Genomic DNA, 114261 nt, shown 5'->3' with positions numbered 1-114261 from the left:
AACCCTCGACCTTCCGCCGCCAGCCGCTTCATCGCGTCAACATGGGCGCGGCCCGGGCGGCTGTCGTCGTACTCGTAGCCGTCGTCGCCCTTGAACCAAACGCGAATGGAAGAGGGGCCGAACGCGAAATAGCGTACGCCGGAATTGCCTCCGTGATTGCCATAGACCTCGCGATCCATTTCTCCTGCTGCCATGAGTTAAATCCGCTCCGTCATCCCGGCGAAGGCCGGGATCCAGACACGTCAGCCCTGGCTGTCACGGGTCGACCGATCCATGGCTGGATCCTGACCTTCGTCAGGGTGCCGGTCTTCTTCGGCTCCGGCTCGCGAACAAAAAAGCCCCCGATCTCTCGGGGGCTTTTGCTTGATCAGTTGTCGAGGAAGCTGCGCAGCTTCCGGCTCCGCGAGGGATGCTTCAGCTTCCGCAGCGCCTTCGCTTCAATCTGGCGAATACGTTCGCGCGTCACCGAGAACTGCTGGCCGACTTCTTCCAGCGTGTGGTCGGTGTTCATGCCGATGCCGAAGCGCATGCGCAGCACGCGCTCTTCGCGCGGGGTGAGCGACGCCAGCACCCGCGTCGTCGTCTCGCGCAGGTTGGCCGCGATGGCCGCCTGATCTGGCAGCACCGCGTTACGGTCCTCGATGAAGTCGCCGAGATGCGAATCCTCCTCGTCGCCGATCGGCGTTTCGAGCGAGATCGGCTCCTTGGCGATCTTCAGAACCTTGCGCACCTTCTCGAGCGGCATCGCAAGCTTTTCGGCCAGCTCTTCCGGCGTCGGCTCGCGGCCGATTTCGTGCAGCATCTGGCGGCTCGTGCGCACGATCTTGTTGATCGTCTCGATCATGTGCACAGGGATTCGGATCGTGCGCGCCTGGTCCGCGATCGAGCGCGTGATGGCCTGACGGATCCACCACGTCGCGTAGGTCGAGAACTTGTAGCCGCGGCGATACTCGAACTTATCGACCGCCTTCATCAGGCCGATGTTGCCTTCCTGAATGAGGTCGAGGAACTGCAGGCCGCGGTTCGTGTACTTCTTGGCGATCGAGATCACGAGGCGAAGGTTGGCTTCCACCATTTCCTTCTTCGCCTGGCGGGCTTCGCGCTCGCCCTTCTGCACGGCCTTCACGATGCGGCGGTACTCGGTGATTTCGAGGCCCGTTTCCGTCGCCAGCTCGTGGATGTCCTTGCGGATCTGCGCAATCGCAGGCCGCTCGTTCTTGATGAGGTTGCCCCACTTCTTGCCGTTGTCGGCCATGCGGTCGAGCCAGGTCTGATCCAGCTCGTTGCCGAAGTACTCGTCGATGAACGTCTGGCGCGGCACGCCATAGCTGTCGGCAAGGCGCATCAGGCGGCCTTCGAGACCGACGAGACGCCGGTTGATCGAATAGAGCTGCTCGACGAGGCTCTCGATACGGGCGTTGTTGAGCGACAGGCTCTTCACGTCCGCGATGATTTCTTCGCGCAGCTTGTCGTAGGCCTTCTGCTGCTGGCGCGAGCCGCTCTCGCCCGCCACCTGCTGCTCGAGCTTCTTGTCCTGCTGCTTGCGAAGCTTCTTGTACGTGCCCGCGATGTTGTCGAAGGTCTCGAGAACCTTCGGCTTGAGCTCGGCTTCCATGGCCGCAAGCGAGAGCGCGTTTTCGAACTCGTCCTCGTCGTCGCCTTCGCCCTGGCCGGGCGTGGCCGCTTCCGGTGCCGCGTCTTCATCGCCGGCTTCACCGCCGAGGGCGGGCGGCGCCTTGGCCTCGGGGCCTTCGTAGGTCGCTTCGAGATCGATGATGTCGCGAAGCAGAATTTTCCCTTCGTTGAGCTCGTCGCGCCAGATGATGATGGCCTGGAAGGTGAGGGGGCTTTCGCACAGGCCCGCGATCATCGCCTCGCGGCCCGCCTCGATGCGCTTTGCGATGGCAATTTCGCCCTCGCGCGACAGCAGCTCGACGGAGCCCATTTCGCGCAGGTACATGCGCACGGGATCGTCGGTGCGCTCCGTGGGCTCGGCGCGCGTTTCCGATCGGGCGGGAAGCCCGGCCGAGACGACCGAGCGGCCGCCTTCATCCTCGTCCGCATCCGGCGCGGCGGAATCCGCGCCTTCCTCGCCTTCTTCTGTCTCGACGACATTGATGCCCATGTCGGAGAGCATCGCCATCGTGTCTTCGATCTGGTCGGGCGAAACCTCTTCCGAAGGCAGCACCGAGTTCAGTTCGTCGAGCGTGACGTAGCCGCGCGCCTTAGCCGTCTTGAGCAGGCGCTTGACCGCCTGGTCCGAGAGGTCGAGTAGCGGGCTATCGCGCTCCGAAGGTTCGGCCGTCGCGGTATCCTGCTCTTCGTTCTTTGCAGCGTTTGCCATGTGTTCTTAACCGTCGCCTAAACTGAGGAAAGGATGCTGCTGGTGCACCCTGTTTGTCGCGTTCCCTCCGCGGCCCGCCGGCCATGGAGGTCATGGATCTCTGGGCGTCAGCCCTATCAAGGTGGGCGTCAGCCCTATCAAAGTGGGCAAAAGCCCGTTCGAAGTGAGTGCTTCAGCCCGTTCGCAGTCTGGACGTTCGCGTCGATCTTGGATGTCGCGTGTTCCGGCCAGGAAAACGCGAGTGCCCCTATCGGCTGCATTGGTCACAATTCCGGACGTGGCGCCCCCCTATCATGACGTGCGGCCGGCGTCGGCCGCGGCATCGAAGACATCGGCACTGCTGAGCGCCTCGAGCTGCCGCTTGAGATCGCAGATGCGGGCAAATGACACCTCACTGCGATCGTCATGCCAAGCGCGCTCGGCCGCCTCCAGCGATTGCTGAAGCAGAACATGCCGCTCATGCATCGCGAGGGCGTGGCGCCAACCATCTGCCACCTCGGAGCGCCCGGCTTGGGGCTCAGCAAACCGATCGCATTTATGCGAAACGGAGCGTTCGACGAGGCTCAGGACCTTGCCGACGCTGGATTTGTTCAAGTGGGTTCGAAGCGACTCCGTGTCAAGTGAATTATCAAGCGCGTGAGCCGAAAGAATGGCGTCCCGTAGCCCGGAAAGCGCACTCGAGGTGAACGGCAGGTCCGCCAGAACTTCAGCCTGGTCCTCGATAAGCCACGGATGGTTAAGGACAGCCTTAATCAGAACCGCCTCGCGATGCGCCGTTTGCGGGCCTTCGCTCGAAACGAGCGCGCTTTTTCTGAGGCTGGAGCTCGGGTTAACGCGCTCCGTGCCTTGGCCGAGCGACGGGGGGAAGGCCCGCCCGCCAGGGCCGCGCCGCAGCGCACCCAACGGCCCGTTGCGCGTGCCCTGCGCCCCGGCCCGTGGCCAGGACCCGCTGCGGTTGCCGCCGGCGCCACCTCTGGCGCCCGCGCCGTCACGAGGCGCTCCGCGCCCGTCCACCGGCTCGCCCCAGGCCGCGCGCAGGCGCTGGCCCAGCGCTTGCCGGTAGTGGGCGCGCACGCTCTCGTCTTCGATCTGGGAAATCAGCGTCTTGAGGGACTTTTCGAGGCCCGCCCGGCGTTCGGGCGTGGACCAGTCCCGGCCCGCCCATTCGCGCTCGAACAGCACGTCGACCAGCGGCCGGGCCCGCCCGAGGCAGCCATCGAGCGCAGCCGCGCCCTGCTGGCGCACGAGGTCGTCCGGATCGAGACCGTCCGGCAGGAACGCGAACATCACGCTCGCGCCGGGCTTCAGGTGGGGCAGGGCGGTGTCGACCGCCCGGAACGCGGCGCGCTTACCCGCGCTGTCGCCGTCGAAGCAGAGGATGGGCTCGGCCGACATGCGCCAGAGCAGCTTGAGCTGATCCTCGGTGAGCGCCGTCCCGAGCGGGGCGACCGCCTCGTCGAAGCCCGCTTCCGCCAGCGAGATGACGTCCATGTAGCCCTCGACCGCAATGACGCGATCCTTGTCATGGGCGGCGGCACGCGCGCGGTGCGCGTTGAACAGCAGATGGCCTTTGTGAAACAGCGGCGTTTCCGGCGAGTTCAGGTACTTGGCGTTCTGCTCGGGATCGAGCGCGCGCCCGCCGAAGGCGACGATGCGGCCCTTCGCATCCCCAATGGGAAACATCACGCGGTGCCGGAACCGGTCGTAGGCCACGGGGATGTCGTCGCCGGCGATCAGCATGCCCGATAGCGTCATCTCTTCGAGCGTATAGCCCGCCTTCGCCAGATGCTCCTTGAGCGCCGAGCGCGAGTTGGGCGCGTACCCGATGCGAAATGTGGCCAGCGTCTCGCGCTTGAGGCCGCGCTTCTCGATGTAGCGCCGCGCTTCGGTGCCGGGTGCACCCACGAGCGCCGCCTGAAAGAACTTTGCGGCCTCTTCCATGAGCGCCAGCAAACGCGTGCGCTCGTCGGCCCGCTCCTGATCTTCGACTTCCACCTTGGGCAGGGCCACGCCCGCTTCCTGGGCAAGCCGCTCCACCGCTTCCGGAAAGCTGAGCCCCTCCGTCGTCATGACGAACTTGAAGATGTCGCCGTGCTCGCCCGACGCGAAGCAGTGGTAGAAACCCTTCTGATCGTTGACGAAGAACGAGGGCGTCTTCTCCATCTTGAACGGCGACAGCCCAGCGTACTCACGCCCCTTGCGCTTGAGCGCAACCTTCCGGCCCACCACATGGCTCACAGGGAGCCTGGCGCGGATTTCGTCCAGCAGATGGGGCGAAAATCGCATGGAAGATCAGAGGTCCAAGCTGCGTCGTTCACAAAAACGCGTCTGTCAGACTTACGCGATTCGCGCCCCCCTCCTTACCCGCCCCCGAGCCCTCGAACCCGTTGTGAGCACAATCCACAGGGAGGAGGGGCATCGGGCAGCTGGCAACAGGCAGCCGGGAGTGAGGCAGTCGGCAGTAGGGAGAGCGCTACGCCTTCGATGCCCGCTGCCTACTTCAGCAACTCCTTCAACACGCCGCTCGCTTTGCCGAAATCCATCTGCCCCGCGAAGCGCTCCTTCATGGCGCCCATGACGCGGCCCATGTCCTTCGGGCCGGCCGCTCCAAGCTCGGCGACCAGCGCAGCCACGGCGGCCTTGGTGGCCGCTTCGTCGAGCTGCTTCGGCAGATAGGTCTCGAGCACGGCGATTTCGGCCTTTTCCTTGTCGGCCAGATCTGTGCGCCCGGCGCCCTCATAGGTGGTGATGCTCTCGCGGCGCTGCTTCACCATTTTCTGCAGGATGGCCACGACCTCGGTATCGCCAACCTCAACGGGCGCCTGCCCGCCGACGCCGATCTCCCGGTCCTTGATCGCGGCGGTCAGGAGACGCAGCGTGGCAAGGCGGGCCTTGTCGCCGGATTTCATGGCGTCCTTGACGTCCTGATTGATGCGTGCGCGCATGGAAATCCTCTCATTCTGTCTGTGCCGGGCGGCTCTCTGTTGGGCCGGTATATAGGCGAGCTGCGCGGGAAGAGCGAGCGACGCGAACGGCCCCGGGGGAATCGTAGAGATATCCAGGGCGGAGATCGGGATGCGGGGAGGGCAATGCCGCCGATGTCCCGCCGCCGAATATCCCGCTGCCTATGTCCGCCCGGCAGCCGCGCACCGGGTGCGGCGGCGCAGCGCAGATTTGTGACGCTCACACTGCGCCCCATTCCTTGACCGGCCGTCACCCCTCGCATAGGGTCCGCCGCGATCCATGGACCCCGGCCCGAGCGGACCTCGCAACTGCCCAGCGCGCGCGAGACGGCACCGCCGAGCCCAGAACGAGCAGGCCGCCAATGTCGTTTGACCCCGCCCCCTGGACCGACACGAAAAAAACGGCGCGCCTGGTGCTCGACGACGGCACGGTCATTTCGGGCGTTGGCCTCGGCGCGACCGGCTCCGCCCCCGGCGAAGTCTGCTTCAACACCGCCATGACGGGCTACCAGGAAATCCTGACGGATCCGTCGTACGCCGGCCAGATCATCACCTTCACGTTTCCCCACATCGGCAACATCGGCGCCAACGCCGAAGACACCGAGACGTCGAATCTCGCCTCCCGCTCCGGCGTTCGCGGCTGCGTGCTGCGCGCCGAGATCACCGGCCCCTCGAACTATCGTGCCGCACAGAACTTTGACGCCTGGTTGAAGGCGCGCGGCATCATCGCGATCAGCGGCGTCGATACGCGCGCGCTCACGGCCCGCATTCGTGACAAGGGCATGCCGAACGCCGTCATCGCCCACGAGCCTTCGGGTGAGTTCGACATCGAGAAGCTCCGCGCCGAGGCGAAGGCCTGGCCCGGGTTGCTCGGCCTCGACCTGGTGCCGGATGTGACGAGCGGCCAGAGCTACACCTGGGACGAGACGCGCTGGGTCTGGGACAAGGGCTACGGCCGCAACGAAGCGCCTGAATTCCACGTCGTCGCCATCGACTACGGCTTGAAGCGCAACATTCTGCGCTGCCTGGCGTCTGCGGGCTGCAAGGTGACGGTCGTCCCGGCCACGACCAAAGCCGCGGACATTTTGGACCGCAAGCCGGATGGCGTGTTCCTGTCGAACGGTCCGGGCGATCCGGCGGCGACGGGCGAATACGCCGTCCCCGAAATCCGCAAGCTGGTCGACTCGGGCCTGCCCGTGTTCGGCATCTGCCTCGGCCACCAGATGCTCGGCCTCGCGCTGGGCGCCACGACCCGCAAGATGCACCAGGGCCATCACGGCGCCAACCATCCGGTCAAGGACTTCACCACCAACAAGGTGGAAATTACCTCGATGAACCATGGCTTTACCGTGGATCGCGAGACGCTGCCCAAGGGCGTGGTCGAGACCCATGTCTCGCTGTTCGACAACACCAACTGCGGCCTCGAGCTGGAAGGCCGCCCGGTATTCTCCGTTCAGTACCATCCCGAGGCATCGCCCGGTCCTCAGGACAGCCACTATCTGTTCACGCGCTTCGTCAACAAGATGCGGGAACGCCAGGGCGTCCCGCTGAAGTCGGAGCGCTAAGCCGCGCGCCTCTCGTGTTTTTCATGACGGCGAATTAATCCCGTCCATGATCGACTTTTTCCCGGGGCCCCGTATAGGATGCCCGCCGGTCCGAGGGACCAAGTCGAAGCACGAACGAAGAGAAGCCGAAATGCGCACCCGTTTGTTGATCGTCCCGCTCGCCGTCCTGGTGGCGCCCCTTGTCGCGCCCGCCGGTGCCCAGGCGTGCGATGCCAAAGCAGAGATCGAGGCCGCTTTCACCGCGCAGCACCAGCACCCCTGGCGCACCGAAAGCGCCTCCAAGAGCGACACCGGCATGACCCAGTCGCAGGTCTTCGATTTCGCGCCCCCCGACCGCATCTATCGCAAGGTGACGTCAGGCGCCGAAAGCGTCGAGACGGTCGGCATCGGCAAGCAGGCTTGGACCAACGCGACCGGCGCCTGGGAAGAGATGAAAGCGGAGCTGGCGCTGCTCGTGTCGACGCATATGAAAACGACGTTCGCGCCACCGCGGGTGTCCGTGGCGTTCAAATGCCTTGGCCCGGTGGATTTCGAAGGCAGGAAACTGCTCGGCTATCAGACGGAGCCCGAGACAGTTGAAGGCAAGGTGGTCGCGCGCACGATCTACGTCGACCCCGAAACGAAGCTCCCGGCCTTCAACGTCGTCGGCACCGTCGACGGCAAGGAAGAGCTGATGAAGGAAGCCTACAGCTATCCGAAGGACGTCACGATCGAGAAGCCGCTCTAAAGCGGACCGATGCGCCCGAGCCGCGTGGCTCAGGCGCAAAGACTGGGAAGAAATGCAGCCCGCGGCCCAAAGGCTCGCGATGTCAGGAGAAGACGGAATATGGGTTTGAAGCGCGCCACCACCAGCGTCGCGGCCATGGCAACTGCGATTGGCCTGCTCGCCGCCGCGCCGGCCTTTGCAGATTGCTCGACCGAGGTTGCCCTGGGCGTCAATTCGCAAGGCAAGCAGAAGTTTCTGCGCAAGGAAACGAGCATGATCACCGAGGCGGGCCCCGCCAAGATGGTGGTCGAATACGCCACGCCCGACCGCATGCGCCAGATCCTCACGCCGCTGACCGAAGGCAAGCCCGTCGAAAGCGTCGTCGTGGGCGACAAGGCCTGGACCAACAACGGCGAGGGCTGGAAGGTGTCGCCGTCGCACGAGGCCGATCAGCTCGTCCAGTTCATGATCAAGTCGATCGCCCAGGTCTACCAGGAGGTCGGCAAGTTCGAATGCACCGGCCTCGAGACCATCGACGGCCGCGAGCTGCGCGGCTACCGCGGCCTCGACGAGCCGCCGCCGTCCGCGCCCGGCCAGAAGCCGGAAGAAAAGATAAAGAACGAAGCGATCCGCATGGTCTATCTCGACCCGAAGACCGGGCTTCCGGCGCGCAGCATGCTCGGCCGCCCTGGCCACATGGATAAGCCGATCTTCATGGAGGTCTACACCTATCCCGACACGATTGTCATCGAACCGCCAAAAGACGTCGTCAAATAGACGCCGACTGCGGCAGACGAACGGATCGGTCAGCGAGGGTGCCCCACGGCGCCCTCGTTTGCTGTCCGGCCTTTCGCAGATGTCGCAGGCAGCCTGTGATCGCCGTCGCGTCTCGCCTATAGCCAAATCTCACATCGTCGAATAGAACCGGCCTCGCCATGCCAAAACGCACAGATATCGACTCCATCCTCATCATCGGCGCCGGCCCGATCATTATCGGCCAGGCGTGCGAGTTCGATTATTCGGGCACTCAGGCCTGCAAGGCCCTGAAGGCCGAGGGATATCGGATCATCCTGGTCAATTCGAACCCGGCCACGATCATGACCGATCCTGAGCTGGCTGATGCAACGTATATCGAGCCGATCACGCCCGAGATCGTGGCGAAGATCATCGTCGAGGAACGCCGCCAGCGCCCGAACGAGAAGCTCGTGCTGCTTCCGACCATGGGCGGCCAGACCGCGCTCAACACGGCGCTCGCCCTCGACAAGCAGGGCATCCTCGCCAAGCTCGGCGTCGAGCTGATCGGCGCGCGCGCCGAGGCGATCGACATGGCCGAGGACCGCAAACTGTTCCGCGACGCCATGGATCGCATCGGCCTCGAAAGCCCGCGCGCCATGATCGCCTCGTCGCCGGAGATCAAGGACGCCGAAGGCAACGTCATCGGCTACGACAAGGCGGCAGGCTTCGTCGAGGCCATGCGCGGACTCGAAGTGATCGGACTGCCGTCCATCATCCGCCCCGCCTTCACGATGGGCGGCACCGGCGGCGGCGTTGCTTACAACCGCGAAGAATTCGAGACCATCGCCCGCTCCGGCATCGACGCCTCGCCCGTCGGCCAGATCCTGATCGACGAAAGTCTGATCGGCTGGAAGGAGTACGAGATGGAGGTCGTCCGCGACAAGGCGGACAACTGCATCATCGTCTGCTCGATCGAGAACATCGATCCGATGGGCGTCCACACGGGCGATTCGATCACCGTCGCGCCGGCGCTGACGCTGACCGACAAAGAATACCAGATCATGCGCGACGCATCGCTTGCGGTGCTGCGAGAGATCGGCGTGGAGACCGGCGGCTCGAACGTGCAGTTCGCCGTCAATCCGGCCGACGGACGCCTCGTCGTCATCGAAATGAACCCGCGCGTCTCGCGCTCTTCCGCGCTTGCGTCGAAGGCCACTGGCTTCCCGATCGCGAAGGTCGCAGCCCGCCTTGCCGTCGGCTACACGCTGGACGAGCTCGACAACGACATCACCGGCGGCGCCACGCCCGCCTCGTTCGAGCCGTCGATCGACTACGTCGTCACCAAGATTCCGCGCTTTGCCTTCGAGAAATTCCAGGGCGCCGACACGACGCTCACCACCGCCATGCGCTCGGTCGGCGAGGCGATGGCCATCGGCCGCACGTTCGGCGAGAGCCTGCAGAAGGCCCTGCGCTCGATGGAAACGGGCCTCACCGGCCTCGATGACATCGAGCTCGAAGGCTTGGGCGCCGGCGACGACAAGAACGTCATTCGCGCGGCCCTCGGCCACCCGACGCCGGACCGCCTGCTCAAGGTCGCACAGGCTCTTCGCCTCGGCCTCGACGCCGAGCAGGTTCACGCCGCATGCAAGATCGATCCGTGGTTCATCGCCCGCATCGAGGAAATTCTGGACGTCGAAGCCCGCGTCAAGGCGCACGGGCTGCCGAAGTCGGCCGAGCACATCCGCCAGCTCAAGTCGATGGGCTTCTCCGACGCCCGTCTCGCCAAGCTCGCCGGCAAGACCGAAACCGAGGTGCGTGAAGCGCGCCGCGCGGCAGGTGTGCGCCCGGCCTTCAAGCGCATCGATACCTGCGCCGCCGAGTTCGCCTCGCCCACGGCCTACATGTACTCCACCTACGAGCGCGGCCTTGTGCTGGGCGAGGACGGTACGGGCGATGCGGCTCCGGCCTGTGAATCGCAGCCGACCGCGCGCGAAAAGGTCATCATCCTCGGCGGCGGTCCGAACCGCATCGGCCAGGGCATCGAGTTCGACTATTGCTGTTGCCATGCCTGCTTCGCGCTCACCGCGGCCGGATTCGAAACCATCATGGTCAACTGCAACCCGGAAACGGTCTCGACCGACTACGACACGTCCGATCGCCTCTACTTCGAGCCGCTGACGGCCGAAGACGTGATCGAGATCATCCACACCGAGCAGTCGAACGGCACCGTCAAGGGCGTCATCGTCCAGTTCGGCGGCCAGACGCCGCTCAAGCTCGCGAGCGCGCTCGAAGAGGCCGGCGTGCCCATTCTCGGCACGTCGCCGGACGCCATCGATCTCGCCGAGGACCGCGACCGCTTCAAGGCGCTGATCGACAAGCTCGGCCTCAAGCAGCCGGAGAGCGGCATCGCCCGCACGCCGGAAGAGGCGGCCGGCATCGCCGAGCAGATCACGTTCCCCGTCGTCATCCGCCCGTCCTACGTGCTCGGCGGACGCGCGATGGAAATCGTCCACGACCGCGCCGAAGTCGACCGCTACATCTCGCGTCTGTCGGCAACCCTCGACCGGCCGAGCGAGCTGGTCGTCTCCGCCAAGCGTCCGCTGCTCATCGACCGGTATCTCGCTGATGCGACCGAGGTCGACGTCGACTGCCTGTCCGACGGCAAGGACACCTTCGTCGCCGGCATCATGGAGCACATCGAGGAAGCGGGCATCCACTCGGGCGACTCCGCTTGCTCGCTGCCGCCGCACTCTCTCTCGCCCGCCATCGTCACCGAGCTTGAGCGCCAGGCGCGCGAGCTTGCGCTGGCGCTCGGCGTTGTCGGCCTCATGAACGTTCAGTTCGCCATCAAGGGCGAAACCGTCTACGTGCTCGAAGTCAATCCGCGCGCGTCCCGCACCGTGCCGTTCGTCGCCAAGGTGATCGGCACTCCGATTGCCGCAATTGCCGCTGAGATCATGGCCGGCCGCCCGCTCGCGAGCTTCGGCCTGAAACCGGTCAAGGTCGATCACGTCGCCGTAAAGGAAGCCGTGTTCCCGTTCGCCCGTTTCCCCGGCGTCGACCCGATTCTCGGACCCGAGATGCGCTCCACGGGCGAGGTCATGGGCATCGATCGCGACTTCTCGATCGCCTTCGCCAAGAGCCAACTCGGCGCCGGCCAGAAGCTGCCGAAATCGGGAACCGTGTTCGTCTCCGTTCGCGACAGCGACAAGGACCGGATCGTGGCCCCCCTGCGCGAGCTTGTGGACCTCGGCTTCAAGATCATCGCCACGCGGGGCACCCGCCGCCACCTCGAAGCGCACGGCGTGCCGTGCGACCAGATCAACAAGGTGCTGGAGGGCCGTCCGCATATTGTGGACGCGATGAAAAACGGCGACGTGGCCCTGGTTTTCAACACCACCGAGGGCGCCAAAGCTGTGTCTGACAGCAAGGACATCCGGCGCACGGCCTTGCTTCACCACATTCCGTATTATACAACTTTAGCCGGTGCGGTCGCGGTTACTCGCGCGATCAAGGCCTTGAAGGCCGATTCTCTCAACGTTGCTCCGCTGCAGGTCTATCTCGGTCGCGCCGTTTGAGACTTTACGCCTCGTCAGGCGTTATGTGACGCCCGGGTTCACAAGCGTACAGGGATGTTGCTAGTTTTGGTGCCGGCCGGTTAGGCCGGGCCGGATGGGAGATTTTAGCGAAATGTCGATGGAACGCGTCCCGATGACGGTTGAAGGCTTCAACACCCTCGAGGCGGAGCTGCACCGCCTCAAGGCCGAGGAGCGCCCGCGCATCATCCAGGCGATTTCCGAAGCCCGTTCGCACGGCGACCTCTCCGAGAACGCGGAATACCACGCGGCCAAGGAAGCCCAGGGCATGAACGAGGCCCGCGTCGCGGAGCTGGAGGACAAGATCGGCCGCGCCGAGGTCGTCGACACTTCGAAGCTGTCCGGCACGTCCATCAAGTTCGGCGCCACCGTCACCCTGGTCGACGAGGACACCGACGAGAAGGTCAAATACAAGATCGTGGGCGACCTCGAAGCCAACGTCCGCGACGGCAAGATCTCGATTTCGAGCCCCATCGCGCGCGCCCTGATCGGCAAGTCCAAGGGCGATTCCGCCGAGGTGACGACGCCCAAGGGCTCGCGCTCCTATGAAGTTTTGAAAGTCGAGTGGAAGTGAGCGAGAGCCGGCCGGATCGTCAGCCCAGGGCTGGCGTCGGTCGCGTCCTCACATCCCCCGTGCGGGTGACAGCCTTTGAGCGAACCTGACAGTGGACCTCCGGCGCAGCCGATCTCGGCCTTCGCCTATAGGTCTTTCCGCCTCTACTGGATGGCGCGGTTTCTGAACGGCTTTGCCACCCAGATCATCTCGGTGGCCGTCGGCTGGCAGATTTACGACGAGACGCGCGATCCCTTTCTGCTTGGCCTCGTCGGTCTGGTTCAGTTCGCCCCCGCCATCGTCTTCGTGCTGATCACCGGTACCGTCGCGGACCGCTACAACCGCCGCGTCGTGATGACCCTGTGCATCGGCCTCGAAGCGCTCTGCGTGGCGGCGCTGGCGGGCTTCTGGATTTTCCACGCCGCCAATCCCGGCCAGTACGGCCACGTCTGGCCTGTGTTCGTCATCCTCACGCTGTTCGGCGTCGCGCGGGCGTTTCTGACGCCATCGGTGCAATCGCTCGCGGCCAACATCGTGCCGCGCGAAGCCTTCGCCAACGCCGTGGCCTGGAACTCCTCGGCGATGCAGGCGTCCTTCACGATTGGCCCGGCGATCGGGGGCCTGCTCTACGGCATCTCCTCGCTCGTGCCCTATGCGGTCTCGTTCGTCCTGTTCGGGCTCGCGGCCCTGATGACCATTCTCATCCCGAACACGCTGCAAAAGACCTCGTCGGAACCGCGCTCCATCGAAACCATGCTGGCGGGCTTCCGCTACATTCGCAACAATCCCGTCGTCCTCGGCGCCATCTCGCTCGACATGTTCGCCGTGCTGCTGGGCGGCGCGACCGCGCTCCTGCCCGTGTTCGCGCGTGACGTGCTCGAGGTCGGCCCCTGGGGGCTCGGCTTTCTGCGCTCGGCCGCGGGCGTCGGCGCGCTCGTCATGGTCGCCTGGCTCGTCCGCAATCCGATCCGCGACCACGCCGGCAAGGTGATGTTCGCCACCGTCGCCGTCTACGGCCTGTCGATCATCGTCTTCGGTCTCTCGACGACGCTCTGGCTGTCGCTGCCCGCGCTGTTCGTCATGGGCGCGGCCGACATGGTGAGCGTCAACGTGCGCTCGACACTGATCCAGCTCGCAACGCCCGACGAACTGCGCGGCCGCGTCACGGCCGTCAACAGCGTCTTCATCGGCGCCTCGAACGAGGTCGGCGAGTTTCGCGCCGGTACCACCGCCGCGTTCATCGGCGCCGTGCCGGCCGTCGTCATCGGCGGCGTCGGCACGCTCGCCATCACCGCGCTTTGGACGAAGTTCTTCCCCGAGCTCTACAACAAGCGCCGCCTGACCTGAGGCCGCCGCCTGATCGGGACCTACGCGTCGTCGCGGGCGGACATCGGCACTCCCGGCGCGAGCTTGGCGCGCCGGATGGCGAGATTGGTTTTCACGCTCGCCACGTTCGGCGCCGCCGTCAGCTCCTTGAGCACGAACTCCTGGAACGAGGAGAGATCGGGCGCGACGCATTTCAGGATGTAGTCGCTCTCGCCAGAGAGCATGTGTGCTTCCCGCACCATCGGCCAGCCGAGCACGCGGTTCTCGAACGCGCGCAGATCGGGCTCCGCCTGGTTGTGAAGCCCCACCATGGCGAAGGCGGTCAGCTCGAAGCCCAGCGCCTTCTCGTCGATCAGCGCCGTATAGCCCTGGATCACGCCGGCATCCTCCAGCGCCCGCACGCGGCGCAGGCACGGCGGGGCGGAGAGCCCGACGCGCTTGGCGAGCGCCACGTTGGTGAGCGCGCCGTCGCTCATGAGTTCGCGCACGATGCGGCGGTCTACGGCGTCCAGGCGAAGGGGCATGGCAGCTCTCTCAAGAAATTCGGTCGAAACCCGGACCTAGGCACCTAGAATAGCCGCGCAACAAATGCAAAGGAATGCTCCGCCAAACCTTTCACCGCGATCGCGGGATCGACGGGTATGCCGCAGTAGACAGAGGCGCGCCGGGCAGGGATGATCGCGCAATGCAGACCGATACGCCGCCGAGCGAACCAGCGCGCCACCGCCCGACGCCCACGCTGGCGGGCGCGCGCGCCTGGATTTTCAGCGATGGCAAGGCAGGCCACGAAGCCCTGACGCGCGGCGTGGCCGAGGCACTTGGGCTCGCCATCGAATGGAAGCGAATTTCGCCCACCGGCCTCTGGAAGGCGCTCGCGCCCTGGGGGCCTGTTGCGCCGTCTGAGCGCTTTGGCCAACCCGGCAGCACGTTTGCTCCCCCCTGGCCGGACATCGCCTTCGCGGCCGGGCGCACGACGATGCCCTATCTCCGCGCGCTGAGGAAACGGGCCGGCCTCAAAACCTACTCCGTCGTCATGATGGACCCGAAGACGAGCCCCCGCAGCGCCGACCTGATCTGGGTGCCCGAGCACGACAAGCGGCGCGGCCCCAACGTGATTTCGACCCTAACCGCGCCCCATCCGCTATCACCGGCCCGCCTTGCCGAAATTCGCGGGCAGGGGCACGACGCCATCGCGCGCCTCAAGGCCCCGCGCGTCGCGGTGCTGATCGGCGGGCCGAACGAACGCTACCGCTACCCGCCCGAGACCATCGCGCGCCTTGCCGAAACGGTCCGCTCGCTCGCAGCCCTCGGTGCGGGCTTGATGATCACCGTGTCGCGCCGCACGCCGCCGGATCTCGTGGCCGCGCTCGACGATGCCGTTGCCGGCGCGGACGCGCTGTTCTGGAAAGGCGAGGGGGCCAATCCCTACGCCGCATTCCTGGCTCATGCCGATGCTTTCCTCGTTACAGCCGACAGCGTCAACATGGTGGGTGAAGCGGCAACCACGGGGCGGCCGATTTACATCTTCGAGCCTGAAGGCGGCGCGCCGAAGTTCGCGGCGTTTCACGACGCTTTGCGCGCCCAAGGCGTAACGCGCCTCGCGCCCACGCGCTTCGGCGGCGCGGAACACACCCTTGAGCAATGGAGCTACCCGCCGCTCTACGCCGCCACCGCCATCGCCCGCGAGATCGAAACCCGCTGGCAGCGCCGCAAGGCCATGCTGCCGGGCCTGACGTGATCGCCAACACGCAAACCACGACGAGAGCCTCCCTCCCATGACGGCACCCATCACCGCCGGCGGCACGCTCCCTACCGAGGGCGACCTCTCCCTTGCGTCGCGCCTCTGGCGCTGGATCGAGATGGCGATCCTGTTTGGGCTCGGGCCCATCGGCATGTATTGGGCCGTGCATGGCGAGCGCATTCCGCTGCTGTCGAACTACATCCCGCCGGGCACGAAAATTCCGATCTTCGTCGCGCTGCTGCCGGTACTGGCCATCGCCGTCGTCATGCTGATCGCCGATCGCACGTTCCAGCTCCGCCGCGAGTTGACGCGGCGCATCTCCTGGCGCAACGCCCTCTCGGTGCTCGCCATCTTCGCGCTGGGTGGCGGCTATGCAACCTATTGGGTGATGACGCATCACCCCGACTGGTTCCTGGAATTTCCGACCAACCGGCCGGAGACCTACCGGCGCATCATGTTCGCCTATCCGGTGTTCTCGGTCGCGGCGCAGGAGCTGCTCTATCGCACGTTCTTTTTCCACCGCTACGGGCCGCTGTTCGGCGGCCAGAAGTGGCTGGCGGTGATCGTCAACGGCATGGCGTTCGGCTTTGCCCACATCGTCATGGGCTCGCAGTTCGCGATCATTGCGACGACGCTCGGCGGCCTGGTGCTGGCCGCGCGCTATGCGCAGACGCGCAGTTTCTGGGCCGTTTTCATCGAGCACACGATCTGGGGCTGGCTGATCTTCACCATCGGCCTCGGCCGCTACTTCTTCACCGGTGTATCGAACGTTTGAGGTGGCGAACGCAAGCTCGGCCGGCAGCGGACGCACCCCTACTTGCGAGGATCGTCAGCGGGATTGATGTACGTAATGTTCCATGGCCCGGTCGCAGTGAGAAGAACGATGGTCTCTTCCTCGTTCCACAGATAATGGGCATGGCCCGCCGGCAACGTGAAGCTCGATCCGGCTCCGAGTTTATCGCCCTTTTGCCGATCGAGCTTATCGCCCATTCCGTTCCAAACCGTACCCTTCAAAACCGTGACCACCTCGGCGAATGGATGCGTGTGCGCAGGGATCTCGTAGTTTGCCGGGAACTTGAGGTAGGCCATGAACACGCCGGGCTTGCTTGGATCTCCGGCGATGAGCGCGCTTTCGGCGGCTCCCGGCAGCAATGCCTCATGCTTCCATGCGATGCCCGAGAGTTCGAAGTTCTCCATCTTCGAGATGGTCAACCGATCGATTTGATCGCCTTGCGCCAACGCGTGCGTCGAGACGATTGCCAAAATGAGACCTGCGACCGCGCCGCTGAGCATCCGCTTCATCTTCTGAGAATCCTTCCTGGAACGGGCTTGCAGTCAGTTCTGTAGTCTCAGGAGCCTGTGCGCAGAAGCCACTTTTTTGTGACGGCAACCGCAAGTCGCGTGATCGGCGTCGGCGCAGAGCGTTCTCTGCTCAAACTTTGCGTACTGACCAAAATCGGGTGCCGAAGGGGAAATCTCACCGACCTTCCTGATACCGTCGCCACTCTCTTAACGCCGCCTGTCCTGCATGATCTCGAGCTGCAACTGCTGGATCTCGGCCAGCCGCTGCCACTGCTTGCTGATCAGGTGATCGAGTTTTTCGTGCAGGTGGCGGATCTCAAGCTCCGCCTTGAGGTTCACCTGATAGTCGTTGAGCGACCGCAGCCGGTCTTTCGCCTCCTGCCGCTTCTGGCTCATCATGATGACGGGCGCCTGCAGCGCGGCGATGCACGACAGGATCAGGTTGAGCAGGATGAACGGGTAGGGATCGAACGAGTTGATCCCGCGCGCGAGATTGAAGGCGATCCACACGCCGAGCAGCACGAGGAAGCTCAGGATGAACATCCAGCTTCCGCCGAACGAGGCGAGATGGTCGGAGACGACTTCGCCGAAGCTGCGCTTTTCTTCGAACTCCTCCTCCACGTTCTCGGCCAGCGTCTCGTTGGTGGCGAGGCTCTCGGCCACCCGCCGCTCGATCTCGCTGATGTCGCCCGTCTCCGCCGACAGCAGCTCCTCGACATAGCGCGTCCGGTACCGGGCAATTTCAGACCGGGAGACGAGGGCGTCGTGCGCCAAGCCCGGATGATCGCGGTGGATCAGATCGGCGAGCGTCGGGCGGATGGTCTCCAGGTTCACGAGCTGCTTGCGCGGCAGGTCGCGCCCCGTGATGGCGCAGGACGCCTTGTTCGATGAACTGCCGTTGGGGTGCATGGTCGAGCCTCTGGATGGAGCGTTTCCTGGGAAGTTGGCGTGGAGGCCGGCGAACCGCAATGGGCGCGGCATTTCAGACCGGCCCGCAGATCCTGACCGGAGCCAATCCTTTCCCAGAGCAGGCCTTTCCCAGACATTGAGATTGCCCAGGCGATCCGCTAAAACCCCTGCAACTCCTGAAACCTCGAATTCGAAGAGGCGCCCTAATGGCTGCGGCCCACCAGTACGTCTACCACATGCACAAGCTCTCCAAGGCATACCCGGGGGGCAAGCAGGTCCTGAAGGACATCTCGCTCTCGTTCCTGCCCGGCGCCAAGATCGGCGTCGTGGGGCTCAACGGCGCGGGAAAATCGACCCTGCTCAAGATCATGGCCGGCACCGTCGACGACTTCCTGGGTGAGGCAAAGCCCGCCGACGGCATCAAGGTCGGCTACCTGGCGCAGGAACCCGAACTCGATCCCGCCAAGGACGTACTCGGCAACGCCATGGAAGGCGTGGCGGAGAAGAAGGCGATCCTCGACCGCTATAACGAGATCGCGGCCAACTACTCCGAAGAGACCGCCGACGAGATGACGGCGCTCCAGGACCAGATCGACGCGCTGAACCTGTGGGATCTCGACACGCAGGTCGAGCAGGCGCTCGACGCGCTGCGCTGCCCTCCGGGCGATGCCGACGTCACGAAGCTCTCCGGCGGCGAAAAGCGCCGCGTTGCGCTCACGCGGCTCCTGCTCTCGAAGCCGGACATCCTGCTGCTCGACGAACCGACCAACCATCTCGACGCCGAGAGCGTCGCCTGGCTCGAGCACTTCCTGAAAGAGTACACGGGCTGCGTCATCCTCGTGACGCACGACCGCTACTTCCTCGACAACCTCACCGACTGGACGCTGGAGCTTGATCGCGGCCAGGGCGTGCCGTGGAAGGGCAACTACTCGAGCTGGCTCGAGCAGAAGGCCAAGCGCGCCGAGAGCGAAAAGGCCGCCGAGGAAGGCCGCCAGAAGCAGATGGCCCGCGAGTTGGAATGGATCCGCTCCTCGCCCAAGGCGCGGCAGGCGAAATCCAAGGCGCGTATTTCCGCCTACGACAAGCTGGTCGAGCAGGCCGGCCGCGAGGACGTGGGCAAGGCCTCGTTCTCGATCGCGCCCGGCCCACGGCTCGGCGACATGGTGGTCGAGGTCGACGGCCTGTCGAAGGCGTTCGGCGATCGCCTGCTGATCGACAACCTGACCTTCAAACTGCCGCCCGGCGGCATCGTCGGCGTCATCGGCCCGAACGGCGCCGGCAAGACGACGCTCTTCAAGATGCTGACCGGCAAGGAGCAGCCGGACGGCGGCGCCATCAAGCTCGGCCCCACCGTCAAGCTTGCCTACGTCGACCAGAGCCGCGATCACCTCGACGATAAGAAGACCGTGTGGGAGGAAATCTCGGGCGGCCTCGACATCATGAAGTTCGGCGACAAGCGCGAGATGTCGTCGCGCGCCTATTGCGGCTGGTTCAACTTCAAGGGACCGGATCAGCAGAAGAAGGTCGGGCTGCTCTCGGGCGGCGAGCGCAACCGCGTGCATCTCGCCAAGATGCTGAAGGAGGGCGGCAACCTGCTGCTGCTCGACGAGCCGACCAACGACCTCGACACCGAAACGCTCGGCGCGCTCGAAGCGGCACTCGAAGATTTCCCCGGCTGCGCCGTGGTCATCTCACATGACCGCTTCTTCCTCGACCGCCTCGCGACCCACATCCTGGCCTTCGAAGGCGACAGCCATGTCGAATGGTTCGAGGGCAACTTCGAAGCCTACGAGGAAGACAAGAAGCGCCGCCTGGGCGACGCCTCCGTCGAGCCTCACCGCATCAAGTTCAAGCGCTTCGAGCGGTAAGGAAGCCGAACGCACGAAACGAAGCAACGCACGCGGTGGGCAGCGCCCGCCGCGCGCGGCGTTACCCAAGCTTTACGCATTTGTAAGCGCGAAGTAAGCGCACTTCATCGGTCTCCGGGATTAGAACTGGCCTCATAACACCAAGGCCAAGGAGGCTACGATGACCAGACTTGCAATCCCGCTCGCCATCATGATCGCTTTCGCCGGGCCGGCATTCGCCGACACGTGCAAATCGCAGGCGACCGCGAAAAGCCTGCACGGCGCGGCCGAGACGAGCTTCATCAAGAAGTGCTCGTCGGATGCGAAGTCCAAGTGCGAGACCGACGCCAAGGCCAAGAGCCTGCACGGCGCCGCCGAGATGAGTTTCGTGACGAAGTGCATGAAGGGCGTCTAGTGCATTTCCGATCTGACGGAGTAGGCAAGAGGATCTAGGTGGCTGGATCCTGGCCTCCGCCAGGATGACGTGTGGAATGAGCGGTCCGTAGCGACCAATAAACCCGTCACCCTGACGAAGGTCAGGGCCCAGTCACGTCTCAAGCTGTGCTCATCGAGCGGACTAGCGCGAAGCCGTGTGATCGGAAAATGCTCTAGCACACGCGAGTGGGCCGCACATGCGGGGAAGAGCCCCGCTGTGCAGCCTCGCGTATGACATTGCGACAACCGCACCGCGCTGCGATTGATTGTTTTTGAGCAGCGCTCTGGCCGATCCATATCGTCCACTCCCTAGGGAGCTCCGACAAACAAGCGCGACGTGCTTCAGCGCATCAACCTGCCAACGGCCTCAATCATCCGACAACTTGCTGTTGCCACATCTCCGCCCTCCGGTACGATGTGGCGCAAGCGTTGTGCGGCGTGAGGGGCGTCACCATGGATTTTGTCTTTGGCATTGCCGAGTACTTCGGCAACTGGATCGCGGCCGCGATCGAGCACCTCACCGGATGGCGGCCCGACGAGCGCGCAAAGAACATCATCGACTGGATCGGTCTCATCACGTCGGCGATTGCCGGCATTTGGGGCCTTGGAGCGCTCATCCGCGGCGGCGGCAGCGCAACGAAGCAGGACATCGAAACGCTTCGCCAGGAGCTGCAGGCCCTCCGGGAGGCCCGGGAGGCATCGCAGCCGTCCCACAGCGGCAACCCGGTTTCAGCGCCAGACACCGGCCTGGCCCGCGACTTGGATGCAGCCCTGGACACCGCCCTCAAGGCAGGCAATCGCCGCGCGCTGAAAGACAAAACGGCGGCCGCGGTCGAAGCGGCCATCGATGCACTCCTGGCCGAGCACGCCGCCGCGCGCAAACGGCAGTCGAAGGAGGAGGCCGCGCTGTGGCGGCAGAAAGGTGCCCTCGCATTTTTGCGTGACACGAAAGCGGCCCTCGCAGCCTATGCGAAGGCGACCGAACTCGACCCGGACGATGTGGAGGCCTGGAACGCGCTCGGTCATCTCCAGCAGCGCGTCGGCAAGTCAGGCGAGGCCATCGCGTCCTTCGAGCGTGTTCGTGGTCTTGCCGACAAAAGCGGAAACCTGCCCATCGCTGCCATGGCCATCGGCAACATCGGCATTTCACAAATAGCTCGTTCCGAGATCAGCGCAGCGGAGCGCTCGCTCACAGAGGCCCTCCGGATCTACGAGAAGCTGGGAAACAAGGTTGGCATGGCCAATCAGTTGGGAAACCTCGGCAGCGTCCATGCGGCGCGTGGCGATTTCGAAAAGGCGCTGTCGGCTTTTCGGCAGGCGCTCGCAATCGACGAGGCGCTCGGCCGCAAGGACGGTATGGCCAACGCCTACGCCAACATCGGCAACGTCTTTTTGAGATGTGAGCAGCCCGACAAGGCGGAGGCGATGTATCGTAAGGCATTGGCGCTCTATGAGGAGCTTGGCAGCGCGACGGACATCGCCACCTCTACCGGCAATCTCGGCAACGTCCACCTGACGCGCGACGAGATCGATGCGGCCGAGGCCATGTTCCGCAAGGCGCTGGAGATCGACACCAAGCTGGGCCACAAGCAAGGCATCGCCAATCACTACGGAAACTTGGGCATCGTGTTCGACATTAGAGACGATCTCGAGCAGGCCGAAGCGATGTACCGGAAGGGGCTCGCGATCAACGTGGAGCTGGGGGACAAGGTAGGCATGGCCAACGCCTACGGCAACCTCGGCATCCTCAGCGAAAGGCGCGGCAATCTCGCCGAGGCGTGCGACTATTGGCGGAGAGCCCTCGATCTGTCCCGGCAGATCGGCGCAAAGCCGATGATCGAAAAGATGCAAGGCTGGCTGCGCAATGCCGGCGATCCCGCGGGACAGTCCGGCGCTGTTCTCTAGCCAAGTCGCATCTCATTCCGTCTGTCTCCCCGAGTTCGAAACGTCCAGAGCGACACCATGCAGAACGAAACCTGGGTCGCGCTCACGATTTCGGCCGGCGGAGCGTTAGCGACTGTGGTGATGTTGGCGCTCAAGGCGCGGCTCAACGGCGACGACCCGAGCGAGCGCGCGCCCATGCTGCGGCAGTTCGTGGCCTACTTCGCCGCCTACCTCGCGGCGTTCGCGGCGGCTGCCACTCTCGAGCGGCCCTGGTCGCTCCTAGTTATCGTATTCGCGGCATCAGTGGCGTTCGCGGTGACGATGCACGGAGACCGGCCGCTGCCGACGCGAGCCTTCCTGCGGATCTGGACGATCACGCTCGCGGTCTTCGTCGGCCTGTGGGGGCTCTACGAGGTGCTGCTGCTCGCCGGCATCGATCTGCTCGACAAGAATTTCGAACCACCCCGTCAAGGCGCCGAATAGGCCCGGTCGAGATTGCGCGCCTTGTCGAAGTTGACGGCCTGATCGCGGCCTACCAGCACTTCGATGTGGGCAGAGCTCAGATCCGCTCCGTTGAAATCCGTCTTCGCGACGTTCGCGCCGTGAAAATCCGCGCCCGAGAGCGCCGCACCCGCAAGCACACTGCCGGAGAGGTTCGTGTCCTTGAGAGAGGCGAATTCGAGCACGGCGCCGATCAGCCCCGCGTTCGTCACGGACGCGCCGTCGAGCTTGGCCGAACGCAGAATGAAGGGGTGGCGGCGGCTGTCGCGGGCAGGCTTGCCGTCGGTCATGTTAATGCCGTCGAGGTGCGCGCCGACGAGGCTCGCCTGCGAAAGATCGCACGCCACGCGCGCCTTCGCGAGGTTGGCCCCGTCGAGCTTGGCGCGCAGGAATTGCGAGGAGACGAGGCTCGCGCCTTCGAGATTGGCGCTCGTGAGATTGGCATCCACGCCCCAGGCCTGATCGAGCATCGCGCCTGCGAGGTTCGCGCCCGTGAGGTTCGTGCCGTTGAGGCGCGCCGCCTGCAGGTTGGCGCCATGCAGATCCAGCCCGGAGAGATCGAGCCGGTTGAGCTGCTTGCCGCTGAAGTCCACGCGGCCTCCCGTCCCCGCGGCCGTGATGGCGGCCTCCACGTCCGCGCGCGAGACATCGGCCTTGGTGAAGGCGTCCGAGTTGAGATCGATATACTGCCAGAGATCTTGCGCCAGCGCGGGCTGAGCGGGGACTGTAAAAGAGAGGCCAACAGCAGACAAAACGGCGAACACGGATCGCATCATCACCACCTTCGGTTTTCGATCGATTGAACCGCGCCGCCGTGCCCGATCCGGGAACCGGTATATCCCTCCTGCCGCCGGGTGCCTAGTCGTCCGGATAAACGCCGCGCAGCACCTCTGCGAAGTGCGATTTCACGCTGTCGTTGCAGGCGCACGAGCGCTTGACGAGCAGGTCCTTGTCACTGACGACGAGCGAGCCGCGACGGGTTTCCAGAATGCCGTCCGCCTTGAAGGTCTGGATCACGCGGCTGGTATAGCTGCGCCCCACGCCGAGCATCGACGCAAGCTCTTCGTGCGTGAGCGGCACGACCTGGGTGTCCATGCGCTCCATGGCCGACAGGATCCACTTGGCCGTGCGCTGCTCGATGGAGTGGATGGCGTTGCAGGCCGTCGATTGGAAAATCTGCGCCAGCAGGCAATCGGCATAGCGCGCAAACAGGGAGCGCAGGCTCGGAGAACGCGCCTTTGCTGCCTCGAGCTGGCTCACCGGCAGGAACCCGAACCGCCCGCCGAACTTGACGACGACGCGGCAGTAGGCGGGCAGATTGCCGGAGCTGACGATGCCCCCGACGGCCCCCTCGCGCCCGATCAGGATCGTTTCGACGTCGCGTCCGTCCGCGTTGGTGACGAGATAGGAGATGAGGCTCGGCCCGCACGGGAAATACACCGTCGCGACGTTGTCCCCAGGCTTGTAAAGCTCCTGTCCGGCCTCGCACTCGGTCACGTCGAGATGCGGGCTGAGCAACGCGAAATCATCGCGCCGCAAAGCGCGTAGCAGGTTGCTTTCACAAACTTCGGTATCGCCCATGGACGGGCTGCGCTCGAGAACCATCACGCCACCCTAACACGCCTGTGAATGGCATTGTGTGCACAAGTGAACAGACAGCGCGAGCGCGAGCTGATTGTGTAGCGGCATCGAAGTGGGCTCAGGCGACCCCATTGCGAGCATCACGACGTCCTTCCCGCCGATTGCACTTGTTTCCGTGAGGCATCCCCAGGCGACCAAAAGTCGAGCGACAAATCAAGACCCATCGCAGGTGTCCTGGCTATCAGCAGGAGTTGGCCCGTGGACCACATCGAACGCGTCTTCCACATAGACCTCCAATCAGGCGAGCCAGTCATGGGCCCCACCGAGTTCGCGCCCGAACCTACCCCGCGCGTGCCCTCCGACGTGCTCATCGTCGAGGACAATTTCCTGATCGCCCTGGATACGCAGGAGATGCTGGCTGAGCTTGGCGTCGCCAGCGTCCGCAGCGCGGATTCGGTCGAGGCCGCCCTCGAGATGATCGCCGCCAGGGTGCCGGAGTTCGGACTGCTGGACGTCAATCTGGGGCAGACCAAGGGCTTCGAGGTGGCCGAGCGGCTGGCCGCACTGGGCGTGCCGTTCGCCTTCGCCACCGGATACGGCGACCGGGAAGCGTTCCCGCTTCCCTTCGCCGACGCGGCCTTCGTGAGCAAGCCCTTCACAATCGAGGCCCTGCGCGAAGTCCTCGCCGGCGGCGCTTAGCCGCCGGGGTCCTGCAAGACGCGCGAAACAACGCATGTCGCCCCGCTGGGCGGACGATTAGACTAGGCGCCCGGTCGATTGAGTGACCGCCTGGAGCGCCGCCCTGCATGGATCTCTTCCGCCTCTACACGCGTGCGCTCTCCCAGCTCTCGTCGGAAAAGGTCCTGGCCGCCACACTCGCGCTGGCATCGGTCGCGATCGGCTTCGTGCAGCTCGCCGAGCCGATCCTGCTCGGCCGCGTAGTCGATGCGCTCTCGCGCGGAGAAGCGGCCTTCCCGACAATTGGGCTATGGGCCGCGCTCGGCCTGTTCGGCATTCTCGCGAGCGTCGTGGTGGCGGTCTTCGCCGACCGCCTTGCGCACCGGCGTCATCTGGCAGCCATGGCGGACGCCTTCGAGCGCGCCATCACCCTGCCGCAGGGCTATCACGCCAGCCGCGGTTCGGGCGCCGTCGTCCGCTCGCTCTTGCAGGGAACGGATTCGCTCTTCTGGCTCTGGCTCGGCGCCATGCGCGAGCAGGTGACGGCCGTCGCCGGCGTGCTGATGCTGGTGCCAACCGCCATCAGCATGGATCCGCGCATGGCAGCCATCCTGGCCGTGCTCGCCGTCGCCTACATCGCCATGAACGCCCTCGTCATGCGCAAGACGAAGACCGGGCAGGCGAATGTCGAACGCTACAACTCGGCGGTCTACGGCCGCGTCGGCGACGTGATCGGCAACGTCACGGTGGTGCAGAGCTTCGCGCGGCTGCGCGCCGAGAGCGATGCCATGCGCGCCGTCATGAGCGACCTCCTTGCCGCCCAGTATCCGGTGCTGACGTGGTGGGGCATCCTGACCGTGCTGCAGCGCGCCGCCGCGACCATCACGATGGTCGCCGTCTTCGCAACCGGCGCCGTGCTTGCCGGTCGCGGCGAGCTGACGGTGGGCGAGATCGTCTCGTTCGTCGGCTTCGCCAGCCTCCTGATCGCCAAGCTCGACCAGATCTCGGGTTTTGTCACGGCGATGCACCGGCGCGCGCCCATCATGCGGGCCTACTTTGCGCTGCTCGATGAGCGCGACGAGATTTCCGAGCGTCCCGGCGCCGCGCCACTCCCGCCGGTCAAGGGAGACGTACGCTACGAGGGCGTGAGCTTCCGCTTTCCCGAGAGCGAGCAGGGCGTCTTCGATCTCACGCTGAGCGCAAAGCCCGGGCAGACCGTGGCGCTCGTCGGCCCGACGGGCTCAGGCAAATCCACCACCGCCTCGCTGCTGATGCGCCTGCGCAATCCCGACGCCGGCCGCGTGCTGATCGACGGCCATGACATCGCCGACATGACCCTCGCATCCGTTCGCCAGCAGATCGCCGTCGTGTTCCAGGATGCCGGGCTGTTCAATCGCTCGATCGGCGACAACATCGCCATCGGCCGGCCGGGTGCAACGCTGGCCGAGGTCGAGCACGCCGCCCGCATGGCGGAAGCGCATGACTTCATCGCCCGCAAGCCGGACGGCTATGGTTTCGTCATCGGCGAGCGCGGCGTTGCGTTGTCGGGCGGCGAGCGCCAGCGCATCGCCATCGCGCGCGCCATCCTGAAAGATGCGCCGATCCTCGTGCTCGATGAAGCAACAAGCGCCCTCGACGCGGAGACGGAGGCGCGCATCAAGCGGGCGCTCGATCGCCTGCGCGCCGGCCGCACGACCTTCATCATCGCCCACCGCCTCTCGACCGTCGCCAATGCCGACGAAATCCTCGTGCTCGACCAGGGACGCATCGTGGAGCGGGGCAGGTTTGCGGAGCTCGCGGCCGGAAAGGGTCTCTTCGCGCGCATGGTGGCGGAGGGCGGCTTCACGATCCCGAAGGCGGCGGAGGGCGGGGCGGAGGCGGAAAGCGCCGCCCACTAGTTTGCGCTCAAGCTCGCGAGAGCGCCTACCCGGCGAGAACCTTGCGCAGGCGCGGCCACAACACGTTGAGCGCAAGTCCCGACATGACGAAGCACGCCGCCACGAGCTTCCAGTCGTGGAGCGGCTCACCCAGCGCGAGAGCCGACGCCCCCATGCCGAAAATCGGCACCAGCAGCGTCATCGGCGCAATCGTCGCCACGGGATAGCGCGCGAGCAGCGCACTCCAGGCCGCGTACCCGAACAGCGTGTTACCGGTCGACTGCCAGGCGACCGCCCCCCACGTGGCCGCCGTCGCGTTCGCAAGGCCGGTCGAGATCGCGGGCCAGCCTTCGAACAGATACGACATCGCAAACAGCGGCACCGCCGAGAAGAAGCTCGCCCACACCACGAAGCCGAGCATGTCCACGCCCGGCGTCGCACGCACGACCATGTTGCTTGCAGCCCACCCGGCCGCCGCGGCGAGAACGAGCGCGAGTCCGAGCGCCGTGGTCGTCGCGTCCGTGTGGCGGAGGATGATGAGAATGCCGGCCAGCGCCAGCAGGAGCGCGATGACCTGAAACACCCGCAGCCTCTCGCCATTGAGCACGCCCGCCAGCAAAATCGTGAAGAACACCTGCGTCTGGACCACGAGCGAGGCCAGGCCCGGCGTGATGTAACCGCTCATGGCTGTATAGAGCAGGCCGAACTGCCCAGCGCCCACGAAAACACCGTAGGCCGCGAGATTGCGCCACGGCACGGCGGGCCGCTTGATGAACAACACGGCCGGAATGAGCGCGAACGTAAAGCGCAGCGCCGCAAACAGCAGCGGCGGAAGCTGCTCGAGCCCGACGTGAATGACGACGAAGTTCGAGCCCCAGACAGCCGTGATTGCAATGGCTATGAGCGCATCGCGCAACGAGAGAGTTTGGGGCGCGATGCGCAAAGGGCGGAGCCTGGAAAATGAGCGGCTGCCGGGGTCACGGCAGCCGGGGAATGAACGAGGGACTAGCCCGCAACGACCGGGTCGGGCGTGGGCGCGGCCCGGCTGGTGCCGAAACCGTGCATGCGCAGCTTCCACTGCAGCGCCACGATGAAGCCCTTGACCGGCTGCAGCAGCGCCAGCGTCAGGATGACCGTGAGTGGCAGCCAGAGCGACCAGTGCACCCAGACTGGCGGCGCGTACGTGAATTCAGCCCAGAGGACGAGACCGACGACGATGTGGCCGACGATGGACATGACGATGTACGCCGGCATGTCGTCAGCGCGATGGTGATGCAACTCCTCGCCGCACGACGGGCAGGTCTCGGCGACCTTGAGAAACTTGCGAAACAGGCGGCCTTCACCGCACTCCGGACACTTGCAGCTCGCGCCGCGCAAGAGCGCCTGACTCATGGTTGGCTCGGAAGCGGTCATGAAAGGTCTCCTCAGTTGGGCTTATTGATTTCCCAAACGATACCCGCGATTGTATGGATCAACAACGCGCGTAATGACCCAATTGTATGGTTTGGACGCCGACAATCTCAGACCGTCAGGGGCCGATCTACCAGCGCATCGTTAATGCGTTGGCGGACGACATCGCAGCCGGCCGGGTTCATGCCGGCCAGACGCTTCCCACCCACAGGTCGCTCGCGGCGGCGCTGGGGGTCGACGTCACGACCGTCACGCGGGCCTACACGGAGGCCGGCCGGCAGGGGCTGACGGAAGCCCGCGTCGGGCGCGGAACGTTCGTCAAAGGGGCGCCTCCGGCCTCGGTTCGCTCCGCCGCGTCTCCCGGCATCGATCTGTCGATGAACCTCCCGCCGTTCCCAGCGAACGCGCGGTTCGATTCCCACCTCGCCCACACCCTCGGCGAAATACGCGCCGGTCCCGGACTGTCCGCCTACCTGACCTATCGCCAGGCCGCTGGTACGGCGAGCGAGCGCCAGATCGCGGCCGACTGGCTGGGCCCGGTGCTAGCGGGTGTGGCTGCGGACCGCGTGCTGCTCGCGCCCGGAACGCAGGCGGCGCTCTATGCGCTCCTGCTGCAGCACGCCGAGCCCGGCGCCACGATCCTCACCGAGCATCTGACATTCCCCGGCATGAAGGCTGCGGCCGAACTCGCCGGCGTCACGCTCGCGGGCGTCGCGATGGACGGCGAAGGCATCATCCCGGAGGAACTGGACCGGGTCGCGCGCAAGCATGCCGCAAAGCTCGTCTACCTCATGCCGACGATCCACAATCCGACGACGATCACCATGCCGGAGGAGCGCCGCCGCCGCGTCGCCCACGTGATCCGCGAACGCGATCTTCTGTTGATCGAAGATGACCCGCACGCGTTTCTCGCGCCGGGACATCTCCCGCTCTCGGCCTTGATCCCGGAGCGAAGCTATCTGGCAGCCAGCCTCTCGAAATGCATCGCGCCGGGATTTCGTATCTCGATCCTCGTCGCACCCGACGCACAGGCGGCAGAGGCGGTGGCGACGCGGTTGCGCGCGATGCTGCAGATGTCGGTGCCGCTGATGGTCGCCGTTTTGACCCGATGGATGCGCGACGGAACGGCCCTTGCCATCGTCAATGCCGTCCGCACCGAGGCAACAGCCAGGCAGACGCTCGCGCGCGGCATCCTGGGGCCGGACCACCTGGTGGCGCACCCGCAGGGCCTGCATGCGTGGGTGCCATTGCCGGACGGTCTGTCCGCCGCACGCTTCGCCGCCGATCTGCATGGCCGCGGACTGGCCGTCGTCACGTCGGACGCATTTGCCGCCGATGCCGATCCGCCCAGCGCGATCCGCCTCGGGCTTGGCGCGGCCCAGAACCGCGCGCAGCTCGTCAAGGCGCTCGAAATTCTGTCTGCCGCGCTCACGGCGCGTCTCTAAAAGATTGCGGGCCGCGACATCCGCCGCAGCCCGCCTGTCCAACCGAAAACGTCACGAAGACCGCGCCCGGCAGCCGTGCCGGAGCAGCCCCGTCTAGACCTTCTCTTCAGCGAGCGACGCATAAGCGTCTTCGGCGTTCTGGTAGACCTGCGTCGTGAGGCCCCGGCGGCGCAACGCATTCTGAAGCTTCTCGCGCGTGAGCTCGCTCGTGGCGTAGCGCGCGGTGCGCCCATAGTGATGCTTGACCATGTAGGCGACCATGTCGGCGTACTCGCCGTAGAGGTCCTCGGCGATCCGGCAGCCGTCCTGATTGACGACCGAGTTGACGCGCTTGCCGACCTTCTCGCACGCAGCCACAAGAACCTTCTGGAGGTCGGCGACGTCGGCCTTCTTGCGAACGCTCCAGGCCTGCAGGTTGACCGAGAGAATATTGCGGGCCGCGTCGTAGCTCACGCGGTCGGTGAGGTTGAGGTTCAACAGATCGGACAGCAGATCCATCGGCCCGTCGAGGAACAACCGCGGGTTCATGCCGATCGGCTTGTGGATGTGCGGCTTGAACGCCATGTGCGGAAGGATGTCCCGCTCGATATCGATGCCGGGCGCAACCTCGATCAATTCGAGGCCGTGGTCCGTGAGCTGGAACACGCAGCGCTCCGTGACGTAGATGACCGGCTGGCCCTTCTGCGCGGCGTACTGGCCGGAGAACGTCACCTGCTCCACCTGCTTCACGAACTTGCGCGCGCGCCCTTCCTTGACGATGCGCAGCTTGCCGTCCTCGATGGCGATGTCGAGCCCGCCCGCTGTGAACGTGCCCGCGAACACCACGGCGCGCGCGTTCTGCGAAATGTCGATGAAGCCGCCGCAGCCGTTCAGCTTGCCGCCGAACTTGCTCGTGTTGACGTTGCCCAGGCTGTCGCACTCCGCCATGCCGAGGCAGGTAAGGTCGAGACCGCCGCCATGGTAGAAGTCGAACATCTGGTTCTGATCGAGGATCGAATGCGCGTTGGCCGATGAGCCGAAGCTCGATCCGCCAGCCAGCACGCCGCCGACTGCGCCCGCTTCCGTCGTCATGACGAGGTACGGCGTGACCTTCTCTTCGTTCGCCACGTTTGCCACGCCGTCCGGCGCGCCGACACCGAGATTGATGACGCCGTTGGGCGGCAGCTCGAAAGCCGCGCGCCGCGCAATGATCTTGCGCTCGTCGAGCTCCATCGTCGGCAGGCTGTCGACGGTCACGCGCACTTCACCGGCAAGACCGGCATCGTAGATGACGCCGTAGTTCATGCGGTGCATCTCGGGCGGATCGGCGATCACGACGCAATCGACGAGAATGCCGGGCACCTTGACGTCCTTGGGCTTGATCGAGCCTTCGGCGACGATGCGCTCCACCTGGGCGATGACGAGGCCGCCGTTGTTGTGGGCGGCCATGGCCTGCGCGAGCACGTCCAGCGTCAGCGCCTCGCGCTCCATGCTGAGGTTGCCGAGCGGGTCGGCGCTCGTGGCGCGGATGAGCGCGACGTTGAGCGGCGTCGCCTTGTAGAACAACCACTCCTGGCCCTCGACCTCGACGAGCTTGACGAGGTCTTCCTTGGTCACGGTGTTAACTTTGCCGCCCCCGAGGCGCGGATCGACGTAGGTATGCAACCCGACCTTCGAGAACAGGCCCGGGCTGCTCGATGCGCATGTCCGGTACAACTTGGAAATGACGCCCTGGGGAAGGTTGTAGCCCTGGATCTTGTTGTCCTGGGCGGCCTGGGCAACCTTCGGCATGCGCCCGAAGTTGGCGGCGATGACGCGCTTGAGCAGGCCCTCGTGATGCAGACGCCCGGTGCCGAGCCCTTTGCTGTCGCCGGCGCCCGCGCACATGATGAGCGTCAGGTCGCGCGGCCCCTGTGTCTCCACGAAGCGCTTCTCAAGCGCGGCGTGCAGCATTTCGGGAATGCAGCTTTGCACGAAGCCGGTGGTCGCGATCACATCGTTGTCACGAATGCGCGCAACAGCTTCATCCGCCGAAACGACTTTATTGGTCCGCATGTCTTGTTTTCCCCCAGGGGCCTTCACTCTTTGAGGCCGGCTCGCGGATGGCCGCGTATCCGGCAGTCGGTGAAGTGCTCGAAGCTTGCTCTGGGTATAAGGTCGCCCCCCATTCCAGACAACGACCCGGTCGCGCAGCACATCGTCCTACTCGGGTGGGTAAGAAGCGCCTACCCACCCTCGCATTGCACTGCAACATCGGCAGCCACATGTTCGCCGAAATGCTCGTTCCCCTTGCCGGGCTGAAACGAGGGGATTGGGGAGCACTGACACATGGATCTCGGCCGCAAAAGCGTGCACGACGCGACGGACATCACGACCGACAACGCAAGACATGTCTCGGGGGGCGTCGCGGCGACGGTGCTCTCGGCGATAGCGGTTCTATTTTCCGCATACAGTCTTTGGGATACGTCGCTCAAGAGCGCGGATCTGAAGGCCTACGTTCCGCGCGTGATCTATTACGCCTCGCCGTATCAGAACACGAACTTCGAAATGATCTCGATCCCGGTCACGATCTCGAACGAGGGCGCACAGACCGGCACGATCCTGCACATGGACCTTGCGGTCACGGATCCGCGCACCAAGCAGACCAAGAACTTCTACGCCGCCGAGTTCGGCGTCTGGTCGATGGAGCGCACCCGCACCAAGAGCTACACCGGCTTCGCGCCGATCCCGCTCGAAGGCCGGTCGAGCCGCACGGAGTCGATCCTGTTCTACACGCGCGGCGAAGAGGAAAAGCCCGAGCAGATCATCCGCGAGGTCGGGCCCTACGAATTCAAGCTCACCCTCACGCCGGCAGACGGCGCGAACGGTCTGGGCATGAAGCAGGCGTCCAAACCCATCTCGGTCTCGTTCACGCGCGAGCTGCCGTTCTACGACGCCCGCGCCTTCGAGATCGGCACGATCTTCATGCACGCCAAGGACTGGCAGACGTCGACGAACTCGTCCTCCCAGTAGAGCTCTTCCGGACGCAGGGGCCCAAAAAGATGTGTGTCCGGGGAGCGAAAACCCGGACGCACCGCAGCCGCTGCGACAACAGCGAGCAAGAAGAAGCACGTCAAAACAGCGGGCTAGAGCCTTTACCCGAGACGGGCAAAAAGCTCGGTCGCGTTTCAAGGCGCGCCCGCATGGCATTGACTTGGCGCCGCGCCGGGCGATAGTCCGGCGATTGCCGCTCCGCGCGAGGATGCCTCATTTCATGAAGCGCACGCTGACGATCGCCGCCGCATTCGCTGGTCTGCTGCTGGCGTTTGGTACCGCTGCGCGCGCCCAGCAGTCCGGCGGTTTCTCGACCACCGCGCCGAACGCAATCCTGATGGATTCCGCGTCGGGCTCGATCATTTTCCAGAAAGCCGCCGACGAGCTGATCCCGCCCGCCAGCATGAGCAAGCTCATGACGCTCGCGGTGCTGTTCAAGGCGCTCAAGGACGGCAAGTACAAGCTCGAGGATGAATTCACGACGAGCGAGAACGCCTGGCGCACGGGCGGCGCGCCCTCCGGCACCTCGGCCATGTTCATCCCGATCAACTCCAAGACACCGATCAGCGAGCTGATCCAGGGCATCATCGTCCAGTCCGGCAACGACGCCTGCATCACCGTCGCCGAAGGCATCGCCGGGTCTACCGAGAAGTTCGCGGTGATGATGGAGGAGGAGGCCCGTCGCATCGGCCTCAAGAAGTCGACCTTCCGTAATCCGACCGGCCTCAATCATCCCGAGCACTTGATGACGGCACGCGAGCTGACCCAGCTCGCCCGGTACATCATCAAAGAGTACCCGGACTACTACAAAACCTTCTCCCAGCGCGAATTCCAGTATCGCAAGCACAAGTTCTACAATCGCAACCCGCTGCTCCGCGAGGAAGGTCTCGGAGTGGACGGCATGAAGACCGGCCACACCACGGAGGCCGGATACGGCATCGTCGTGTCGTCCATCGCCGACGGCCGTCGCCTGATCGGCGTCATGGCCGGACTGCAGACCGAGAAAGAGCGCAAGTCCGAAACCCAGCGCATGCTGGAGTGGGGCGCCAAGAGCGTGTCGCGGGCCAAGCTGTTCAACGCCGGCGAGGCCATCGGCTATGCGCGCGTCTGGGGTGGCAGCGACTTCTACGTGCCGCTCGGCGGCGAGGGCGACCTCGAGGTGATCCTGCCCAAGTACCCGGTGAACCAGAAGATCCGCGGCGAGATCGTCTACGAGGGCCCGCTCAAGCCGCCCGTGCGCAAAGGCGATCAGGTGGCCATGTTCCGCGTCACAAGCACCGCGCCCGGCAGCAGCGAGCCGATCGCCGTGAGCGAGACCCCGCTTTATGCCGAACGGGATGTCGACGAAGCGAGCTTCGTCTGGCGCGGCGTCGATTCGCTCTTGCACCTGGGCTTTCGGGTCGTGCCCGATGTGCGCCGGTTCCTCAACCGCTAGCCGGCCGGGCCGCGCCTCGTGAAATGCGCAGCCTCCATCGGGCCCATACGGCGGGGTCCAGCCCCCGCCGCACGGCGAAACAAAGGGCTAGAGTCTTTCCGCGGAAAGGCTCTAGTGTCCGCCCCATGACACGCGGAAAGTTCATCACATTCGAGGGCGGCGAGGGGGCCGGCAAGACCACCCAGGTCGCCCGCCTGGCCGAGCGTCTCCGCGCCGGCGGCGTCGAAACCGTCGTCACGCGCGAGCCTGGTGGTACGCCCCTCGGCGAGAGCATCCGCGACGTGGTGCTGGGTGCCTCGCCTGAGCCCGTGACCGAGCTGCTGCTGTTCGCCGCCGCCCGCGCTGAGCACGTCGCCAAGGTGATCCGCCCGGCGCTCGCGCATGGCACGTGGGTGCTGTGCGACCGCTTCGTCGACTCGACACGCGTCTACCAGGGCGTCATGGCCGGCGTGTCCGCTGACTTGATTGGCGCCATCGAAATGCGAACGGTCGCGCCTACGTTTCCCGACCTGACGGTCGTGCTCGACGTACCGGCCGAGGAAGGCTTGAAGCGGACCGAAGCCCGGGGCGCTCTGACGCGCTTCGATGCCGAGCATGCGGCCTATCACGTCGAGCTGCGCGAAGCGTTCCGCAGGGTGGCCTTAGCCGAGCCCGAGCGCTGCGTGATGGTGGACGGCAGCCGCGCGGCGGACGAGATCGCAGCCGACATCTGGCGCACTGTCGAAACCCGATTGCTCGCCGAGGCGCGGCCCTGATGGCCCGCGCGCCCGCCCTGCACGAAATCGAGGATTTCCCCGAGGCCGACCGCCTGGAAGGCTTTGCCCATCCGCGCGCCACGCCGAGGCTCTATGGCCATGACGAAGCCGAGCACACGCTGCTCACGGCGTTCGCGTCCGGCCGCATGCATCACGGCTGGCTCGTCGCGGGCCCGGAAGGCATCGGCAAGGCGACGCTCGCCTATCGGTTTGCCCGCCACGTCCTGGCCGACGAGAATGAGCGGCAGGCAGACACCCTCGACATCGGAATGGACACGCGCGCCGCGCGCCAGATCCTGGCGCTGTCCCATCCCGGCCTGCTCGTCATCCGGCGCGCCTACGACATCAAGGCGAAGCGCTTTCCGGCCTCAATCCCGGTCGACGAGGTGCGCCGCCTCAAGACGTTCCTCGGCCGCACGAGCGAAGACGGCGCCTGGCGCATCGTCATCGTCGACCGCGCCGACGAACTCAACGTGTCGGCCGCCAACGCACTTCTGAAGTCCCTGGAAGAGCCGCCACCGCGCACGATCTTCCTCCTGATCTCGTCCGCCCCCGGCCGGCTGCTCGTCACGCTGCGCTCGCGCGTGCGCATGCTGGAGCTTGCGGGCCTGGAGGAGGAGCCGCTGCGGCGCGCCGTGACGCAGGCGTTCGCGGCGAGCGGCGAGGAGGTGGCGGCATCAGCCCCGCAGCCCTCCGAATGGGAGCGCCTGGCGGTGCTCTCGGGCGGCAGCGTGCGCCGCGTGCTCGCGCTGCATGCCGCCAAGGGGCTCGCTCTGCACGACCGGATTTTCAAGATCCTGGACGGGTTGCCGCAGGTTGACTGGTCCGCCGTGCACACCCTCGGCGACGAGCTGTCCAGTCCGGCCGCCGATCAGCGCTATCAGCTCTTTTTCGAGCTTCTGATGGACGCGATCGCCCGCCTTGTCAGCGTCCAAGCGCGCGGGGCGGGCGGGCCGGCGGAGGTCGCGCTCGCGCGCCGCCTCATCGGCCCGGCGCGGCTTGCCACCTGGGCCGGCTTGTGGGAAAGAGTGGCCGCAGACAAGGCCGATGCCGAGGCGTTGAACCTCGACCGAAAAGCTTTGATCCTGAACGTCTTTTCGAAGCTCGACGCCGCCTCGCGAGATTGAGGCCGCGCCGCGCCGGTGGCCCGACACGCGCGCGATCCCATCGAGTTTCTACGAGGCAGCATGAGTTCCTACGAGGCAGCATGAGCGGTCGAGAGAAGTTTTACATCACCACCGCGATCTCCTATCCGAACGGCGTGCCGCACATCGGCCACGCCTACGAGGCGATCGCCACCGACGCCATCGCCCGCTTCGAGCGCCTCGACGGCCGCGACGTCTTCTTCCTGACCGGCACCGACGAGCACGGCCTCAAGATGAAGCAGACGGCCGCCAAGGAGGGCCTCACGCCGCGCGCATTGGCGGATCGCAACGCCGCCCGCTTCATCGAGATGGCGGAAGCGCTGGGCCTGTCGCACGACGATTTCATCCGCACCACGGAAGCGCGCCACTACGAGGCCTGCACGGAGATCTGGCGGCGCATGGACGCGGCCGGCGACATCTTCACGAAGAAGTACGGCGGCTGGTACTCGGTGCGCGACGAGACCTACTACAAAGAGGCCGAAACTGAAGTGCGCGAGGATGGCGCGCGCTACGCCACGCCGACCGGCACGCCTGTCGAATGGACCGAAGAGGAGACGTACTTCTTTCGCCTCTCGGCCTACGAGCAGCGCCTGCTCGCCCACTATGAAGCAAACCCGGATTTCATTCTGCCGCCCGAGCGCCGCAACGAGGTCGTGAGCTTCGTCAAAAGCGGCCTCGAAGATCTCTCGATCTCGCGCTCGACGCTGGACTGGGGCATTCCCGTGCCCGGCGCGCCGAGTCACGTCATGTATGTCTGGGTGGACGCGCTCACCAACTACATCACGGCCACCGGCCTCCTGAACACGCCGCAAGGCGCGCGCGCGGACTTCTGGCCCGCCGACGTCCACGTCATCGGCAAGGATATCGTACGCTTCCACGCGGTCTACTGGCCCGCGTTCCTGATGTCGGCCGGCATCGAGCTTCCCAAGCGGATCTTCTCGCACGGCTTCGTGCTGAGCAAGGGCGAAAAGATGTCGAAGTCGGTCGGCAACGTCGTCGACCCGTTCGATCTCGTGCGCGCCTACGGCCGCGATCAGGTGCGCTACTTCTTCCTGCGCGAGGTGATCTTCGGCCAGGACGGCAACTATTCTCAGGAAGCGATAGCCAATCGCATCAACGCCGATCTCGCCAACAACCTCGGCAACCTCGCGCAGCGCTCGCTGTCGATGATCTTCAAGAACTGCGACGGCAAGATCCCCGAGCCCGGCGCGTTCAACGCCGAGGACACGGCGATCCTGGCTGCGACCGACGCGCTTTATGCCGAAGCGCGCGCCGCGATGGATAAGCAGGCCATCACCCGCTACCTCGACGCCGTCTGGAGCGTGATCGCCGACGCCAACCGCTACTTCGCGGCTGAAGAGCCCTGGGCGAAGAAGAAGACCGACCCGAAGCGCATGGAGACCATTCTCTATGTGACGGCCGAGGTCGTGCGCCAGTTCGCCATTCTCGCCCAACCCGTAATGCCGGAGCTGACCGCCAAGCTGCTCGATCTCATCCTGCCGGGCACAGGCCCGGAGAACCGCGCCTTCACGAAGCTCGGCCCGGGCGGCCGCCTCGTACCCGGCACGCCGATCCCCGAACCGCAAGGCGTGTTCCCGCGCTACGTCGACCCGGAAGAAGCGGCCAAGGCAGCCGCTCCCGCGCCCAAACCCAAAAAGGGCAAGTCAGACAAGTCATAACAGTCCCCTCTCCCGATTTCGGAGCAGCCACTGCGGAGAGGGAGGAGAAGCGTATGCTCGTTGATCACCACTGTCACCTGGACTTCCCGGATTTCGCGTCGGATCTCGACGGCGTCGTCGCGCGCGCGAAGGCAGCCGGCGTGGGCACCATGGTGACGATCTCCACGCACATCAGGAAGTTCGACCGCATCCGCGCCATCGCCGAGCGCTACGACGACGTCTACTGCTCGGTCGGCACGCATCCTCACAACGCCGATGAGGAACGCGGCATCCCCGCAAGCGAGATCGTGCGCCTGTCGCAGCACCCCAAGGTCGTCGCCATCGGAGAAGCCGGTCTCGACTATTACTACAAGAACGCGAGCCCCGAGGCGCAGGCGGAAGGCTTCCGCATCCACATCGCCGCCGCGCGCGAAACCGGGCTGCCGCTTGAAATTCACACGCGCGAAGCCGACGCCGACACGGTGGCGCTCATCGAGGACGAGTACAAAACCAACGGGCCGTTTCCCGGCGTGCTCCACTGCTATACCGGCGGCCCCGAGCTCGCCCGCCGCGCCGTCGAGCTGGGCCTCTATGTGTCGTTCACCGGCGTCATCAGCTTCAAGAAGACGGAGGCGCTGCAGGAGATCGCGCGCAACGTCCCGGCCGATCGCGTGCTGGTCGAAACCGACGCGCCGTTCCTCGCGCCGGTTCCGTACCGCGGCAAGACCAACGAGCCGGCCTACGTCGTGCATACGGCTGCGGCGCTGGCAGCCATCCGTGGCGTCTCGGCCGAGGAGATTGCGAAAACGACCACCGACAACTTCTTCCGCCTCTACACGAAGGCGCGTCGTCCGGCCGTGACGGAGCGCGCCGCTCCATGACGACGATGCGCTTCACGATCCTCGGCTGCGGCTCATCGGGCGGAGTGCCGCGCATCGGCGCCATGTGGGGCCGTTGCGATCCGACCAATCCGAAGAACCGCCGCCGCCGGTGCGCCATGCTGGTGGAACGGCGCGGGCAGGGTGGCGTCACGAGTGTTCTGATCGACACGCCGCCGGACCTGCGCGAGCAGCTGCTGAGCGTGCGCGCGGACGCGCTCGACGCGGTGCTGTTCACCCACGACCACGCCGACCACACGCACGGCATCGACGACCTGCGCATGGTCGCCTACGCCATGAAGAAGCGCGTGCCGTGCTATTTCGATGGGGCGACGCAGCAGAGCCTCGTCACCCGCTTTGCCTACTGTTTCGAGCAACCGGCGGGATCGACCTATCCGCCGATCCTGATGCCGCGCCTGCTGACGCCGGGCGAGCCGATCCGCGTCGAGGGCGCCGGCGGCCCGATCGACGTGCTGCCCATTCGCCAGCACCACGGCGACATCGACAGCTTGGCGTTTCGCTTCGGCAACGTCGCCTATTCGCCCGACGTCTCCGCGCTTCCGCTGGATTCGCTCCCGCTCCTGGAGAATCTCGATCTCTGGATCGTCGACGCGCTGCGCCACGAGCCGCATCCGAGCCACTTCTCGCTCAAGGAAGCGCTTGCCCACATCGAGCGCCTGAAAGCCAAGCGCGCCGTGCTGACCCACATGACCGGCGAACTCGACTACGACACGCTCGTGCGCAACCTCCCCGCCCACGTCGAACCCGCCTACGACAACATGGTCATCGAGCTGCCGGGCTAGGCGTCGTTGCTTGCGGCGAAGGATTTGGCGGAAGAGCGTTCGGCCGCCCGATAGCGCGCCACGGTCCCGTTCTCCGTCGCAGACGACAGCAGCAACGGCAGTGCGAACGCAGCAACGGCGTCGGGGTCGGCGAGATGCGCCTTGTCCTCGCCGGGAAACGCCTTGGCGCGCAGACCCGTCCGCATCGGCCCCGGGTCCAGCAGATTGACGCGCACGGCCGTGTTGGCCACCTCCTGCGCGTAGGTCTTGCCGAGCGCCTCAAGCGCCGCCTTCGAGGCCGCGAACGGCCCCCAGTACGCGGTGTCGGCGTGCGCAGCGTCCGACGTGACGAACAGCGCGCGCCCCGCATCCGACAGCTTGAGCAGCGGATCGAGCGTGCGGATCAGCCGCCAGTTGGCATGCACGTTGATGTCGAACACGCTCTGCCAGGCGTCGGCGCTGATGTGCGGGAGCGGCGACAGCGGCCCGAGAATGCCGCCTGCAGCCACCAGGATGTCGAGCTTGCGCCAGCGCTGAAACAGCAGCGGTCCAAGCTGATCGACCTTGTCGCCGGCGCGCAGGTCGAGACGCAGGATGGTCGCACGGCCGCCCGCGGCGCGGATCTCGTCGTCCACCTCTTCGAGCGCCCCGCCCGAGCGCGCGGACACGATGACATGCGCGCCTTCACGCGCCAGCGCCACCGCCATCGCGCGTCCCAATCCCCGGGACGCGCCGGTGACGAGCGCAATGCGGTCCTGGAATCGGGCGCGGGGTGCCATGGGGGCCTTCTGAACTGCTGAGTGATGACGGCAGGAGGGAGTGTAGGCGCGGAAGGGGGCCGGAGAGAAGCCCGGCCGGACCGGTTGGTTTCCAATACGCCATTGCGGACAGCGCATCGACGCCGGAGCAGCCCCCGGTCATGCGGCCAAAGAGCGCCCATAATCAAACGAAGATCGGCCGGGGATTTCCCCCGAAAGCGCACCGGTTTCGCGAGAGACGAGAGGGAGTGGATGGGCGGCGCCGAAAGCGAGGCGCCACCCGGAAATCAGCTCACTTCCGCCAGCAGCGACAACTGGCGCGTGCTCGCCTGGCCGTTCTGGTCGGTCAGCTCCGTCGGGTATTCGCCCGTGAAGCAATGGTCGGTGAACTGGGGCGCGCGCCCGTCGCGGCCTTCGTACCCGACAGCGCGATAGATGCCGTCGACCGACAGGAACGCGAGGCTGTCCGCCCCCATGAAGGCGCGCATGCCCTCGAGATCGTAGTTGGCCGCGAGCAGCGCCGTCTTGCTCGGTGTATCGATGCCGTAATAGTCGGAGTGCGTAATCGGCGGAGACGAGATGCGCATATGCACCTCACGCGCGCCCGCATCGTACATGAGTTCCACGATCTTCTTCGATGTGGTGCCGCGCACGACGCTGTCGTCGATCAGCACGATCCGCTTGCCGCGGATCACGCCCGCATTGGCCGAGTGCTTGAGCTTGACGCCGAGCTGGCGGATGCGCTGCTCCGGCTCGATGAAGGTGCGTCCCACATAGTGATTGCGGATGATGCCGAGTTCGAACGGCAGCCCCGATTCACGCGCGAACCCGATGGCTGCCGGCACGCCCGAATCCGGGATCGGCACGATCACGTCGGCGTCGGCCGGTGCCTCACGCGCGAGCTGCACTCCCATTTGCTGGCGCACGTCATAGACGGAACGGCCGCCGATCACGCTGTCAGGCCGCGAGAAGTAGATGCATTCGAAGATGCAGGGACGCGCCGGGCGGCGCGGATACGGGCGGTGGCTTTCGAGGCCCGCTTCGGAAACGACGACGACCTCGCCGTTCTCGACCTCGCGCAGGAACTCCGCGCCGACGATATCGAGCGCGCACGTCTCGGACGCGAACACGTAGGCGTCGCCAAGCCGGCCGATGACGAGCGGGCGGATGCCGACCGGATCGCGCGCGGCGATCATCATGTCGTTGGTCAGCGAGACGAGCGACCATGCGCCTTCGATCTGGCGCGTCGCCTCAACGAAACGCTCGACCATGCGCCGCTTCTTGGAGCGCGACAGAAGATGGAGAATGACCTCGGTGTCCGAGGTGGAGGGGAAGATCGCGCCGGTCTTGATCAGCTCTTCGCGAAGCGTCAGCGCGTTTGTGAGATTGCCGTTGTGCGCCACCGCGAACCCGCCGGTGTCGATATCGGCGTAGAGCGGCTGGACGTTCTTCAGGGCCGGCTCGCCCGTGGTCGAATAGCGGTTGTGGCCGACGGCCATCGTGCCCTTCAGCCGATGGATAATGGCCGCGTCGTTGAAGTTGTCACCGACCAGGCCGAGATGGCGCTCGGCGTGGAACTGCTGGCCGTCGTAGGAGACGATGCCCGCCGCTTCCTGTCCGCGATGTTGGAGCGCGTGAAGCCCGAGCGCTGTGATGGCCGCCGCGTCAGGGTGCCCGAAGACGCCGAAGACGCCGCATTCCTCGCGTAGCCTGTCGTCGCCCATCTTGGACAGGCCGAAATCCGGAAAAGGGTCGTGCCCGGCTCCGAGCGACCGATCGTGCGTCATGGCTGCCTCCCGCTAAAGCATCCGCCGCAACTAGACTAAAAACCGTGTCTCACAACGGGTGCCTGCGCACGCCGCATCAGGGGGAACTACGCCCTGCGTTGCTTGCGCGGAATATATGATAATCGCCGGGTCGTTAAAGAGCTTTGTTGCACCTGTCGCAGATCTGTCGCGGGCTATTGCGCCGGCGGCTCAGTCGGCTCCTGCGGCACCTCTTCCTTGGGCTGGGAAAGTGACGTCGGCATATAGGTTTCGAGCGTTCCGCGGATCACATTGCCCGTCGAGCGGATATACGGGGTCGACAGACCATCGCGCACCCACGGCAGGTGGTTCTGCTCATCGGGGACGAAAGATGCGTAGAACATATAGGGAATGACGACGAGCAGGAAGCCGCGTGCCAGTCCAAAGACGAAGCCCAGGATGCGGTCGATCATGCCGACGCTGCTGTCCAGGATCGCGTCCGAGATTCGCGATGTGATCAGGTGCACGATAATGAGCACGATCAGGAAGATGACGGCGCCGATGGCGATCTGCGCCACGGCCACCTGCGTGTTCATCTGGGCGGCCATGTCTTCGGCCACCTTCTTGTAGTTCAACACGAAATAGAGCGTCGCGCCGGCGGCCGCGATCCATGACAGGATCGACATCAGCTCGCGCGTCAGCCCGCGGTACATGGCGAGCAGCGCCGAGATGAAGCAGATCGCCAGCACAGCGGCGTCGAGATACGTGAGCGGCCCAATCATGGCCCTTGGCTCCTCGGATGGGTCAGCGGCGTCGGAAAAGTCGAGAGTCCCCGCCGTTTCAGTCGCATGGGCCGAGCGCCTCTGCAAGCTCCTTGAGGTGGCTGATCCGGCGCAGCTCCAGCCGGTTGGCCTCGCTGACGGCTTCGCCGCCTGCCGGCATCACCGCCTCGCTGAAGCCGAGCTTGGCCGCTTCCTTGAGCCGTAACCCCGTATGCGGGGCCGCACGCACCGCGCCCGAGAGCGAAATCTCGCCGAAATGGATCTGTTTCGGGTCGAGCGCCCGGTTGCTGAGAGAGGCCAGCAGCGCAGCCGCCGCCGCGAGATCGGCGGCCGGCTCCACGATGCGCAGCCCGCCCGCAACGTTGAGATAGACATCGTGGTGCGAGAACGACACGCCGCAGCGCGCTTCGAGCACGGCGATCAGCATGGCGAGCCGGCTCTGCTCCCAGCCCACCACGGCACGGCGCGGCTGGCCGAGACCGGACGGCGCCACCAGTGCCTGGATCTCGACCAGGATCGGCCGCGTTCCTTCCATGCCGGCGAACACAGCCGTGCCCGGCGCATCTGCGTCGCGCTCGCCGAGGAACAGCTCGGACGGGTTCGCGACCTCGCGCAGGCCCGAGCCCACCATTTCGAACACGCCGATTTCATCCGTCGCGCCGAAGCGGTTCTTGGTTGCGCGCAGGATGCGGTAGCTGTGCCCCCGGTCGCCCTCGAACGAGAGCACAGTATCCACCACGTGCTCGATGGCCTTGGGCCCGGCGATCTGGCCGTCCTTGGTCACATGGCCCACCAGCAGGAGCGCACAGCCCGCCGTCTTGGCATAGCGCACCAGAGACTGCGTCGCCGCTCGCACCTGGCTGACCGAGCCGGGCGCGGCCTCAAGCGCATCGGACCAAAGCGTCTGGATCGAATCGACGACCACGAGATCGGCGCGCTTCTCGGACGCGAGCGTTGCAAGAATGTTGGTGAGGCTGGTTTCGGCGGCCAGCGCCACCGGTGCGTCTGCAAGTCCGAGGCGTGCCGCCCGCAGGCGGACCTGCGCTGATGCTTCTTCGCCGGAGAAATAGATGGCCCGTCGCCCGCCGCGACCCAGCGCCGCCGCAAGCTGCAAGAGAAGCGTCGATTTGCCGATGCCCGGCTCGCCCGCGATCAGCAGCACGGACCCGGGTACGATGCCGCCGCCCGTGACGCGGTCGAGTTCCGGCATGCCGGTGAGAAAGCGCGGCGCTTCCTCGGGCGCACCAGCCAGCGTTTCGAGGCGCAGCGCCTTGCCCTTGGTGGCGCCAACGATGCCCGATCCCGGAGGCGCCGCCGTGCCTGCTTCCTCGACAATGGTGTTCCAGTCGCCGCACGACGTACACTTGCCCGCCCAGCGCGAGGCGACCGCCCCGCAGCTCTGGCAGACGAAACTGGATTTCGCGGCCTTGGCCATCTAAGCGCCCCCGCCGACGTAGCGCCGCGCGAAACGTGTCCCGAGCCGCGTCAGCACCTCGTAGCCAATGGTGCCCGCCGCGCGCCCCATCGCCTCGATCGTCAAGCCCGGCCCGATCAGCGTCACGAGATCGCCGCGCTGCACGCGGCCCACGACGTCCGTCACGTCCACCGTGATGAGATCCATCGACACCCGCCCGACGATCGGCGCGCTCTGGCCGTGTACCATCACGATCCCGCCGGTCTCATTCGAAGACGCGCTCAGGCCGCGCCCCAACCCATCCGCATAGCCCGCCGCGACGATGGCGACGCGCGTCTGCCGCGGCGCCACCCACGAGGCGGAGTAACCGACGCTCTCGCCCGCGTCCACGGTCCGCACCTGCAGAATTCCTGCCGCGACCGTCACCACCGGATTGACCGGCGTCGCACCGCCTTGAAACGCCTGTCCGCCATAGAGCGCATAGCCCGGGCGCACCAGATCATAGTGGAACGGCGCGCCCAGCATCAGCCCGTCCGATGCGGCAAGGCTCGCCGACGCAGAGGGGAGGGCGAGGGTCGCGCGCCGCTGCTCGAAGGCCGCGCGCTGGCGCGCGTTGTGCGGATGATCGGGATCGTCGGCGCACGCCAGATGGCTCATGACGAGCCGCACGTCGAGGTGTTCGAGGCGCTCGCGTTCGCTCGCAAGAATGGAGACGTCATCGGCGGACAAACCCAGCCGATTGAGACCGGAATCGACATGCAGTGCCGCAGGCAGCCGCCGTCCGGCCTGCCGCGCGTGCGCGCTCCAGTCCGCGATCTCATCGAGACCGGAGAGCACGGGCGCCACATCCGCCGCGATGAAGTTCTGCGCCGACCCGGGCACCAGCCCATCGAGCGCGAACAGGCGCGCACTGGGCACCAAACGGCGCGCCGCGGATGCTTCCTCGGGCGTGGCGATGAAGAACGTGCGGCAGCCAGCCCGGGCGAGCGCGGGGATAACCTCCGCCGCGCCGAGCCCATAGGCGTCGGCCTTGACCACGGCCCCGCATTCCGCCGGCGCGACCAGTTGAGCGAGCGCGCGCCAGTTGGCGCAGAGCGCATCGAGGTCGACAGTGATGAGGCCGGTCGCGTCCGCCGGCAGCCCGGGCGCACTCATGCCGCCAGCCCCAAAGTGCCGCGATCTTGCAGTCTCACTCGTACCGCTCGGGCATTTGGAACTCTTTGGCCAGATTGCCGAAGCGCGTGAACTGGCTCTCGAACGCAAGCTGCACCGCGCCCACGGGACCGTGACGCTGCTTGCCGATGATCACCTCGGCCTTGCCGCTGACAGCCATCATCTGCGTCTGCCAATCGTTGAACTCCGGAGTACCCTCGCGCGGCTTCTGCCGCTCGACGTAGTATTCCTCGCGAAACACGAACATGACAACGTCGGCGTCCTGCTCGATCGAGCCCGATTCACGCAGGTCTGAGAGCTGGGGGCGCTTGTCTTCGCGCTGCTCGACCTGACGCGAGAGCTGCGAAAGCGCCACGATCGGCACCGCGAGCTCCTTGGCCAAGGCCTTGAGACCGGTCGTGATTTCCGTGATTTCCTGAACGCGGTTGTCGCCCTTCTTGGACGATCCCGAGAGCAACTGAAGGTAATCCACGATCAGGAGGTCGAGCCCCTTCTGCCGCTTGAGCTTGCGCGCACGCGCCGCAAGCTGGGCGATGGAAATGCCGCCCGTCTGGTCGATGTACAGCGGCGCGCGGCTCATTTCCTGCGAGACGGAGACGAGCTTGCGGAACTCGTCCTCGGTGATCATGCCGCGGCGGATCTTCTCGGACGCCACCTCCGCCTGCTCGGACAGAATACGTGTGGCGAGCTGCTCGGCGCTCATTTCGAGCGAGAAGAAGCCGACCCGTCCGCCGTCGACCGTTTTCTCGGTGCCGTCCGCCTGCGTCTCGGAGCGATAGGCCTTGGCGACGTTGTAGGCGATGTTGGTCACGAGCGCCGTTTTGCCCATCGACGGGCGTCCGGCGAGAATGATCAAGTCCGACGACTGCAGGCCGCCCATTTTGTTATCGAGGTCGGTGAGACCCGACGACAGCCCCGACAAATGTCCGTCGCGCTCGTAGGCGGCGTTGGCCATGTCGATGGCGTGCGTCAGTGCGGTGCCGAAGCTCATGAAGCCCTGGCCGTACTTGCCGCGCTCGGCAAGATCGTAGAGGCGCGTTTCGGCTTCCTGGATCTGGCTGTCCGGCGGAAAATCGATCGGCGCGTCGTAGGCGGAATTGACCATGTCCTCGCCGAGCACGATCAGCGAGCGGCGCACGGCGAGATCGTAGACCGTCCGGCCGTAGTCGTGGGCGTTGATGATCGACGTGGCGTTGGCCGCGAGGCGTCCGAGATACTGCGGAACGGTCAGATGCTCGTCGATCGGCTCGGCCGAATCGAAGAACGTCTTGAGCGTGATCGGCGTCGCCTGCTTGCCGGCCTGGATCATCTTTCCGGCCGTCTCGAAAATCTGCCCATGCAGAGGATCGAAGAAGTGCGGCGGCTCCAGAAACGCCGAGACGCGGTCCATGGCCTCGTTGTTGATGAGGATCGCACCGAGGAGAGCCTGCTCGGCCTCGATGTTGTGCGGAGCTTCGCGGAACTGCTGAGGCTCGGCCGCGGCCGCAGCGTCGCGCAGTTGGTCGGATTGGAGGAGTGCGGTGTTTGCCATGCGCGAAACCTAAACCAGCCCCGCGAGTCGCCCTAGCCGATCCCCAGCCTCTCCACGTTACCCACACGCCAAAAACTTCCGCCTTGTCTGAAGCGAAATGTCCGCAGCGAATCGCGCCAACGGAATGACGGCCTGCACAACTTAAAGCGTGTGACGGCGGCCGTAAAATACACGCGCCCTCGCGCATGAAAAAGTGGCCGGAAGCGAGCGCTCCCGGCCACTGAAACAACCGACCAAACGCGCGTCTTACGACGCGTCGGCTTCGTCGTCGCCGGCCGGCGCGGCGCCGTCTTCGAAGGCGTCATCCGGGTTGAACGTCTCGATCTCGGGCGCTTCGTCCTTGACCATCGTCACGTCTTCGCCGCGGGCCTGCTTCTCGGCTTCTTCTTCCGAGCGCGCCACGTTGAGCGAGACCTTCACGGAGACTTCCGGATGCAGCGCGACGGTGATGTCGTGCAGGCCGAGCGTCTTGATCGGACGGTCGAGCACGATTTGGCGGCGATCCATCGTGAACCCGCCCGCCGTGATGGCTTCCGCGATATCGCGCGTCGAAACCGAGCCGTAGAGCTGGCCCGTATCGCCGGCCGAGCGGATGGCGACGAAAACCTTCCCTTCGAGCTTGGCGGAAACGGCTTCGGCTTCCTTCTTGTGCTCGAGGTTGTTGGCTTCGAGCTGGCTGCGCTGGCTCTCGAAAACGGTGAGGTTTTCCTTGGTGGCGCGCAGCGCCTTCTTGAGCGGCAGCAGATAGTTGCGGGCATAGCCGTCCTTGACGTTGACGACGTCGCCCATCTGGCCGAGCCGGCCGATGCGTTCGAGTAGAATGACCTGCATGGGATTAGTCTCCTTTGAGATGATCAGGTGTTGGGTTGCAGCGGTGGACCGGGCGCCGCATTCGAGCGGGCCCGCAAGTGAAGGACGGTTTCGGCGAGGCCGAGAATGGCCACCACGATCCAGATCCAGACGTTGACGACGATCAGCGAGCCGTAGAGCGCCCAGAGCGCGAACGGGCGCCAGGGCTGGCCGCGCGTCGTGTAGTGAATGATGGCAAGGCCGAGCAGCAGGTAGGCGAGGAACAGCCCACCCGCCATGGCGGAGGCGACGAGGCCCGGATATCCGGTCATCATCAGGCCGAGCAGCAACGCGCCGAACGCGAGCGGCGTGTAGGCGGGATAGGTGAGGGCGGCGAGATCCGGCCACGGCCGGCCGAGCTGGCCCGAGGCCAGCGTCACGCGCCCCGCAAGCCACAGGTTGAACAACAGGCTCGACATCCACGAGAGCGCGGACGCTCCCGGCAGGATGGACAGCGCGATGTCGGCCAGCGCCGCAACTTCCACGTCGCTGAGCTGCATCGGCGCCTGGCCTTCAGGCAGAGCCGCGGGCAGCGCCTGCTTGATCACGTCTCCGAGCGAGCGGCGCAGTTGATCGAGATCGTTGCCGAGCAGCGCCAGCGTGCCGATGGCCATCAGTCCAGCCAGCACGGCGGCCCAGATGACGATGCGGCCCGGCGGATACCATTCGAGGTTGGGGGCATCGTCGTCGGACGATGGGACGTCTTCGTTCGCGGGCCGGCTGAGAAGCGCGAGATACGTCAGAACCGCCATCGGCGCGGCCTGCGTCAAGGCGAAGGCGGCCGCAACGGCAGGCGTCGAGAAGACGAACACGAGCGCCGTGCCGACCGTGCCCGCGAGCGCAGCCGTGCGCCAGCCCCAGCCGAGACCGGCCAGCGCGATGGCGAGGGGCGTGATGAAAAGAAGGAGGAAGCGGGCAAACAGCGGACCGGTGGTCGCGGAGGCGAATACCACCGCCGCGACCAGCCCAAGGCCAATACCGATCAGAGAATGACTTCTCATGTCCTAGCTGTCCCGCATCCAATGCGGTTAGGGAGAGGACGCGTGCGCATCGCTCACCCAACCTATTTTTGCGCGTGTCGCGCTTACTTCAGAACGTACGGCAGCAGGCCGAGGAAGCGGGCCCGCTTGATTGCGCGAGCAAGCTCGCGCTGCTTCTTTGCCGAAACGGCCGTGATGCGGCTCGGAACGATCTTGCCGCGCTCCGAGATGTAACGGCCGAGCGTGCGGACGTCCTTGTAATCGATCTTCGGCGCCTGATCGCCCGAGAACGGGCAGGTCTTGCGGCGGCGATGGAACGGCCGGCGTGCGGCGATTTCTTGAATCTCAGCCATGATTAGCCCTCCGACCCGGTGCTGCCGCCCGGCTTGTTATCTCTGAACGCGGGACGCGGACCGCGCGGACCGGCATCGCCCTCACGCGGCGGACGCGGACCACGGTCGCCGTCGCGCGGCGGACGCGAATCGCCACCTTCGCGGGGCGGACGGGCGCGGAACGTCGAGCCGCCTTCGGCCCCGCCTGCGCCACCACCGAAACCGCCACGGTCGCCACCGCGGAAACCGCCGCGATCGCCGCCACGGAAGCCGCCGCGATCACCGCCGCGGAAACCACCACGCTCGCCACCGCGCTCATCGCGATCCTGCTTGCGCATCATGATCGACGGCTCGGTCTCGAGTTCGTCGAGACGCAGCGTGATGAAGCGGATGATGTCGGTCGAAAGACCCATGCGGCGCTCCATCTCGTTCACAGCCGCGGACGGCGCGTCGATGTTGAGGAGCGAATAGTGGGCCTTGCGGCTCTTCTTGATCTTGAACGCGAGGCCCTTGAGGCCCCAGTACTCGGTCTTGGTGACCTTGCCGCCACCCTCGACGATGATGTCGGAGAATTCCTTGGTCAGCGTCTCGACCTGCTGTTGCGAGACGTCCTGGCGCGCCAGGAAGACATGCTCGTATAGAGGCATGTTTGGGCCTTTCCTTTCGATGTTGCCGCCGCGAAGCGTGCGGGTCACGATGTCCGCTCGGCGCAAAGCCCCTTTTGAGCCCGAAAGGCCCAAAGGCACTCAAAGAGCGGAGACACCGGGGAACAGGCGTTCGGCTTTCGCCATACAACCCTGCCGCCGAGCTGAAATAGCTAAGCGGCCCCGTTCAGCCTCCAACCGAAGCGCGTGACGGCGCGACTTATACGGGAATTCGTTCGCGGAGCAAGGGGGTGCTAGCGCATGACCCGTCCGGCCGCGGCCTTGCAGTCCGCCCCGTCGCAGTCGATCCAGCGGCCGCTCGGCAGCCGGACCTCCCAGACGGCCTCGCGGACCAAGGGGCCAGGCGCGGAAGACTTGTACGCATCCTGCCGCGACGCACGGTAAAACTGCCGCGTTTCCAATGTCTTGCCGTCCTCGGTCTGGACCGTCCCGGTGGCGATGACGTCCCGAGGCAGCAGATCCCACTGCCAGGCCAGCAGAACAAGCGCGACTGCGCTCACGACAATGGCCACGATCAGGAGCATGTGTCTGCCTTTCATCGTTTCTCCAGGGGGGGCGGACTTAGGACCACGGCGTCAGTGCCAGTACGTCAATGCCTGAGCGTCAAAGCGGCATGCAGGAGCAGGCCCGCGCCCCAGCCGAGAAAAACCCAATGCGCCCAATAGGGCTCGGCCGTGTACCAATCGATGACGGCCAGTACCAGCATCACCGCGGCAAAGATCTTCGCGTGCACCAGCACGCCCCCTTCGCGGAGCGCGCCGACCCGGACATCCTTGAGCGAGAACAGCTTGAACGGCATTGCCATCGCAGGCTCCTGACGGTTGCGCAGAGGAGGGCGCGTTGGCGAACGGTCTGCCCGCGCGCCCGATGGCAAGTTGTCCTCTTTCGCCGCCGCTGTCACCTCGGGGCCTTGACAACACCACGCCGGACATGTCGAAAGCCCCGAGAGCAAGACGCCCGCCACACCTGCCCGATCGGGCCCCGCGTGGGCCGTCCCGCCAAGCGTCTCAGACACCGACAAAGGAGCGAGCGTGGCACGCGCATTCGTATTTCCCGGACAAGGCAGCCAGGACGTGGGCATGGGCCGCGAGCTGGCGGAGAATTTCCCGGTCGCCCGCGAGGTCTTCGACGAGGTTGACGACGCGCTCGGCCAGAAGCTGTCGGCGATCATGTGGGAAGGCCCCAAGGACACGCTGACGCTCACCGAAAATGCCCAGCCCGCCCTGATGGCCGTATCGATGGCCGTCATGCGGGTGCTGGAGCGCGAGCGCGGCATCAAGCTCGCCGACAAGGCCAAGTTCGTCGCCGGTCATTCGCTGGGTGAGTATTCGGCGCTCGCAGCCGCCGGCGCGTTTTCTCTGGCAGACACGGCAAGACTTTTGAAGTTGCGCGGCAAGGCCATGCAGGCCGCCGTCCCGGTCGGGCAGGGCGCTATGGTCGCCCTCCTCGGCGTCGGCATCGACGTGGCGCGTACCGTCGCCGCTGAAGCGGCCCAGGGTGACGTCTGCCAGGTCGCCAACGACAACGAGCCGACACAGGTCGTGCTCTCCGGCTCGAAGGTCGCCATCGACCGCGTCGCCGACATTGGCAAGCCGCACGGCGTCCGCCGCGCTGTTTTGCTGCCTGTCTCCGCACCCTTCCATTGCGCGCTCATGCAGCCCGCCGCCGAAGCGATGGCCGCAGCGCTCGCCGAGGTCGCCATCAACAAGCCCGTCGTTCCCGTCGTCGCCAACGTCGTGGCGAGCGCCGTCAGCGATCCCGACGAAATCCGCAAGCTGCTCGTGGAGCAGGTCACCGGCACCGTCCGCTGGCGCGAGTGCGTGGGCTACCTGGCCGCGAACGGCGTCACCGACGTGTTCGAGATCGGCTCCGGCAAAGTGCTCGCCGGCCTCGCCAAGCGCATTGAAAAGTCCCTCGAGGCGATGAGCCTCGGCACCCCCGCAGACATCGACGCCGCGATCGAGAAACTGGCCTGAGGGCCGGTCGTCTCGTCTCCGAAAAGGATTGAAACCATGTTCGACTTGACTGGCAAAACTGCGCTCGTGACCGGAGCGACCGGCGGCATCGGCGAGGGCATCGCCCGCGCCTTCCACAAGGCCGGCGCCGACGTCGCCATCTCGGGCCGCCAGGTGGCGAAGCTCGAAGCTCTCGCCGCCGAGCTCGGCGACCGCGTGCACGTCGTGCCGTGCGATCTCGCCGACAAGGCGCAGGTCATGAAGCTGATCGACAACGCAGCAGCCAAGCTTGGCCGCGTCGACATCATCGTCAACAACGCAGGCCTCACCAAGGACAACCTGTTCATGGTGATGAAGGACGAGCAGTGGGACGACGTCATCGCCGTCAACCTGACGTCCACCTTCATGCTGATGCGCGCCGCCACGCGCCACATGCTGCGCTCCAAGACGGGCTACGGCCGCATCATCAACATTTCGTCGGTCTCGGGCATCATCGGCAATCCCGGCCAGGGCAACTATGCCGCTTCGAAAGCCGGCATGATCGGCATGACGAAGTCGCTCGCCCGCGAAGTCGCCAACCGCGGCATCACGGCCAACTGCATCGCGCCCGGCTTCATCGCCACCGCGATGACGGACGTGCTCAACGACAAGCAGAAAGCCGAGATCTCGCAGCACATTCCGGCCCAGCGTTTCGGCTCGCCCGATGACATCGCCGCCGCAGCCATTTACCTTGCCAGCAACGAGGCCGGCTATGTGACCGGCCAGACGCTGCATGTGAATGGCGGCATGGCAATGGTTTGATTGAGAAAAACGCTGTTGGCGCCAGCCGCGCGCGACAATCGCGCGGCGCGGTGTCAAAGTGTCACTCTCCAACCGGGGCGAGTGCCGTGCCACGACACGACCACCGGTGCTGGCCACGCATCCGGAGATATGTTAACGAGCCTCGTTTTTTTGCTGCGCGTGCTGCGGAAAAGCCCTAACGATCGACGCTCACGCGCTGTCGTCCGGGTATCCTGATGGACACCACGGCATCCGGCATGAGGCAGAACGAAACAGCGAGCGCGCGATCGGAAAGTCGGAATTGGGCTTTCTGATGAACGCCATCGAAGTTACCAAACGAACTTGAGTGCCCCGGCACACGACGGGCCCCGAGAAAACGATAGCAACGGAATTAGCAGGGACACGAGGGAAGACGATGAGCGATGTCGCAGAGCGCGTGAAGAAGATCGTTGTTGAGCATCTTGGCGTCGAGGCCGACAAGGTCACGGAAAACGCCAGCTTCATCGACGATCTCGGCGCCGACAGCCTTGATACGGTCGAGCTGGTTATGGCCTTCGAAGAAGAGTTTGGCTGTGAAATCCCCGATGACGCCGCCGAGCACATTCTGACGGTTGGCGACGCAGTCAAGTTCCTCGAGAAGAACGCGACGGCTGCCTAAGCCTTCGCATCGTCTCGGGTCTCGGCCGCTTCGCTCCGCAATAAGGAGCAAGCGGGCGTCTCGCGTGGCGGCCCTCGTGTTCGTCGAGACCATCCCTTGGGACGGTTGCGCGAAACGACAGGCGGCACGTAGCGCCGCCGACGGCAAAGCCCAACGGCCAGCCAGACGGCACGCCCAATGCGCCGCGCCGCTCCCGCCGAGCGAAACGGACCGCACGAGAAGGCTGGCCGAAAAGGCCGGTACGAGACCAACGTCAACAACCCGAGAGGCGTGACTATCAACGTCCGTCGCGCCTCCCGGACACCAGCAACGGACGCAAGCTCTCCGGGCTCAGGCACAATCCGATTGGGCAAGGACGGGCGGCGCTCTCACTCACCGGGGGATTGAAACTTGAGCGGCTTGCGGCGCGTCGTCATCACAGGACTTGGCCTCGTCACCCCCGTCGGATGCGGGGTGGAAGCGGCCTGGAGCAATCTTCTGGCCGGCAAGAGCGGCGCCCGGCGCATCGAAGAATTCGACGCTTCCGATCTCTCCTGCCAGATCGCCAATTTCGTGCCGCGCGGTTCAGCCTCCGAAGGCAAGTTCAATCCCGACGATTGGATGGAGCCGAAAGAGCAGCGCAAGGTCGACGATTTCATCATCTACGCCGTGGCAGCAGCCGACCAGGCGCTCGCGGATTCGGGCTGGAAGGCCGACACCCCTGAGAAGCAGGAATCGACCGGCGTCCTCATCGGCTCCGGCATCGGCGGCCTGTCCGGCATCGCCGACACCTCGATCCTGCTCAAGGAAAAGGGCGCGCGCCGCGTCTCGCCGTTCTTCATTCCCGGCCGCCTGATCAACCTCGCCGGCGGCTACGTCTCCATCAAGCATCAGCTCAAGGGCCCGAACCATGCGGTCGTGACCGCATGCGCCACCGGCACGCACGCCATCGGAGATGCCGCCCGCCTCGTCGCGCTGGGCGATGCCGAGGTCATGGTTGCGGGCGGCACCGAAAGCCCCATCTGCCGCATCGGCATGGCCGGCTTCGTGGCCTGCCGCGCTCTCTCGACCGGCTTCAACGATCGCCCTCACGAAGGTTCGCGCCCCTACGACAAGGATCGCGACGGGTTCGTCATGGGCGAGGGCGCCGGCGTCGTCGTGCTCGAGACGCTGGAGCATGCGCAGGCGCGCGGCGCGAAGATCTATGCCGAGGTGATCGGCTACGGCATGTCGGGCGACGCCTACCACATCACGGCCCCGTCCGAGACCGGCGACGGCGCGTTCCGCTGCATGCGCGCAGCCCTCAAGAACGCGGGCCTTTCGCCGAGCGACATCGACTACATCAACGCGCACGGCACTTCGACGCCGATGGGCGACGAGATCGAGCTCGGTGCGGTCGAGCGCCTGTTCGGCAACTCGCAGGCCAAGGTGTCCATGTCGTCGACCAAGTCGTCGATCGGGCACTTGCTCGGTGCGGCCGGCGCGGTCGAGGCGATCTTCTCGGTGCTGGCCATCCGCGACCAGATCGCGCCCGCCACCCTGAACCTCACCAATCCGTCGGTCGAAACTGCCATGGATCTGGTGCCGCTCACCCCGCGCAAGCGCGAAATCTCGACCGTGCTCTCGAATTCGTTCGGTTTCGGCGGCACGAACGCCTCGCTCATCATGCGCAAGGTGGCCTGACCCAGCGCACTGGGCCGCCTGGGCGTCGATTGACCGGGTTTTGCCACAATCCCAAGGTCACGTCGGGCTCTAAGTCACGGGGCACTTTCGCGCTCGCCCACACCTCGACCGGAACCGGGCGGCGCGAAACGGGAGCTGATCGATGAGTAATCACCGCCGGGATGTGTCGCCCACGTTGTCGCGACGCGATGGCATGCGCCCCCGCAGTCCCGCCGAGGCTCTGGAGCCGGGCCGCGCTCCGCCGCGCCCGCATGGCATGCGCCAGAAGCGCGAGTCGCGTGTGCTCTCCGGCTTCGCGCGCATCGTCAGCGGTGTCATGACGCTCGCGCTCGTCATGATGCTAGCGGGCGGCGCGCTCACGCTCTTTACGGGCCATCTCTACAGCCGTCCCGGTCCCCTGACGACGACCCAGACCATCGTCATCCCCAAGGGCACCAGCACCAATTCCATCGCCGACGATCTCGAACGCGAAGGCGTCGTGTCCAGCCGCTGGGCCTTCATGGTCAACTACCTCGTGCAAAGCCGGATGCATCCCGGCGAGGTGGTGCTGAAGAGCGGCGAATATCTCTTCAAGCCGGGCGTCAGCATCCGCGACGTGATCGCCATCCTCTCCGAGGGCAAATCCGTTCTCTACAAGGTGACGATCCCGGAAGGCCTCACGAGCCAGCAGATCGTCGAGCGGCTGAAGAGCGAGGAGAACCTCACCGGCGACGTGACGCAGATCCCGGCCGAAGGCTCGTTGATGCCGGAGACCTACAGCATCGAAAAGGGCATGTCGCGCCAGGAGCTCTTGGATCGCATGCAGGCCAAGCAGAAGCAGGTGCTCGACGCCGCCTGGGAGCGCCGCCGCGAGGGGCTGCCGCTGCAGTCGCCGGAGCAGGCCGTCGTGCTGGCGTCGATCATCGAAAAGGAAACCGGACGCGCCGACGAGCGTGAGCGCATCGCGGGCGTGTTCTCGAACCGCCTGACCAAAGGCATGCCGCTTCAGTCCGACCCGACCATTCTCTACGGCATCTACGGCGGCGGCGTGCAGTGGGGCAAACCCATCCTGCAGACGGAGAAGGACGCCAAGAACGCGCACAACACCTACCAGATCAAAGGCCTGCCCCCGACGCCGATCTGCAACCCGGGACGCCCCGCGCTCGAAGCGGCCTTGAACCCGTCGCAGCACGGCGACGTCTTCTTCGTGGCCGACGGCACGGGCGGACACATCTTCTCGGCGACCCTCAAGGATCACAACGCGGCCGTCTCCAACTGGCGCAAGGTCGAAAAGGACATGCGCGCGCGCCAGGCGGCAGCAGCGGGTACCGCAGAGCCCGCCGCCGACGGCGCGGCCGCACCCGCGGGCGACGCCGCAGCGCCCGCGAACCCCGTGACGGAAATCCCAAATCCCCCAGCGGAGGATGCACCGGCAGCCCCTGCTGAAGCGGCGGCCCCCGCTGGAACGACCACGGTCTCCGCAATTCCCCTGCCGATCCGTAAACCCAAAAAGTAGCGCGCCGCCCTTGCAGAGGTCTGCCCGCGCCCGTACTGGTGTCGCGTGTGCCCGCGCACGCGCCCTTCCCAGTTTTTTCCGGCCTGTCGCCCCCGAGCCCCCAAAGACGAGCGTCCCAAGATGAGCCTGCAGAGCATGACCGGGTTTGCCCGCCGCGACGGCGCGCACGAGGGATGCACGTGGCATTGGGAGCTGCGCAGCGTGAACAATCGCGGCCTGGACGTGCGCCTGCGTTTGCCCTCCGGCTACGAAGCCCTTGAAGCGAAAGTGCGCGAGCGGCTGACGAAGGCGATTTCGCGCGGCAGCGTGAACGCCAACCTGAGCCTGACGCGCCGGGCGCAGACGGCCGACATCACCGTCAACCAGGCCGCGCTCGATCGCGTGCTCGCGATCGCAACGCGGCTCGCCAAGGAGATCGGCGCCGAGCCCCCGCGTGCCGAGGCGCTGCTGGCCCTCAAAGGCGTGCTCGACGTCGCCGACGACGCGGACGATCCGGTCGCTGAGGCCGATGAGCAGGCGGCCGTCCTCGCAAGCCTGGACGCTGCGCTCTCTGATCTGGTGGCCGCACGGCGCGACGAGGGCCGCCGCCTTACCGAGGTTCTGACGCGCCAGATCGACGAAATCGCGCGGCTCTCTCACAGCGTCGAAGTCGCGCCTGCGCGCTCCGTCGAGGCCATCCGCGCGCGTCTTGCCGAGCAGGTCGCCCGCCTCATGGAAACCGGCCAGTCGTTCGACCCCGCCCGCCTCCATCAGGAAGCCGTGATGCTGGCCACGCGCGCCGACGTCGAGGAAGAGCTCAAGCGCCTCAACGCCCACGTCGAGGCCGCCCGGGCCCTGCTGCGCGACGGCGGGGCAGTGGGCCGCAAGCTCGATTTCCTTGCCCAGGAATTCAACCGCGAGGCCAACACGTTGACGTCGAAGGCGGCCGACCAGGACATCGCCCGCTCGGGTCTCGCGCTCAAGGTGGTGATCGATCAGTTGCGCGAGCAGGTCCAGAACATCGAGTAGCACTGGACCGGCTGCGGGCGAGCCCCTATCAACGGCGGGAAACGAACGACGCGCGCGGGGAGCCGCCATGACGACCGAAAATCCAAGCATCGAACGGCGCGGCCTGCTGCTTGTGCTGTCGTCGCCCTCGGGCGCAGGAAAAACCTCGCTCGCGCGTGCATTGCTAGAAAGCGATCGCCACATCGCGCTTTCGATTTCCGTCACGACGCGCCCCCCGCGTCCCGGCGAGGTGGACGGTCGCGACTACTGGTTCGTCGATGAAGCCCGCTTCAAGGCGATGCGCGACGACAACCAGCTCCTCGAATGGGCAACCGTGTTCGGCAACCTCTATGGCACGCCGCGGGCGCCGATCGAGCAGGCCGTCGCCGAAGGTCGCGACGTGCTGTTCGACATCGACTGGCAGGGCACCCAGCAGTTGTCCGAACGCATGGCCGGCGACCTGGTGCGCGTTTTCGTGCTGCCGCCTTCGGGTGGCGCGCTTGAGGCGCGCCTGCAGCAGCGCGCGCAGGATCCTCAGGACGTCGTCGCCAAGCGCATGGCCAAGGCGGCATCCGAAATCAGCCACTGGGCCGAGTACGACTATGTCATCGTGAACGGCGATCTGGCGGAAAGCATTGCCGGGCTGAAAGCGATCCTCGCCGCCGAGCGCCTGCGCCGCGATCGCATGACGGGTCTTTCGACGTTCGTGCGCGGGCTCCAGTCCGCACTCGAATAGCCCCAGGCATACCCCCCGAGACGTAGAGCCAAGACCCGCGGAAGCCGCCAGGAAACTTACGGCAGATCGCGCGCGTAGCTGATGACCGAGAGAAACCGGATGGGAAGCTTGATGAGCTCTTCCGGTCCGTGCGGCGCGTCCGCGTCGAAGAACAGGCTGTCGCCCGGCTTCATGGGATAGAGCTTGTCGGCATGGCGATAGACCACTTCGCCTTCGAGCACATAGATGAGTTCGAGCCCGCCGTGCTGGAACAGCGGAAATACGTCGGATTCTTCGGTCAGCGTGATGAGGTAGGGCTCGACGACAACCCCGCCCGAGACGCCGCCTGTATGCCCGAGAAGCTGATACTGATGGCCCGCGCGCGTGCCGCGACGCTCGATGAACAGGCCCTGTCCCGCTGAAACGAACACCGCATCGCGCCGCTCTTCGAAGCGCCGGAAGAGCGCCGTCACCGGCACACCGAGCGCCTTCGAAAGACGCTGCAGCGTCGTGAGCGACGCGCTCGTGACGCCGTTTTCGATCTTGGAGAGCATGCCGAGCGACAGCCCGGCCGCCTTCGCCAGGTCCGACGCCGTGATGCCGAGCTTGTTGCGGAAGGCGCGCACCTCGCGGCCGATCGCAACCTCGAGCATGCTGTCGCGCGAACCCTGCAGCGCGTGAGGATCCTGCTCCTTCGCCTCCACACGCTCCGCAAGATCGCCGAGGTCTGCCTGCACCTCGCCCTTGGACAGCTTGGCCTCCGCCAGAACATCCGCATCAGCAGAAATCGCTGCGAGTGCCTTTTTGCCGGATGCGCTCAGTCGTTGGTTCATTGTCAATTCCACATTTCGCGCTCAATTCCACATTTCGCGTGGTGCGCCAATTGGAGAAAAATGCGAGTGGCTGCAGGCGAAATAACCTCGGAATAGAACTGCGTCGCCGTTTCCTATCGAACACGTTCGCATCCACATTGGCAACAGACGCCTGATGAAATGCACGACTCCCTGACGAAAGACGGAGCGAACTGACGCCGTACAGCCCGCAGGGAGGGGCGCGCCTCGGCACGTCAGGACGGCGCGAGCAGGCCCGATAGGGTCCCGGTCAGGTTAGTTTCCACAGCTTCAAGATCAATGGTTATCGCGCGGCGCTGCCCAATTCATGGCCACCCACATCACAAATCTGCATGAATCTGTATCAAAGCATCTTGACAAGGTGCGTCCACTCGCCGCACAACCTTTCCGCACATAAAAAACAATTGCCTCACAGGCAAGTCCTGCATGAGGCTTAACTGGGGGAGCGCATGCAACCAAACCAACAAGATCCACGCATTCAAAAGATGTTTTCCGGTGACCGCATATGGGCCTTTGGCGCTGTAGCGGTGCTCTGGTCCATTTACGGCTTCGTGTTTTGGAAGCTGTCGGCAAATCCCGGCGCGGAACCCGTTCTGACCGCGCTGGCAATCTCCGGCGGCCTCGTTCTGCTCTTTTGCACCGCCTCGATCGTCGCGATGATCAAGCACTACGCGGAGGACAAAGAGCACATCTACGGCCTCGACATTCATTATCTCGATGAAATGAAGAAGGCTCGGGGGTGAACGATGGCAAAAGCACCATATCAGCCGCCGGTCCAATCGAAATTCGGCCAGGTTTTCGACTCTCTTTTCCTTCTCGCACTCGTCATGGCGGCGCTTTTCGTGCCGCTGTATCTGGGCCTCGCAGGTGGCGGTAAGACCACTCTCGAGATGCCAGACAAATCCTGGGCAGGCATGCAGCAGAACGCGACCATGCAGGCCCAATGGGAAAAGCTCGGCTACACCGATGGCACTGAGGCGAAGGACGGCAAGACGCCGGCCGCCGATCTCATCGCCGCGCGGTTCGACTACACGTTCGAACCCGTCGAGCTTGGTCTGACCGCCCTCGTCGTCATTGGCTATTTCTTCATCGTCTTTCATTGGTCGAAGAAGGAATACCAGGACGTGATCGACGAACGCTTCAACAACAAGTGAGTGGGAGGGGGACCTCGTGAACAATTTCGTACTGCTCGAATACGCAGCGTGGGGCATCTCTGCTCTCTTGGGGCTTTGGATGCTCGCTGATCTCATCTACACCGACCGCACGTACTCAGAAGAAATGCTGACGTCGTCGCAGGAAGGCGATATCGAAGACTCGCTGGTCATCGACCCGACCCAACAGGGAGGTCAGAAATGAGCCAGACAACAGCAGTCCACGGCGAAAGAATTTCGCTGCTTCGCGTTCTCGGCCCCGGCCACGTCTGGGCCCTCGGCGTCGGCATCGTTCTCGTCGGCGAATACATGGGTTGGAACTTCGCAGTCGGCAAAGGCGGCGCCATCGCCGCGCTTGTCGCATGCTGGTTCGCCGGCCTTCTCTACACCTGCGTCGCCATGATCGACTCGGAAGTGACCTCCACGGTCGCTGCCGCTGGCGGTCAGTACGCCCAGGCCAAGCACATCATTGGGCCGCTCATGGCCTTCAACGTCGGCTTGTTCCTGGTCTTCGCCTACACGATGCTCGAAGCAGCCAACGCCATCACGCTCGGCTACCTCGTGCAAACCGTGGGGTCGATGTCGGGCTTTGAGAACACGCACGACAAGCCGTTCATCGTCTTGACGATCATGTTCCTGGCTTGGCTCAACTACCGCGGCGTTTACGCGACGCTGACGTTCAACCTCGTCATCACCGCCATCGCCTTCGTTGCCATCTGGGTGCTGTTCTTCGCAGTGCAGCCCTGGAGCGACGTCTACATGAAGCACGACCAGCTGCTCACCGGCTTGCCATACGGCTGGCTCGGCGTGCTGGCCGCCATGCACTTCGGCATGTGGTACTACCTCGGCATCGAAGGCACCACGCAGGCCGCCGAAGAAGTCCGCTCGCCGGCCCGCGCACTGCCGCTCGGTACGATGACCGGCATCATGACGCTGCTCATCGCCGCGACCATGACCTGGTACATCTGCGCCGGTCTCATGCCGTGGGAATACCTTGGTCAGGCCGTGACCCCGCTGTTCGACGCAGCGCGTCTCACGGACTCGACGGTCCTGATGGTGCTTCTCTTCATCGGCACCATCTTCTCGACGCTGGCCTCGGCCAACGGCTGCATCAACGACGCTTCCCGTGCCTGGTTCTCGATGGGACGCGACCGTTATCTGCCGCAGGCTTTCGGCGCGGTTCATCCGAAGTACCGCACACCCTACCGGTCGATCGTCTTCCTCGTTCCGGTGGCTCTTGTGTTCGCGATCTTCGCCCCGCTCGATCAGGTCATCACGTTCTCGATCCTGTCGGGCCTGCTTGAGTACACGTTCATGGCCTTCAACGTGCTCATGTTCCGCAAGAAGTGGCCGCTTGGCACCATTCCGCGCGGTTATGTGCACCCCTTCCATCCGCTGCCGGCCATCGTGCTCTTGATCCTCTGCACCGCCACTTACTTCGCGGTGTTCCTCGGATACGGCACGCAGCTCATCGCGATGATGGTGTTCTACATCATGGCTTCGCTCTGGTTCGCCCTCCACCGCTACAAGTTCGTGCGGCGCGGCGCCCAGTTCACGATGCCCTGGCCGAAGCCGGTCGGATACTAAACGCAACGCCACTGACAAAGCGCGGCTTGGACAGCCTCCAGGCCGCGCTTTTCACGAATGACCCCGCTTTTCACGAATGAGATGTCACCCGCGTTCCGGAAGGCAGGTATCGCATGTCAATTGACCCCGCCTTCATCTTCGTCGCCATCATTGCCGGCCCGCTTGCCTGGCTCGCGATCCGCGACCACAAAAAGCTGCGCACGAGCCGCACCAGCCTCCTCGACGATTGTCTCCCGCTGTTCGATCGCCCCGAGCTGACCCACGGCGGCGACAGCTTCCCCGCAATCCGCGGCACCATTGCGAACCGTCGCGTCGATGTCCGGCTGATCAGCGACACGATGACGATCCGCCGCCTGCCGCAGCTCTGGCTGCAGGTGACTGCGCTCGATCGCTTGCCCGACATCGCGGGCGTTGCCGTCCTCGTGCGCCCATCGGGATATGAATTCTACAGCCTCACCGCGGGCTTCGAACACGTCATGGACACGCCGCCGTCGTTTCCGCGCGAAGTGCTCGTCCGCGGCGAGAACCCGCGCGCCGATTTCACCTTGAAGAAACTCACAGCGCCGATGGCCGCCATCCTCTCCGATCCCACCGTCAAGGAGATCGCGGTCACGCGCCAAGGCCTGCGCATCATTCGCCAGGCAGGCGAGGGCAGGCGCGGCGAGTATCTTCTCCTCCGCCAGGCCGTGTTCGATGGCGCCGCCGTTTCGGCCGCCGCGCTTCAGTCCACGCTCGACGAAATCGATACGCTCCGGCGCGCTGCAACCCTCAGCCAGGAAAACACCTACGCATGACGACTCCCGCCCGTGAGCCTTGGAATCCCTACGCTGTGCTCGCTTTTGCGCTTCTGATGCCCGGCGCCGGACACGTCGCCGTCGGCCAGCCCCAGCGCGGCTTCGGATTCGCGTTCTTCTCGCTCCTGCTCGCGCTCGTCTCCTGGCACACGACGACGCCCGAGCATTCCTTCATCGGCCGCTCGGCCGCGGGCCTTTTCGTGTGGGCGATCTCTATTCCGGACGCCTATCGCCTGGCCCGGATGAAGTACGAGCTGTGGCGTAAAAACCGCCGCTGAGCTATCCCCTGAGGAAACTTACATTCATCGCAGTTGAATGCGACGAATTTTCCTGCTACATAATGTCTACGAACAAAAACTTGCGGAGGTCGCTTGATCCGATGTGTGGAATTGTAGGGTTGTTCCTAAAAAACAAGGCTTTAGAGCCTAAACTTGGCGAGATGACAGCTACCATGCTCGCAACGATGTGCGAGCGCGGTCCGGACTCGGCCGGTTTCGCCATCTACGGCGACGCCAAGTCGGGTAAGGCAAAGATCACCCTTCAGTCGCCGCAGCCGGACAAGGACTTTGCCGGTCTCGCTAAGGCGGTCGGCGACAAGATCGGCAAAGCCGTATCTCTGGAAGTCAAATCCACTCACGCCGTCCTGACCTGCCCGGCCGCCGACGTCGATGCCGCCCGCGCAGCCGTCCGCGAGATCACCCCGACGATCCGCGTCATGGGCCGTGGCGACGTGATCGAGATTTACAAGAAAGTCGGCTACCCGACCGAAGTGGCGAGCCGCTTCGATCTCAAGAGCATGACCGGCACTCACGCCATCGGCCACACGCGCATGGCCACCGAAAGCGCCGTGACGACGCTTGGCGCCCATCCGTTCTCGACCGGCCCCGACCAGTGCCTCGTGCACAACGGTTCGCTGTCGAACCACAACAACCTGCGCCGCGAACTGATCCGCGACGGCATGATCTTCGAGACCGCCAACGACAGCGAAGTGGCGGCAGCCTACCTGACGTGGCGCATGAACCAGGGCCTCAACCTCGGCCAGGCGCTCGAGCGCAGCCTCGAAGATCTCGACGGCTTCTTCACGTTCGTCGTCGGCACCAAGAATGGCTTCGGCGTTGTCCGCGACCCGATTGCCTGCAAACCGGCCGTGCTGGCCGAAACGGACGACTACGTGGCCTTCGGTTCCGAGTACCGCGCACTCGCGGGTCTGCCCGGCATCGAGAACGCCCGCGTCTGGGAGCCTGAACCTGCCACTGTGTACTTCTGGGAGCGCTAAGAACATGAGGTCGATCGATTTGGCGAAGACGCCGCTTCGGGAGCTGAACCAGGGCTTGCACGCCCTCAAGGACGGCACCAACGAAACCGAATGGGAAGTGCTCAATCCGCGCGGCCAGCACGCCATTGCGGCGGGCGTCGACGCACCCGTGAATGTCAACATCCGCGGCGCCGTTGGCTACTACTGCGCCGGCATGAACAAGCAGGCGACGGTCGTCGTGCACGGTTCCTCCGGCCCCGGCACGGCCGAGAACATGATGTCCGGACAGGTCATCGTCAAAGGTGACGCCAGCCAGTACGCCGGCGCCACCGGACGCGGCGGCATGCTCGTGATCGAAGGCAACGCATCCTCGCGGTGCGGCATCTCGATGAAGGGCATCGACATCATCGTGCGCGGCAACATCGGCCACATGTCGGCCTTCATGGCGCAGACCGGCAATCTCGTCGTGCTCGGCGATGCGGGCGATGCGCTCGGCGACAGCATCTACGAAGCCAAGCTCTACGTGCGCGGCTCCGTCAAGAGCCTCGGCGCTGACTGCATCGAAAAAGAGATGCGCCCTGAACACCACGAAGCACTGTCGGCCCTTCTGAAGAAGGCCGGCGTCGACGGAGTGAAGACGTCCGAGTTCAAACGCTATGGCTCGTCGCGCAAGCTCTACAACTTCAACATCGACAACGCGGACGCCTACTGATGACATATCATAATCCGCCGACCACCCCTCGCAAATCGGCTACCTTCGACGACTACACGCTGTCGGAGATCCGTCGCGCCGCCCAGACCGGTATCTATGATATCCGTGGCGCCGGCGCGAAGCGGAAGCTGCCGCATTTCGACGATCTGCTGTTCCTCGGCGCATCGATGTCGCGCTACCCGCTCGAAGGCTATCGCGAGCGTTGCTCGACCGCGGTGACCCTCGGCACGCGCTACGCCAAGAAGCCGATCGAGCTCAAGACGCCGATCACGATCGCAGGCATGAGCTTCGGCGCGCTTTCGGGCAACGCCAAGGAAGCCCTCGGCCGCGGCGCGACGCTCGCCGGCACCTCCACCACCACCGGTGACGGCGGCATGACGCCGGAAGAGCGCGGCCACTCGGAAAAGCTCGTCTATCAGTACCTGCCGTCGCGTTACGGCATGAACCCGGACGACCTTCGCCGCGCCGACGCCATCGAGCTCGTTGTCGGCCAGGGCGCCAAGCCCGGCGGCGGCGGCATGCTGCTCGGCCAGAAGATTTCGGATCGCGTCGCTGAAATGCGCACGCTGCCGAAGGGCATCGACCAGCGCTCCTCGTGCCGCCATCCCGACTGGACCGGTCCCGACGATCTCGAAATCAAGATCCTCGAGCTCCGCGAAATCACGGACTGGGAAAAGCCGATCTACATCAAGGTCGGTGGCGCGCGTCCTTACTATGACGTCGCTCTCGCCGTGAAGGCCGGCGCCGACGTCGTGGTTGTCGACGGCATGCAGGGCGGCACCGCCGCCACGCAGGAGGTATTCATCGAGCACGTCGGCCAGCCGACGCTCGCATGCATCCGCCCGGCCGTGCAGGCGCTCCAGGACCTCGGCATGCATCGCAAGGTGCAGCTGATCGTCTCGGGCGGCATCAGAAACGGTGCGGACGTCGCCAAGGCTCTGGCTCTCGGCGCAGACGCCGTCGCGGTCGGCACGGCAGCCCTCGTGGCGCTCGGCGACAACGATCCGGCGCTCGAAGACGAGTACCGCAAGCTCGGAACGACGGCAGGTGCCTACGACGACTGGCATGAAGGCCGCGACCCGGCCGGCATCACGACCCAGAACCCGGAACTGGCTCAGCGCCTCGATCCGGTTCGCGCCGGACGCCGCCTCGCCAACTACCTGAAGGTTATGACCCTCGAGCTGCAGACCATCGCACGCGCCGCGGGCCACAACCACGTCCACAACCTCGAGCCCGAGGATCTGTGTGCGCTCACCCTCGAAGCCGCCGCTATGGCTCGCGTTCCGCTGGCCGGCACGAGCTGGATCCCGGGACAGGGTAATTTCTAGTCTAGTGAACGCTTCGGATCGAGAGATCCGAAGCGTTTCATTCTGCCGAACTACAAAAAAAAGACCAAGCATCTAGGGGACTGAAACACCAGTCTTGCGTCAACCCAAGTGGGAAAGCATTCAATGTCACACGATCTCGCTCAGCTCGCGAAAGAGCGCGGCATCCGCTATTTCATGATCTCGTTCACCGATCTGTTCGGTTACCAGCGCGCCAAGCTCGTGCCGGCAGCCGCGATCGCTGACATCCAGAAGGACGGCGCAGGCTTTGCCGGGCTCGCAACCTGGCTCGACATGACGCCGGCTCATCCGGACATGCTCGGCATGGCCGATCCGGCCGGCATCATCCAGTTGCCCTGGAAGAAGGAAGTGGCCTGGGTTCCCGCCGATTGCGCGATGGAAAACAAGCCCGTTCCGCAGTCTCCGCGCGTTGTCCTGAAGACGCTGGTCGACCGCGCCGCAAAGCTCGGCCTGCGCGTCAAGACGGGCGTCGAGTGCGAGTTCTTCCTGATCAATCAGGACGGCACCGCGATCTCGGACTCCAAGGACCAAGGCTCGAAGCCCTGCTACGACCAGCAGGCACTGATGCGCCGCTACGATGTGATCGCCGAGATCTGCGATTACATGCTCGAGCTCGGCTGGGAGCCTTACCAGAACGACCACGAGGACGCGAACGGCCAGTTCGAAATGAACTGGATCTTCGACGACGCGCTGGTGACCGCAGACCGTCACGCGTTCTTCAAGTTCATGGCCCGCTCGGTTGCCGAAAAGCACGGCATGCGCGCGACGTTCATGCCGAAGCCCTTCCCGACGCTGACCGGCAACGGCTGCCACGCTCACATCTCGGTCTGGGATGCGGCGACCGGCAAGACCAACATGTTCGCCGACAAGACCGACGAGATGGGCCTCTCGAAGCAGGGCTACAACTTCCTCGGCGGCATCATGAAGCACGCAGAGGCGTTGGCTGCCATCACCAACCCGACGATCAACTCCTACAAGCGCATCAACGCGCCGCGGACGATCTCGGGCGCGACCTGGAGCCCGAACTCCGTGACCTGGACCGGCAACAACCGCACCCACATGGTGCGCGTGCCCGGGCCTGGCCGCTTCGAGCTTCGCCTGCCCGACGGCGCAGTGAACCCCTACCTGCTGCAGGCCGTCATCCTCGCGGCCGGCCTCGATGGCATCGACAACAATTGCCACCCCGGCAAGCGTTATGACATCGACATGTACCAGGAAGGCCATACCATCACCGACGCGCCGAAGCTGCCGCTCAACCTTCTGGACGCCATCCGCGCGTTCGAGAAGGACCAGAGCCTCAGAGAGGCCCTCGGCACGGACTTCTCGTCCTCCTACATCAAGCTGAAGCAGCGCGAGTGGAACTCGTTCTCGACCCACTTCACCCAGTGGGAACTCGACAACACCCTCGACATCTAACCATCGGCAGCGGGTAACAACAGGCAACGGCGGCAGAAGACCTCTGCTGACCGTTGCCTGTTGGCCGTTGCCTGTCCTATAGCCATGCCCTGGCGCGCCGAATTGCTGCGCCGAAAGGGGGCGCATGGACGTGCGAAGGCGGCTTGGAATTCTGGCCGGGGGAGGCACGCTTCCGCGCGAGATCGCCGATAGTGCGGTCCGGCGCGGCATGCCCGTGACCATCGTTGCCATCGACAGCGAAGCCGACCGCGATTTTGGCCCCCACGCCGTCACGCGCGTGAACTGGGGCCAGCTCGGCGGCATGATCCGCGCGTTCAAGGCCGCCCGGGTAACGGATCTCGTCATCGTCGGCCGCGTCACACGCCCCGAAATCGGCATCATGCGGCCGGACTGGGGCTTCTTCCGCCATCTGCCGCGCGTCCTGCGCATTGTGGCCTCGGGCGGCGACGACGGCGTGCTGCGCCATGTCGTGCGCTTCTTCGAAGGCCAGGGCATTCGCGTCGTCGGCCCCGACATGGCAGCCCCCGAGCTCGTGATCGGCGAGGGCGCCATGGGCGCCGCCCGCGCGACCCCGGCCGACCAGACAGACATCCAGCAGGGCATGGCCCTGATCCGCGCGCTCGGCGCCTACGACATCGGCCAAAGTGTCGTCGTGGCCGAGGGGCGCATCGAGGCGATCGAAGGCGTGGAGGGCACAGACCGCATGCTGGCGCGCGCCGCCGCCCGCCGCGCCGACCCGAGCCACGACCTCGCGCGCAAGGGCGGCATCCTCGTCAAGCGCTCGAAGCCCGGCCAGGATTTGCGCGTCGACATGCCGGCCATCGGCCCCGCGACCGTGACAGGCGCCAAGGACGCCGGCCTCACGGGCATCGCGGTCGAGGCCAACACCGTCATCGCCGCCGAACGCGCCCGCACGCTGCGCGATGCGGATGCGGCGCAGATGTTCGTGCAGGGCGTCAAGGACGAGGATCTCGGCGCAGCGCAGCGGCGCTTCAACCCGCGCCTTGTCGCCATGAGCTTCCGGCGGGCAAACCGCGTAAAGCCCGCCGAGCACGCAACGCTCGATGCCATCAAGGCGCTCTCGGTGGTCGATGCGCTCGCGCGCTTTTCCGTCGGCCGCGCGGCCGTTGTCGTGCGCAATCATGTGCTGGCCGTCGAGACTGGCGAGGGCGCGGAAGCCACTCTTCAGCGCGCGAGCGGTTTGCGCCAGTGGGCCAGCATCACGCGGCGCAGGCGCGGCGCAGCCGCCCTGCGCGACATGCAGGATCTGACACCGGACGTCGTCACGGCCGTGGCGGATGCGGGCTATGCCGGCATCGCGGTGGGCGGCGCACTTTATGCCGCCGATGCAACGCGGGAAGCCGCGATCGCAGCGGCCCAGGAACGCGGGCTGTTCGTGCTGCTCCGCCAGAATGCCGAGCGGAGCGGCGGATGATCCGCGAAACGAACGACAACGTTCAGGTGAACGGCACTGGCGAAGTTCGCCTCGTGCTCATCGCCGGCGAGCATTCCGGCGACGCCCTCGGCGCGAGCCTCATCGCCGCGCTGCGGGCGCGCCTCGGCGACCGCCTCAAGCTCGCAGGCGTCGGCGGGGCCGACATGGAGCGCGAAGGTTTCGTCTCGGACTTTCCGCTTGCCGACGTCGCCGTCATGGGCCCGCTGTCGATCCTGCGTCACCTGCCGCGCATCGTGCGCCGCGTGTACGCCACCGTCGACCGCGCCATTGCGTTCGATCCGCATGCCGTCGTCATCATCGACAGCCCGGAGTTTACGCACCCGATTGCCAAGCGCATCCGCGCGCGCCGCCCCGATATCCCGATCATCGACTACGTAAGCCCCAGCGTGTGGGCCTGGCGACCGGGCCGCGCGGCGAAAATGAAGCCCTACGTCGACCACATCCTGGGTCTTCTGCCATTCGAGCCTGCCGCCCACGAACGCCTCGGCGGTCCGCCCTGCACCTACGTCGGCCACTCGCTGATCGAGCGCCAGCCCTGGCTCGATGCGCTCGATCCCGAACCGCTGCGCACCCGTCTCGGTCTCGACCCGGCGCGGCCCGTCATCGTCGCCTTGCCGGGCAGCCGCTCCTCCGAGGTCGGCCGCCTAATGGAGCCGTTCGGCGATACGCTGCGCCTCGTCATTGAACAGGGCGTGACACCGGAGGTGCTGCTGCCGTGCGTGCCGCACCGGCGCGACCTCATCCGCCAGTTGAGCCGAAGCTGGCCACTACGCCCCCACATCCTGGAAACGGACACCGACAAGTTCCGCGCCTTCAAGATGGCCCACGCGGCGCTCGCGGCCTCGGGCACGGTCACGCTCGAGCTGGCGCTCGCCGGGACGCCGATGGTGGTGGCCTATCGCGTCGATCCCGTGGCCGCGCCGTTTCTGCGCCGGATGATCAAGGCGCCCACGACCGTGCTCGCCAACCTCGTGCTGGGCGAGAACGCGTTTCCGGAGTTCCATCAGGAAAAAAGCGCACCGGAAAATCTCGCAGCGGCCCTGCTGCCGTTGCTGAAGCCGTCGCCGGAGCGTGATGCCCAGCTCGCAGCTCTCGCGCGCATTCCGGGCCTGATGCACATCGAGGGCGGCCATCCGAGCGAGGCCGCAGCCGACATCGTGCTCGATTACGCGCTCAAAAGAAAACGCGGGGCGTAATTTCACGCGCCCCGCGTCTCAAACGTGCAGTCGTGCCTCGCAGCAGCCTAGCCGCCGACCTTCGGGAAGTCGCGGCGCGGCGGGCCGATGTAGAGCTGGCGCGGGCGGCCGATGCGCTGCTCCGGATCCTCGATCATTTCCTTCCACTGCGCGATCCAGCCGACGGTACGCGCCACCGCGAACAGCACCGTGAACATCGAGACAGGGAAGCCCATCGCGCGCAGCGTGATGCCCGAATAGAAATCGATGTTCGGATAGAGCTTCTTCGAGACGAAGTAGTCGTCCTGCAGCGCGATGCGCTCGAGCTCCATCGCAACCGCCAGCAGCGGGTCGTTGCGCTTGTCGAGCTCGTCGAGAACCTGATGCGCCGTCTGCTGCATCACCTTCGCGCGCGGATCGTAGTTCTTGTACACGCGATGGCCGAAGCCCATCAGGCGGAAGCCCGACGACTTGTCCTTCGCCTTCTTGATGAACTCGGGGATGCGATCGACGGTGCCGATCTCTTCGAGCATGTTGAGGGCCGCTTCGTTCGCGCCGCCATGCGCCGGCCCCCAGAGGCAGGCAATGCCGGCCGCGATACAGGCGAACGGATTGGCGCCCGACGAGCCCGCGAGACGCACAGTCGAGGTCGAGGCGTTCTGCTCGTGGTCGGCATGAAGAATGAAGATGCGGTCAAGCGCGCGCGCCACCACGGGGTTCACGATGTACGGCTCGCACGGCACCGAGAAGCACATCTGCAGGAAGTTCGATGTGTAGTCGAGATCGTTGCGCGGATAGATGAACGGCTGGCCGATGGAGTATTTGTAGGCCATCGCCGCAATGGTCGGCATCTTCGCGATCATGCGATGGCTCGCCGTCTCGCGCTGGCGCGGATCGTTGATGTCGGTGCTGTCGTGATAGAACGACGACAGCGCGCCCACCACGCCGACCATGACCGACATCGGATGCGCGTCGCGACGGAAGCCGGTGAAGAACTTCGTCATCTGCTCATGCACCATCGTGTGGCGCGTGATCGTGAGGCGGAAGGCGCGGAACTCTTCGTTTGTCGGCAGCTCGCCGTGCAGCAGCAGATAGCAGGTCGCGAGGAAGTTCGAGTTCTCGGCCAGCTCGTCGATGGCGTAGCCGCGATAGAGCAGCTCACCCTTGTCGCCGTCGATGAAGGTGATCTTCGAGGAGCAGTTCGCAGTCGACGTGAAGCCCGGGTCGTAGGTGAAGCAGCCGGTGTCGCGATAGACCTTGGCGATGTCGATCACATCGGGACCGATGGTGCCGGTGCGCACATCGAGCGAAACGTCTTTGCCGTTGAGCCTGAGCTCGGCCTGGCGGGCTGCCTCCGCGGTGGGGGTTGAGCTCTCGTGAATGCTCATGCCGCTTCTCTCCTGTTTGGGCCGCTGGCCCAGATGGTGCTTTGCTTCCAGCCCAGGCCTCGTGTCAGCCCAGATTGCACCTCGCCGCCCGCCAGTGAGGCGAGGGCGATTGCTGCGCTGCACTATAGACCAAACACATCGCAGCGAAACGACGAACTAAAGTGCAATTACACAGCAGAACTATGCCGATAAATCGCGCAGTCGCGCCAGCGTCTCCTCGCGTCCGAGCACGGCCATCACGTCGAAAACGGGCGGCGAAACAGTCCGCCCTGTAAGGGCCGAGCGAAGCGGCTGCGCGACCTTGCCGAGCTTGGTGCCCGTTTCCTCGGCATATGTGCGCACAAGCGCTTCGAGGGCCGCCGCGTTCCAATCGGGCGCTGCTTCGAACTTCGGCGTCAGCGCTGCCAGAATCGCCTGCCCGTCAGCATCCATCAGCTTACGCGCTTTGTCATCCAGGGTCAGCGGGCGGCGCGCAACAATGAAGAGCGCCTGTCCGATCAGCTCGGCGACCGTCTTGGCGCGTTCCTTGAGCGCCGGAAGCGCCAGTCCGAGGGCGTCCCAGCCCTTGGCTCCGAACAACTCCGCAAGACCCGCGCCGGTTTCGGTTCCCGGCACCTGCGCCGCCACCTCATGGGCGAGCGCGACGTCGGAGCGGGCGGGGGCCTTCGGATCGACGGACAGCGCCCTGAGGGCTGCGAAATCGAGATGCGGAAGAACGCCCTTGATCGCGTCCAGCAGCGTGCTGTCCTGCGCCTCGCGCAGGTAATGCCCGTTCAGGTCGTCGAGCTTCTTGAAGTCGAAGCGCGACGCGCTTCTGTTGATGTTGTCGATGTCGAACCAGGCGATCAGGTTCTCCGTCGAGATGATCTCGTCGTCGCCATGGCTCCAGCCCAGCCGCACGAGGTAGTTGCGGAGCGCGACCGGCAGATACCCCATGTCGCGGTAGTCTTCCACGCCCTGCGCGCCGTGACGCTTGGAAAGCTTGGCGCCATCCGCGCCGTGGATCAGCGGCACGTGCGCCCACTCGGGCACGTCCCAGCCCATGCCGAGATAGATCTGCGCCTGCCGCGCCGCGTTCGTCAGATGATCGACGCCGCGAATGACGTGCGTCACGCCCATGTCGTGATCGTCCACGACGACGGCGAGGTTATAGGTCGGATTGCCGTCGCTGCGCAGGATGATGAGGTCGTCGAGCTCTTTGTTCTGGAAGACGACGCGGCCCTGCACGTGATCCTGCACGACGGTCTCGCCCTCGCGCGGCGCCTTGAGGCGAACCGTATAGGAGGCACCCGCCGGCGCCTCAGAGGCGGGACGGTCGCGCCACGGCGAGCGGATGGTCAGCGGCCGCTTCTCGGCCTCGGCCTGCTTGCGCATCGCGTCGATTTCTTCCGCCGTCATGTAGCAGCGGTAAGCCCCGTCCCGTTCGAGCAGCGCCAGCGCCACCTCCCGGTGACGATCGGCGCGGGAGAACTGCGACACGGGCTCTCCGTCCCAATCGAGCCCGAGCCAACGCAGCCCGTCCAGGATCGCCGCCACCGCCTCCGGATTGTTGCGCTCGCGGTCCGTATCCTCGATGCGCAGCAGAAACGTCCCGCCCTTTGCTTTCGCATACAGCCAGTTGAACAGGGCCGTGCGGGCGCCGCCGATATGCAGATAACCGGTGGGCGAGGGGGCAAAGCGGACAACGGGACCGCCGGCGTGCGTGGTCTTGGGTGAGGTCATGGAGGGATCGGCTCGGGTTTCAGAGGGATGGTCCGCCATGTAGCATGGGGCCGCCAAGGGAGACCAGCCGTCTTGGCAACCCGGCCAGTGGCCGGAGGGCCATCGTGTTCAGACGCCGGAAGGCGCGAAGCGGTCGATTGAGGGAAGGGGGCGGCGCGTGGAGGGCGGGCGCGTGGAAGATCCGGACGCGGCCGGGGCAGGAGGGGAGGCATCCCCCGCCCACGGCGCGGCGGACCGTGCGCGCGCGCTCGCCGCGTGGGTTCCAGGTCCAGCCACGGTGATGGAGCAGCTCGAGCGCGAGCGCGCACGCTGGTTCGTTTGGCTCCCCGTCGCGTTCGGCACCGGCATCGCGATCTACTTCGCCCTGCCATCAGAGCCGGCTCTGTGGACCACGCTCGCCGTGCCGGCCATCGCGCTCGGCCTTGTGCTGTCGGCCCGTGGCGCGAGCCTGGCCTACGTGGCCGGACTGGCGCTGCTCGTTATGTCGCTGGGCTTTGCCGCAGCCAAGACGCGCACCGAAGCGGCGCGCGCGCCCGTACTTCAACACGAGCTTCGCTATGCGGATGTGGAGGGCGTGGTCGAGCTGATCGAGCCTCGCCCCACGCGCGGCGAACGGCTGACCCTCCGCGTCATCTCCATCCGCGGGCTTGCGGCGGATCGGCAACCCAAGCGGATCCGCATCCGCGCCATGCGCAAGACCAAGGGCCTGCGCCCCGGCGACACGATCCGATTGCGCGCGACGCTGCGTCCGCCTGCGGGCCCAGCGATGCCCGGCGGATACGACTTTGCGCGCACGGCGTGGTTCCAGGGACTGGGCGCAACGGGATTTTCGCTCGCCCCCGCAACGATCGTGACACGACCCGCCGAGGGCGTGCACAGCCTGATCCGCGAAGCCCGCGAGCACCTGGAACGCGCGCGCCACGCCATCGGTGAACGCATCCGCGCGGCCGTACCGGGCGAGACTGGCGCCATCGCCGTCTCCCTGATCACCGGCGAGCGCGGGGGTATCACGGAGCCGACCAACGACGCATACCGCGACTCCGGCCTCGTCCACATTCTCTCGATCTCCGGCCTGCACATGGTGATCATGGCCGGGTTCGTGTTCACGTTTGCGCGCATCGTGTTCGCGGCATTTCCGTCCATCGCGCTGCGCTACCCAACGAAGAAGTGGGCCGCCGCAGCAGCACTGCTCGGCGCAGTCAGCTATTTGCTGATATCCGGCGCATCCATCGCCACCGTGCGCGCAGCCCTCATGATCGCCATCATGTTCGTCGCCGTCATGCTGGACCGCCAGGCGCTCGCCATGCGCAACGTGGCGCTCGCCGCACTGCTCGTGCTGGTGGTGCTTCCCGAAAGTCTCCTCGACGCGGGATTTCAGATGTCGTTCGCCGCCGTCGTCTCGCTGATTGCCGCCTACGAGGCCGTTCGCGAGCGCACAGATCGGCAGACGTCCGGGGGCTGGCTGCGTCCCGTTGCGTTCTTCCTCGGCGGCATCGTGCTCTCGACCGTGATCGCGAGCATCTCCGTCGCGCCGTTCGGCGTCTACCACTTCCACCGCAGCCAGCAGTACGCCCTGATCGCCAACCTGATCGCGGTCCCCATCTGCAATCTCGTCATCATGCCGTCGGCGCTGCTCACCCTGATCGTCATGCCGCTTGGCCTCGAAGCGTGGCCGCTCGCCCTCATGGCGAAGGGCATCGATGTCATGACGGCGACGGCCTACTGGGTCGCGAGCCTGCCCGGTGCGATCGTGCACATCGGCGCCATCCCCGAGGTGAGTTTCGCCCTGATGGTGTTCGGCGGCCTGTGGCTGCTGCTGTGGCAGACGCGCTGGCGCGCGCTGGGCCTCGTCGCCATCGGCGCGGGCATCCTCACGGCGGGCGGAGCCGAACGGCCGGACGTCCTCGCCGGGCGCGGCGGCGCGCTGGTCGCGGTCCGCGGCAACGACGGCCGCTATGCCGTCATCGGCAGCCGCGCGGGCAATTATGAGCTGACGCGCTGGCTCGAACGCGATGGAGACGGCCGGCCCGCACGCGAAGCGCTACGCGCCAAAGGCGCCCTTTGCGATGGGGCCGGATGCCTCATCGAAACGAGGGGCTTGCGCATCGCGGTGGCGCGCCACGCGTCGGCGACGGACGAAGATTGCCGCAACGCCGATATCCTGATCGGTGGACCGCGCCGCCCGAAGGGGTGCACGCGCCCGCGCGCGGTGCTCGACCGCTGGGCGCTGCGCGATGACGGCACCCACGCAATCTTTCTCGCGAAACCTTCAGACGACAACGCAGCCCAAATCGCGCGCATCGAGAGCGTCACGCAGCGGCGCGGCGCGCGGCCCTGGACCGAACGTCCCGAGCAGCGTGTGGCAGGGAGCACGCGAGGCGAACGCGCGCGGCAAACCGAACCCGGCGCAGATGCCGTGCCGAATACCGGCGCGCCAGAGCCCGCCGCTCCCGTCCACGATGACGACGATCAATAGCGGCGGATAAGCCCGACGAGGCGGCCCTGGATATCGACCTGGTCCGGTCCGAAAATGCGCGTCTTGAATTCCGGGTTGGCCGCTTCGAGCGCGATCGTCGAGCCCTTCTTGCGCAGCCGCTTCAGGGTTGCTTCTTCCTGCTCGACGAGCGCCACGACGATATCGCCGTTCTCGGCCGTATCGCAGCGGCGGATGATCACCGTATCGCCGTCGTGAATGCCGGCCTCGATCATCGAGTCGCCCTTCACCTCGAGCGCGAAATGCTCGCCGTTGGTGAGAAGGTCTGGCGGACAGGCGATGTCGTGACTGTGGTTCTGGATCGCCGAGATCGGCACGCCGGCCGCGATGCGCCCCATGACGGGCACCGAGACGGTGCGGCTGTCGAGCATGTGCGACGGCGGCGTCGAGATATTGCGCGCCTTCGTGCCTTCGATGACGCTCGGCTGAAACCCGATGCGCCGCTGCGGCTCGGCGGATGCCGAGGACGTGGCCGCCACGACCGACAAGGTCGATGTCTCGGGCAGCTTGAGCACCTCGATGGCGCGGGCCCGGTGCGGCAGGCGGCGGATGAACCCGCGCTCGACGAGCGCCGTGATCAAACGGTGGATCCCGGATTTGGATTTGAGATCGAGCGCGTCCTTCATTTCGTCGAAGGAGGGCGGCACGCCGTCGGCCTGCATGCGCTCATGGATGAAGAGCAAAAGCTCTTTCTGTTTGGAAGTCAGCATTATGCCTCCCGTGCAAGGCCCGGACGCGAAGGACGCGTCACTCCAAGGCCGAGAGCAGTTTCATTTTCCGCACGCCGTCACGCACACCCGACGCACCCACGCCGGCAACCGGCGAAAATGGCCATCGTCTCCGCGACGCGTGATGCTGCATCGCAAGACTCACCTAAACAAAGCGTGAATGTACGCTAATCGTTCTTGCAAGGTTCCGTCAAGTGCTTCGTGGACGGCACTGTTTCGAACTCTGCGCCGGATCGCTAAAGGCGTTGAAAGCGCACCGCATCGCCTGCCGCCGCAAGCGCCGCATCGGGCTCGCGCCAGATCAGGCAATCGGCCTCCACGAGCGCGCTGAGCAACGAGCTGTCCTGCGAGGGCATCGGCGTAACAGTCAGCACACCCGACGCGTCACGCCCCAGCTTGGCGCGCATGAGATGCAGGCGCGGTCCGTTCGCTTCGAGCGGCTGCGTGAGGATCGCCGTCTCGAGGTCGCGCGCCTCCGGCCCAATCCCGAGCAGCGCATGGATCAGCGGCACGAGAAACACGCGCGCCGTGATCAGCGCCGAGACCGGATTGCCCGGCAGCCCCATCACGCGCGTTGCATCGAGCCGTCCGAACATCAGCGGTTTGCCGGGCCGGATCGCAACCTTCCAGAACGCGAGGTCGATGCCTTCTTCCTTCAACGCCGGCCCGACGAGATCATGATCGCCGACGGACGCGCCGCCGATGGTGATGAGGATGTCTGCGCCCCGCGCCTGCGCGATCGCCGCACGCAGATCGGCCATCCGATCCGCCACGATACCGAGCTGCAGCGGAACGCCGCCCGCCCGCGTGACCAGCGCTGCAATGCCTGCTGGATTGGACGACACGATCTGATCCGGCCCCGGCCGGGCGCCGGGAGGCACCAGTTCGTCGCCGGTTGCGAGAATGGCAACGACGGGGCGCCGCGCGACGGGCACCTCTCCGTGCCCCATGGCCGCCGCCAGCGTCAGCGCATGCGGATCGAGCCGATGTCCCCGCCTGAGCAGCACGTCGCCTTGGGTGAAATCGTTTCCGGCGCGGCGGATGTTGGCTCCGGAGGCGGTTGCGTCGGTCGCGACGATGACGTCGCCATCGCGCGCAACGTCTTCCTGGATGACGACCGTCGCGCAGTCCGCAGGCACCGGCGCGCCCGTAAAGATGCGCACGGCCTCGCCGGGCCCGACGCGCCCCGCAAAGCCGCGCCCCGCAGCCGATTCTCCGACAACCGTCCAGCGCGCACCGACCGGCGCAGCGTCCTGCCCGTAGACCGCGTAACCGTCCATGGCCGAGGCCGCGAAGGGCGGCTGCGTGAACATCGCCGCAAGATCGCGCGTCAGCACGCGCCCGTCTGCGGCGAACACCGAAACCATCTCCTCGGCGGGAGACCCGATGCCGGACAGGATCTGTTCAAGTGCGGACGCGACGGGCAGCAGCGGCATGGCTCAGGCCCCGGATTTGACCGGCGCAGCGTAATCGCCAGACCGCCCGCCCGTTTTGCTGACGAGCCGCACGCCGCCGATTTCCATTCCGCGGTCGGCCGCCTTCAGCATGTCGTAGATCGTGAGCGCGGCGACGGAGACGGCCGTCAGCGCCTCCATCTCGACGCCGGTCGGACCCGTCACGCTCACCTCGGCGCGGATATGCAACCCGGCCGGCTTGTCGCCCGGCGCGAAATCGACCGCCGCTTTCGTGAGCGCGAGCGGATGGCAGAGCGGAATGAGATCGCTGGTCTTCTTGGCGGCCATGATGCCGGCGATGCGCGCCGCCGCCAGCACGTCGCCCTTCTTGGCGCCGCCCGAAATCACGAGATCGAGCGTCGCGGCGCTCATGGCAATGAAGCCTTCCGCGACGGCCGTCCGCGACGTGGCTTCCTTGTCGCCCACGTCCACCATGCGGGCGCGGCCTTTGTCGTCGAGGTGCGTAAGCTTGCCGGTCATGCGGCCTCCGGCGTCAGCAGCGTGCGCGTCGCGGCGGTCACGTCGGCCTGCCGCATCAGGCTTTCCCCGACAAGAAACGTTCCCACGCCCGCGCGGTTCATGCGTGCGATGTCGGCCGGTGTGAAGATGCCGCTCTCGGAGATGACGATGCGGTCCGCGGGCACACGCGGCGCCAGCTCTTCCGTCGTCGCGAGCGACGTCTCGAAGGTTTTTAGATTGCGATTGTTGATGCCGATGAGACAGCAGTCGAGACGCAGCGCGCGATCCATCTCTGCTGCGTCGTGCACTTCGACGATCGAATCCATGCCCCAGTCGCGCGCGGCGGCTGCGAGATCAGCGGCGAGCGCGTCGTCCACTTCTGCGAGGATGATGAGGATGCAGTCCGCGCCCCACGCGCGCGCCTCGACCACCTGATAGGTGTCGATCATGAAATCCTTGCGCAGCACCGGCAGCGAGCAGGCCGCCCGCGCACGCGTGAGATAGTCCGGCGCGCCCTGGAACGACGGCCCGTCCGTCAGGATCGAAAGGCACGCAGCCCCGCCCGCTTCATAGGCTTGCGCAAGAGCAGGGGGATCGAAGTCGGCGCGGATCAGCCCCTTGGACGGCGACGCCTTCTTGATCTCGGCGATCAGCGCGGTCTGCCCGGCGTCGCGCTTGGCGTCGAGCGCCCCCGCGAACGAACGCACGCGCGGCGCACTGCGCGCATATTCCGCCAGCACCTGCAGCGGTATGAGATCGCGCGCGCGGGCGACCTCTTCCCGCTTGTAGGCGGTGATTTTCTCAAGAATGTCGGCCATTGGTGAAGCGTACTTTCGTAAAACGTGCGTGCTACCGGCCCGCCGCTCCGGGGTCAAGCCTGCTCATTCCCCGCCGGCGGGCGCCTCGTCTCGGGGCCCGAGGTTGGCCGTTTCCTTTTGCAGAATATCGTGGCCGAGGTCGAGGCACTCGGTGGCGATGGCCTGCGGGATCATGTCGGTGCCGATGTTGTGGCCGCCCGTCGAGAGCGCCCACTTCATGTCCATGCAATTCTTGATCAGCCCCGCCACGTGGCGCGCGGCCGCCGCTCCGTCGAACCGCGTCTGCTCGGAGAGCACCGCGCGGAAGTCGGTGTAGGCGGCCTCCAGTCTCGCGTAGGCGTCGATGTGCTTCTGCCGGTAGGCGCAGACGTCTTTCACCGCCTGCTCCATCTCGGCCTTCTCCCACTCGACCATGTCGACGACGAACGCCCGGCAGGATTTCTCCGACGCATCCACCTTGCCCTCGTCCTCGTAGCCGATGACGAGCGTATGCGGCATCGGCGCATTCTCCTGCTGACTGCCGGCCTCCTGCGCGAGCACAGGCGCACACAGCAGCATGGAAGCGAGGAGGGGGAGTGGGAAGCGGATCATGCGAGCCTCGGAGCAAAGGGGCACCCGGATGAACCTAGCACAGAACGGGGCCGGCCAAACCCACGCGCCCAGTGGACGTGGTTAGCAAGGGGCGCCCAAGACTATGCGGTCGACTGAGCAGCCGACTAAGCGGCCGACTGACTGACCGCGACGAGCCGCTCAAGCGCGGCTGCGGCGCGGCCGGAAGCGATGGCGTCCTGCGCCAGGGCGACACCCTCGGCCAGCGAGCTCGCCCGCCCGCCAACGATGAGGGCCGCGGCGGTGTTGAGGAGAACGATATCGCGGTAGGGGCCCGTCGCACCCGCGAGCAGCTCGCGCAGCGCCTGCGCGTTGTGCGCGCCGTCTCCGCCCTTGAGGTCGGCTAGAGACACACGCGCCAGTCCCGCGTCTTCCGGCGTCACCTCGAACGTCGTGATCTTGCCGCCCTCGAGCGCCGCAACAGTCGATGCGCCCGTCGTCGACAGCTCGTCGAGACCGTCGTGGCCGTGCACCACCCAAGCCCGCTCGGAGCCGAGTGCGCGCAAAGCTTCCGCCATCGGCATCACCCACGCGTGGTCGAACACGCCGAGCACGTGATGGCGCACGCCCGCCGGATTGCAGATCGGTCCGAGCAGATTGAAAAGCGTGCGCACGCCAAGCTCGGCGCGCGGCGCGGCCCAGGCTTTCATGGCCGGATGGTGCGCGGGCGCCCACAGGAAGCCGACGCCCGCTTCATCGATGGCGCGCTGAATGAGGGCAGGGCCGCAATCGAGCTTCACGCCCAGCGCCGACAGCACGTCCGACGCGCCAGAGAGCGACGACACCGAGCGATTGCCGTGCTTGGCAACTTTGAGGCCGGCGCCCGCCGCGACCAGCGCCGACGCGGTCGAGACGTTGAACGTCCCATGCCCGTCGCCGCCCGTGCCCACGATGTCGATCGCCCCCGGCGCAACATCGACGGTCGCCATCCTGCGCCGCAACGCGCGCGCCGCGCCCGTGATCTCGTCCAGCGTTTCGCCGCGCACGCGCAGGCCCATCAAAAACGCCGTCATCTGCGGCGGCGTCGCGCTCTCCGTGAGGAGATCGACGGCGCCCGCCATGTCGTCTGCCGAGAACGTCGCGCCGGACGCCACCGTCTGAAGAAGGGCCTTCACGCCCGCCGCGCTGCTCATGGTCCCCCCCGGGTGCTGTAAGGTCAGGCCGCGTTGCGCGGACGCGGCGTGATGCGACGCGGATTGAGACCGGCAAGCTCGAGGAAGTTCGCGAGCAGCGCATGGCCCTGCTGCGAGGCGATGCTCTCCGGATGGAACTGCACGCCATGCACGGGATGCGTCTTGTGCTGAAGACCCATGATGGTGCCGTCGCTTGTCTCGGCCGTCACTTCGAGGCAATCGGGCAGGCTCTTGCGCTCCACGATGAGCGAATGATAGCGCGTCACTTCGATCTCTTTCGGCAGGCCCTTGAACAGCCCCTTGTCGGTGTGCGTGATGGTCGAGAGCTTGCCATGCATCGGCGCGTCGGCGCGGATGACCTTGCCGCCGTAGGCCTGTCCGATGGACTGGTGGCCGAGGCACACGCCGAGCAGCGGAATCTTCGCGCCGGCCTTCGCGATGAGATCGAGACAGACGCCCGCTTCGTTGGGCGTGCAGGGGCCGGGCGAGAGCACGATCGCCTTGGGCTTCAGCTTGAGAACTTCCTCAGCCGTCACCTTGTCGTTGCGGATGACCTCGGATGTCGCGCCGAGCTCGCCGAGGAAGTGCACGAGATTGTACGTGAAGCTGTCGTAGTTATCGATCAGGACGAGCATGGGGGCGGCGGCCTCTCGGTGCGGCAGGATGCCGGAATACCTTGATGTGGGTGTAGAAACCCGCGGCGCAAGCGTCAAGCATCGGGCACCCGAGCCCTCGGAGCGCCCGGACGCGCCACGCCTGGCCTGGCGAAGCCCCGAAAGCCGGAAAGGCCCTAGGAATGCTACTAGAAGATCGGAAAGTACCGACCAGCCCCTGCGAGACGGCGGCGGTGGAGGGAGACCGCGCTTGCTTGCCATGCAATTCGCGAATTCACTATAAGGGCGCATGACCCAGCTCGACTCGACGAAACCCAACGCCAGCGTCGCCATCGGCGCGCTTTCCGTCTCCAATGCGTCCCCGATCGTCGTGTTCGCGGGGCCGTGCCAGATGGAGAGCCGCGCCCACGCACTCGAAACGGCCGGCGCCTTGAAGGACATGGCCCAGCGCCTCGGCCTCGGCCTCGTCTACAAGTCGTCCTTCGACAAGGCGAACCGCACGTCGCTCAACGGCAAGCGCGGCATCGGCCTCGACGCCGCCATCGACGTCTTCGCCGAGATCCGCGAGACGCTGGGCTTGCCCGTCGTGACGGACGTGCACGAGATCTCCCAGTGCGCGGCCGTAGCACCCGTCGTCGACGTGCTGCAGATCCCGGCCTTTCTCTGCCGCCAGACCGACCTGCTCGTCGCCGCCGCCAAGACCGGCCGCGTCGTCAAGATCAAGAAGGGACAGTTCCTCGCGCCCTGGGACATGAAGAACGTCGTCGCCAAAGTGGTGGGCTCGGGCAACCCGAACGTGCTGCTCACCGAGCGCGGGTCTTCGTTCGGCTACAACACGCTCGTTGTCGACATGCGTGCCCTTCCGCAGATGGCCGAGACCGGCGCGCCCGTGATCTTCGATGCTACGCATTCCGTGCAGCAGCCGGGCGGCCTCGGCGGAAGCTCCGGCGGAGATCGCCGCTACGTGCCCGTGCTCGCACGTGCAGCCGTTGCAGTCGGCGTCGCGGGACTTTTCATCGAAACGCATGAAGCGCCCGACACCGCGCCGTCGGACGGCCCGAACATGCTGCCGTTGCGCGACTTCGAACCGCTAATGCGCGAGCTGATGGCGCTCGATGCGCTTGTGAAACGTCACACGCCCGCATCCGCCTGACGCGCGATCCCGGCAGTCACGCATCCACTTGAGAGTGTTTCGACGCTCACGCGCGCAAACACTGGCGTTGCGGGGATTTATCTCGCTTTCGAGCACAGCTTTTGGCTCACTTTGGCCTTCATATTAAATTCTAATTGCCGTTCGATGTGTCTGCACGTTGTGCAACACAGGGCTCCGGTGCAGATGGCAGCCGTCCAAGCACGAGCCCCAGTATTTCGGGTCGCGTCGTTAGATTTTGTCGGAGCCCGTAATGCCAAATGGTGTCGAATGCTCGGATGCGCCCCTCGTGCGCACAGACGACCGGATTGATGATCACGTAACAGGGCCAACAGGCTCCAGCTCTCGGCGCGCGCACGAGCACTGGGTCACCACGCGCATGAGCGCGGACGAGACGCTGCCCGCTGAACACGCTGCCGCGCGCCCACAACGCGCCGCGCTCTCGATGGGAACGCATTGGCTGTCGGCGAGCATGGGCGCCGCGCCCACACCCGGCCCGTGGACAGCACGAGCGGAGCCACCTGCTGTCGAAGCGCTGCCCGTTGTCGAGGTCAGTCCGCTCGATCAGATCGCGACGCTCGAAGAAAAACTGAAGATCATCGTCGCCGCGACCACCGCACCGCGCAGCGAGACCGCGTCTCCCGTGCTTTACGAGCCGCCGCCCTTCCTGGGCGACGCCGACGAAGCTCCGGCCGGCGCGAGCCAAAGGAATGCTCAGCCGAACCTGCCCGCGCTGATCCCCGTTCCCGCGCCAGATCCCGTTTCAACCATTTCGCACAATCTCGGATGGGGAATGGCCGCCGCGGCGTGTGCGCTGGCCGTGCTCGCGGGCGGTATCGGACACACGACCCGCACCACCGGCGGCAGCGCGGCCTGCACCGATCCCTCGTGCGAGACCACGGCGCCGACAATGTCGAACCTGATGGCGCGCGCGTCTCTTGCCGGCAGTGCGGCACCCGCCGTCGCCCTGGCTCCCGGCCTTGCCGTAGCGAGCGCCCCGCCCGCCGTCGGCCCGCTGCCGGAACCGGCGTTCGATCCCGTGGAGACGATCACCGTTCGCGGCGTGGCTCCGGAGGTGAAGCTCTCCGCCGGACAGAAAATCTCCGACACCGATTGGAGCCTCGCTCCAAATGAGCTCTCCAATGTCAGCTTCGTCGTGCCCCACGACCGCGCCGATCCCGTTCGCGCGGAAATCGAGATCAAGTCGCGCCAGGGCATCGTGCTGGCGCGTCTCGGCCTCGGCATCGTCAACGAGCCGCCGCCGCCGCCCGCCGAGATCGCGGCGGTCAAAGAAGTGATCGAGAGCCCCGCCACATGCCTCGGCGAGCCTTGCGGCAACCTCTCGCCAAGCATGTATGCGATCGCCTCGAACCTCGAAATCCTGCGCGAAGACCACACGCAGCCCGGCATCGTGCTCGCCGATGAGGCCGAGGCAGCGGGTGAGGCGCCAGAGCCCCCCGTGGAGCAGGCAGACAGCGTGACGGTCAGCGGCCTGCCGCCGAATGTCGAACTCTCGGCCGGAGAGCGGATCTCGGAAACAGGCTGGAAGATCGCCTCCGCCGAACTCGCCGACGTCGGCGTCGTGATCCCGCACGATCAGGTCGAGCCGGTTCGCGCCGACATCGAATTCAAATCCAACGACGGTCTCGTGATGGCGCGCCTCGGCCTGGACATCGTTCATGCCCAGCCGCCCCCCGCGGCCGAAGTCGCAACCGAACCCGAGGCGCCTGCGATCCGGCCTCCGCCGCGTGCGAAAAAGGGCAGGGCGGCAGCCGTGAAGGCGCAGCCCGCGTACGCAGCCCCAGCGCCGCGCAAGCTCGCAGCCCCCGCGATCCAGCCGCGCGGACTGTTCCAGTTCGAGCCGCCACAGAAATCCGCAAAGCCGAAGCCGACGCAAGCCCCGAAGGCCGAAGCGAAAAAGCCCGAAAAGAAGGCCGAGGCGCCCGCGGCCGTGACGCAGGCGTCGGCCGCGCCCGTGGGCTCCGAGCAAGCCCCCGGCTTCCGCATTCAGTCGACCCTCGACCGCCCGAACTAACAGACGGCGGGCCGAACGAGGGCTCTCGCGTGGCTTAGAGCCCGATCAACGGCTGCAGCAGGCGCGCGACCGGCCCCTTGAAACGCAGCTTGCCGTCCCTGGCTACTAGGCAGATGCAACCTTCCGTCGCGCAAGCGACGGGCGTGTGCTCGGTATCGGAATCGAGATCGGCGACATCGCCCACGCCGAAGCGTCCGATCGTGTCCGTGTAGGCGCCGCGCAGGATGATCGTGAGTTCCTGGCCGTCATGGCCGTGCGCGGGCATTTCCTTGCCGGGCCCAACCTTGATCATCAGAAGCTCGCCGCCCGCGTTCTCCGACAGCGGCACCGGATGGGTCCAGATCCCCGGAGCCGACCAGCGCCAGGGCAGGTCGTCGAGCCGCGCACCGAGCACGGACACGAGGGGGAGGGGAACGTCGCCGGCCGGAGCCTCACGCGCCGTCGCGGTCACGCTCTCGTCCACGGCAGAGCCCATCTCCGCTTCGCCCGCGCGCATCGCGATGACGGGCGCAGCCGCGTCCACATCCGCAGGCGCCAACGCATCGAACAGCGCCACGCCGATCTCCTGCATTCGGCTGACTTCCGCGCGGCAGTCCGCGCAAACCGACAGGTGAGACGCGATCACGGCCGCGAACGCATCCGGCTGGCTGCCGGCCGCGCAGCACATCAGCGAAGCGAAATCCGGATGGTGGCGGATCGTCATCTACCTCAAGTCCTCAAGCGCATCGCGGATCTTCTGATAGGCCAGCCGCATCCGCGATTTGACGGTGCCGAGCGGCAAATCGAGACGGGCTGCAATCTCGCTGTGCGATAAGCCCTCAATGAACGCCAACGTGACGACTTCTGTCTGTTCCGGCGGCAACTCGGCCATAACGGACCGCACGCGCTCTCCTCGCTCGCGTTCGGACAACTCCTCGTCCGGCGCGAGGTCGGTCGAGGCCTCCTCGGGTCCATCCTCCGGCAGCGGCTGCCAAGCCACCTCTTTACGCAGCCGGTCGATCCTTAGATTACGCGCGATCGTAAAAATCCATGTCGTCGCGCTGCCCTTCTCGCCGGAATAGAGGCCCGCCTTTCGCCATACCGTCAGCAAAGTCTCCTGCGACAGCTCCTCGGCGGTCGCCGAGTCGGCGCCTTGCCGCAGCATGTAGGATTTGACGCGGGGAGCGTAGGCCCGGAACAGCGCGCGGAACGCATCCACATCGCCGTTTACAGCAACCCGTCGCAGAAGATCAGCCATGGTCCTCGGCATTCGCGGCGAGGGCACGCAGATCTCGGCCCTCCTGGAGAACCTGAAGCATACCGCAACCTCGCCGCCGCGCCAGCAACGTGCTCTCGAAGGCGCGCCCGCGCGCTTGCTCCCGATCCCACGCTTGGCCTGCCTACGGCCGAACCGTCGAACCGGATCTGCGTCACATCGTGACCGGCTCCACAATCGTGGTGGACGCGCCGCCCGCCGACCTGGAAAGTGACCGCCAACCCCTGAACCCGGTGTCCGATGCCGAATGTCACCCTGACTGAAGTTGCCCTGTTGCTGGCCGCCATGGCGATCGCCCCGCCGCTGGCGCGCCGCTTTGGCATCGGCACGGTCCTGGGCTACCTGCTGGCCGGTATCGCGCTGGGGCCCCACGGCATCCGCCACGTCTTCTCCAGCTACGAAGCCCACGAGATCCTCGAGTTTTCGGAATTCGGCATCGTTCTGCTGCTGTTCCTGATCGGTCTCGAACTGCGCCCCAAACGCCTGTGGGCCATGCGCCAGGGCATCTTCAGGCTGGGTGGCGCGCAGGTTCTGTTGACGGCGCTGGCGATCGGCACCGTGGCCGCGCTGTTCGTCGACCAATGGCAGACCGCGCTTTTCATCGGCCTGGCGCTTGCGCTGTCGTCCACGGCCTTCGCCCTCCAGGTCATGGAAGAGCAGGGGGATCTCGCCGCGCGTCACGGGCGGCTCGGCTTCGCGGTGCTGTTGTTTCAGGACCTCGCCGCGATCCCGCTCATCGCGCTCGTCCCCTTGTTTGCCTCCGCCGCCGGCGGGGTGAGCCAGCCGATGGACCTCGCCGCCGCGCTGTGGGGGCTGGGCACCATCCTTGCCGTCGTGCTGTTCGGCTATTTCGGCCTCGACACCTTCATGCGCCTCGTCGCGCGCACGAACGTCAAGGAGGCGATGACGGCCGCGGCCCTGCTGACCGTGGTCACAGTCTCGCTCCTGATGCAGAAGGCGGGCTTGTCCGCGTCCCTCGGCGCATTCATCGCCGGCGCACTGCTGGCCGAAAGCTCCTACCGCCACCAGCTCGAAGCCGACATTCAGCCGTTCCAGGGCTTGCTGCTGGGCCTGTTCTTCACGGCCATCGGCATGTCGCTCAACGTCGCCCTCGTGCTCGAGCAGCCCCTGCTCGTGTTCGCGCTCGCCGTCGGGCTGGTTCTGGTGAAGGCCGGTATTCTCTATGTGCTGGGCCGCATCGCGGGCCTTGGCGAGCGCCCAGCGCGCCGCCTCGGCCTCTCCCTCAGCCAGGGCGGCGAATTCGGCTTCGTCCTGTTCACGGCCGGACTGACGGCCGGCGTGATTTCCGATCCCGTCAGCGATCTCCTGATTGCCGTCGTTACGATCTCGATGGCCGCGACGCCGCTCCTTCTCGCCATCGAGCGCCGCCTCTCGGCGCGCGCGGGAGGCGAACCGTCGCCGTCCTTCGACAAGCTGCCCGGCCGCGATGAGCACGTCGTCATCGCCGGCTTCGGCCGCTTCGGCCAGATCGTGGCCCGCGTGCTGCGCGGCAAGAAGATCCCCTTCATCGCCCTCGACATCTCCGCCGAGCAGGTGGAGCTCGTGAAGAAGTTCGGCGCGCAGGCCTTCTACGGCGATGCGAGCCGGGCCGAGATCCTGGAAGCGGCGCAGATCTCGCGCGCCCGCGCGTTCGTCCTCGCCATCGACGACATCGAGGCCTCGATGCGCGCCGCCGAGTTCGTCAAGCGCCGCTTTCCCGATACGCCGATCTACGCCCGGGCCCGCAACCGCAACCATGCCCTGCGCCTGCTCGACCTCGGCATCACGACGGTGCAGCGCGAGACGTTCCTGTCCGCCCTGGAGACGACGCGCCAGGTGCTGGTCGGCCTCGGATACACGGAGCGCGAGAGCGAGCGCGTGACAAAAACCTTCCGCGCCCACGACGAGCGCCGCCTGATCGAGGACTACGCCCACTACAGCGACATGGAAAAGCTCCAGGCCAAGGCTCGCAGCGACTATGCGACACTGGAGCGCCTGTTCGAGGAGGACGCCGCCGACAACCTGGACGCAGACGTGCCCCCACGGCCCGCCAAGCCCGCAAAAGCGCCTCCGCCGCACCAAAAAGAGCCGGAGAACGATCCGACCGGAAACGAGGCGGCCTGAGGGCCACGGCGCGGGGCCGTGACGCGAGGTGGGAGAGGGGGAGCCTCGCGGGAAAGCGCGGTAGACGCCACCGGCTTGCCCGGCTAAATGTGCCCCAGCAATGGGCGAAAGCCCTCGATTTCTGCAGGGGACAGGTTGGACATGGGCGAGGCGCAAGACACAATGATGACAAACGGCGCCACAACCAGGGATATGGCCAACGCCATCCGCGCACTCGCAATGGACGCGGTGCAAAAGGCCAACTCCGGCCATCCCGGCATGCCGATGGGCATGGCCGATGTTGCGACGGTTCTGTTCACCGACGCCCTCCGCTTTGACCCGGCCGATCCCGCTTGGCCTGACCGCGACCGCTTCGTGCTGTCGGCGGGCCATGGATCGATGCTGCTGTATTCGCTGCTCTATCTGACCGGCTATCCCGAGATGGACATCGGCCAGCTTGCGAACTTCCGCCAACTCGGATCCAAGACGGCCGGTCACCCTGAATATGGCTATGCGCCGGGCATCGAGACCACCACCGGCCCGCTCGGCCAGGGCATCGGCAACGCCGTCGGCATGGCGCTGGCCGAACGCCTGCTCAACGCCCGCCACGGCGACGATCTCGTCGGCCACTACACCTATTGCCTCGCCGGCGACGGCTGCCTGATGGAAGGCATCAGCCACGAGGCGATCTCGCTCGCGGGCCACCTGAAGCTCGGCAAGCTCATCGTCCTGTGGGACGACAACTCGATCTCTATCGACGGCCCGACGTCGCTGTCCGTCTCCGACGATCAGGTGAAGCGCTTCGAAGCCTCGGGCTGGAACACGATCCGTGTCGACGGCCACGATCCGAAGGCGATCTCCGCCGCGCTCGCCAAGGCCCGCGCCGACAGCTCGAAGCCCTGGCTCATCGCCTGCAAGACGGTGATCGGCTACGGCGCGCCGACCAAGGCCGGCAAATCGTCGACGCACGGCGAACCGTTGGGCGTCGAGGAAATCAAAGGCACGCGCGAAAAGCTGAACTGGAGCGCCGCGCCGTTCGAAATCCCGGCCCCCGTCCTCAACGCCTGGCGCGCGCTGGGTGCGAAGGGCGCCGCCGAGAACGCAGCCTGGAAGGCGCGTCTCGCCAAGGCGCCCGCCGCCGCGAAGACCGCGTTCGACAGCCCCGCTGCCGCATCGCGCACGAAAGAGCTCGCCGCCGCCATCGCCGCCGCCAAGGCGCAGTTCGCAGCCGACGCCGCGAAGAAGGCGACGCGCGTCTGGTCCCAGCTCACGCTTGAGCATCTCGTGCCCGCGCTTCCCGAGTTGCTCGGCGGATCGGCCGACCTCACGCCCTCGAACGGCACGCGCACCAAGCATCACAAGGCCGTCGAGCCCGGCAACTACGCGGGCGACTACATCCACTACGGCGTGCGCGAGCACGGCATGGCCGCCGCCATGAACGGCATCTCGCTGCACGGCGGCTTCATCCCTTATGGCGCGACGTTCCTCGTCTTCACCGACTACTGCCGCCCGTCGATCCGCCTCTCGGCGCTGATGCACCAGCGCGTCGTCTACGTCATGACGCACGACAGCATCGGCCTCGGCGAGGATGGCCCGACCCATCAGCCGGTTGAGCATCTGGCGGCGCTGCGCGCCATTCCGAACCTGCTCGTGCTGCGCCCCGCAGACGCGCTCGAGACGGCGGAGGCCTGGGAGATTGCGCTTTCCGATCCGAAGCGCCCATCCGTGCTTGCGCTCTCGCGCCAGGCGGTGCCGACTGTGCTCCGCACCGGCTCGGTCGAAGAGAACGCATCCGCCAAGGGTGGATACGTCGTGAGCGGCGGCGCCAAGCGCGACGTCACGCTGATCGCCACCGGCTCTGAAGTGGGCCTCGTCGCGGAAGCGGCTGCGGCGCTTGCGAAGGACGGCATCAACGCCGCCGTCGTCTCGATGCCGTCGTTCGAACTGTTCCGCGCCCAGCCCGAAGCCTACCGCGAGGACGTCCTCGGCACAGCTCCGCGCATCGCCGTCGAGGCGGCCATCGCGCAGGGCTGGCACGAGTGGCTTCGGCCCGGCGACCGCTTCATCGGGCTATCGGATTTCGGCGTCTCGGCGCCGGGCCCGAAGGTGTTCGAGCATTTCGGCCTGACCGCTCCCAAAGTCGCCGACGCCGCCCGCGCCATCGCCAAGAAGGGCTGACGGTCCGCACATGCGCTCATTGCCCGTCCTGGATGGGGACCTGGATCCCGGCAATTCTTGCAGAGCAAGACTTCGCCATGACGCCAGGTGAGAGTGAACTTAGGGCGCGCCGTCAGCACACCCATAACGTCATCCCGGCGCAGGCCGGGATCCAGACACGTCAGATCGCCCGACACGCAAGATCATAAGCGCCGCGCCAACTTCATCGGAACGCCCAACCTCATCGGTACGCAATGAACCTCGACAAGCTCAAGACGACGGACGGCCTCGACCTTGCCGGCAAGCGCGTGCTCGTGCGCGCCGATCTCAACGTGCCGGCCAAGAACGGCGTGGTGACGGACGCAACGCGCCTCGAACGCGTCGTCCCGGGCCTCAAGGCGCTGGCGGCGCGAGGCGCGCGCGTGATCGTGCTCTCCCACTTCGGCCGCCCGAAGGATGGACCCGACCGGGAGAACTCGCTAGCAGCCGTCGCCGAAGCGCTCGGCAAGATCGCAGGCACGCCCGTGGCGCTCGCGTCGGACTGTGTCGGCGAGGCCGCGCAGAAGGCCGTCGCAGCACTCCCCAACGGCGCTATCCTCGTGCTCGAAAACACTCGCTTTCATAAGGGCGAGGAAAAGAACGATCCCGAGTTCAGCAAAGCCCTGGCAGCCCTCGGCGACCTGTTCGTCAACGACGCCTTCTCGGCCGCCCATCGCGCGCACGCTTCGACCGAAGGCGTGACGCATCTGCTGCCGTCCTATGCCGGCCCGTTGATGATGGAAGAAATCTCGGCCCTTCGCACGGCGCTGGAGCAGCCGAAGCGTCCAGTCGCAGCCGTCGTGGGCGGCGCCAAGGTCTCGACCAAGATCCCCGTCCTCACCAATCTCTCCGCCAAGGTCGACAAGCTGATCATCGGCGGCGGTATGGCCAACACGTTCCTGCTCGCGGGCGGCGTCGAAATCGGCAAGTCGCTGGCTGAACCCGATCTCGTCGAGACCGCGCGCGAGATCATGCACGCCGCCAAGGCGCGGAGCTGCGAGATCGTGCTGCCGCAGGACGTCGTCGTCGCCGGGCGTTTCGAAGCGGGCGCCCCCTCGCGCACCGTGCCGACCATCGACGTCCCGAAAGACGAAATGGTCCTCGACGTCGGCCCGAAGACGGTGGCGCATTACGTCGATGTGCTCTCGCGCTGCGAGACGCTGCTCTGGAACGGCCCGCTCGGCGCGTTTGAAATTTCGCCCTTCGGCGAAGGCACCTTTGCGCTTGCACGCGCCGCCGCCGAACGCACGAAGGCCGGCACGCTTACGTCGGTGGCCGGAGGCGGCGATACGGTGGCCGCGCTCAACGCTGCCGGCGTAACGGACGACTTCACCTACGTCTCGAGCGCGGGCGGCGCGTTCCTCGAATGGCTCGAGGGGCGCGAGCTTCCTGGCGTCACGGCGCTGACGCGGTAGAATTGGGTCGCGAGACGTGAGAGTGACGAAACATGGGTGACGAAACCCATGGGAAGCTCGCAACGTAGTCTCCTGGTGCCCTCCCCATGGAGCGTTGCTAACCCGGAAAGTGCTGACGATGTTCGCAGAAGCTCATCTCTATCTCGGCGTTGCGCTGGCGGGCCTCGTGAGCTTCCTGTCGCCGTGCGTGCTGCCGCTCGTGCCGCCCTACCTCGGCTATCTCGGCGGCACCACGTTCGAACAGCTCTCCGATGAAAAAGGCCTCGAAAGCCATGTCTGGCGCCGCGTGGTGCTCGCGTCGATCTGCTTCGTGCTGGGCTTCTCGACGGTCTTCATCGCTCTCGGCGCAAGCGCCTCCCTGATCGGCCAGTTCATCCAGACCTGGCGTGCCGAGCTCTCGATCGCCGCCGGCATCGTGATCATTCTGTTCGGCCTGCACTTCCTCGGCGTCCTGCGCATCCCATTCCTGCACGTCGAAAAGCGCTACCAGCACGATAGTGAAGGCGCGAGCCTCGCAGGCGCCTATGTCATGGGGCTCGCGTTCGCCTTCGGTTGGACGCCGTGCATCGGCCCCATTCTCTCGACCGTGCTCGCGCTCGCCGCCAACGAAGCGAGCCTGGGCGCCGGCGTGCGCCTGCTTGCGGTCTACTCGCTCGGCCTCGGCGTTCCGTTCGTGCTGGCCGCGATCGCCATCCGCCCGTTCCTGTCGTTCATGCAGCGCTTCCGCCGCCATCTCGGCCTCATGGAAAAGATCATGGGCGCGCTTCTCGTGCTGACGGGCATCGCCTTCCTGAACGTGTTCGACTGGTTCTCCATCCAGGCCATCGGCCAGTGGTTGATCGAGACGTTCCCCGGCCTCGCGCGCATCGAGGAGATGATGACGCCGGACAAGCTGCAGCAGGATCTGCGCAACCTCACACCGGGGGGCTGAGCCTTGGCGCATACTTCGATCGCGCTGACGATTGCGGGCTCCGACAGCTCGGGCGGGGCAGGCATCCAGGCCGACCTCAAGACGTTCACGGCCCTCGGCGTGTACGGCGCCTCGGTCATCACCTCGATCACTGCGCAGAACACGCAAGGGGTGCAGGCGGTCTACAAGCTGCCGGCCGGCATCATCTCGGCGCAGCTGACGTCCGTGGCGGACGACCTCGGCGTGCGCGCCATCAAAACCGGCATGCTGGCCGACCGCACCACTGTGCAAGCCGTCGTGCGCGGGCTCGCGGCGTTCCGCGGCGTGCCGCTCGTCGTTGATCCTGTCATGGTGGCGACCAGCGGCGACGTGCTGCTCGAACCCGAAGCCATCGACGCCGTGCGCACCGAGCTTTTTCCGCTCGCCGATATCGTGACGCCGAACCTGCGTGAGGCGGCCCGCCTGCTCGATGCGCCGATGGCGACATCGCTCGACGAGATCGAGGAGCAGGCCCGCCGCTTGCTCGCCTTCGGCCCCAAGACTGTTCTCGTCAAGGGCGGCCACGGAGAAGGCAGCGACGCAACTGACGTGCTGGCCTTCCAATCGGGTTCGCTGCGCTTCTCGGCTCCTCGCATCGCCACGCGCAACACGCACGGCACAGGCTGCACGCTGGCTGCCGCCATCGCCGCGCGGCTCGCAATCGGCGACAGCGTGCCGACGGCCGTCAGCGCCGCAAAGACGTTTGTCTGGAATGCGATAGAAGGCGGCCGCACGCTCGTTGTCGGCAAAGGCGACGGCCCCGTCGATCATCTCCACACAGTGCGTCGGCATTAACTGTTGCACACCTGCATCGCGCCGGGATCAATGCTCCGGACCACTCTTGAAAGCCAGGCACGCTTCTGCAACTCTCCCGTTCGTGCAGCAGCCGGACGTCGGGGGGCGGATCGCGCAGCGCACACACTGCACTCTTTGGGGGGAGCAGGACGGCGATCAGGGACGCCGCGATGCTCGGCAAAAAACCGGTCCGGATTTATCCGGGCCGGTTTTTTTCTTGCTGCCATCTCGTGCGCGCCGGACCTCTGCTAAATCCCGCATGCCGAAGGCCCGAGCCGCGGCAGAGGATAGAACCACGATGCGCAACGATGGACATGAGGGAGAGGGCCGCGGCGCATCCGCCATCTCGCCCCGCGCGTCCTACAGCCTCCGTCTCGCGGTCTTCTACGGCGCGCTGTTTCTGATTTACGGCATCCATCTTCCGTATCTGCCCGTGTGGCTCGATTGGCGCGGCCTCACGCCCGAGCAGATCGCGCTCGTCACCGCAGCACCGTTCTTCCTGCGCCTGTTCGTGACCCCCGCCGTCGCCATTCTCGCCGACAGCACCGCCCGCCATCGCTCGCTCATCATTGCGCTTACGGGCCTGACGCTGGTGCTGGCGCTCGTCCTGAGCCAGATGGAAAGCTTCCTCCTCATCCTGGTCGTCTCGCTCGCGTTTGCGATCTCGCTCTCGACCGTGATGCCGTTGACCGAGACCATCGCCATCGCCGGCGTGCGTGCGCACGGGCTCGACTACGGCCGCATGCGCCTTTGGGGATCGATCACGTTCGTCGGCGTGGGCTTTGCGGGCGGCTGGATGATCGACCACGTTGGCCCCGGCGTGGTTGTCGGATGCATCGCGGCAGGCGCGGCAGCCACAGCCGCGTCGGCCTGGCTGCTTCCCGATCCCGGATTGAAATCGCAGATGGCTCCGCCCGTGGATTCGGGGGCCCGCGCGCCGCCGTTCGGGCGCATGCGCGAAGCGGCAAACCTCGTCCGCTCGCCGGTGTTCCTAGCCTTCCTGCTGGCGGCCGGCGCCGCCCAAGGCGCCCACGGCATGTTCTACACGTTCGGCGCGCTCACCTGGAAAGCGCAGGGCATATCCACGGCCGCCGTCGGCGCGCTCTGGGCCATCGCCATCGCAGGCGAGGTGTTGCTGTTCGCCTACTCTAGCCAGGTCGTGCGCCGCTGGGGCCCCGTGACGTTGATCGTGGCTGCGACCGCCGCCGCCGTGCTTCGCTGGGCGCTCATGAGCCTGTCACCGCCGGTCGGGGTTCTGATCGCGCTGCAGACCTTGCACACACTGACCTACGGCGCCTCTCACCTCGGCGCGATGCACTTCATCTCGCGCGCTGTTCCGGAGAGCGCGCAGGGCACGGCCCAGGCGCTCTATGCCACCGTCGCCTCCGGCGTGCTGATGGGTGTCGCGACGCTGTCGTCGGGCTGGCTCTATGCCCGCATCGGTCCGCACGCCTATTGGGCCATGGCGGCGCTGGCCGGGCTCGGGTTCGCGGGCGCGCTCTATGTTCGTGCCCGCTGGAGCGGAAACCTGCTCTGGGGCGATACAAGTCGAACCGCAGCGCAAACGTAGGCGAGGTGCTTAGCCCCAGAGCCGCGACGGCGGCGGCCGGATCAGCCCATCGGCAAACTGCGCCGGAGGATTGCGATCCTCCGCCAGTAGCAGCGGGCCGTCGAGATCGACCCAGTCTGCATCAGACGCCAGCGCAAACGCGGGCGCGACCGCGAGCGACGTCGCCACCATCGACCCGATCATCACGCGAAAGCCCGCAGCCTTCGCCGCCGCCGACATCGCCAGCGCTTCGGTGAGCCCACCGGCCTTGTCGAGCTTGATGTTCACGGCCTCGTAGCGCCCGATGAGGCCGCGCACGTCCGCGGTCGTGTGCGCGCTTTCGTCGGCACAGACCGGCACCGAGCACATCAGCCCTTCGAGAATGTCGTCCGCATCGACAGGCAGCGGCTGCTCGACGAGCTCGAAGCCGCTCTCGTCCGCCGCCGCGAGAAACGGCCCCACCATGTCGTCGGTCCAGGCTTCGTTGGCGTCGGCAACGAGGCGCGCATCGGGCCGGGCGTGCCGCACGGCCGCCATGCGCTCGATATCACCCGCGCCGCCCAGCTTGAGCTTGAGCAGCCGATGCCCCTTCGCCTCGCGCGCCGCGATGGCCATGGCTTCCGGCGCACCGAGACTGAGCGTGAAGCACGTCTCGACCGCCATCGATGCGTCGAAACCGAGCCGCTGCGCGACGCTCACACCGCTGGCCTTGGCCTCATAGTCCCAGAGCGCACAGTCGAGGGCGTTGCGCGCTGCCCCGGGCTTGAGCGCGGCAGCAAGCGCTTCGCGTGCGCCCGCCGCATCCCGTGAGCCGAGCACGTCACCGCGCGCGGCAAGTGCTTCGATCTCGGCCACCACGCTTTCCGGCGTCTCGCCGTAGCGGGCGTAAGGCGTGCACTCGCCGCGCCCCGTCACACGGCCGTCTGAGAGCGAGACAGCGACGACGATGGCGTGCGTTTTCGTCCCGCGCGAGATGACGAACGGCACCTTCAGCGCAAAGCGCTCGACAGAGACGGACAGCCTGAGATGGGTCATCGCGAGGCTAGGCGATGCGCCCGCTCATATGAGCGAGGAAGAGATATACGCGGCCCATGTCGGACAGGAGATGCGCGTTGACCGCGCGGCCCGACGGATCGCGCTGCTCGGCGTCGCGGCGGATGTTCTCGAAATCCATCAGGTAGTGATTGATGGTCTGCTGCAGGTCGGCGTCGCTGCGATAGCGCACGCTGAGATCGTCGAAGATCGCCTGGCCTTCCACCGAGTAGATGCTGCGCACCATCACGCCGCGCTGGCCGGACGCGATCCGCTGCCAGAGCGCCGCCGTCGTCGCCGGATCGAGCGCGCGCGCAATAACCTCGATCTGATTGTGGAACGGCATCGGCTGTGGCGCGGGGGCTGCGTGCATACCGCCGCCGTGATGAGTTTCGTCGTCCTGCGAAGCGCGCTTAAGCAGGTCGCCGAGCGACCAGGCGTCGCGCGTCTCCTGAGGCGCGGGGGAGGGCGCCGACGGGCGCGGCAGCGCGGCCTGATAGGGCGGCACCGGCGAACGGCCAGGGGTACCCCAGCCGGGCTGCGCCGCCGGCGCACCTTGAGAGCGTGCCTCGGACACATAAGAGCCCGTCAGCGACGAGGGGCCCGCGCCCGAAGGCATCGGCTGCGGCAAGGACACGTCGCGTGCGGCCAGCGAACGCGTCGTGAGGTTGGACAGATGCTCGATCGCGCGAAGCTGGTCCTGCAGCGCCCGGCGCATCTGCTCGGCGCTTTCGCGCGAGGCGGCCGGCAGCCGGTCCATCTGCTCCTTGAGGCGAACCTGCTCGGCCGCGATGTCGGCGGCGGCCCGGCGCGCGCGCTGGCGCACTTCGTCGGAGGTCTGGTCGATGCGCGTCGTGAGCGACGACAGTTGCTCGCTGACGACGCTGGAGATCGACGAGAACCGGTTCTTCATTTCGTCGAGCGCGCGATCACCCTCGGCACCCGCCTCGAGCCGGAAGCGTTCGAGATCGGCCAGCGCCGAGTGCTTGGCCGCTTCCGCGCTCGCGCGGAGCTGCTCGGCGGTCGCCCTGGCGCGCTGCTCGGCGCTCGTCAGCGAGCCTTCCATCGAAGACGAGAAGCCTTCGACGAAGCGGCCGAACTCGTCGGCCTTGCCCGAGAGCTTGTCCATGGTCGAGGTCAGCTCGGCGTGGCGGCCCTGCAGCGTCGACTCGATCTTGAAGTTGGCGTTCTCGAGCGAATTGGCCGCCCGCATGATGGCCTGGCCCTGGCCTTCGAAGCGATTGGTCACGGCGTTCACCTGCCCGAGCAGGTTTTCCGAAACGCGCTTCAGCATTTCCGACTGACCGGCGAGCCCTTCGATGGCCTTCATCGACTGGCGCGTGATGTTCTCGCTCGTCCGGCGCACGGAGTTGATGCCGTGCATCAGGCTCTCGTCGAGATTGACCGCCTGGCGTGAAATCGTCTCGCTGAAGGTGCGCGCGTGATTGTCGAGCGCGCTCGTGAGTGCGCGCGCCTTTTCGGCAACCGCGGAATCGATCGTCATCGTCGAGCGCACGATGGACTCGTCGAACGACTTGAGCCGCTGTCCGAACGCCATGTCGAGCGCCTTGGTCCGCTCGACGAGCTGGATGTCGAGCGCCTGCGCGCGGTTGGTGAGCGACGTATCGAGCGCACGCGCGTATTCCTCGAACACGAGCTGAAGCTTCTCGGTGCGGTTGGTGAGCGACGTATCGAGCGTCTCGACGTAACCGGAAATGGCCGACTGCAGTTGGTCGGTGCGCGCGCCGAGCGCCATGGCGAGGCCGGACGTGTAGCCTTCGAGCATGACCTGCAACTGTTCGGTCTTACCGCCGAGCGCCGACTCGAGCCGCTCGGTGCTCTGGCCGACGGCGGATTCGAGCGCCGTCAGGTTGTCACCCGCGCCCTTGATGATCTGCGCTAGCGTCATCTGCTGCGACGACAGCCGGTCGATCAGCGCCGGAATATCCGTGCCGAGCGTCTTCAGCGTATCGGTGACGCGTTCGCTGGTGTCGACCAGCGCATGCCGCTCGCCCGAGAGTTCCTGAATGAGACCGCGGATCTTGCGTTCGTTTTCCTCGTAGGAGCGTTCGAGCGCCGTCACCTCGTTGTGGACGAGAGCTTCCAGTTCGCCGGCGCGGCCGAGCGCGCGCGAAATGGCGTCGTTCATGAACGCCACCTGCCGCCGCACGGCCTGCCCGAGCGAGGCGACAGACTGCTCCGCCATGCGGTCCGGTTCCGCGAGGCGGATGGCAACCTCGGTCATGGTCGAGGAGCGCAGCTTCAGCTCATCCGACCGCCACGCCAAAAGCGCCAGCGCCCAGAGAACCGCGATGGGCACGATGATCGCGGTTGCCACGAGGAACGTGCTCGGCTTTTCGAGCAGCGACATGACCGTGGCGCCGTTGTCGAGTTCGGCGCTCACGATCACATACGAGAAGCCGAGACAGATGAACAACCAGACGGCCGTCGCGATGCCCGCATACTTGAACGGCGCTGACGACGGCTTCTGCTCAAGCGCATAGATGAGGCCGCCGATGGAGGGCGCGTCGTCGTTGGCTGCGATCTTGCCGCGCGGAGGGCCGGCCGGACGCCGCCGCGCCAGCCGCCGCATGCCCGGCTCCAGAGGCTGGGCGTCGTTGGCGCGCGTATTGACGGGTAAGGCGAGGGCCTGCGCGGCCATGTTCGGCAGCGGCGGAGGCATGCGGTGATTGACGGTCGCCAGCGGCGAACCGAGGTTCGGTGCCGACGGCTCAGCCCCGACAATCGACAGAGAATCCGATAGGGAGCGAACGCTCTCGGCCGGAGGTGCGGGCGACGGCGAGGGCGGCGCTGGGGAAGACGCCATTGCAGCTGCATCTCGTGGCAGGGCCGGCGGTGACGAAGGAGGAGGGGAAGAGGGCGCAGCCGGGCTCGCCGATCCGCCAGGGGGCGGAGGCGTCACCTCGGGCGGCGTTTTTTGCGACGCCGCCGCGCCTGATTTCAATTCCTGACCCATCCACCCGTCCGAACCGGCCGCACGCCGGTGCCCCGCACCATGTTATCGCAGTCGGAGGGTTCTGCTCAAACGGGTTTTCGCCCGCAAGCCGTCCCGTCAACGCTCTTTTTTACAGCCGGCCCACGTGCCGGATGACGCTCGGATAGGCCGTTTTTAGGGCCAAATGAAGTTGGCGCCCCGGACCCGGGGGTGCGGCATGGTTAATTGGGTCTTGCATTGCGGCGCCCAATTAGAGATACTGCATTTACAAATATTTAGTGGGATAGGCTCACAAATTAGTACAGGCATGCGCCCTAAGGCGCGGCCTTTGGGCGGTAAACACAACTCGACGACCAGAACCCAGGATCTCGACCATGAGCTCCGAACGAAATCGGGCTTTTCAATCTTCCCTGAGCGGCTACGCGCTTGATACCCAGGCCGTCCTGATGGATGCGCTGCCGCCGATCGACCGCGCGCACCTGGCCCGCTACACCCTCGGCAGCCTCACGCTCGAGCGGGAAATCCTCGGTCTTTTCCTGGCCCAGCTTCCGCTGAGCATTGAGCAGCTCCGCTTCGCCGCTACCGACCGGGAATGGCAGATTGCCGCACACACGATCAAGGGTTCGGCGAAATCGGTCGGCGCCCGCCATGTCGCCCGTATCGCCGTCGATGCCGAGCACACCGCCGGCGTGATGGTTGAGGAGGAGAGGGTCCGCATCCTTGCTGCCCTCGAGGACGCCTGCGAGGCCATCGAGGCCTACGTTGAGGAAGCCCTCGGCCCGCAAGACCCCATCCACGCCTGAGCCCCGGCCACCGGCCCTGCAACGTCCGGCCCTGCCACGCCCGCCCCGCACCTGACCGGTCTGCGTCCCAGGTCCGCACCCTAACATGCGGAGCCCTGAGCCATTTTCTCAAGGCTCCAAACTCGCGACGCGCGGCGCGAGCACCCTTGAATTCAAGTCCTGAGGCCATTAATCCTGCCGCCACCGCACCCGGACGGGTGAGGGCGATGCCGCACGCTGGAGCAAGCCGACGATGGTCAAACTCACGTTCATTCAGCCGGACGGCGCCAACCAGACGGTCGAGGTCGAGCCCGGCCTTACGGTCATGGAAGCAGCCAAGCTGAACGACATCGCCGGCATCGAAGCCGAATGCGGCGGCGCGTGCGCCTGCGCCACGTGCCACGTCTATATTGATCCGGATTGGGTCGCCAAAACCGGCAAGCCCGCCAGCATCGAAGAAGATATGCTCGACTTCGCCTTCGACGTGCGCAAGGAGAGCCGCCTGAGCTGCCAGATCAAGGTCACGGCGGACCTCGACGGGCTCACCATGCGCGTTCCGGCCAAGCAGTTCTGACGCGCGGCCAAGCCAAGGATTTAGGAGAACACGAATGGCCCTGGACGATGTCGCAGAGGCGACGCAAGCGGGCGTATCCACGTTCGACGCCGTGATCATCGGTGCGGGCCCCGTCGGCCTCTTCGCCGTATTCGAGCTCGGCCTGGTCGACATCAAGACCTGCGTCATCGACATCCTTGGCAAACCGGGCGGCCAGTGCTCCGAGCTTTATCCCGAAAAGCCGATCTACGACATTCCGGCCCTCCCGACCGTCACCGGCCAGGAGCTGACCGAGCGCCTGATGGAGCAGATCAAGCCGTTCGGCGCCGAGTTCGTCTTCGGCGAGCGGGTCGATGAGCTCCAGCGCCGCGAGGACGGAAGCTTCTTCCTCAAGACCGACGCGGGCCGCGAGATCGTAGCCAAGGTCGTCGTCATCGCAGCCGGCGGCGGCTCGTTCACGCCGAAGCGCCCGCCGCTCGAAGGCATCGAAGGCTACGAAGGATCGTCGGTGTTCTATGCCGTGCGCCGCATCGAGGATCTGCGCGGCCGCGACGTGCTGATCGTCGGCGGCGGCGACAGCGCGCTCGACTGGACGCTGAGCCTCGCGCCGGTGGCCAAGTCTCTCACGCTGCTTCACCGCCGCGACGAATTCCGTGGCGCGCCCCACTCCGTCGATAAGATGCGCTCGCTGGTGGCCGAGGGCAAAGTGCGCCTCGTCATCGGTCAGGTGACCAAGCTGCACGGCGACGGCAAGACGCTCTCAGGCGTCACCGCCAAGACGGCCGCGGGTGAGGAGCAGCTCACCGTCGATGCCATGCTGCCGTTCTTCGGTCTCACCATGAAGCTCGGGCCGGTCTCGTCGTGGGGATTGAACCTCAACGAGAACCTCATCCTCGTCGACACGGAGAAGTTCGAGACGAGCGAGAAGGGCATCTTCGCCATCGGCGACATCAACACCTATCCCGGCAAGCTGAAGCTCATCCTGTCCGGCTTCCACGAGGCCGCGCTGATGGCGCAGCAGGCGCACAAGTACGTGCATCCCGAAAAGAAGCTGATGTTCCAGTACACGACCTCGTCGTCGAGCCTGCAGAAGAAGCTCGGCGTGAAGTAAGCCGCCAGGAAAGGGCGCTATCAGCGAGCCACGCTCACACGCGTGTCATTCCAGGCCTTGTGCCTGGGACCCATGGTTCCAGATGGGAAAGCGGCACCGATGTCGCTCCACCCGTCCCGTCGCACCAGCCGAGCACTGGATCCTCGGCATAAAGCCGAGGATGACAGGAGGCGGCCACCGCACAATGCCCGCGCTTAGCGCCCCGCGATGGAGCGCTCGTAGACGAGCGCGAGCTTGGCGAAGTCGCGGACGGGAATCTGCTCGGCCCGCTCCGTCGGCGAGATGCCGGCGGCGTCCAGAAGTTCCTCCGGATTGGGAACGAGCGTCTTCAGAGATGCCCGCAGCATCTTGCGCCGCTGTCCGAACGCCGAAGCCGTGACACGACCGAGCGCCGCCACCGTACACGCCGGCTGCGGCGCGCTGCGCGGCGTAAACACCACGACGGCCGAATCCACCTTCGGCGGCGGCGTGAAGGCTTCCGGTTTCAAGGTCAGTGCGATGTGGGCTTCCGCACGCCACTGCGAAATCACCGATAGCCGGCCATAAGCCTTGCTGCCCGGCTCCGCCACGATGCGCTCCGCAACCTCTTTCTGGAACATCAGCACCATGCGGTCCCACCAGGGCGGCCAGGGTTCCGCTTCAAGCCAGCCGATCAGGAGCACCGTCGCCGCGCCGTAGGGCAGGTTGGCCGCAATGATGGCCTTGCCGCCACCGAGAAGAGCCGGCCAATCGGCTTCGATCGCGTCGCCCTCGTGAACCGTCAAGCGTCCGGGATAGCGCGCGCTGATTTCAGCAAGAGCGGGCAGGCAGCGCGAATCCCGCTCGACCGCGATGACCCGCCCCGCGCCCTCGAGCAGCAGCCCACGCGTAAGCCCGCCGGGGCCCGGCCCCACCTCGACCACCGTGCGCCCGTCGAGCGATCCGCCCGCCCGTGCGATCCGCCGCGTGAGGTTGAGATCAAGAATGAAATTCTGCCCGAGGCTTTTCTTCGCCGCGAGATCGTACCGCCGGATCACCTCGCGCAGAGGATCGAGCCCGTCCGGGCTCGCCCCGCCGCGCTGTGTCGGGCTGATCTGTTCCGGCCCAGTGGTGTCGGCGTCGTCGCCGGAGCTGCCGTCGGCGCCAATCATGAAGCCCCCGCGCCAAAGCGCTTGCGTGCAATCGCATCCGCCATCTTGAGCGCTTCGATCAAGCTCGTCGCCTGTGCCCCGCCCGTACCTGCGAGCGAAAACGCCGTGCCGTGATCGGGCGACGAGCGCACGAACGGCAAGCCGATGGTGACGTTCACACCGCGATCGAACGCCAGCGTCTTGATCGGGATCAGCGCCTGATCGTGATACATCGCCAGCACCGCGTCATAGGTTGCGCGCGCCGCGGCATGGAAGAGCGTGTCGGCCGGGTAGGGGCCGGTAACGTCGAGGCCGTCGCGAACGAGCGCCGCGATGGCGGGCGCGATGAGGGCCTGGTCTTCCGAGCCGAGCCGGCCGTCCTCGCCCGCATGCGGGTTGAGCCCCGTGACGGCAATCCGCGGCCGCACAAATCCGAAATCGGACTGCAGCGACGCATGCAGGATCTTCGCCGTGGCGATGATGGCCTCTGTCGAGATCGCGCCCGCCACGCGCGCGAGCGGAATATGCACCGTGAGCGGCACCACGCGGAGTTCTTCGGAGGCAAGCAACATCACGGGATTGGGCGCCGCCATCCCAAAATGCGCGGCCGCCAGCGCGCCGAGATATTCGGTATGGCCGGGATGCGAGAAGCCGTCCGTCATCAGCACGGCTTTGGAAATGGGGTTGGTGACGACGGCACGCGCGCGCCCATCGCGTACGGCCAGCACCGCGCTGTCGATGGCATCCACGACGGCACGCGCATTGCGCGCGTCGGGCGTACCCGCCGCAACCGGCGCGGCGCACGCAATCGCGCAGACCGGAAAGCGCGTTGCAAAAGCCTCCTGCGCCTCGCGCGGATCGCCGACCACGGCGACCGGCACGTCGAGACCGAGCGCCGCCGCGCGCGCCCCAAGCGCCTCGGGATCGCCGAAGAACGCAAATGGAGCGAGAGCGTGCGCATCGCGCGCAAGCCAGGCGGCCAGAGAAATGTCGAGGCCGATGCCCGCCGGGTCGCCCATCGTAAGAGCGAGAGGTGTGAGAGCGAGGTGTGTGTGTGACGACGAACCCGGCCGAGCCTCAGCCGGGACGGCCGGACCCGAAGTGGAGCGGATCATCAGCGGATCTCGATGGCCGCGTCCTGCCGCAGGTCCTTGAGATGCTTCTGGGCCAGCACGTCGAATTCCTTCTGGCGCAGCTCGTTCGTCGCCGCCTCGCGCCGCGACACGTCCTGCCCGCCTTCGGATTTACGTCCGCACAGCGCCCACAGCTCGATGCCGCCCGCGCTCACGCTGGCCGGCAGCAGACTGCCCTCGGAGGCGTTCAAAAGCAGGCTCCGGGTGGGCTCGGGAATGGTGTTCGGCTTGCGCAGCCCCAGGTCTTCGTGGCGCCCGCCCGCCGTCGTCGCGAGCTCACCCATTGATCCGCAGCCCTGGAAGCGCTGCGCCAGCGTGTCCGCCTCGGCGATCCGCTGCGCGATGACCGCCTGATCGACTGACGACGGCAGCGGCAAGGTGATGCGCTGGACCTGCAACTCTGTCTCGGCGTCGGACATGGCCGTGGTCGCCACGAAATCGTCGACGTCGCGCTCTGTGATCGCAACGAGATGGCCGAACCGCTTGCGCACCACCTCGCGCCAGGACATCTCGGCCCGGAAGCGCGCCTTCATCGTGTTGATATCGACGCCCATGCCCTGCATGTGCTTGCCGAACTGTTCGAGGTTCATCTTGTTGCGCTCGGCGATACCCGAGATGATCTTGTCGACGTCGGCATCGTCGGTCAGCGCGTTCTGCTTGCGCGCTTCCTGAAGCTTGATCTTTTCCTCGATCAGCTCCTGCTGGGCCTTGGCCTTGGAGCCCGACACAGCGCCGGCGCGAGCTTCCTTCTTGAGCTGGGCGACCATGTTGCCCTGCAGCTCCTTGATGTACTTCGTCTGCAGCGCGCGCGCCTCTTCCTGCGTCTGCACGTTGTTCTTCTGCAGCAACTGTTTGAAGCGCTCGTTGGTCTTCGGATCCTGCACGATCGACTTCCAGCGCGCCTCGGCCTTGGCCTTGAAATCCGCGCCACCTCCGCCGCTCTGGAGCGCGATGAACGAGGCGCGCTGCTCGATCTCGTAGGCCGTGATCGGCTCGTCGTTGACGAGAATGGCGATGCCCTGGGCGCCCTTGCGCTTGGTGATCTTGCCGCCCTCGGCAGGATTGACCAGCTCGATGTTGCCCGTGCCGGTCTCACCCGGCGGCGTAGCCGCCGCCTGCTGGTTCTTCGGGTCCTTCGCGGCGCACGGGGTCACGACCGCAAAGGCGGCGCACAGCGCGATCGCTGCCGACGTCCGCATCAGATCATGGAAGTGCAAAGGCATGGGCCCAGTCTCTAGGATCAGTGTCTCTACGATCAGCGTCTCTAAGGATCAGTCCATCACCGAACGGTTCAGCGATCGGGCTGGAACGCATTGCCCGATGCGGCTTACGGCGGCGGACGGAAACCGGATGGGGCGACAACGCCCACGCACCAAATCACCTCACGGAGAATACCGCTTGCCGCAGCATACGCAAACCGCGTCGCTGTTATCCACATCAACCGTGGCAGAGCAATGGCGGACCCTGCGGCATCGTAAATAGGCCCTGCCGAATCAGGCGATTAGGCCGGACGCGCGCCTCCCGGGCACCCTTCCGCGGGGCTTAGCGCGTTCCCGCGAGAGCCGACGCATCCTCGCCGCCCATGAAGTCGACGACGTTGGTCTGATAGTTGAAGCCGCCCAGGTTCTTCATTTCGAAGCGCAGCATGACCGTGCGATCCGGCTCGATGAAGCGGGCGGGGTCGTTGATGTATGTCTCGCTGTAGGTGGCGCTCAGCATGAAGCATTCGTCGAGGTAGGCGAGCCGGATGGAGTCCGTCAGCACCTTGGCTTCGTCGAGGTCGTAGCGCATCGATCCGGACAGCGTCCAACGATCGGTCAGGCGCAGCGCCATGAAGCCGAGAATGTCTTCCTGCTCGTCGTACGTTTGCGTCAGCGTGTCGAACACGTCGCCGTAGGTATACGTCGCAGACGCGATCAGCGGACCGTAGTTGAAGCTTGCGGTCAGATCTTCGCGACGCAGCGTCATGTCGTCTTCATCGAAGCGCGACTGCGCGATGACGCGGAACACGTCCGTGGGCGCGAGGTAGATGCCGAGCACATAGTCAGACTTGTCCGTCTCCAGGCCGCTGCGCGCGTTGAACTGGTCGGAATTCTCGTTGTAGGCGTTTTCGCCGCTGAGATGGATGCTCTGGCCTGCCAGCACGCGGGCATACCCCACCGGTCCCTGGAAGGTGTACTGCACGCCGACGTTCGCGCGCACGCCCGTTTCGAGGCGGTCGTAGCCGGAGAACTTGCTGGTCTCGAACAGGTTGGTGTCGTCGAAGATCAAGCTTTTCGCATCTTCGTCCGGCAGGTCGTCCTGGCGCACGCTGGCATTGTGCGCAACGATCTGTCCGATCGGCTCGATGACATGCGAGCTCGAGCCCGTATTGGCGACCCACGGATAGGACACGGTTGCACCACCCGTCGCGAGGCCGCGCACAAAGGTGTCGTCGAGGCCCGCCGTCAGTGGGTTCGAAGGATCCTCGTAGTCGATCTGGTAGATGTCGCCGCGCAACTCGCCGAAGGGCGTGTAGGTGATGCCGATGGCGTCGGTGAAGCGGCGGCGCCACTTCACTTCGGTGATCACGCGGTTCATGTCCTGGCTGATGAGGCCGTTACCGTTGTTCACGTCCGAGCGCGACAGGCTGAGCGCGTTCGACCGCCACGTCAGCTCGCCGCCGACCACCGGATCCTTGAAGACGTAGTTGTGATCGATCACCGGATGCACGAGCGATTCAGACTCGTCCGTATCGTTCACGAGCAGGCCGCCGAACTGATAGGCCTTGGCGCTGAAGTAGCTCCGGTCGCCGAGACCGACGAGCCAGAGATCATTGACGCGGTCCGTCAGCAGCACGCTGTCGAGCTTGTAGAAGCGGCGGAAGGAGTCGTCGCTCTCGACCGTGACATCCCAGCCGTAGCTCCACCAGCTCGAGAGCGAGAAGCGGCCGCGCGTCTCGACGCTGCCGCGCCAGCCGTCGAGGCTGCGGCGCTGGTCTTCCGTCACGCCCGCGCTGAGCGGAAGGTCGGTATAGTCCTGGTCGATGCCCGCGAGATTGACGTAGTACTCGCCATTGGCGAGCTTCTGGCGCCAGTCGCCCTGCCACAGCACGCCCTGCTCGGACATGTAGCGGGGGCGGAACGTGAAATCGTAAGTCGGCGACAGCGCGTAGTAGTAGGGCAGCTCGACGAAGATGCCGAGATCGTCCGAGTTGCCGTAGGTCGGCGCCAGGAAGCCGCTCTTGCGCTTCACCGACGGGTCGGCGTGCTCGAAGTAGGGCAGGTAGCCGATCGTCACGCCATACAACTTGAACTCGGCGTCCTGATACGAAATCGTCGCTGCCGACTGATCGTGGATGATGCGCTTGGCGCCGATGCACCACAGCGGCGGAACGTTGCCGTCGCTTTTGCACGCCGTGAAGGTCGCCTCGGAGAATTCGGTCACGTTGCCTTCGCGCCGCTCGCCGCGCTCAGCAGTGATACGCGAGTCATCGCGCGTTACGACCGACAGCGACTGCACGAAGCCATCGCGGAAGTCGTCCGTCAGCGTGTAGCGATCGGCGCGGATGACGTTGCCGTTGGCTTCCTTGAGCTCGACGTTGCCCGAGGCCGTAAGCGTGTTCGCGCCCTGGTCATAGATGACCTCGTCGGCCGTCAACACGTTCTTGTTGTAGTAGATTTCGACGTTTCCGCGCGCGATCACGCGGTTGCCCTTGGTGTCGTAGACCAGCTCATCGCCCTGCAGGTAGAGCGGCAGCGACTTGTCGAGCTGTTGCGGCTTGCCGAACATTCCGCCTTGAGGCTTCGGGAACGCGGATCCGTCGGACGCCGTAAACGTTTCGCGGTCGCGAACGCTCTGGGCGTGCGCAGGAGCGGCAACTGAGACAATCGCGAGCGCGAGCAGGGCTGCAAGCACGCGAAACCGCCCGCGTTCCGCCACCGTTTGGCAGGAACCCGCTGGGCAGGACTCAGTGCATGTCGGCAGCAATTTGCGCGCAACACGCATCACTTAGCCGTCCTCCTGGTGCAAGAGCACCGTGACTGAAACAAGGATCGCAAGAAGGACCGGAACCCACACGGCAGCCCAAACCGGGGCAAGACCTGCAGTTCCGATTTGCCTTGAAATCTCCGCGAAAAGGAAGAACCCAAAGCCCCCCACCATTCCAGTCACGACCATAGTCTGGATCCCCCCAGAGCGGAATGACCGCAACGACACAGTAGCCGCCAAAAAAACCATAGCGACGCACAGCAGCGGGCGGCTCAGGAGGAGCTCGTATTGGATTCGCAAGCGTGAAGCCGAAAGTCCAGCCCGCTCCGTAGTGTAGATGATGTCCGGAAGCTCCCAGAACGACACTGAGATCACGCTGCCGAGGGCATCGACGACACGCTCCGGCGTGAGGTAGGTGGACAGCAAATAGGAATTGAATTTTTCGGGCTCCCGGCCCATGCGCGAAACGAGCGCCGGGCTGAGCAGCCAGAAGCCGTCGTAGAGCCGCGCCTCCGAGGCATCCACCCGCTCCGAAAAGCGGCCGTTCTTGTCATAGACGAAGGCCGTCACGGTCCCCAGCACCGCGCCCTTTTCCTTCGCCGAAGACGCCGTCAGCACGGATTGCCCATCGGTACCATCCTGGCGCAGCCAGGTGCCGGCCGCGCCCTTGCCTAAGGGACTGGATTCGCGCCCGAAAGCTTTCGAATAGACCTTTTCCGACTGATCGCGCGCGTGCGCGGCGAGAGGATTGAACGCCATCGAGCTCAGCATGCCGAGCCCGAGCCCGACGACCACGCCCGGCCGCAGGATCTGCCAGACCGACATGCCGCCTGCACGCATGACGGCCAGCTCGCTTTTGCGGGCCAGCATGAGCAGCGCACTGATGGACCCGACGAGGACTGCGAACGGCAGCAGGATTTCGGTATAGGCCGGCAGCCGCAGCAGCGTGATCCACGCCAGCTTGTAGCCCGGAACGCTGCCGTATTTGCCGGCCTGGCGCAGCAGCTCCACGAAATCGATCATGAAAATCAGAACGGTACACAGCCCGAACACGCCGAAGATGGCGACCAGGAAGCGCATGCCGATGTAGAACGAGGCGGTCGAGACGAACGGCATAGGCCTCTAGCCTCCCGCCCGGCCGGCAGCCGCCGGCGCCGCACGCGAAAAGCGTTGCTTGAGGCCGGCCGCGAGCGCGCCCGCCGCATCCATGAGCCGCTCGATCCGGGGATTGGGCTTGCGTGCCCGCGCGCCCCGCACGATCAGAAACATAGAAATACCGATCGCGCTCAGAGGGATAAGGTAAAGCAGGGGCACCGCACTGGCGTGCAGCGTCACGACGTTGTTGACGGCAAGGCCCGTCAAACGGATCCCGACACCGGCCAGGAAGCACAGTCCCATCCGCATGTTCCGGTTCTGGCGCGTGCTCTGCGCCTGCCCGACCACCGCGATCGCCATCAACACGAAGGCAAGAGGGTAGAGCGCGCCAGAAAATCGCTCATGCAACTCGGACCGGTAGCGCCCAAGCTCGGTCTTGTAGGACTTCTCCTTCGGATCGGGCGAGACGAGCTCGGAAAAATAGCGCTCGCGCGCCTTGAGATCGGGCGGCCCGGCCGTGCGTTCCTCGAGCCGGTCGAGATCGACGGCGTACTTGTCGAACGCGATGATCTGGGTCGGCACCGTAATCCCGCCCGAGCGGCGCAGAATGTGCCCGTCCATCATGAACAGGTACGCGCCGCTGTCGTCCTTCACCAGCACGCCCTTGTCGGCGAGGTAGGACTGGGCCTGCTTCTCGTCGCGCAGGTCGTGCATGACGAGGCCGCGCAGCGTGCCGTCGGCCGCGCGCTCGCGGATGTGGAACGTGAGCCCGGTCTCCGGCGAAGAGAACCGTCCCGGCTGGATCACCTGGGTGAGAAGGTCCGTGCGCACCTCGACGACGATGTCCCGCAACAGCCTGAGGCTCCACGGCATCGCGTAGTGGTTCACGAACGAAATGAAGACCACGACAATCAAACCGAGCGCCACCAAGGGCTTGGTGATCGTCCACGCCGTCGCCCCCGACGCCGTGAGCACGATGATTTCACTGTCGCTGTTGAGGCGGTTGAGCGTGTGGATGGCTGTAATCAGCAGCGCGAAGGGCGTGATGACGGCCACGAAACTCGGCAGGCCGAGCGTCGTCATCTTGATCAGCGTCAAGGCGCCCTGGCCCTGGCTGGTCACAACGTTGAGCTCGCGCAGCGCGAGCGAAATCCAAACGATACCGGTGAGCGACAGTAGCACCAGCAGCAGCGCGCCGCTCGTTTGCCGGAAGACGTAACGCGAGAAGATCGTCATGGAGCGCCCCGCACGCGCCGCGCCCGCGGTCCCGCATCAGCAGGGCGGACGGCAAAACGCACGACGAAACGGACCAGGGGCGGATCGCCCGTGGACGCGCAGTCGCGAAGCTGAACTCCTGGTTTGCCTGCCGGCACGGTCCCCGATCCCCCGAACTCGGTTCAATGCCCTACTGTCACGCCACAATGGCGGAATTCCGGCTCGCATCCAAGCGTTGCGTGCAGTGCAACAAGCAGCCGGTTGGACGAGGAGGGGGAGGGCTGGCGGGCCCAAAGGGCCCGAGATCGCCCGGAGCGCCCAGAGATCACTCGGCGCTCGCCCGAAGCTGCTGTTTACCCCGTTCGCTTTAATTGCGGTTCGGCCGGGATTTGGGCCGCTCCCGCCTTGCACTTCCCCGGCGAGCGTCTAACTTCCACAGCGAAGATCGAAAAGCCACACTGTGCCAGTGCCACTTTTAGAGTGCCGCTTCCCTGCGCCCGGCCATGTCCGCGACGCCCCGCCGCCCGCGAGGCGGACCTGCCAGGCCCCTTCCATACCGTTCCCGAGGAGCACCATTTCCGCATGACTACGCCGCTCGACATCACGTTCGCACGCCTGGACGCTGCCCCGGCTGCAACCTGCGCCGCATTCGCCGGCAGCGACCTTTCGCTTTCGCCTGCCGTGCAGGCCCTGAACACCAAGAGCCAGGGTCTCGTTCTGAAGGCCGCAGAGGCCGCCGAATTCAAAGCCAAGGCGAAATCGTCCATCGAAATCCTGGCGCCCCAGAAGCTCGACATCCAGCGACTGCTGCTGATCGGCGTGGGCAAGGCAGGCGAGCACGACGAAAGCGATTGGGCCAGCATCGGCGGCTACACGTTCGGCCAGATCACGGCGCGCAAGGCGCGCGAGGTAAGCGTGATCGCCGAAGTGTCCGGCGCCGACCACAAGCCTGAGATCGTCGCCGCGAACCTCGCCTACGGGGCCCTGCTGCGCAACTACTCGTTCAAGAAGTACCACACCAAGAAGAACGGCGACGACGCCAACGGAGCCGACGGGGCAGCCGACCGGGGCATCAAGCTCACGATCCATTGCACCGATCCCGACAAGGCGCGCGCCGCATTCGAGACCAAGCGCGCGGTCGCGTCCGGCATTTGCTTTGCGCGCGATCTCGTCAACGAGCCCGCCAACGTCCTGGGCCCGGTCGAGTTCGCCGATCGCGTCAAGGAGCTTGAGAGCATCGGCCTCGAGGTCGAGATCCTCGACGACGTGACGCTCAAAGAGCTCGGCATGAACACGCTGTTGTCAGTGGCCCAGGGCAGCGTTCGCCCCGCACGCGTCGCCATCATGCAGTGGCACGGCGCCAAGTCGAAGCGCGCCAAGCCGCTCGCCTTCGTCGGCAAGGGCGTCGTGTTCGACACCGGCGGCATTTCAATCAAGCCGGCAGCCGGCATGGAAGACATGAAGGGCGACATGGGCGGCGCCGCCGCCGTGACCGGCCTGATGGTCGCTCTCGCCGAGCGCAAGGCGCCCGTCAACGCCGTCGGCATCCTCGGCATCGTCGAGAACATGCCGTCGGGCTCCGCCATCCGTCCGGGCGACATCGTCGTCTCGCTGTCCGGCCAGACGGTCGAAAACCTGAACACCGACGCCGAAGGCCGCCTCGTGCTGGCCGACGTGCTCTGGTACGTGCAGGAGCGCTTCAAGCCGCGCCTCGTGGTCGATCTCGCGACCCTCACGGGCGCCATCATGATCGCGCTCGGCAAGGATTTCGCGGGCCTGTTCGCCAATGACGACAAGCTCGCCGACCAGCTCATCGCCGCATCCAAGACGACGGGCGAGAAGGTCTGGCGCATGCCGCTCGACAAGTCCTACGACAAGCTCATGGACAGCAAGAACGCCGACGTGAAGAACATGGGCGGCCGCTGGGGCGGAGCATGCACGGCGGCAGCCTTCCTCAATCGCTTCATCAAGAAGGATGTGCCGTGGGCGCATCTCGACATCGCGGGCACCGCGATGGACGCGCCCAAGAACGAGATCAGCACGAGCTGGGCTTCGGGCTGGGGCGTCCAGTTGCTCGACCGGTTCATCGCCGACAACTACGAGAAGGCCGAGAAGTAGGCCGGACGGCGGACGGCCTGAGCGCCGTCCGCCGATTTTCCGAATTGAACGATACAGCTACAACCATCCGCTTCAACGCCTATTAACGTCATTATTTTCCATAATATATATTATGCGAACGATGGGTTTACCCGTTTGCTTCAAGCGCACCGACCTTGCGCGCGCCGTCCATCCCCCTCGCGGAGATCCCGGCCGCCACGGCATCAACCGATGGCACCATCTCATTATCAGTCATCTGCGGAATGTCCTCTAAAATACTCCCGCAGCTGGCTTCCCTCGTGAGCGAGAACAGAGCAGCATTTCCATCGGCATCCCGATTCGGATGCGTCGAAACAGATGCGTCGAACCAAGGATCCCCGCGCCGTCCATGACCGCCTCATCCAAGCCCGTGCTGATCACCGACATCATCTCCAGCACCAAGCGTGTCCGCCAGTCCGCCGCCAAGAACATCGACGGCATCCAGGCCGTCACAACCCAGCTTCGCGTGCTCGCGCTCAACGCCCTCATGGAAGCCAGCCGCGCCGGCGATCAGGGCCGAGGTTTCGCGGTCGTCGCGGAAGCCGTGAAAAACATCTCAGGCGAAGTCGAGACCTTCGCGAAGGCCCTCAACAGCGATCTCGGCGGCGAGATCACTTCGCTCGACGGGCTCGCCCGGCGCATGGCGCTCGAAGCCAACGGCCGGCGTCTGGTCGATCTGTCGCTGAACGCCATCGAGCTTCTGGATCGCAATCTCTACGAAAGAACCTGCGACGTCCGCTGGTGGGCGACCGATTCCGCCGTCGTCTCCGCCGCCAAGACGCAGACGCGCGATCTGGCCGACTACGCCTCACGCCGGCTCGGTGTCATTCTCAAGGCCTACACGGTCTATCTCGACATCTGGATCTGCGATCTCAACGGCACCGTCATCGCCAGCGGCCGGCCTGACCGCTGGCGCGTCGCCGGCACGTCCGTCGCGAACCGCGCCTGGTTTGCGCGCGCACGCGACCTTCGCGACGGCGACAGCTACGCCGTGGGAGAGGTCGCGCGCGAGCCGCTTCTCTCCGGAGCGCAGGTTGCCACCTACGCGGCGAGCGTGCGCGAGAACGGCAACAGCAATGGCGCCCCCCTCGGCGTCATGGCGATCCATTTCGATTGGGAGCCGCAGGCGCGGAGCATCGTGAAAGGCGTTCGCCTCAGCGACGACGAGCGGGCCCGCTCCCGCGCGATGATCGTCGATGCCAACGGCTGCGTGCTCGCGGCGTCGGACGGCGCGGGTGCATTGACCGAGCGCCTTGCGGTCAATTTTTCAGGCCGCAAGCATGGATACGAGCTCAGCGCGTCCGGCCAGCAGATCGTCGCCTTCCACCACACGCCGGGCTACGAGACCTACGACGGCCTCGGCTGGTACGGCGTCATCTCTCAGCAGCTCGAAGCGCTGGGGTAAACGGCGCCCGTGAACGCCCAGGAAAGCGGAAAGCCGAGGTAAGCGCGCCCTTACGGAAGCCGCTCCTCGGCCCCACGCACGATCGCCGCAATCGACGCCGCATAGACGGACGCCACGAAGCCCGTCAGCACGTTGACGCTTACGACCACGCCTGCGACTCGCGCCCACGGCTCCGGCAGCACGGTCTCCAGCACCGTCACGATGAAATCGTCGAACGCCTGCTTAATCTGGAAAAAGAGCTCGCTGACCTGGCTGATCGAGGGCTTCTGGGGCAACTCCCACACGAGCTTCCAGCCGATGTCGCCAACGCTCGTCGGCGTCAGGATCTGCAGCGCGGCCAGCACCGCGAGCCCTGCCGAGAACGCGAGCCCGAGCGGCGCCGCCAGCCGGAAATACCCCCACCGCCACGGCTCGGCACGGAACGAAACCGACAAGGCTCGCAGCAGCGTCGATCCGGCATACGTCGTAAGCCCGAACACAATGGCGACCCACAGCAGTCGCCCGCTGTCGGTCCCGGCGAACGTGAACAGCGCGGCCAGCCCCGCCAGCACGCCCTTCATGATCGCCTCGACCGATCCCACGAGCGCGACCAGCAGCCGCCGCGGCGTGCGCGCGCCCTCGAAATAGAACGGCAGCTCGAACGAGAGCCGCGCCATTTCCAATCGCAATCCGAGAAGGAAGCTCAGCCCGGCCGTGACGGCGGCGAACACGAACGGATACTGGTAGCCGAGCCAGGCAACAGCCGCCACGGCCGCGATCTCGGCAGCCATGATGACGGCATTCAACAGGATGCGAAGCACGGCCATGACCGATGACGCCTAGGACGGGACCCTGCTTCCGGTCTAAAGGCGTTTCGCGCCACAGGAAACCACTTTCGCGGGCTCGCCCCGCTCAAGCCGTACCGCCGATCGCCCGCCTGCCGTGTGCCCGAGCCGTCGCCCCCGCTGTCATCCTAGGCCGTGTGCCTAGGATCCAGCCCGCCCCACGGGAAAGCCCAGACGCGATAGCGTGACACTTCCAACCCTCTCGTCACCCAAGCTGAAGCATGGATCCCCGGGACAAGCCCGAGGATGACAAGTGCGGCGTTGATCGATCGTGATCCGGATTTAATCGAGTAGCGAGACAGCCGTCTCCGGCTTGCACGCAGGCTCACCCGCCCGCGCCAGCGTTGCATTGAACGGGAACGACCGGCGGAACATGCGGAACTCACCGCCCGTATCGCCCGCAATCTGCAGGTCCCGGTCCGGGCTGCCCTCGCGTCCGCCCGGCACGACATAGACCTCGACGACGTAAGGCTCGGTGCCCTTGGCCAGCTCGAGCGTGCCGCGGTAGACGGGCACGGCGCTTCCCGCAGCCGAGGTCCCGCCGTCGAGCTTGAGCGCAGTGGCTCCACAGCGCTTGTCGCCGTCGAGCACTTCGACACCGCACCATCCCGTCGTGCACTTCATGACGTCGAGCGTCAGCAGGCAGCGCGTGCCGCTGCAGTCGGATTCGCGGCGCGAAAGCTCATAGCTGCGGCCCTGCCAGCGTCCGGACAGGTCCGCGCTTGCGGTTGCAGAGGGCGCGGCCGGCGCGCTCGGGGCATCGCCCGCGAGCGCGGGCTCAGCCGTTG

Annotated in this window: 101 protein-coding genes (2 of these 101 cut by a window edge); 55 read left to right on the top strand and 46 right to left on the bottom strand. The window is 65.8% G+C overall.

The window, feature by feature from the left end:
* The 4 genes from K2Y42_RS01410 to K2Y42_RS01395 all read right to left on the bottom strand — a co-directional run.
* On the bottom strand, window positions 1-194 hold the 5' portion of the coding sequence (locus K2Y42_RS01410) for a hypothetical protein (protein ID WP_291147654.1). Its footprint begins 52 nt before the window's first position; only the first 194 of its 246 coding nucleotides appear in the window; it begins with the start codon at window positions 192-194; its stop codon lies off the left edge, out of view.
* Window positions 195-367: 173 nt separating this feature from the next.
* Window positions 368-2344, bottom strand: a complete 1977-nt coding sequence (rpoD, locus tag K2Y42_RS01405; protein ID WP_291147652.1) for an RNA polymerase sigma factor RpoD — start codon at window positions 2342-2344, stop codon at window positions 368-370.
* Window positions 2345-2635: 291 nt separating this feature from the next.
* Window positions 2636-4630, bottom strand: coding sequence for a DNA primase (gene dnaG, locus K2Y42_RS01400; protein ID WP_291147650.1), 1995 nt, complete (start codon window positions 4628-4630; stop codon window positions 2636-2638).
* A 209-nt stretch (window positions 4631-4839) separates the two neighbouring features.
* Entirely contained in the window at window positions 4840-5289 is a 450-nt protein-coding gene (locus K2Y42_RS01395) for a GatB/YqeY domain-containing protein (RefSeq protein ID WP_291147648.1), read from the bottom strand.
* 380 nt (window positions 5290-5669) lie between these two features.
* On the opposite strand from K2Y42_RS01395, the gene carA reads away from it, so the two are divergent.
* From carA to K2Y42_RS01365, 6 genes are all read left to right on the top strand, one after another.
* Window positions 5670-6872, top strand: a complete 1203-nt coding sequence (gene carA / locus K2Y42_RS01390; protein WP_291147646.1) for a glutamine-hydrolyzing carbamoyl-phosphate synthase small subunit — start codon at window positions 5670-5672, stop codon at window positions 6870-6872.
* Window positions 6873-7002: 130 nt separating this feature from the next.
* On the top strand, window positions 7003-7599 hold the full coding sequence (locus tag K2Y42_RS01385) for a hypothetical protein (protein WP_291147644.1): 597 nt from the start codon (window positions 7003-7005) through the stop codon (window positions 7597-7599).
* A 99-nt stretch (window positions 7600-7698) separates the two neighbouring features.
* Window positions 7699-8355, top strand: a complete 657-nt coding sequence (locus tag K2Y42_RS01380) for a hypothetical protein (protein WP_291147643.1) — start codon at window positions 7699-7701, stop codon at window positions 8353-8355.
* A 158-nt stretch (window positions 8356-8513) separates the two neighbouring features.
* On the top strand, window positions 8514-11891 hold the full coding sequence (gene carB, locus K2Y42_RS01375) for a carbamoyl-phosphate synthase large subunit (RefSeq protein ID WP_291147642.1): 3378 nt from the start codon (window positions 8514-8516) through the stop codon (window positions 11889-11891).
* Window positions 11892-12009: 118 nt separating this feature from the next.
* Window positions 12010-12483, top strand: coding sequence for a transcription elongation factor GreA (gene greA, locus K2Y42_RS01370; RefSeq protein WP_291150129.1), 474 nt, complete (start codon window positions 12010-12012; stop codon window positions 12481-12483).
* A gap of 75 nt (window positions 12484-12558) precedes the next feature.
* Entirely contained in the window at window positions 12559-13809 is a 1251-nt protein-coding gene (locus K2Y42_RS01365; RefSeq protein WP_291147640.1) for an MFS transporter, read from the top strand.
* 20 nt (window positions 13810-13829) lie between these two features.
* On the opposite strand, the gene K2Y42_RS01360 is transcribed toward K2Y42_RS01365, so the two are convergent.
* Window positions 13830-14312 (bottom strand): Lrp/AsnC family transcriptional regulator, encoded by a 483-nt coding sequence (locus tag K2Y42_RS01360; RefSeq protein WP_291147639.1) that lies wholly within the window; start codon window positions 14310-14312, stop codon window positions 13830-13832.
* A gap of 161 nt (window positions 14313-14473) precedes the next feature.
* Here K2Y42_RS01360 and K2Y42_RS01355 point away from each other — a divergent pair, with 161 nt between their 5' ends.
* Both K2Y42_RS01355 and K2Y42_RS01350 read left to right on the top strand, forming a co-directional pair.
* Window positions 14474-15526, top strand: coding sequence for a mitochondrial fission ELM1 family protein (locus tag K2Y42_RS01355; protein WP_291147637.1), 1053 nt, complete (start codon window positions 14474-14476; stop codon window positions 15524-15526).
* Between the two features lie 37 nt (window positions 15527-15563).
* Window positions 15564-16304 (top strand): CPBP family intramembrane glutamic endopeptidase, encoded by a 741-nt coding sequence (locus K2Y42_RS01350; protein WP_291147635.1) that lies wholly within the window; start codon window positions 15564-15566, stop codon window positions 16302-16304.
* Between the two features lie 38 nt (window positions 16305-16342).
* Here K2Y42_RS01350 and K2Y42_RS01345 read toward each other — a convergent pair whose 3' ends face one another.
* Together K2Y42_RS01345 and K2Y42_RS01340 are read right to left on the bottom strand one after the other, a co-directional pair.
* Complete coding sequence (locus K2Y42_RS01345) at window positions 16343-16831, bottom strand: cupin domain-containing protein (RefSeq protein WP_291147634.1); 489 nt, start codon at window positions 16829-16831, stop codon at window positions 16343-16345.
* Between the two features lie 207 nt (window positions 16832-17038).
* A complete protein-coding gene (locus K2Y42_RS01340; RefSeq protein ID WP_291147632.1) occupies window positions 17039-17740 on the bottom strand; it encodes a DUF1003 domain-containing protein in 702 nt (233 codons plus the stop codon).
* Window positions 17741-17946: 206 nt separating this feature from the next.
* Between K2Y42_RS01340 and ettA the strand changes: the two genes are divergently transcribed.
* The 4 genes from ettA (at window position 17947) to K2Y42_RS01320 (ending at window position 22389) form a co-directional block, all read left to right on the top strand.
* Window positions 17947-19608, top strand: coding sequence for an energy-dependent translational throttle protein EttA (ettA, locus tag K2Y42_RS01335; protein WP_291147630.1), 1662 nt, complete (start codon window positions 17947-17949; stop codon window positions 19606-19608).
* Between the two features lie 160 nt (window positions 19609-19768).
* Window positions 19769-20002, top strand: a complete 234-nt coding sequence (locus K2Y42_RS01330) for a hypothetical protein (RefSeq protein WP_291147628.1) — start codon at window positions 19769-19771, stop codon at window positions 20000-20002.
* A 473-nt stretch (window positions 20003-20475) separates the two neighbouring features.
* Window positions 20476-21927 (top strand): tetratricopeptide repeat protein, encoded by a 1452-nt coding sequence (locus K2Y42_RS01325; protein ID WP_291147626.1) that lies wholly within the window; start codon window positions 20476-20478, stop codon window positions 21925-21927.
* Window positions 21928-21984: 57 nt separating this feature from the next.
* Window positions 21985-22389, top strand: coding sequence for a hypothetical protein (locus K2Y42_RS01320; RefSeq protein WP_291147624.1), 405 nt, complete (start codon window positions 21985-21987; stop codon window positions 22387-22389).
* Here the strand turns inward: K2Y42_RS01320 and K2Y42_RS01315 are convergent.
* Together K2Y42_RS01315 and K2Y42_RS01310 are read right to left on the bottom strand one after the other, a co-directional pair.
* Window positions 22374-23183 carry a pentapeptide repeat-containing protein gene (locus K2Y42_RS01315; RefSeq protein ID WP_291147622.1) on the bottom strand — a complete coding sequence of 270 codons (810 nt, stop codon included), beginning with the start codon at window positions 23181-23183 and terminating at the stop codon, window positions 22374-22376. The two genes, K2Y42_RS01320 and K2Y42_RS01315, sit on opposite strands and share 16 nt — an antisense overlap.
* 82 nt (window positions 23184-23265) lie before the next feature.
* Complete coding sequence (locus K2Y42_RS01310; protein ID WP_291147621.1) at window positions 23266-24012, bottom strand: Crp/Fnr family transcriptional regulator; 747 nt, start codon at window positions 24010-24012, stop codon at window positions 23266-23268.
* A gap of 234 nt (window positions 24013-24246) precedes the next feature.
* On the opposite strand from K2Y42_RS01310, the gene K2Y42_RS01305 reads away from it, so the two are divergent.
* On the top strand, window positions 24247-24687 hold the full coding sequence (locus K2Y42_RS01305) for a response regulator (protein ID WP_291147620.1): 441 nt from the start codon (window positions 24247-24249) through the stop codon (window positions 24685-24687).
* A 107-nt stretch (window positions 24688-24794) separates the two neighbouring features.
* Entirely contained in the window at window positions 24795-26564 is a 1770-nt protein-coding gene (locus K2Y42_RS01300) for a glucan ABC transporter ATP-binding protein/ permease (protein WP_291147618.1), read from the top strand.
* 25 nt (window positions 26565-26589) lie between these two features.
* On the opposite strand, the gene K2Y42_RS01295 is transcribed toward K2Y42_RS01300, so the two are convergent.
* Together K2Y42_RS01295 and K2Y42_RS01290 are read right to left on the bottom strand one after the other, a co-directional pair.
* A complete protein-coding gene (locus tag K2Y42_RS01295; RefSeq protein ID WP_291147616.1) occupies window positions 26590-27486 on the bottom strand; it encodes an EamA family transporter in 897 nt (298 codons plus the stop codon).
* A gap of 62 nt (window positions 27487-27548) precedes the next feature.
* Window positions 27549-27956, bottom strand: a complete 408-nt coding sequence (locus K2Y42_RS01290) for a DUF983 domain-containing protein (protein WP_291147614.1) — start codon at window positions 27954-27956, stop codon at window positions 27549-27551.
* 86 nt (window positions 27957-28042) lie between these two features.
* On the opposite strand from K2Y42_RS01290, the gene K2Y42_RS01285 reads away from it, so the two are divergent.
* Entirely contained in the window at window positions 28043-29398 is a 1356-nt protein-coding gene (locus K2Y42_RS01285) for a PLP-dependent aminotransferase family protein (RefSeq protein ID WP_291147612.1), read from the top strand.
* A gap of 93 nt (window positions 29399-29491) precedes the next feature.
* Here the strand turns inward: K2Y42_RS01285 and K2Y42_RS01280 are convergent, their stop codons facing one another.
* Window positions 29492-31432 carry a CoA-transferase gene (locus tag K2Y42_RS01280; RefSeq protein ID WP_291147610.1) on the bottom strand — a complete coding sequence of 647 codons (1941 nt, stop codon included), beginning with the start codon at window positions 31430-31432 and terminating at the stop codon, window positions 29492-29494.
* A 273-nt stretch (window positions 31433-31705) separates the two neighbouring features.
* Between K2Y42_RS01280 and K2Y42_RS01275 the strand changes: the two genes are divergently transcribed.
* The 7 genes from K2Y42_RS01275 (at window position 31706) to K2Y42_RS01245 (ending at window position 39084) form a co-directional block, all read left to right on the top strand.
* Window positions 31706-32389 (top strand): hypothetical protein, encoded by a 684-nt coding sequence (locus K2Y42_RS01275; protein ID WP_291147608.1) that lies wholly within the window; start codon window positions 31706-31708, stop codon window positions 32387-32389.
* Between the two features lie 241 nt (window positions 32390-32630).
* On the top strand, window positions 32631-33845 hold the full coding sequence (locus tag K2Y42_RS01270; RefSeq protein WP_291147606.1) for a D-alanyl-D-alanine carboxypeptidase family protein: 1215 nt from the start codon (window positions 32631-32633) through the stop codon (window positions 33843-33845).
* Window positions 33846-33970: 125 nt separating this feature from the next.
* Complete coding sequence (gene tmk, locus K2Y42_RS01265; protein ID WP_291147604.1) at window positions 33971-34600, top strand: dTMP kinase; 630 nt, start codon at window positions 33971-33973, stop codon at window positions 34598-34600.
* On the top strand, window positions 34600-35727 hold the full coding sequence (locus K2Y42_RS01260; protein WP_291147603.1) for a DNA polymerase III subunit delta': 1128 nt from the start codon (window positions 34600-34602) through the stop codon (window positions 35725-35727). The genes tmk and K2Y42_RS01260 overlap by 1 nt, the downstream gene beginning before the upstream one ends.
* Before the next feature lie 80 nt (window positions 35728-35807).
* Window positions 35808-37424, top strand: coding sequence for a methionine--tRNA ligase (gene metG, locus K2Y42_RS01255; RefSeq protein ID WP_291147601.1), 1617 nt, complete (start codon window positions 35808-35810; stop codon window positions 37422-37424).
* Between the two features lie 53 nt (window positions 37425-37477).
* Complete coding sequence (locus K2Y42_RS01250; protein WP_291147599.1) at window positions 37478-38284, top strand: TatD family hydrolase; 807 nt, start codon at window positions 37478-37480, stop codon at window positions 38282-38284.
* On the top strand, window positions 38281-39084 hold the full coding sequence (locus K2Y42_RS01245) for an MBL fold metallo-hydrolase (RefSeq protein WP_291147597.1): 804 nt from the start codon (window positions 38281-38283) through the stop codon (window positions 39082-39084). Before K2Y42_RS01250 ends, K2Y42_RS01245 begins: the two co-directional genes overlap by 4 nt.
* Here K2Y42_RS01245 and K2Y42_RS01240 read toward each other — a convergent pair.
* The 12 genes from K2Y42_RS01240 to K2Y42_RS01185 all read right to left on the bottom strand — a co-directional run bounded on the left by K2Y42_RS01240 (window position 39081) and on the right by K2Y42_RS01185 (window position 50097).
* Window positions 39081-39842 carry an SDR family NAD(P)-dependent oxidoreductase gene (locus tag K2Y42_RS01240; RefSeq protein WP_291147595.1) on the bottom strand — a complete coding sequence of 254 codons (762 nt, stop codon included), beginning with the start codon at window positions 39840-39842 and terminating at the stop codon, window positions 39081-39083. The two genes, K2Y42_RS01245 and K2Y42_RS01240, sit on opposite strands and share 4 nt — an antisense overlap.
* A gap of 266 nt (window positions 39843-40108) precedes the next feature.
* Window positions 40109-41545, bottom strand: coding sequence for an amidophosphoribosyltransferase (gene purF, locus K2Y42_RS01235; protein ID WP_291150126.1), 1437 nt, complete (start codon window positions 41543-41545; stop codon window positions 40109-40111).
* 236 nt (window positions 41546-41781) lie between these two features.
* Window positions 41782-42348 (bottom strand): CvpA family protein, encoded by a 567-nt coding sequence (locus K2Y42_RS01230; protein WP_291147594.1) that lies wholly within the window; start codon window positions 42346-42348, stop codon window positions 41782-41784.
* A gap of 58 nt (window positions 42349-42406) precedes the next feature.
* The gene (radA, locus tag K2Y42_RS01225) at window positions 42407-43783 is read right to left on the bottom strand and encodes a DNA repair protein RadA (RefSeq protein WP_291147592.1); all 1377 of its coding nucleotides are present in this window, start codon (window positions 43781-43783) and stop codon (window positions 42407-42409) included.
* On the bottom strand, window positions 43784-44917 hold the full coding sequence (alr, locus tag K2Y42_RS01220; RefSeq protein WP_291147590.1) for an alanine racemase: 1134 nt from the start codon (window positions 44915-44917) through the stop codon (window positions 43784-43786).
* Between the two features lie 34 nt (window positions 44918-44951).
* A complete protein-coding gene (locus tag K2Y42_RS01215) occupies window positions 44952-46466 on the bottom strand; it encodes a replicative DNA helicase (RefSeq protein ID WP_291147588.1) in 1515 nt (504 codons plus the stop codon).
* A 246-nt stretch (window positions 46467-46712) separates the two neighbouring features.
* Window positions 46713-47297: a 50S ribosomal protein L9 gene (gene rplI / locus K2Y42_RS01210; RefSeq protein WP_291147586.1), complete on the bottom strand. Its 585-nt coding sequence runs from the start codon at window positions 47295-47297 to the stop codon at window positions 46713-46715.
* A gap of 23 nt (window positions 47298-47320) precedes the next feature.
* A complete protein-coding gene (locus tag K2Y42_RS01205) occupies window positions 47321-48316 on the bottom strand; it encodes a DUF2232 domain-containing protein (protein WP_291147584.1) in 996 nt (331 codons plus the stop codon).
* Between the two features lie 83 nt (window positions 48317-48399).
* On the bottom strand, window positions 48400-48648 hold the full coding sequence (gene rpsR / locus K2Y42_RS01200; protein ID WP_020086627.1) for a 30S ribosomal protein S18: 249 nt from the start codon (window positions 48646-48648) through the stop codon (window positions 48400-48402).
* A 2-nt stretch (window positions 48649-48650) separates the two neighbouring features.
* Window positions 48651-49274 (bottom strand): 30S ribosomal protein S6, encoded by a 624-nt coding sequence (gene rpsF, locus K2Y42_RS01195; RefSeq protein ID WP_291147582.1) that lies wholly within the window; start codon window positions 49272-49274, stop codon window positions 48651-48653.
* A gap of 251 nt (window positions 49275-49525) precedes the next feature.
* Complete coding sequence (locus K2Y42_RS01190; protein ID WP_291147580.1) at window positions 49526-49816, bottom strand: hypothetical protein; 291 nt, start codon at window positions 49814-49816, stop codon at window positions 49526-49528.
* A gap of 65 nt (window positions 49817-49881) precedes the next feature.
* Window positions 49882-50097: a 2TM domain-containing protein gene (locus K2Y42_RS01185; protein ID WP_291147578.1), complete on the bottom strand. Its 216-nt coding sequence runs from the start codon at window positions 50095-50097 to the stop codon at window positions 49882-49884.
* 226 nt (window positions 50098-50323) lie between these two features.
* Here K2Y42_RS01185 and fabD point away from each other — a divergent pair, with 226 nt between their 5' ends.
* The 7 genes from fabD (at window position 50324) to gmk (ending at window position 57565) form a co-directional block, all read left to right on the top strand.
* A complete protein-coding gene (gene fabD / locus K2Y42_RS01180; RefSeq protein ID WP_291147576.1) occupies window positions 50324-51268 on the top strand; it encodes an ACP S-malonyltransferase in 945 nt (314 codons plus the stop codon).
* 36 nt (window positions 51269-51304) lie between these two features.
* Window positions 51305-52048, top strand: a complete 744-nt coding sequence (fabG, locus tag K2Y42_RS01175) for a 3-oxoacyl-[acyl-carrier-protein] reductase (protein ID WP_291147574.1) — start codon at window positions 51305-51307, stop codon at window positions 52046-52048.
* 394 nt (window positions 52049-52442) lie between these two features.
* Window positions 52443-52685, top strand: coding sequence for an acyl carrier protein (locus K2Y42_RS01170; RefSeq protein ID WP_020086632.1), 243 nt, complete (start codon window positions 52443-52445; stop codon window positions 52683-52685).
* Window positions 52686-53084: 399 nt separating this feature from the next.
* A complete protein-coding gene (fabF, locus tag K2Y42_RS01165; protein WP_291150123.1) occupies window positions 53085-54347 on the top strand; it encodes a beta-ketoacyl-ACP synthase II in 1263 nt (420 codons plus the stop codon).
* Between the two features lie 142 nt (window positions 54348-54489).
* Window positions 54490-55842 carry an endolytic transglycosylase MltG gene (gene mltG / locus K2Y42_RS01160; protein ID WP_291147571.1) on the top strand — a complete coding sequence of 451 codons (1353 nt, stop codon included), beginning with the start codon at window positions 54490-54492 and terminating at the stop codon, window positions 55840-55842.
* A gap of 120 nt (window positions 55843-55962) precedes the next feature.
* The gene (locus K2Y42_RS01155) at window positions 55963-56850 is read left to right on the top strand and encodes a YicC/YloC family endoribonuclease (protein WP_291147569.1); all 888 of its coding nucleotides are present in this window, start codon (window positions 55963-55965) and stop codon (window positions 56848-56850) included.
* A 67-nt stretch (window positions 56851-56917) separates the two neighbouring features.
* Entirely contained in the window at window positions 56918-57565 is a 648-nt protein-coding gene (gmk, locus tag K2Y42_RS01150) for a guanylate kinase (protein WP_291147568.1), read from the top strand.
* A 56-nt stretch (window positions 57566-57621) separates the two neighbouring features.
* Here gmk and K2Y42_RS01145 read toward each other — a convergent pair whose 3' ends face one another.
* Window positions 57622-58377, bottom strand: a complete 756-nt coding sequence (locus K2Y42_RS01145; protein WP_291147567.1) for an XRE family transcriptional regulator — start codon at window positions 58375-58377, stop codon at window positions 57622-57624.
* 545 nt (window positions 58378-58922) lie between these two features.
* On the opposite strand from K2Y42_RS01145, the gene K2Y42_RS01140 reads away from it, so the two are divergent.
* The 12 genes from K2Y42_RS01140 to lpxB all read left to right on the top strand — a co-directional run bounded on the left by K2Y42_RS01140 (window position 58923) and on the right by lpxB (window position 69308).
* The gene (locus tag K2Y42_RS01140; RefSeq protein WP_291147566.1) at window positions 58923-59138 is read left to right on the top strand and encodes a hypothetical protein; all 216 of its coding nucleotides are present in this window, start codon (window positions 58923-58925) and stop codon (window positions 59136-59138) included.
* 3 nt (window positions 59139-59141) lie between these two features.
* Window positions 59142-59549, top strand: coding sequence for a hypothetical protein (locus K2Y42_RS01135; RefSeq protein WP_291147564.1), 408 nt, complete (start codon window positions 59142-59144; stop codon window positions 59547-59549).
* 16 nt (window positions 59550-59565) lie between these two features.
* A complete protein-coding gene (locus K2Y42_RS01130) occupies window positions 59566-59751 on the top strand; it encodes a hypothetical protein (RefSeq protein WP_291147562.1) in 186 nt (61 codons plus the stop codon).
* Window positions 59748-61133: an APC family permease gene (locus K2Y42_RS01125; protein ID WP_291147560.1), complete on the top strand. Its 1386-nt coding sequence runs from the start codon at window positions 59748-59750 to the stop codon at window positions 61131-61133. Before K2Y42_RS01130 ends, K2Y42_RS01125 begins: the two co-directional genes overlap by 4 nt.
* A 113-nt stretch (window positions 61134-61246) precedes the next feature.
* Window positions 61247-61927, top strand: a complete 681-nt coding sequence (locus K2Y42_RS01120) for a hypothetical protein (protein ID WP_291147558.1) — start codon at window positions 61247-61249, stop codon at window positions 61925-61927.
* Entirely contained in the window at window positions 61924-62205 is a 282-nt protein-coding gene (locus K2Y42_RS01115; protein ID WP_291147556.1) for a hypothetical protein, read from the top strand. Before K2Y42_RS01120 ends, K2Y42_RS01115 begins: the two co-directional genes overlap by 4 nt.
* A gap of 101 nt (window positions 62206-62306) precedes the next feature.
* Window positions 62307-63203 (top strand): glutamine amidotransferase family protein, encoded by an 897-nt coding sequence (locus K2Y42_RS01110; protein WP_291147554.1) that lies wholly within the window; start codon window positions 62307-62309, stop codon window positions 63201-63203.
* Between the two features lie 4 nt (window positions 63204-63207).
* Window positions 63208-63894, top strand: coding sequence for a GXGXG domain-containing protein (locus K2Y42_RS01105; protein WP_291147552.1), 687 nt, complete (start codon window positions 63208-63210; stop codon window positions 63892-63894).
* Window positions 63894-65222, top strand: coding sequence for an FMN-binding glutamate synthase family protein (locus tag K2Y42_RS01100; RefSeq protein ID WP_291147550.1), 1329 nt, complete (start codon window positions 63894-63896; stop codon window positions 65220-65222). The genes K2Y42_RS01105 and K2Y42_RS01100 overlap by 1 nt, the downstream gene beginning before the upstream one ends.
* A gap of 123 nt (window positions 65223-65345) precedes the next feature.
* A complete protein-coding gene (gene glnT / locus K2Y42_RS01095) occupies window positions 65346-66656 on the top strand; it encodes a type III glutamate--ammonia ligase (RefSeq protein WP_291147549.1) in 1311 nt (436 codons plus the stop codon).
* A 124-nt stretch (window positions 66657-66780) separates the two neighbouring features.
* Window positions 66781-68091 (top strand): UDP-2,3-diacylglucosamine diphosphatase LpxI, encoded by a 1311-nt coding sequence (gene lpxI / locus K2Y42_RS01090; protein ID WP_291147547.1) that lies wholly within the window; start codon window positions 66781-66783, stop codon window positions 68089-68091.
* Window positions 68088-69308 (top strand): lipid-A-disaccharide synthase, encoded by a 1221-nt coding sequence (gene lpxB, locus K2Y42_RS01085; protein ID WP_291147545.1) that lies wholly within the window; start codon window positions 68088-68090, stop codon window positions 69306-69308. Before lpxI ends, lpxB begins: the two co-directional genes overlap by 4 nt.
* Before the next feature lie 47 nt (window positions 69309-69355).
* Here lpxB and gltA read toward each other — a convergent pair whose 3' ends face one another.
* Together gltA and gltX are read right to left on the bottom strand one after the other, a co-directional pair.
* The gene (gene gltA, locus K2Y42_RS01080; protein WP_291147543.1) at window positions 69356-70675 is read right to left on the bottom strand and encodes a citrate synthase; all 1320 of its coding nucleotides are present in this window, start codon (window positions 70673-70675) and stop codon (window positions 69356-69358) included.
* 180 nt (window positions 70676-70855) lie between these two features.
* Complete coding sequence (gene gltX / locus K2Y42_RS01075) at window positions 70856-72397, bottom strand: glutamate--tRNA ligase (protein ID WP_291147541.1); 1542 nt, start codon at window positions 72395-72397, stop codon at window positions 70856-70858.
* Between the two features lie 172 nt (window positions 72398-72569).
* On the opposite strand from gltX, the gene K2Y42_RS01070 reads away from it, so the two are divergent.
* Window positions 72570-74873, top strand: a complete 2304-nt coding sequence (locus K2Y42_RS01070; protein WP_291147539.1) for a ComEC/Rec2 family competence protein — start codon at window positions 72570-72572, stop codon at window positions 74871-74873.
* Here the strand turns inward: K2Y42_RS01070 and lexA are convergent.
* The 7 genes from lexA to K2Y42_RS01035 all read right to left on the bottom strand — a co-directional run bounded on the left by lexA (window position 74867) and on the right by K2Y42_RS01035 (window position 80727).
* Entirely contained in the window at window positions 74867-75601 is a 735-nt protein-coding gene (lexA, locus tag K2Y42_RS01065; protein ID WP_291147538.1) for a transcriptional repressor LexA, read from the bottom strand. The genes K2Y42_RS01070 and lexA overlap by 7 nt on opposite strands.
* 254 nt (window positions 75602-75855) lie before the next feature.
* Window positions 75856-77055 carry a gephyrin-like molybdotransferase Glp gene (gene glp / locus K2Y42_RS01060; RefSeq protein ID WP_291147537.1) on the bottom strand — a complete coding sequence of 400 codons (1200 nt, stop codon included), beginning with the start codon at window positions 77053-77055 and terminating at the stop codon, window positions 75856-75858.
* Window positions 77056-77058: 3 nt separating this feature from the next.
* The gene (gene moaC / locus K2Y42_RS01055; protein WP_291147535.1) at window positions 77059-77553 is read right to left on the bottom strand and encodes a cyclic pyranopterin monophosphate synthase MoaC; all 495 of its coding nucleotides are present in this window, start codon (window positions 77551-77553) and stop codon (window positions 77059-77061) included.
* Window positions 77550-78350, bottom strand: a complete 801-nt coding sequence (trpC, locus tag K2Y42_RS01050) for an indole-3-glycerol phosphate synthase TrpC (RefSeq protein ID WP_291147534.1) — start codon at window positions 78348-78350, stop codon at window positions 77550-77552. The genes moaC and trpC overlap by 4 nt, the downstream gene beginning before the upstream one ends.
* Window positions 78351-78413: 63 nt before the next feature.
* Window positions 78414-78941 carry a hypothetical protein gene (locus K2Y42_RS01045; RefSeq protein ID WP_291147532.1) on the bottom strand — a complete coding sequence of 176 codons (528 nt, stop codon included), beginning with the start codon at window positions 78939-78941 and terminating at the stop codon, window positions 78414-78416.
* Between the two features lie 125 nt (window positions 78942-79066).
* Window positions 79067-80092: an anthranilate phosphoribosyltransferase gene (trpD, locus tag K2Y42_RS01040; RefSeq protein ID WP_291147530.1), complete on the bottom strand. Its 1026-nt coding sequence runs from the start codon at window positions 80090-80092 to the stop codon at window positions 79067-79069.
* 23 nt (window positions 80093-80115) lie between these two features.
* Window positions 80116-80727 (bottom strand): aminodeoxychorismate/anthranilate synthase component II, encoded by a 612-nt coding sequence (locus K2Y42_RS01035; protein ID WP_291147528.1) that lies wholly within the window; start codon window positions 80725-80727, stop codon window positions 80116-80118.
* A 268-nt stretch (window positions 80728-80995) separates the two neighbouring features.
* Here K2Y42_RS01035 and kdsA point away from each other — a divergent pair, with 268 nt between their 5' ends.
* Both kdsA and K2Y42_RS01025 read left to right on the top strand, forming a co-directional pair.
* The gene (kdsA, locus tag K2Y42_RS01030; protein ID WP_291147526.1) at window positions 80996-81859 is read left to right on the top strand and encodes a 3-deoxy-8-phosphooctulonate synthase; all 864 of its coding nucleotides are present in this window, start codon (window positions 80996-80998) and stop codon (window positions 81857-81859) included.
* A gap of 250 nt (window positions 81860-82109) precedes the next feature.
* Complete coding sequence (locus K2Y42_RS01025) at window positions 82110-83891, top strand: hypothetical protein (RefSeq protein ID WP_291147524.1); 1782 nt, start codon at window positions 82110-82112, stop codon at window positions 83889-83891.
* A 34-nt stretch (window positions 83892-83925) separates the two neighbouring features.
* Here the strand turns inward: K2Y42_RS01025 and K2Y42_RS01020 are convergent, their stop codons facing one another.
* Together K2Y42_RS01020 and K2Y42_RS01015 are read right to left on the bottom strand one after the other, a co-directional pair.
* On the bottom strand, window positions 83926-84594 hold the full coding sequence (locus tag K2Y42_RS01020) for a ChrR family anti-sigma-E factor (RefSeq protein ID WP_291147522.1): 669 nt from the start codon (window positions 84592-84594) through the stop codon (window positions 83926-83928).
* Window positions 84595-85128 (bottom strand): sigma-70 family RNA polymerase sigma factor, encoded by a 534-nt coding sequence (locus K2Y42_RS01015; protein ID WP_291147520.1) that lies wholly within the window; start codon window positions 85126-85128, stop codon window positions 84595-84597.
* A gap of 258 nt (window positions 85129-85386) precedes the next feature.
* Between K2Y42_RS01015 and K2Y42_RS01010 the strand changes: the two genes are divergently transcribed.
* The 6 genes from K2Y42_RS01010 to K2Y42_RS00985 all read left to right on the top strand — a co-directional run bounded on the left by K2Y42_RS01010 (window position 85387) and on the right by K2Y42_RS00985 (window position 94174).
* A complete protein-coding gene (locus tag K2Y42_RS01010; RefSeq protein ID WP_291147518.1) occupies window positions 85387-87270 on the top strand; it encodes a cation:proton antiporter in 1884 nt (627 codons plus the stop codon).
* A 141-nt stretch (window positions 87271-87411) separates the two neighbouring features.
* A complete protein-coding gene (gene tkt, locus K2Y42_RS01005) occupies window positions 87412-89427 on the top strand; it encodes a transketolase (RefSeq protein WP_291147516.1) in 2016 nt (671 codons plus the stop codon).
* A gap of 233 nt (window positions 89428-89660) precedes the next feature.
* On the top strand, window positions 89661-90860 hold the full coding sequence (locus K2Y42_RS01000) for a phosphoglycerate kinase (RefSeq protein WP_291147514.1): 1200 nt from the start codon (window positions 89661-89663) through the stop codon (window positions 90858-90860).
* Window positions 90861-90978: 118 nt separating this feature from the next.
* Window positions 90979-91791, top strand: coding sequence for a cytochrome c biogenesis protein CcdA (locus tag K2Y42_RS00995; protein ID WP_291147512.1), 813 nt, complete (start codon window positions 90979-90981; stop codon window positions 91789-91791).
* Window positions 91792-91794: 3 nt separating this feature from the next.
* Window positions 91795-92604 (top strand): bifunctional hydroxymethylpyrimidine kinase/phosphomethylpyrimidine kinase, encoded by an 810-nt coding sequence (gene thiD / locus K2Y42_RS00990; RefSeq protein WP_291147510.1) that lies wholly within the window; start codon window positions 91795-91797, stop codon window positions 92602-92604.
* Between the two features lie 298 nt (window positions 92605-92902).
* Complete coding sequence (locus K2Y42_RS00985; protein WP_291147508.1) at window positions 92903-94174, top strand: MFS transporter; 1272 nt, start codon at window positions 92903-92905, stop codon at window positions 94172-94174.
* Window positions 94175-94183: 9 nt separating this feature from the next.
* Here the strand turns inward: K2Y42_RS00985 and dgcA are convergent, their stop codons facing one another.
* Entirely contained in the window at window positions 94184-95188 is a 1005-nt protein-coding gene (gene dgcA, locus K2Y42_RS00980; RefSeq protein WP_291147506.1) for an N-acetyl-D-Glu racemase DgcA, read from the bottom strand.
* A 7-nt stretch (window positions 95189-95195) separates the two neighbouring features.
* Window positions 95196-98012, bottom strand: a complete 2817-nt coding sequence (locus tag K2Y42_RS00975) for an apolipoprotein A1/A4/E domain-containing protein (protein WP_291147504.1) — start codon at window positions 98010-98012, stop codon at window positions 95196-95198.
* A gap of 503 nt (window positions 98013-98515) precedes the next feature.
* On the opposite strand from K2Y42_RS00975, the gene K2Y42_RS00970 reads away from it, so the two are divergent.
* From K2Y42_RS00970 to K2Y42_RS00960, 3 genes are all read left to right on the top strand, one after another.
* Complete coding sequence (locus K2Y42_RS00970; protein WP_291147503.1) at window positions 98516-98944, top strand: Hpt domain-containing protein; 429 nt, start codon at window positions 98516-98518, stop codon at window positions 98942-98944.
* A gap of 232 nt (window positions 98945-99176) precedes the next feature.
* Window positions 99177-99497, top strand: coding sequence for a 2Fe-2S iron-sulfur cluster-binding protein (locus tag K2Y42_RS00965; protein WP_291147501.1), 321 nt, complete (start codon window positions 99177-99179; stop codon window positions 99495-99497).
* Between the two features lie 34 nt (window positions 99498-99531).
* The gene (locus tag K2Y42_RS00960; RefSeq protein ID WP_291147499.1) at window positions 99532-100587 is read left to right on the top strand and encodes an NAD(P)/FAD-dependent oxidoreductase; all 1056 of its coding nucleotides are present in this window, start codon (window positions 99532-99534) and stop codon (window positions 100585-100587) included.
* Window positions 100588-100781: 194 nt separating this feature from the next.
* Here K2Y42_RS00960 and rsmA read toward each other — a convergent pair whose 3' ends face one another.
* From rsmA to lptF, 6 genes are all read right to left on the bottom strand, one after another.
* Window positions 100782-101717 (bottom strand): 16S rRNA (adenine(1518)-N(6)/adenine(1519)-N(6))-dimethyltransferase RsmA, encoded by a 936-nt coding sequence (gene rsmA / locus K2Y42_RS00955; protein WP_291147497.1) that lies wholly within the window; start codon window positions 101715-101717, stop codon window positions 100782-100784.
* Window positions 101714-102811, bottom strand: a complete 1098-nt coding sequence (gene pdxA, locus K2Y42_RS00950) for a 4-hydroxythreonine-4-phosphate dehydrogenase PdxA (protein ID WP_291147495.1) — start codon at window positions 102809-102811, stop codon at window positions 101714-101716. Before pdxA ends, rsmA begins: the two co-directional genes overlap by 4 nt.
* Window positions 102811-104052, bottom strand: a complete 1242-nt coding sequence (locus tag K2Y42_RS00945; RefSeq protein WP_291147494.1) for a peptidylprolyl isomerase — start codon at window positions 104050-104052, stop codon at window positions 102811-102813. The genes pdxA and K2Y42_RS00945 overlap by 1 nt, the downstream gene beginning before the upstream one ends.
* 319 nt (window positions 104053-104371) lie before the next feature.
* A complete protein-coding gene (locus K2Y42_RS00940) occupies window positions 104372-106726 on the bottom strand; it encodes an LPS-assembly protein LptD (protein WP_291147492.1) in 2355 nt (784 codons plus the stop codon).
* Between the two features lie 93 nt (window positions 106727-106819).
* Window positions 106820-107914 (bottom strand): LPS export ABC transporter permease LptG, encoded by a 1095-nt coding sequence (gene lptG, locus K2Y42_RS00935; protein WP_291147490.1) that lies wholly within the window; start codon window positions 107912-107914, stop codon window positions 106820-106822.
* A gap of 6 nt (window positions 107915-107920) precedes the next feature.
* The gene (gene lptF / locus K2Y42_RS00930) at window positions 107921-109129 is read right to left on the bottom strand and encodes an LPS export ABC transporter permease LptF (protein WP_291147488.1); all 1209 of its coding nucleotides are present in this window, start codon (window positions 109127-109129) and stop codon (window positions 107921-107923) included.
* Between the two features lie 561 nt (window positions 109130-109690).
* Here lptF and K2Y42_RS00925 point away from each other — a divergent pair.
* Together K2Y42_RS00925 and K2Y42_RS00920 are read left to right on the top strand one after the other, a co-directional pair.
* Window positions 109691-111226: a leucyl aminopeptidase gene (locus K2Y42_RS00925; RefSeq protein WP_291147487.1), complete on the top strand. Its 1536-nt coding sequence runs from the start codon at window positions 109691-109693 to the stop codon at window positions 111224-111226.
* Window positions 111227-111593: 367 nt separating this feature from the next.
* Window positions 111594-112649 carry a methyl-accepting chemotaxis protein gene (locus tag K2Y42_RS00920; RefSeq protein WP_291147485.1) on the top strand — a complete coding sequence of 352 codons (1056 nt, stop codon included), beginning with the start codon at window positions 111594-111596 and terminating at the stop codon, window positions 112647-112649.
* A gap of 50 nt (window positions 112650-112699) precedes the next feature.
* Here K2Y42_RS00920 and K2Y42_RS00915 read toward each other — a convergent pair whose 3' ends face one another.
* Both K2Y42_RS00915 and K2Y42_RS00910 read right to left on the bottom strand, forming a co-directional pair.
* A complete protein-coding gene (locus tag K2Y42_RS00915; RefSeq protein WP_291147483.1) occupies window positions 112700-113455 on the bottom strand; it encodes a hypothetical protein in 756 nt (251 codons plus the stop codon).
* A gap of 300 nt (window positions 113456-113755) precedes the next feature.
* Window positions 113756-114261 carry the 3' portion of a hypothetical protein gene (locus tag K2Y42_RS00910; protein ID WP_291147481.1) on the bottom strand. 100 nt of this gene lie beyond the right edge of the window, so only the last 506 of its 606 coding nucleotides appear in the window; the start codon falls outside the window, past its right edge — the gene reads right to left on this strand; the stop codon is at window positions 113756-113758.

Origin of the sequence: Hyphomicrobium sp. (assembly GCF_019744875.1) — a bacterium.
GTDB lineage: Bacteria > Pseudomonadota > Alphaproteobacteria > Rhizobiales > Hyphomicrobiaceae > Hyphomicrobium_C.
Note: the sequence above shows the minus strand (reverse complement) of the source record. Positions and strands in the feature narration are given on the sequence as shown.

What these genes read in the sequence shown, in the direction of transcription:
- rpoD (WP_291147652.1), bottom strand. Translation starts at nt 2,344, where the DNA reads ATGGCAAACGCTGCAAAGAACGAAGAGCAGGATACCGCGACGGCCGAA.
- dnaG (WP_291147650.1), bottom strand. Translation starts at nt 4,630, where the DNA reads ATGCGATTTTCGCCCCATCTGCTGGACGAAATCCGCGCCAGGCTCCCT.
- K2Y42_RS01395 (WP_291147648.1), bottom strand. Translation starts at nt 5,289, where the DNA reads ATGCGCGCACGCATCAATCAGGACGTCAAGGACGCCATGAAATCCGGC.
- carA (WP_291147646.1), top strand. Translation starts at nt 5,670, where the DNA reads ATGTCGTTTGACCCCGCCCCCTGGACCGACACGAAAAAAACGGCGCGC.
- K2Y42_RS01385 (WP_291147644.1), top strand. Translation starts at nt 7,003, where the DNA reads ATGCGCACCCGTTTGTTGATCGTCCCGCTCGCCGTCCTGGTGGCGCCC.
- K2Y42_RS01380 (WP_291147643.1), top strand. Translation starts at nt 7,699, where the DNA reads ATGGGTTTGAAGCGCGCCACCACCAGCGTCGCGGCCATGGCAACTGCG.
- carB (WP_291147642.1), top strand. Translation starts at nt 8,514, where the DNA reads ATGCCAAAACGCACAGATATCGACTCCATCCTCATCATCGGCGCCGGC.
- greA (WP_291150129.1), top strand. Translation starts at nt 12,010, where the DNA reads ATGGAACGCGTCCCGATGACGGTTGAAGGCTTCAACACCCTCGAGGCG.
- K2Y42_RS01360 (WP_291147639.1), bottom strand. Translation starts at nt 14,312, where the DNA reads ATGCCCCTTCGCCTGGACGCCGTAGACCGCCGCATCGTGCGCGAACTC.
- K2Y42_RS01355 (WP_291147637.1), top strand. Translation starts at nt 14,474, where the DNA reads ATGCAGACCGATACGCCGCCGAGCGAACCAGCGCGCCACCGCCCGACG.
- K2Y42_RS01350 (WP_291147635.1), top strand. Translation starts at nt 15,564, where the DNA reads ATGACGGCACCCATCACCGCCGGCGGCACGCTCCCTACCGAGGGCGAC.
- K2Y42_RS01345 (WP_291147634.1), bottom strand. Translation starts at nt 16,831, where the DNA reads ATGAAGCGGATGCTCAGCGGCGCGGTCGCAGGTCTCATTTTGGCAATC.
- K2Y42_RS01340 (WP_291147632.1), bottom strand. Translation starts at nt 17,740, where the DNA reads ATGCACCCCAACGGCAGTTCATCGAACAAGGCGTCCTGCGCCATCACG.
- ettA (WP_291147630.1), top strand. Translation starts at nt 17,947, where the DNA reads ATGGCTGCGGCCCACCAGTACGTCTACCACATGCACAAGCTCTCCAAG.
- K2Y42_RS01330 (WP_291147628.1), top strand. Translation starts at nt 19,769, where the DNA reads ATGACCAGACTTGCAATCCCGCTCGCCATCATGATCGCTTTCGCCGGG.
- K2Y42_RS01325 (WP_291147626.1), top strand. Translation starts at nt 20,476, where the DNA reads ATGGATTTTGTCTTTGGCATTGCCGAGTACTTCGGCAACTGGATCGCG.
- K2Y42_RS01320 (WP_291147624.1), top strand. Translation starts at nt 21,985, where the DNA reads ATGCAGAACGAAACCTGGGTCGCGCTCACGATTTCGGCCGGCGGAGCG.
- K2Y42_RS01315 (WP_291147622.1), bottom strand. Translation starts at nt 23,183, where the DNA reads ATGATGCGATCCGTGTTCGCCGTTTTGTCTGCTGTTGGCCTCTCTTTT.
- K2Y42_RS01310 (WP_291147621.1), bottom strand. Translation starts at nt 24,012, where the DNA reads ATGGTTCTCGAGCGCAGCCCGTCCATGGGCGATACCGAAGTTTGTGAA.
- K2Y42_RS01300 (WP_291147618.1), top strand. Translation starts at nt 24,795, where the DNA reads ATGGATCTCTTCCGCCTCTACACGCGTGCGCTCTCCCAGCTCTCGTCG.
- K2Y42_RS01290 (WP_291147614.1), bottom strand. Translation starts at nt 27,956, where the DNA reads ATGACCGCTTCCGAGCCAACCATGAGTCAGGCGCTCTTGCGCGGCGCG.
- K2Y42_RS01285 (WP_291147612.1), top strand. Translation starts at nt 28,043, where the DNA reads ATGGTTTGGACGCCGACAATCTCAGACCGTCAGGGGCCGATCTACCAG.
- K2Y42_RS01280 (WP_291147610.1), bottom strand. Translation starts at nt 31,432, where the DNA reads ATGCGGACCAATAAAGTCGTTTCGGCGGATGAAGCTGTTGCGCGCATT.
- K2Y42_RS01275 (WP_291147608.1), top strand. Translation starts at nt 31,706, where the DNA reads ATGGATCTCGGCCGCAAAAGCGTGCACGACGCGACGGACATCACGACC.
- K2Y42_RS01270 (WP_291147606.1), top strand. Translation starts at nt 32,631, where the DNA reads ATGAAGCGCACGCTGACGATCGCCGCCGCATTCGCTGGTCTGCTGCTG.
- tmk (WP_291147604.1), top strand. Translation starts at nt 33,971, where the DNA reads ATGACACGCGGAAAGTTCATCACATTCGAGGGCGGCGAGGGGGCCGGC.
- K2Y42_RS01260 (WP_291147603.1), top strand. Translation starts at nt 34,600, where the DNA reads ATGGCCCGCGCGCCCGCCCTGCACGAAATCGAGGATTTCCCCGAGGCC.
- metG (WP_291147601.1), top strand. Translation starts at nt 35,808, where the DNA reads ATGAGCGGTCGAGAGAAGTTTTACATCACCACCGCGATCTCCTATCCG.
- K2Y42_RS01250 (WP_291147599.1), top strand. Translation starts at nt 37,478, where the DNA reads ATGCTCGTTGATCACCACTGTCACCTGGACTTCCCGGATTTCGCGTCG.
- K2Y42_RS01245 (WP_291147597.1), top strand. Translation starts at nt 38,281, where the DNA reads ATGACGACGATGCGCTTCACGATCCTCGGCTGCGGCTCATCGGGCGGA.
- K2Y42_RS01240 (WP_291147595.1), bottom strand. Translation starts at nt 39,842, where the DNA reads ATGGCACCCCGCGCCCGATTCCAGGACCGCATTGCGCTCGTCACCGGC.
- purF (WP_291150126.1), bottom strand. Translation starts at nt 41,545, where the DNA reads ATGGGCGACGACAGGCTACGCGAGGAATGCGGCGTCTTCGGCGTCTTC.
- K2Y42_RS01230 (WP_291147594.1), bottom strand. Translation starts at nt 42,348, where the DNA reads ATGATTGGGCCGCTCACGTATCTCGACGCCGCTGTGCTGGCGATCTGC.
- radA (WP_291147592.1), bottom strand. Translation starts at nt 43,783, where the DNA reads ATGGCCAAGGCCGCGAAATCCAGTTTCGTCTGCCAGAGCTGCGGGGCG.
- alr (WP_291147590.1), bottom strand. Translation starts at nt 44,917, where the DNA reads ATGAGTGCGCCCGGGCTGCCGGCGGACGCGACCGGCCTCATCACTGTC.
- K2Y42_RS01215 (WP_291147588.1), bottom strand. Translation starts at nt 46,466, where the DNA reads ATGGCAAACACCGCACTCCTCCAATCCGACCAACTGCGCGACGCTGCG.
- rplI (WP_291147586.1), bottom strand. Translation starts at nt 47,297, where the DNA reads ATGCAGGTCATTCTACTCGAACGCATCGGCCGGCTCGGCCAGATGGGC.
- K2Y42_RS01205 (WP_291147584.1), bottom strand. Translation starts at nt 48,316, where the DNA reads ATGAGAAGTCATTCTCTGATCGGTATTGGCCTTGGGCTGGTCGCGGCG.
- rpsR (WP_020086627.1), bottom strand. Translation starts at nt 48,648, where the DNA reads ATGGCTGAGATTCAAGAAATCGCCGCACGCCGGCCGTTCCATCGCCGC.
- rpsF (WP_291147582.1), bottom strand. Translation starts at nt 49,274, where the DNA reads ATGCCTCTATACGAGCATGTCTTCCTGGCGCGCCAGGACGTCTCGCAA.
- K2Y42_RS01190 (WP_291147580.1), bottom strand. Translation starts at nt 49,816, where the DNA reads ATGCTCCTGATCGTGGCCATTGTCGTGAGCGCAGTCGCGCTTGTTCTG.
- K2Y42_RS01185 (WP_291147578.1), bottom strand. Translation starts at nt 50,097, where the DNA reads ATGGCAATGCCGTTCAAGCTGTTCTCGCTCAAGGATGTCCGGGTCGGC.
- fabG (WP_291147574.1), top strand. Translation starts at nt 51,305, where the DNA reads ATGTTCGACTTGACTGGCAAAACTGCGCTCGTGACCGGAGCGACCGGC.
- K2Y42_RS01170 (WP_020086632.1), top strand. Translation starts at nt 52,443, where the DNA reads ATGAGCGATGTCGCAGAGCGCGTGAAGAAGATCGTTGTTGAGCATCTT.
- mltG (WP_291147571.1), top strand. Translation starts at nt 54,490, where the DNA reads ATGAGTAATCACCGCCGGGATGTGTCGCCCACGTTGTCGCGACGCGAT.
- K2Y42_RS01155 (WP_291147569.1), top strand. Translation starts at nt 55,963, where the DNA reads ATGAGCCTGCAGAGCATGACCGGGTTTGCCCGCCGCGACGGCGCGCAC.
- gmk (WP_291147568.1), top strand. Translation starts at nt 56,918, where the DNA reads ATGACGACCGAAAATCCAAGCATCGAACGGCGCGGCCTGCTGCTTGTG.
- K2Y42_RS01145 (WP_291147567.1), bottom strand. Translation starts at nt 58,377, where the DNA reads ATGAACCAACGACTGAGCGCATCCGGCAAAAAGGCACTCGCAGCGATT.
- K2Y42_RS01135 (WP_291147564.1), top strand. Translation starts at nt 59,142, where the DNA reads ATGGCAAAAGCACCATATCAGCCGCCGGTCCAATCGAAATTCGGCCAG.
- K2Y42_RS01125 (WP_291147560.1), top strand. Translation starts at nt 59,748, where the DNA reads ATGAGCCAGACAACAGCAGTCCACGGCGAAAGAATTTCGCTGCTTCGC.
- K2Y42_RS01120 (WP_291147558.1), top strand. Translation starts at nt 61,247, where the DNA reads ATGTCAATTGACCCCGCCTTCATCTTCGTCGCCATCATTGCCGGCCCG.
- K2Y42_RS01115 (WP_291147556.1), top strand. Translation starts at nt 61,924, where the DNA reads ATGACGACTCCCGCCCGTGAGCCTTGGAATCCCTACGCTGTGCTCGCT.
- K2Y42_RS01110 (WP_291147554.1), top strand. Translation starts at nt 62,307, where the DNA reads ATGTGTGGAATTGTAGGGTTGTTCCTAAAAAACAAGGCTTTAGAGCCT.
- K2Y42_RS01105 (WP_291147552.1), top strand. Translation starts at nt 63,208, where the DNA reads ATGAGGTCGATCGATTTGGCGAAGACGCCGCTTCGGGAGCTGAACCAG.
- K2Y42_RS01100 (WP_291147550.1), top strand. Translation starts at nt 63,894, where the DNA reads ATGACATATCATAATCCGCCGACCACCCCTCGCAAATCGGCTACCTTC.
- glnT (WP_291147549.1), top strand. Translation starts at nt 65,346, where the DNA reads ATGTCACACGATCTCGCTCAGCTCGCGAAAGAGCGCGGCATCCGCTAT.
- lpxI (WP_291147547.1), top strand. Translation starts at nt 66,781, where the DNA reads ATGGACGTGCGAAGGCGGCTTGGAATTCTGGCCGGGGGAGGCACGCTT.
- lpxB (WP_291147545.1), top strand. Translation starts at nt 68,088, where the DNA reads ATGATCCGCGAAACGAACGACAACGTTCAGGTGAACGGCACTGGCGAA.
- gltA (WP_291147543.1), bottom strand. Translation starts at nt 70,675, where the DNA reads ATGAGCATTCACGAGAGCTCAACCCCCACCGCGGAGGCAGCCCGCCAG.
- gltX (WP_291147541.1), bottom strand. Translation starts at nt 72,397, where the DNA reads ATGACCTCACCCAAGACCACGCACGCCGGCGGTCCCGTTGTCCGCTTT.
- lexA (WP_291147538.1), bottom strand. Translation starts at nt 75,601, where the DNA reads ATGCTGACTTCCAAACAGAAAGAGCTTTTGCTCTTCATCCATGAGCGC.
- glp (WP_291147537.1), bottom strand. Translation starts at nt 77,055, where the DNA reads ATGCCGCTGCTGCCCGTCGCGTCCGCACTTGAACAGATCCTGTCCGGC.
- moaC (WP_291147535.1), bottom strand. Translation starts at nt 77,553, where the DNA reads ATGACCGGCAAGCTTACGCACCTCGACGACAAAGGCCGCGCCCGCATG.
- trpC (WP_291147534.1), bottom strand. Translation starts at nt 78,350, where the DNA reads ATGGCCGACATTCTTGAGAAAATCACCGCCTACAAGCGGGAAGAGGTC.
- K2Y42_RS01045 (WP_291147532.1), bottom strand. Translation starts at nt 78,941, where the DNA reads ATGATCCGCTTCCCACTCCCCCTCCTCGCTTCCATGCTGCTGTGTGCG.
- trpD (WP_291147530.1), bottom strand. Translation starts at nt 80,092, where the DNA reads ATGAGCAGCGCGGCGGGCGTGAAGGCCCTTCTTCAGACGGTGGCGTCC.
- K2Y42_RS01035 (WP_291147528.1), bottom strand. Translation starts at nt 80,727, where the DNA reads ATGCTCGTCCTGATCGATAACTACGACAGCTTCACGTACAATCTCGTG.
- kdsA (WP_291147526.1), top strand. Translation starts at nt 80,996, where the DNA reads ATGACCCAGCTCGACTCGACGAAACCCAACGCCAGCGTCGCCATCGGC.
- K2Y42_RS01025 (WP_291147524.1), top strand. Translation starts at nt 82,110, where the DNA reads ATGCCAAATGGTGTCGAATGCTCGGATGCGCCCCTCGTGCGCACAGAC.
- K2Y42_RS01020 (WP_291147522.1), bottom strand. Translation starts at nt 84,594, where the DNA reads ATGACGATCCGCCACCATCCGGATTTCGCTTCGCTGATGTGCTGCGCG.
- K2Y42_RS01015 (WP_291147520.1), bottom strand. Translation starts at nt 85,128, where the DNA reads ATGGCTGATCTTCTGCGACGGGTTGCTGTAAACGGCGATGTGGATGCG.
- K2Y42_RS01010 (WP_291147518.1), top strand. Translation starts at nt 85,387, where the DNA reads ATGCCGAATGTCACCCTGACTGAAGTTGCCCTGTTGCTGGCCGCCATG.
- tkt (WP_291147516.1), top strand. Translation starts at nt 87,412, where the DNA reads ATGGGCGAGGCGCAAGACACAATGATGACAAACGGCGCCACAACCAGG.
- K2Y42_RS01000 (WP_291147514.1), top strand. Translation starts at nt 89,661, where the DNA reads ATGAACCTCGACAAGCTCAAGACGACGGACGGCCTCGACCTTGCCGGC.
- K2Y42_RS00995 (WP_291147512.1), top strand. Translation starts at nt 90,979, where the DNA reads ATGTTCGCAGAAGCTCATCTCTATCTCGGCGTTGCGCTGGCGGGCCTC.
- K2Y42_RS00985 (WP_291147508.1), top strand. Translation starts at nt 92,903, where the DNA reads ATGCGCAACGATGGACATGAGGGAGAGGGCCGCGGCGCATCCGCCATC.
- dgcA (WP_291147506.1), bottom strand. Translation starts at nt 95,188, where the DNA reads ATGACCCATCTCAGGCTGTCCGTCTCTGTCGAGCGCTTTGCGCTGAAG.
- K2Y42_RS00975 (WP_291147504.1), bottom strand. Translation starts at nt 98,012, where the DNA reads ATGGCGTCTTCCCCAGCGCCGCCCTCGCCGTCGCCCGCACCTCCGGCC.
- K2Y42_RS00970 (WP_291147503.1), top strand. Translation starts at nt 98,516, where the DNA reads ATGAGCTCCGAACGAAATCGGGCTTTTCAATCTTCCCTGAGCGGCTAC.
- K2Y42_RS00965 (WP_291147501.1), top strand. Translation starts at nt 99,177, where the DNA reads ATGGTCAAACTCACGTTCATTCAGCCGGACGGCGCCAACCAGACGGTC.
- K2Y42_RS00960 (WP_291147499.1), top strand. Translation starts at nt 99,532, where the DNA reads ATGGCCCTGGACGATGTCGCAGAGGCGACGCAAGCGGGCGTATCCACG.
- rsmA (WP_291147497.1), bottom strand. Translation starts at nt 101,717, where the DNA reads ATGATTGGCGCCGACGGCAGCTCCGGCGACGACGCCGACACCACTGGG.
- pdxA (WP_291147495.1), bottom strand. Translation starts at nt 102,811, where the DNA reads ATGATCCGCTCCACTTCGGGTCCGGCCGTCCCGGCTGAGGCTCGGCCG.
- K2Y42_RS00945 (WP_291147494.1), bottom strand. Translation starts at nt 104,052, where the DNA reads ATGCCTTTGCACTTCCATGATCTGATGCGGACGTCGGCAGCGATCGCG.
- lptG (WP_291147490.1), bottom strand. Translation starts at nt 107,914, where the DNA reads ATGCCGTTCGTCTCGACCGCCTCGTTCTACATCGGCATGCGCTTCCTG.
- lptF (WP_291147488.1), bottom strand. Translation starts at nt 109,129, where the DNA reads ATGACGATCTTCTCGCGTTACGTCTTCCGGCAAACGAGCGGCGCGCTG.
- K2Y42_RS00925 (WP_291147487.1), top strand. Translation starts at nt 109,691, where the DNA reads ATGACTACGCCGCTCGACATCACGTTCGCACGCCTGGACGCTGCCCCG.
- K2Y42_RS00920 (WP_291147485.1), top strand. Translation starts at nt 111,594, where the DNA reads ATGACCGCCTCATCCAAGCCCGTGCTGATCACCGACATCATCTCCAGC.
- K2Y42_RS00915 (WP_291147483.1), bottom strand. Translation starts at nt 113,455, where the DNA reads ATGGCCGTGCTTCGCATCCTGTTGAATGCCGTCATCATGGCTGCCGAG.